The organism is Stutzerimonas sp. R40042 (genome assembly GCF_026642215.1).
GTDB classification, from domain to species: domain Bacteria; phylum Pseudomonadota; class Gammaproteobacteria; order Pseudomonadales; family Pseudomonadaceae; genus Stutzerimonas; species Stutzerimonas frequens.
Genome location: NZ_CP113258.1, coordinates 2,211,578 through 2,326,022, shown reverse-complemented (window position 1 = coordinate 2,326,022; position 114,445 = coordinate 2,211,578). Strand labels below are relative to the sequence as shown.

104 protein-coding genes, 6 tRNA genes and 1 pseudogene (1 of these 111 only partly in view) are annotated in these 114,445 nt (G+C 62.0%); 43 read left to right on the top strand and 68 right to left on the bottom strand.

What is annotated here, in order from left to right; all coding sequences use genetic code 11:
* On the bottom strand, positions 1-118 hold the 5' end (the start) of the coding sequence (gene galU / locus OUY36_RS11075) for a UTP--glucose-1-phosphate uridylyltransferase GalU (RefSeq protein WP_011913243.1). Its footprint begins 722 nt before the window's first position; 118 of the gene's 840 nt are visible here — the first part of the coding sequence; it begins with the start codon at positions 116-118; its stop codon lies beyond the left edge, outside the window.
* 605 nt (positions 119-723) lie between these two features.
* On the opposite strand from galU, the gene OUY36_RS11070 reads away from it, so the two are divergent.
* From OUY36_RS11070 to OUY36_RS21995, 8 genes are all read left to right on the top strand, one after another.
* Complete coding sequence (locus tag OUY36_RS11070; protein WP_200593754.1) at positions 724-2,343, top strand: methyl-accepting chemotaxis protein; 1,620 nt, start codon at positions 724-726, stop codon at positions 2,341-2,343.
* Positions 2,344-2,563: 220 nt separating this feature from the next.
* Positions 2,564-3,952 carry an oxygen-independent coproporphyrinogen III oxidase gene (gene hemN, locus OUY36_RS11065; protein WP_011913241.1) on the top strand — a complete coding sequence of 463 codons (1,389 nt, stop codon included), beginning with the start codon at positions 2,564-2,566 and terminating at the stop codon, positions 3,950-3,952.
* Positions 3,953-4,087: 135 nt separating this feature from the next.
* Entirely contained in the window at positions 4,088-5,725 is a 1,638-nt protein-coding gene (locus OUY36_RS11060; RefSeq protein ID WP_267938078.1) for a VRR-NUC domain-containing protein, read from the top strand.
* Entirely contained in the window at positions 5,722-8,001 is a 2,280-nt protein-coding gene (locus OUY36_RS11055; RefSeq protein ID WP_267938077.1) for an ATP-dependent DNA helicase, read from the top strand. The genes OUY36_RS11060 and OUY36_RS11055 overlap by 4 nt, the downstream gene beginning before the upstream one ends.
* A gap of 89 nt (positions 8,002-8,090) precedes the next feature.
* Positions 8,091-8,177 (top strand) — tRNA-Leu (locus OUY36_RS11050).
* A 224-nt stretch (positions 8,178-8,401) separates the two neighbouring features.
* Positions 8,402-8,806 (top strand): antitoxin Xre-like helix-turn-helix domain-containing protein, encoded by a 405-nt coding sequence (locus tag OUY36_RS11045; protein ID WP_267932835.1) that lies wholly within the window; start codon positions 8,402-8,404, stop codon positions 8,804-8,806.
* The gene (locus OUY36_RS11040) at positions 8,806-9,498 is read left to right on the top strand and encodes an RES family NAD+ phosphorylase (protein WP_267938159.1); all 693 of its coding nucleotides are present in this window, start codon (positions 8,806-8,808) and stop codon (positions 9,496-9,498) included. The genes OUY36_RS11045 and OUY36_RS11040 overlap by 1 nt, the downstream gene beginning before the upstream one ends.
* Positions 9,499-9,632: 134 nt before the next feature.
* Entirely contained in the window at positions 9,633-9,812 is a 180-nt protein-coding gene (locus OUY36_RS21995) for a hypothetical protein (RefSeq protein WP_102841108.1), read from the top strand.
* Between the two features lie 81 nt (positions 9,813-9,893).
* Here the strand turns inward: OUY36_RS21995 and arsJ are convergent, their stop codons facing one another.
* The 6 genes from arsJ to OUY36_RS11010 form a co-directional block, all read right to left on the bottom strand.
* Positions 9,894-11,108, bottom strand: a complete 1,215-nt coding sequence (arsJ, locus tag OUY36_RS11035; protein WP_156245854.1) for an organoarsenical effux MFS transporter ArsJ — start codon at positions 11,106-11,108, stop codon at positions 9,894-9,896.
* Positions 11,109-11,220: 112 nt separating this feature from the next.
* Complete coding sequence (locus OUY36_RS11030) at positions 11,221-12,231, bottom strand: ArsJ-associated glyceraldehyde-3-phosphate dehydrogenase (RefSeq protein ID WP_267938071.1); 1,011 nt, start codon at positions 12,229-12,231, stop codon at positions 11,221-11,223.
* A 26-nt stretch (positions 12,232-12,257) separates the two neighbouring features.
* Positions 12,258-12,584, bottom strand: coding sequence for a YnfA family protein (locus OUY36_RS11025; protein WP_267938070.1), 327 nt, complete (start codon positions 12,582-12,584; stop codon positions 12,258-12,260).
* Between the two features lie 10 nt (positions 12,585-12,594).
* Complete coding sequence (locus OUY36_RS11020; protein ID WP_267938069.1) at positions 12,595-13,089, bottom strand: phosphatase domain-containing putative toxin; 495 nt, start codon at positions 13,087-13,089, stop codon at positions 12,595-12,597.
* 18 nt (positions 13,090-13,107) lie between these two features.
* Positions 13,108-13,821, bottom strand: a complete 714-nt coding sequence (arsH, locus tag OUY36_RS11015) for an arsenical resistance protein ArsH (RefSeq protein ID WP_267938068.1) — start codon at positions 13,819-13,821, stop codon at positions 13,108-13,110.
* Between the two features lie 39 nt (positions 13,822-13,860).
* A complete protein-coding gene (locus tag OUY36_RS11010; RefSeq protein WP_326491928.1) occupies positions 13,861-14,217 on the bottom strand; it encodes a metalloregulator ArsR/SmtB family transcription factor in 357 nt (118 codons plus the stop codon).
* Positions 14,218-14,434: 217 nt separating this feature from the next.
* On the opposite strand from OUY36_RS11010, the gene OUY36_RS11005 reads away from it, so the two are divergent.
* The 5 genes from OUY36_RS11005 to OUY36_RS10985 all read left to right on the top strand — a co-directional run bounded on the left by OUY36_RS11005 (position 14,435) and on the right by OUY36_RS10985 (position 18,635).
* Complete coding sequence (locus OUY36_RS11005) at positions 14,435-15,508, top strand: ArsO family NAD(P)H-dependent flavin-containing monooxygenase (RefSeq protein WP_267938157.1); 1,074 nt, start codon at positions 14,435-14,437, stop codon at positions 15,506-15,508.
* Between the two features lie 48 nt (positions 15,509-15,556).
* Positions 15,557-16,639, top strand: a complete 1,083-nt coding sequence (gene arsB, locus OUY36_RS11000; RefSeq protein ID WP_267938067.1) for an ACR3 family arsenite efflux transporter — start codon at positions 15,557-15,559, stop codon at positions 16,637-16,639.
* Positions 16,640-16,717: 78 nt separating this feature from the next.
* Positions 16,718-18,094 carry a permease gene (locus OUY36_RS10995; protein ID WP_267938066.1) on the top strand — a complete coding sequence of 459 codons (1,377 nt, stop codon included), beginning with the start codon at positions 16,718-16,720 and terminating at the stop codon, positions 18,092-18,094.
* A gap of 8 nt (positions 18,095-18,102) precedes the next feature.
* Positions 18,103-18,333, top strand: a complete 231-nt coding sequence (locus OUY36_RS10990) for a thioredoxin family protein (protein ID WP_063542970.1) — start codon at positions 18,103-18,105, stop codon at positions 18,331-18,333.
* Positions 18,334-18,452: 119 nt separating this feature from the next.
* Positions 18,453-18,635 carry a PLDc N-terminal domain-containing protein gene (locus OUY36_RS10985; RefSeq protein WP_017245094.1) on the top strand — a complete coding sequence of 61 codons (183 nt, stop codon included), beginning with the start codon at positions 18,453-18,455 and terminating at the stop codon, positions 18,633-18,635.
* Here OUY36_RS10985 and OUY36_RS10980 read toward each other — a convergent pair whose 3' ends face one another.
* The 6 genes from OUY36_RS10980 to gacA form a co-directional block, all read right to left on the bottom strand.
* Positions 18,636-18,881, bottom strand: a complete 246-nt coding sequence (locus tag OUY36_RS10980) for a hypothetical protein (protein ID WP_267938065.1) — start codon at positions 18,879-18,881, stop codon at positions 18,636-18,638.
* A gap of 150 nt (positions 18,882-19,031) precedes the next feature.
* Positions 19,032-19,105, bottom strand: a tRNA-Cys gene (locus OUY36_RS10975).
* Positions 19,106-19,151: 46 nt separating this feature from the next.
* Positions 19,152-19,227, bottom strand: a tRNA-Gly gene (locus OUY36_RS10970).
* 69 nt (positions 19,228-19,296) lie between these two features.
* On the bottom strand, positions 19,297-19,854 hold the full coding sequence (pgsA, locus tag OUY36_RS10965; protein ID WP_063542974.1) for a CDP-diacylglycerol--glycerol-3-phosphate 3-phosphatidyltransferase: 558 nt from the start codon (positions 19,852-19,854) through the stop codon (positions 19,297-19,299).
* 33 nt (positions 19,855-19,887) lie between these two features.
* Positions 19,888-21,711 (bottom strand): excinuclease ABC subunit UvrC, encoded by a 1,824-nt coding sequence (uvrC, locus tag OUY36_RS10960; RefSeq protein ID WP_267938064.1) that lies wholly within the window; start codon positions 21,709-21,711, stop codon positions 19,888-19,890.
* Positions 21,711-22,355, bottom strand: coding sequence for a response regulator transcription factor GacA (gene gacA / locus OUY36_RS10955; protein WP_003300232.1), 645 nt, complete (start codon positions 22,353-22,355; stop codon positions 21,711-21,713). Before gacA ends, uvrC begins: the two co-directional genes overlap by 1 nt.
* A gap of 207 nt (positions 22,356-22,562) precedes the next feature.
* On the opposite strand from gacA, the gene OUY36_RS10950 reads away from it, so the two are divergent.
* The gene (locus tag OUY36_RS10950; protein WP_267938063.1) at positions 22,563-23,291 is read left to right on the top strand and encodes a hypothetical protein; all 729 of its coding nucleotides are present in this window, start codon (positions 22,563-22,565) and stop codon (positions 23,289-23,291) included.
* 4 nt (positions 23,292-23,295) lie between these two features.
* Here the strand turns inward: OUY36_RS10950 and OUY36_RS10945 are convergent, their stop codons facing one another.
* From OUY36_RS10945 to OUY36_RS10935, 3 genes and pseudogenes are all read right to left on the bottom strand, one after another.
* Positions 23,296-26,415, bottom strand: coding sequence for an efflux RND transporter permease subunit (locus OUY36_RS10945; RefSeq protein ID WP_267938062.1), 3,120 nt, complete (start codon positions 26,413-26,415; stop codon positions 23,296-23,298).
* Entirely contained in the window at positions 26,412-27,905 is a 1,494-nt protein-coding gene (locus tag OUY36_RS10940) for an efflux RND transporter periplasmic adaptor subunit (protein ID WP_267938061.1), read from the bottom strand. Before OUY36_RS10940 ends, OUY36_RS10945 begins: the two co-directional genes overlap by 4 nt.
* Positions 27,902-29,155, bottom strand: a pseudogene (locus OUY36_RS10935) (TolC family protein). The gene OUY36_RS10940 and the pseudogene OUY36_RS10935 overlap by 4 nt, the downstream one beginning before the upstream one ends.
* A gap of 182 nt (positions 29,156-29,337) precedes the next feature.
* Here OUY36_RS10935 and OUY36_RS10930 point away from each other — a divergent pair.
* Positions 29,338-29,568, top strand: a complete 231-nt coding sequence (locus OUY36_RS10930) for a hypothetical protein (RefSeq protein WP_219725464.1) — start codon at positions 29,338-29,340, stop codon at positions 29,566-29,568.
* A gap of 72 nt (positions 29,569-29,640) precedes the next feature.
* Here OUY36_RS10930 and OUY36_RS10925 read toward each other — a convergent pair whose 3' ends face one another.
* The 10 genes from OUY36_RS10925 to exaC form a co-directional block, all read right to left on the bottom strand.
* The gene (locus tag OUY36_RS10925) at positions 29,641-31,338 is read right to left on the bottom strand and encodes a hybrid sensor histidine kinase/response regulator (protein WP_267938060.1); all 1,698 of its coding nucleotides are present in this window, start codon (positions 31,336-31,338) and stop codon (positions 29,641-29,643) included.
* Positions 31,322-32,485: an alcohol dehydrogenase-like regulatory protein ErcA gene (gene ercA / locus OUY36_RS10920; RefSeq protein WP_063542990.1), complete on the bottom strand. Its 1,164-nt coding sequence runs from the start codon at positions 32,483-32,485 to the stop codon at positions 31,322-31,324. The genes OUY36_RS10925 and ercA overlap by 17 nt, the downstream gene beginning before the upstream one ends.
* 106 nt (positions 32,486-32,591) lie before the next feature.
* Positions 32,592-34,520, bottom strand: coding sequence for an alpha/beta hydrolase family protein (locus OUY36_RS10915; RefSeq protein WP_267938059.1), 1,929 nt, complete (start codon positions 34,518-34,520; stop codon positions 32,592-32,594).
* Positions 34,517-35,671 carry a pyrroloquinoline quinone biosynthesis protein PqqE gene (pqqE, locus tag OUY36_RS10910; RefSeq protein WP_267938058.1) on the bottom strand — a complete coding sequence of 385 codons (1,155 nt, stop codon included), beginning with the start codon at positions 35,669-35,671 and terminating at the stop codon, positions 34,517-34,519. Before pqqE (OUY36_RS10910) ends, OUY36_RS10915 begins: the two co-directional genes overlap by 4 nt.
* Positions 35,643-35,921, bottom strand: coding sequence for a pyrroloquinoline quinone biosynthesis peptide chaperone PqqD (gene pqqD, locus OUY36_RS10905; RefSeq protein ID WP_017245083.1), 279 nt, complete (start codon positions 35,919-35,921; stop codon positions 35,643-35,645). The genes pqqE (OUY36_RS10910) and pqqD (OUY36_RS10905) overlap by 29 nt, the downstream gene beginning before the upstream one ends.
* Before the next feature lie 78 nt (positions 35,922-35,999).
* Positions 36,000-36,752 carry a pyrroloquinoline-quinone synthase PqqC gene (gene pqqC / locus OUY36_RS10900; protein WP_017245082.1) on the bottom strand — a complete coding sequence of 251 codons (753 nt, stop codon included), beginning with the start codon at positions 36,750-36,752 and terminating at the stop codon, positions 36,000-36,002.
* Positions 36,753-36,830: 78 nt separating this feature from the next.
* Positions 36,831-37,742, bottom strand: coding sequence for a pyrroloquinoline quinone biosynthesis protein PqqB (gene pqqB / locus OUY36_RS10895; RefSeq protein WP_063542998.1), 912 nt, complete (start codon positions 37,740-37,742; stop codon positions 36,831-36,833).
* Positions 37,743-37,788: 46 nt separating this feature from the next.
* Positions 37,789-37,860 (bottom strand): pyrroloquinoline quinone precursor peptide PqqA, encoded by a 72-nt coding sequence (pqqA, locus tag OUY36_RS10890; RefSeq protein ID WP_003284930.1) that lies wholly within the window; start codon positions 37,858-37,860, stop codon positions 37,789-37,791.
* A gap of 177 nt (positions 37,861-38,037) precedes the next feature.
* A complete protein-coding gene (locus OUY36_RS10885; protein ID WP_267938056.1) occupies positions 38,038-39,156 on the bottom strand; it encodes an NADH:flavin oxidoreductase in 1,119 nt (372 codons plus the stop codon).
* Between the two features lie 243 nt (positions 39,157-39,399).
* Positions 39,400-40,920: an acetaldehyde dehydrogenase ExaC gene (exaC, locus tag OUY36_RS10880; protein WP_063543002.1), complete on the bottom strand. Its 1,521-nt coding sequence runs from the start codon at positions 40,918-40,920 to the stop codon at positions 39,400-39,402.
* Between the two features lie 396 nt (positions 40,921-41,316).
* On the opposite strand from exaC, the gene pqqA (OUY36_RS10875) reads away from it, so the two are divergent.
* From pqqA (OUY36_RS10875) to OUY36_RS10850, 6 genes are all read left to right on the top strand, one after another.
* Positions 41,317-41,406 (top strand): pyrroloquinoline quinone precursor peptide PqqA, encoded by a 90-nt coding sequence (gene pqqA, locus OUY36_RS10875; RefSeq protein WP_194291615.1) that lies wholly within the window; start codon positions 41,317-41,319, stop codon positions 41,404-41,406.
* Between the two features lie 56 nt (positions 41,407-41,462).
* The gene (gene pqqD, locus OUY36_RS10870; RefSeq protein ID WP_063543667.1) at positions 41,463-41,753 is read left to right on the top strand and encodes a pyrroloquinoline quinone biosynthesis peptide chaperone PqqD; all 291 of its coding nucleotides are present in this window, start codon (positions 41,463-41,465) and stop codon (positions 41,751-41,753) included.
* Positions 41,722-42,867 (top strand): pyrroloquinoline quinone biosynthesis protein PqqE, encoded by a 1,146-nt coding sequence (gene pqqE / locus OUY36_RS10865; RefSeq protein WP_267938053.1) that lies wholly within the window; start codon positions 41,722-41,724, stop codon positions 42,865-42,867. Before pqqD (OUY36_RS10870) ends, pqqE (OUY36_RS10865) begins: the two co-directional genes overlap by 32 nt.
* An 85-nt stretch (positions 42,868-42,952) precedes the next feature.
* Positions 42,953-43,456, top strand: coding sequence for a urate hydroxylase PuuD (locus OUY36_RS10860; protein ID WP_063543006.1), 504 nt, complete (start codon positions 42,953-42,955; stop codon positions 43,454-43,456).
* The gene (gene serC / locus OUY36_RS10855) at positions 43,437-44,537 is read left to right on the top strand and encodes a 3-phosphoserine/phosphohydroxythreonine transaminase (RefSeq protein WP_267938052.1); all 1,101 of its coding nucleotides are present in this window, start codon (positions 43,437-43,439) and stop codon (positions 44,535-44,537) included. Before OUY36_RS10860 ends, serC begins: the two co-directional genes overlap by 20 nt.
* Positions 44,538-44,649: 112 nt before the next feature.
* Entirely contained in the window at positions 44,650-45,375 is a 726-nt protein-coding gene (locus OUY36_RS10850; protein WP_267938051.1) for a phosphoserine aminotransferase, read from the top strand.
* 57 nt (positions 45,376-45,432) lie between these two features.
* Here the strand turns inward: OUY36_RS10850 and OUY36_RS10845 are convergent, their stop codons facing one another.
* From OUY36_RS10845 to OUY36_RS10795, 11 genes are all read right to left on the bottom strand, one after another.
* Positions 45,433-47,289, bottom strand: a complete 1,857-nt coding sequence (locus OUY36_RS10845) for a SurA N-terminal domain-containing protein (RefSeq protein ID WP_267938049.1) — start codon at positions 47,287-47,289, stop codon at positions 45,433-45,435.
* 202 nt (positions 47,290-47,491) lie between these two features.
* Positions 47,492-47,764 (bottom strand): nucleoid-associated protein HU-beta, encoded by a 273-nt coding sequence (hupB, locus tag OUY36_RS10840; RefSeq protein ID WP_003282502.1) that lies wholly within the window; start codon positions 47,762-47,764, stop codon positions 47,492-47,494.
* A gap of 130 nt (positions 47,765-47,894) precedes the next feature.
* Positions 47,895-50,291: an endopeptidase La gene (lon, locus tag OUY36_RS10835; protein ID WP_133457129.1), complete on the bottom strand. Its 2,397-nt coding sequence runs from the start codon at positions 50,289-50,291 to the stop codon at positions 47,895-47,897.
* 131 nt (positions 50,292-50,422) lie between these two features.
* Positions 50,423-51,703 (bottom strand): ATP-dependent Clp protease ATP-binding subunit ClpX, encoded by a 1,281-nt coding sequence (clpX, locus tag OUY36_RS10830; RefSeq protein ID WP_063543014.1) that lies wholly within the window; start codon positions 51,701-51,703, stop codon positions 50,423-50,425.
* Positions 51,704-51,801: 98 nt separating this feature from the next.
* On the bottom strand, positions 51,802-52,440 hold the full coding sequence (gene clpP / locus OUY36_RS10825; protein ID WP_110777079.1) for an ATP-dependent Clp endopeptidase proteolytic subunit ClpP: 639 nt from the start codon (positions 52,438-52,440) through the stop codon (positions 51,802-51,804).
* An 89-nt stretch (positions 52,441-52,529) separates the two neighbouring features.
* Complete coding sequence (gene tig / locus OUY36_RS10820) at positions 52,530-53,840, bottom strand: trigger factor (RefSeq protein ID WP_110777080.1); 1,311 nt, start codon at positions 53,838-53,840, stop codon at positions 52,530-52,532.
* A gap of 179 nt (positions 53,841-54,019) precedes the next feature.
* Positions 54,020-56,038 (bottom strand): nitric oxide reductase activation protein NorD, encoded by a 2,019-nt coding sequence (locus OUY36_RS10815; protein WP_267938045.1) that lies wholly within the window; start codon positions 56,036-56,038, stop codon positions 54,020-54,022.
* 3 nt (positions 56,039-56,041) lie between these two features.
* Positions 56,042-56,857, bottom strand: a complete 816-nt coding sequence (locus tag OUY36_RS10810) for a CbbQ/NirQ/NorQ/GpvN family protein (protein ID WP_102841139.1) — start codon at positions 56,855-56,857, stop codon at positions 56,042-56,044.
* Entirely contained in the window at positions 56,854-58,215 is a 1,362-nt protein-coding gene (locus tag OUY36_RS10805; protein ID WP_253750273.1) for a cbb3-type cytochrome c oxidase subunit I, read from the bottom strand. Before OUY36_RS10805 ends, OUY36_RS10810 begins: the two co-directional genes overlap by 4 nt.
* Positions 58,216-58,270: 55 nt before the next feature.
* The gene (locus OUY36_RS10800) at positions 58,271-59,122 is read right to left on the bottom strand and encodes a cytochrome c (RefSeq protein ID WP_267938039.1); all 852 of its coding nucleotides are present in this window, start codon (positions 59,120-59,122) and stop codon (positions 58,271-58,273) included.
* 9 nt (positions 59,123-59,131) lie between these two features.
* Complete coding sequence (locus OUY36_RS10795) at positions 59,132-59,257, bottom strand: hypothetical protein (RefSeq protein WP_267908132.1); 126 nt, start codon at positions 59,255-59,257, stop codon at positions 59,132-59,134.
* 762 nt (positions 59,258-60,019) lie between these two features.
* On the opposite strand from OUY36_RS10795, the gene OUY36_RS10790 reads away from it, so the two are divergent.
* Together OUY36_RS10790 and OUY36_RS10785 are read left to right on the top strand one after the other, a co-directional pair.
* Positions 60,020-60,469, top strand: coding sequence for a MarR family winged helix-turn-helix transcriptional regulator (locus tag OUY36_RS10790; protein WP_267938037.1), 450 nt, complete (start codon positions 60,020-60,022; stop codon positions 60,467-60,469).
* Between the two features lie 136 nt (positions 60,470-60,605).
* Positions 60,606-61,031: an organic hydroperoxide resistance protein gene (locus OUY36_RS10785; RefSeq protein WP_063543030.1), complete on the top strand. Its 426-nt coding sequence runs from the start codon at positions 60,606-60,608 to the stop codon at positions 61,029-61,031.
* A 57-nt stretch (positions 61,032-61,088) separates the two neighbouring features.
* Here OUY36_RS10785 and OUY36_RS10780 read toward each other — a convergent pair whose 3' ends face one another.
* The 3 genes from OUY36_RS10780 to OUY36_RS10770 all read right to left on the bottom strand — a co-directional run bounded on the left by OUY36_RS10780 (position 61,089) and on the right by OUY36_RS10770 (position 63,177).
* The gene (locus OUY36_RS10780) at positions 61,089-61,583 is read right to left on the bottom strand and encodes a TonB-dependent receptor (RefSeq protein WP_267938035.1); all 495 of its coding nucleotides are present in this window, start codon (positions 61,581-61,583) and stop codon (positions 61,089-61,091) included.
* 108 nt (positions 61,584-61,691) lie between these two features.
* Positions 61,692-62,453 (bottom strand): sulfite exporter TauE/SafE family protein, encoded by a 762-nt coding sequence (locus OUY36_RS10775; RefSeq protein WP_267938033.1) that lies wholly within the window; start codon positions 62,451-62,453, stop codon positions 61,692-61,694.
* 7 nt (positions 62,454-62,460) lie between these two features.
* The gene (locus OUY36_RS10770) at positions 62,461-63,177 is read right to left on the bottom strand and encodes a FadR/GntR family transcriptional regulator (protein WP_267938031.1); all 717 of its coding nucleotides are present in this window, start codon (positions 63,175-63,177) and stop codon (positions 62,461-62,463) included.
* 195 nt (positions 63,178-63,372) lie between these two features.
* Here OUY36_RS10770 and OUY36_RS10765 point away from each other — a divergent pair, with 195 nt between their 5' ends.
* Positions 63,373-65,655 (top strand): MHYT domain-containing protein, encoded by a 2,283-nt coding sequence (locus OUY36_RS10765; protein ID WP_267938028.1) that lies wholly within the window; start codon positions 63,373-63,375, stop codon positions 65,653-65,655.
* Positions 65,656-65,731: 76 nt separating this feature from the next.
* On the opposite strand, the gene OUY36_RS10760 is transcribed toward OUY36_RS10765, so the two are convergent.
* Positions 65,732-66,691, bottom strand: coding sequence for an aminotransferase class IV family protein (locus OUY36_RS10760; protein WP_267938026.1), 960 nt, complete (start codon positions 66,689-66,691; stop codon positions 65,732-65,734).
* On the opposite strand from OUY36_RS10760, the gene OUY36_RS10755 reads away from it, so the two are divergent.
* Positions 66,690-66,992 carry a MerR family transcriptional regulator gene (locus tag OUY36_RS10755; RefSeq protein WP_267938024.1) on the top strand — a complete coding sequence of 101 codons (303 nt, stop codon included), beginning with the start codon at positions 66,690-66,692 and terminating at the stop codon, positions 66,990-66,992. The two genes, OUY36_RS10760 and OUY36_RS10755, sit on opposite strands and share 2 nt — an antisense overlap.
* Positions 66,993-67,559: 567 nt before the next feature.
* On the opposite strand, the gene OUY36_RS10750 is transcribed toward OUY36_RS10755, so the two are convergent.
* The 3 genes from OUY36_RS10750 to OUY36_RS10740 form a co-directional block, all read right to left on the bottom strand.
* Positions 67,560-67,644: transfer RNA gene (locus OUY36_RS10750), tRNA-Leu, on the bottom strand.
* Between the two features lie 50 nt (positions 67,645-67,694).
* Positions 67,695-67,770: transfer RNA gene (locus tag OUY36_RS10745), tRNA-His, on the bottom strand.
* 32 nt (positions 67,771-67,802) lie between these two features.
* Positions 67,803-67,879 (bottom strand) — tRNA-Arg (locus OUY36_RS10740).
* 275 nt (positions 67,880-68,154) lie between these two features.
* On the opposite strand from OUY36_RS10740, the gene folD reads away from it, so the two are divergent.
* The gene (gene folD, locus OUY36_RS10735) at positions 68,155-69,009 is read left to right on the top strand and encodes a bifunctional methylenetetrahydrofolate dehydrogenase/methenyltetrahydrofolate cyclohydrolase FolD (RefSeq protein ID WP_267938022.1); all 855 of its coding nucleotides are present in this window, start codon (positions 68,155-68,157) and stop codon (positions 69,007-69,009) included.
* A 57-nt stretch (positions 69,010-69,066) separates the two neighbouring features.
* On the opposite strand, the gene cysS is transcribed toward folD, so the two are convergent.
* Together cysS and OUY36_RS10725 are read right to left on the bottom strand one after the other, a co-directional pair.
* Complete coding sequence (gene cysS, locus OUY36_RS10730) at positions 69,067-70,452, bottom strand: cysteine--tRNA ligase (protein ID WP_267938019.1); 1,386 nt, start codon at positions 70,450-70,452, stop codon at positions 69,067-69,069.
* On the bottom strand, positions 70,452-72,119 hold the full coding sequence (locus tag OUY36_RS10725; RefSeq protein WP_267938017.1) for a glutamine--tRNA ligase/YqeY domain fusion protein: 1,668 nt from the start codon (positions 72,117-72,119) through the stop codon (positions 70,452-70,454). Before OUY36_RS10725 ends, cysS begins: the two co-directional genes overlap by 1 nt.
* A gap of 331 nt (positions 72,120-72,450) precedes the next feature.
* Here OUY36_RS10725 and OUY36_RS10720 point away from each other — a divergent pair, with 331 nt between their 5' ends.
* Complete coding sequence (locus OUY36_RS10720; RefSeq protein ID WP_063543050.1) at positions 72,451-72,945, top strand: peptidylprolyl isomerase; 495 nt, start codon at positions 72,451-72,453, stop codon at positions 72,943-72,945.
* A 6-nt stretch (positions 72,946-72,951) separates the two neighbouring features.
* The gene (gene lpxH, locus OUY36_RS10715) at positions 72,952-73,674 is read left to right on the top strand and encodes a UDP-2,3-diacylglucosamine diphosphatase (protein WP_267938015.1); all 723 of its coding nucleotides are present in this window, start codon (positions 72,952-72,954) and stop codon (positions 73,672-73,674) included.
* Here lpxH and OUY36_RS10710 read toward each other — a convergent pair.
* Positions 73,671-74,276, bottom strand: coding sequence for a tRNA-(ms[2]io[6]A)-hydroxylase (locus OUY36_RS10710; RefSeq protein ID WP_267938013.1), 606 nt, complete (start codon positions 74,274-74,276; stop codon positions 73,671-73,673). The two genes, lpxH and OUY36_RS10710, sit on opposite strands and share 4 nt — an antisense overlap.
* 176 nt (positions 74,277-74,452) lie before the next feature.
* Between OUY36_RS10710 and OUY36_RS10705 the strand changes: the two genes are divergently transcribed.
* Positions 74,453-75,313 carry a universal stress protein gene (locus OUY36_RS10705; RefSeq protein WP_267938011.1) on the top strand — a complete coding sequence of 287 codons (861 nt, stop codon included), beginning with the start codon at positions 74,453-74,455 and terminating at the stop codon, positions 75,311-75,313.
* A gap of 36 nt (positions 75,314-75,349) precedes the next feature.
* On the opposite strand, the gene OUY36_RS10700 is transcribed toward OUY36_RS10705, so the two are convergent.
* A complete protein-coding gene (locus OUY36_RS10700) occupies positions 75,350-75,826 on the bottom strand; it encodes a DUF1289 domain-containing protein (RefSeq protein ID WP_063543056.1) in 477 nt (158 codons plus the stop codon).
* 410 nt (positions 75,827-76,236) lie between these two features.
* Here OUY36_RS10700 and acnB point away from each other — a divergent pair, with 410 nt between their 5' ends.
* Positions 76,237-78,846, top strand: a complete 2,610-nt coding sequence (gene acnB, locus OUY36_RS10695; RefSeq protein WP_063543058.1) for a bifunctional aconitate hydratase 2/2-methylisocitrate dehydratase — start codon at positions 76,237-76,239, stop codon at positions 78,844-78,846.
* Positions 78,847-79,062: 216 nt separating this feature from the next.
* Here acnB and OUY36_RS10690 read toward each other — a convergent pair whose 3' ends face one another.
* The 7 genes from OUY36_RS10690 to ppsA form a co-directional block, all read right to left on the bottom strand.
* Positions 79,063-80,052, bottom strand: coding sequence for an OmpA family protein (locus tag OUY36_RS10690; RefSeq protein WP_063543060.1), 990 nt, complete (start codon positions 80,050-80,052; stop codon positions 79,063-79,065).
* A gap of 99 nt (positions 80,053-80,151) precedes the next feature.
* On the bottom strand, positions 80,152-80,742 hold the full coding sequence (gene sigX / locus OUY36_RS10685; protein ID WP_063543062.1) for an RNA polymerase sigma factor SigX: 591 nt from the start codon (positions 80,740-80,742) through the stop codon (positions 80,152-80,154).
* Positions 80,743-80,826: 84 nt separating this feature from the next.
* Positions 80,827-81,651, bottom strand: a complete 825-nt coding sequence (locus OUY36_RS10680; RefSeq protein ID WP_063543064.1) for a mechanosensitive ion channel family protein — start codon at positions 81,649-81,651, stop codon at positions 80,827-80,829.
* A 2-nt stretch (positions 81,652-81,653) separates the two neighbouring features.
* Positions 81,654-81,896, bottom strand: coding sequence for a CrfX protein (locus OUY36_RS10675; RefSeq protein WP_102841155.1), 243 nt, complete (start codon positions 81,894-81,896; stop codon positions 81,654-81,656).
* Positions 81,897-81,952: 56 nt separating this feature from the next.
* Entirely contained in the window at positions 81,953-82,948 is a 996-nt protein-coding gene (locus OUY36_RS10670; protein WP_267938156.1) for a zinc transporter ZntB, read from the bottom strand.
* An 82-nt stretch (positions 82,949-83,030) separates the two neighbouring features.
* Positions 83,031-83,519, bottom strand: coding sequence for a ribonuclease E activity regulator RraA (gene rraA, locus OUY36_RS10665; RefSeq protein WP_063543070.1), 489 nt, complete (start codon positions 83,517-83,519; stop codon positions 83,031-83,033).
* Positions 83,520-83,663: 144 nt separating this feature from the next.
* A complete protein-coding gene (gene ppsA, locus OUY36_RS10660; protein WP_125868902.1) occupies positions 83,664-86,033 on the bottom strand; it encodes a phosphoenolpyruvate synthase in 2,370 nt (789 codons plus the stop codon).
* Between the two features lie 154 nt (positions 86,034-86,187).
* Here ppsA and ppsR point away from each other — a divergent pair, with 154 nt between their 5' ends.
* A complete protein-coding gene (ppsR, locus tag OUY36_RS10655; protein ID WP_267938007.1) occupies positions 86,188-87,006 on the top strand; it encodes a posphoenolpyruvate synthetase regulatory kinase/phosphorylase PpsR in 819 nt (272 codons plus the stop codon).
* Between the two features lie 92 nt (positions 87,007-87,098).
* On the opposite strand, the gene prpF is transcribed toward ppsR, so the two are convergent.
* The 5 genes from prpF to OUY36_RS10630 all read right to left on the bottom strand — a co-directional run bounded on the left by prpF (position 87,099) and on the right by OUY36_RS10630 (position 93,911).
* On the bottom strand, positions 87,099-88,286 hold the full coding sequence (gene prpF, locus OUY36_RS10650) for a 2-methylaconitate cis-trans isomerase PrpF (RefSeq protein ID WP_110778991.1): 1,188 nt from the start codon (positions 88,284-88,286) through the stop codon (positions 87,099-87,101).
* A gap of 114 nt (positions 88,287-88,400) precedes the next feature.
* Positions 88,401-91,004 (bottom strand): Fe/S-dependent 2-methylisocitrate dehydratase AcnD, encoded by a 2,604-nt coding sequence (gene acnD / locus OUY36_RS10645; RefSeq protein ID WP_133457111.1) that lies wholly within the window; start codon positions 91,002-91,004, stop codon positions 88,401-88,403.
* A 74-nt stretch (positions 91,005-91,078) separates the two neighbouring features.
* A complete protein-coding gene (prpC, locus tag OUY36_RS10640) occupies positions 91,079-92,206 on the bottom strand; it encodes a bifunctional 2-methylcitrate synthase/citrate synthase (RefSeq protein WP_063543076.1) in 1,128 nt (375 codons plus the stop codon).
* A 95-nt stretch (positions 92,207-92,301) separates the two neighbouring features.
* Complete coding sequence (prpB, locus tag OUY36_RS10635) at positions 92,302-93,189, bottom strand: methylisocitrate lyase (protein WP_267938004.1); 888 nt, start codon at positions 93,187-93,189, stop codon at positions 92,302-92,304.
* Complete coding sequence (locus OUY36_RS10630) at positions 93,186-93,911, bottom strand: GntR family transcriptional regulator (protein ID WP_063543080.1); 726 nt, start codon at positions 93,909-93,911, stop codon at positions 93,186-93,188. Before OUY36_RS10630 ends, prpB begins: the two co-directional genes overlap by 4 nt.
* Before the next feature lie 268 nt (positions 93,912-94,179).
* Here OUY36_RS10630 and rloA point away from each other — a divergent pair, with 268 nt between their 5' ends.
* The 4 genes from rloA to pabB are packed head-to-tail and all read left to right on the top strand — an operon-like array spanning position 94,180 to position 98,626.
* Positions 94,180-94,716: a retropepsin-like aspartic peptidase RloA gene (gene rloA / locus OUY36_RS10625; RefSeq protein ID WP_063543082.1), complete on the top strand. Its 537-nt coding sequence runs from the start codon at positions 94,180-94,182 to the stop codon at positions 94,714-94,716.
* A gap of 5 nt (positions 94,717-94,721) precedes the next feature.
* Entirely contained in the window at positions 94,722-96,248 is a 1,527-nt protein-coding gene (gene rloB, locus OUY36_RS10620; RefSeq protein WP_063543084.1) for an osmotic stress tolerance membrane protein RloB, read from the top strand.
* 3 nt (positions 96,249-96,251) lie between these two features.
* Complete coding sequence (locus OUY36_RS10615; protein WP_063543086.1) at positions 96,252-97,235, top strand: alpha-L-glutamate ligase-like protein; 984 nt, start codon at positions 96,252-96,254, stop codon at positions 97,233-97,235.
* Positions 97,236-97,285: 50 nt separating this feature from the next.
* The gene (pabB, locus tag OUY36_RS10610; RefSeq protein WP_267938000.1) at positions 97,286-98,626 is read left to right on the top strand and encodes an aminodeoxychorismate synthase component I; all 1,341 of its coding nucleotides are present in this window, start codon (positions 97,286-97,288) and stop codon (positions 98,624-98,626) included.
* 169 nt (positions 98,627-98,795) lie between these two features.
* Here the strand turns inward: pabB and thrH are convergent, their stop codons facing one another.
* Entirely contained in the window at positions 98,796-99,413 is a 618-nt protein-coding gene (thrH, locus tag OUY36_RS10605; RefSeq protein ID WP_102841163.1) for a bifunctional phosphoserine phosphatase/homoserine phosphotransferase ThrH, read from the bottom strand.
* Positions 99,414-99,604: 191 nt separating this feature from the next.
* On the opposite strand from thrH, the gene OUY36_RS10600 reads away from it, so the two are divergent.
* Complete coding sequence (locus OUY36_RS10600) at positions 99,605-100,339, top strand: phosphoadenylyl-sulfate reductase (protein WP_267937997.1); 735 nt, start codon at positions 99,605-99,607, stop codon at positions 100,337-100,339.
* A gap of 66 nt (positions 100,340-100,405) precedes the next feature.
* On the opposite strand, the gene cysB is transcribed toward OUY36_RS10600, so the two are convergent.
* Both cysB and OUY36_RS10590 read right to left on the bottom strand, forming a co-directional pair.
* On the bottom strand, positions 100,406-101,380 hold the full coding sequence (cysB, locus tag OUY36_RS10595) for an HTH-type transcriptional regulator CysB (protein ID WP_063543094.1): 975 nt from the start codon (positions 101,378-101,380) through the stop codon (positions 100,406-100,408).
* 177 nt (positions 101,381-101,557) lie between these two features.
* Positions 101,558-102,514, bottom strand: coding sequence for a putative 2-dehydropantoate 2-reductase (locus OUY36_RS10590; RefSeq protein ID WP_267937995.1), 957 nt, complete (start codon positions 102,512-102,514; stop codon positions 101,558-101,560).
* A 262-nt stretch (positions 102,515-102,776) separates the two neighbouring features.
* Between OUY36_RS10590 and OUY36_RS10585 the strand changes: the two genes are divergently transcribed.
* Entirely contained in the window at positions 102,777-103,853 is a 1,077-nt protein-coding gene (locus tag OUY36_RS10585; RefSeq protein WP_267937993.1) for a 3-deoxy-7-phosphoheptulonate synthase, read from the top strand.
* Positions 103,854-103,892: 39 nt separating this feature from the next.
* On the opposite strand, the gene OUY36_RS10580 is transcribed toward OUY36_RS10585, so the two are convergent.
* On the bottom strand, positions 103,893-104,174 hold the full coding sequence (locus OUY36_RS10580) for a GNAT family N-acetyltransferase (RefSeq protein WP_063543100.1): 282 nt from the start codon (positions 104,172-104,174) through the stop codon (positions 103,893-103,895).
* A 392-nt stretch (positions 104,175-104,566) separates the two neighbouring features.
* Here OUY36_RS10580 and OUY36_RS10575 point away from each other — a divergent pair, with 392 nt between their 5' ends.
* The gene (locus OUY36_RS10575) at positions 104,567-104,821 is read left to right on the top strand and encodes an Lpp/OprI family alanine-zipper lipoprotein (protein ID WP_003294452.1); all 255 of its coding nucleotides are present in this window, start codon (positions 104,567-104,569) and stop codon (positions 104,819-104,821) included.
* A 62-nt stretch (positions 104,822-104,883) separates the two neighbouring features.
* On the opposite strand, the gene OUY36_RS10570 is transcribed toward OUY36_RS10575, so the two are convergent.
* The 3 genes from OUY36_RS10570 to OUY36_RS10560 all read right to left on the bottom strand — a co-directional run bounded on the left by OUY36_RS10570 (position 104,884) and on the right by OUY36_RS10560 (position 106,857).
* Complete coding sequence (locus tag OUY36_RS10570; protein ID WP_102841168.1) at positions 104,884-105,855, bottom strand: L,D-transpeptidase family protein; 972 nt, start codon at positions 105,853-105,855, stop codon at positions 104,884-104,886.
* Between the two features lie 71 nt (positions 105,856-105,926).
* Positions 105,927-106,208 (bottom strand): hypothetical protein, encoded by a 282-nt coding sequence (locus OUY36_RS10565; RefSeq protein ID WP_063543104.1) that lies wholly within the window; start codon positions 106,206-106,208, stop codon positions 105,927-105,929.
* A 43-nt stretch (positions 106,209-106,251) separates the two neighbouring features.
* Positions 106,252-106,857: an arylesterase gene (locus tag OUY36_RS10560; protein ID WP_063543106.1), complete on the bottom strand. Its 606-nt coding sequence runs from the start codon at positions 106,855-106,857 to the stop codon at positions 106,252-106,254.
* Between the two features lie 11 nt (positions 106,858-106,868).
* Here OUY36_RS10560 and OUY36_RS10555 point away from each other — a divergent pair, with 11 nt between their 5' ends.
* The 5 genes from OUY36_RS10555 to OUY36_RS10535 all read left to right on the top strand — a co-directional run bounded on the left by OUY36_RS10555 (position 106,869) and on the right by OUY36_RS10535 (position 112,909).
* Entirely contained in the window at positions 106,869-107,555 is a 687-nt protein-coding gene (locus tag OUY36_RS10555) for an ABC transporter ATP-binding protein (protein ID WP_011913160.1), read from the top strand.
* Positions 107,555-110,056 carry an ABC transporter permease gene (locus OUY36_RS10550; RefSeq protein WP_267937989.1) on the top strand — a complete coding sequence of 834 codons (2,502 nt, stop codon included), beginning with the start codon at positions 107,555-107,557 and terminating at the stop codon, positions 110,054-110,056. Before OUY36_RS10555 ends, OUY36_RS10550 begins: the two co-directional genes overlap by 1 nt.
* A 40-nt stretch (positions 110,057-110,096) precedes the next feature.
* Complete coding sequence (greB, locus tag OUY36_RS10545) at positions 110,097-110,594, top strand: transcription elongation factor GreB (protein ID WP_267937987.1); 498 nt, start codon at positions 110,097-110,099, stop codon at positions 110,592-110,594.
* 313 nt (positions 110,595-110,907) lie between these two features.
* Positions 110,908-111,843 carry a triacylglycerol lipase gene (locus OUY36_RS10540; protein WP_267937985.1) on the top strand — a complete coding sequence of 312 codons (936 nt, stop codon included), beginning with the start codon at positions 110,908-110,910 and terminating at the stop codon, positions 111,841-111,843.
* A gap of 58 nt (positions 111,844-111,901) precedes the next feature.
* Positions 111,902-112,909 carry a lipase secretion chaperone gene (locus OUY36_RS10535; protein ID WP_267937983.1) on the top strand — a complete coding sequence of 336 codons (1,008 nt, stop codon included), beginning with the start codon at positions 111,902-111,904 and terminating at the stop codon, positions 112,907-112,909.
* Positions 112,910-112,915: 6 nt separating this feature from the next.
* Here OUY36_RS10535 and OUY36_RS10530 read toward each other — a convergent pair whose 3' ends face one another.
* Positions 112,916-114,331, bottom strand: coding sequence for a transglycosylase SLT domain-containing protein (locus OUY36_RS10530; RefSeq protein WP_267937980.1), 1,416 nt, complete (start codon positions 114,329-114,331; stop codon positions 112,916-112,918).
* Positions 114,332-114,445 lie beyond the last annotated feature (114 nt).

Genomic DNA, 114,445 nt, shown 5'->3' with positions numbered 1-114,445 from the left:
CCCCGTACTGGATCAGAGGCTTGTTCACCACCGGCAGCATTTCCTTGGGCATGGCTTTGGTTGCAGGAAGAAAACGTGTGCCATATCCGGCAGCAGGAAAAAGGCATTTCTTGATCATGTGAGTCCTTGAAATAAAGGTTCCAGTCGATGCACTGCCATCGAGAACAGCAGCTGCCTTGCGGTGTCATCCGGCCATGCCGGCGTAGAGCCTACGACCATCGTTTTCTATCGGGGTTCGCAGCGAACTCGGTTGCTGATGCAGATAGTGTGCCTGCGCTACGCGGGGTCACTTCGCCGTCTCGGCGGCGGCCACGCTAATGGCGGTCTGACATTCTGTAAAGTCACCGGATAGTGTTTTTTCACGCCTCCTTCGCGCCCGTCGTCGCCGTCATACAACTCCTATATGCATAGCTGTCGCTCATTACACTTTTGTAGCAGTCATCAGCGTAACCAGGCCGTTCGACTTATGACCTGAGTCAGGGAAATGTGCAATTGCACCGTTGTCGGTCGGCCGTTTCGCTCGATCGTGCCGGAAAAGCAATACCATAGTCGCGCCCTGTAATGGCGCATAGCTATTACCCACCTCGGATCTTCAAGAATCCCGGTAAGTCGCCGATACGAGCTTCAGATTGCTCAGTTCGTTGCTGCGTCGTCGTGGGAAACCAATAAAACAATAGTGCAGTGGCAGTTACCTTCCGCGTGGCAGTAGTACTAAGGAAAACCATGAACAACTCCGCCCCTCGACAAATGTCCGTGCAGACAAAGATCAACCTGGCGCTGGTGCTGGTGCTGGTGGCAATCATGTCTGCCTCGCTGTTCTTCTCTGCCAGTACCGAAAAGCGCCTGGTGCTCCAGGTTGTCGAGCAGCAGACCAAGGATGCCGCCGACTCCTATTTCGATAGCATCAACACCATGATGCTCACCGGCACCATGGCGCAGCGTGAAGTGCTGCGGAACAAGATCCTCGCGCGTCCGGGTGTTATCGATGCGCGCATCATTCGCGGCGATGAGGTCACCAAGGTATTCGGGCCGGGATATGACCACCAGGCGCCTGTCGATGCCCTGGACCGCCGCGCCTTGGGCGGCGAGGAGATCATCGAGGTCAACGAGCAGAACGGCGGCCGTGTGCTGACGGTGATCAACCCGATCCTGGCGCACGCCGACTACCGGGGCACCAACTGCCTGACTTGCCACCAGGTCGGCGAGAACACGGTAATGGGCGCAGTGCGCATCAGCTACGACCTCAAGGCACTCGACCAGGAAGTGGATCGCAACATCATGATCAGCGGCGGGATTCAGCTGCTCCTGCTGTTCATCGGCGTGGTGGTGATGTGCCTGACCGTGCGCCACGTAATCATTCGCCGCATCACTGCCATGCGCCACACCATGAATACCATGGCCGAGGATGAAGACCTCAGCCGCAGCGTCGAAGTGGGTGCGAAGGACGAGATCGGCGCGATGGGCGATGCCTTCAACCGCATGATCGGCAAGTTCCGCCATAGCCTTGAGGCTGTCGCGGGCGTTACCCACCAGCTCAGCGATGTCTCCGGGCGGGTCTCCCATGTGGCAGAGAAAACCCTGGCCGCCGTCAACGAGCAGCGCAACGAAACCGACATGGTCGCCTCGGCGATGAATGAAATGAGCGCAACGGTTCAGGAGGTCGCGCGCAACGCCAGTCAGACTGCAAGCGCGTCCACCGGAGCGGATACCGAGTCCAAGGCCGGCGTGAAGGTGGCGACCGAAGCGCTCGACGGTATCGAAGTGCTGATCGCCGAGATCGAGAAGGCGGCTCAAGTAATCCAGCGCGTCGAGAGCGACAGCGCCAGCATCGACATGGTGCTCGGCGTGATTAACGGCATTGCCGAGCAGACCAACCTGCTGGCGCTGAACGCCGCAATCGAAGCTGCCCGCGCCGGCGAGCAGGGCCGTGGCTTTGCGGTGGTGGCTGACGAGGTGCGCACCCTCGCCTCGCGCACGCAGAAGTCTACCGAGGAAATCCAGGCGATGATCGAGCAGCTGCAAGGCGGCGTGCGCAATGCCGTACAGGCAATGAAGGAAGCGCAGCTGCGCGCGCGCTCCGGCTCGGAATGCGTCGAGAAGGCTGCACAGAGCCTGGGCGTGATCGCCGACGAAGTGGGCACCATCAACGAGATGAACACCCAGATCGCCACAGCCGCCGAACAACAGAGCGCTGTCGCCGAAGAGATCAATCGCAACATCACCACCATCAGCCGCATCGCCGACACCACGTCGGCCGACGCGACGCAGACCTCGGAGATCAGCGAAGAGCTGGTGCGCCTGGCCACCGAACTGAATCGTCTGGTCGGCCAGTTCAAGCTCTGAACACGAGCGCGAGGCCGACCATGGCCTCGCTCCCTTGGCGTCTGTTATTCCGGACCCGCCCAACGGCGCGGTCCGGGACGCTATTCTTGATCTGAGACAGTCGGCGCGCAGGCGCGAATCGTCCATAATCCGCGCCCATGATCTGCCTGAGCCGGACACACCCAAGGGTGACACCGCGTTCCGCACCGACTCCGAATTCAACCCTTAGGTGAAACGAACAATGGACCAACTGCCGAGCTTCAACCGGGCCCTGGTCGAGAAATACGACCGTCCCGGTCCGCGCTACACCTCCTACCCCACTGCCCCGCAGTTCCATCAGGCCTTCGCCGAGGACGACTACCGCGCTGCCGCTGCGCGCAGCAATCAGGCGCAGCCGCCCAAGCCGCTGTCGGTGTACATCCACATCCCGTTCTGCAAGAGCCTGTGCTACTACTGCGCCTGCAACAAGATCATCACCCACAAGACCGAGCGCGCCGTCGAGTACCTCGAGTACCTCAAGCGCGAGATCGCAATGCAGGGCGCGCTGTTCGACCGCTCACGCAAGCTGACGCAGCTGCACCTGGGCGGCGGCACACCGACCTATTTCACCAGCGAGCAGCTGGCCGACCTGATGGCGAGCCTGCATCAGGCGTTCAACATGGATGACAGCGACAGCCACGAGTTCTCCCTTGAGGTGGACCCGCGGACCGTCACCCCGGAGCAGATCCATGGCTTGCGCAAGCTCGGCTTCAACCGCCTGAGCTTCGGCGTGCAGGACTTCGACGAGCAGGTGCAGATCGCCGTCAACCGCATCCAGACTGAAGAGCAGACCCGCGAACTGGTTCAGGCCGCCCGTGACGCCCGCTTCAAGTCGGTCAGCGTCGACCTGATCTACGGCCTGCCGCTGCAGACCGTGGCCAGTTTCGATGCCACGCTGAGCAAGATCATCGACATCCGCCCGGACCGCATCGCCGCCTACAGCTACGCGCACCTGCCGGATCTGGTGCGCGCGCAGAAGCTGATTCGCCCCGAAGACATGCCGCCGCCCGAGCGCAAACTGGAACTGCTGGAGCTGACCATTCAGCGCCTGACCGCTGCTGGCTACGTCTACATCGGCATGGACCACTTCTCGCTACCCGAGGACGAGCTGACCCTGGCCCGCGCCAACGGCACGCTGCAGCGCAACTTCCAGGGCTACTCCACCCATGCCGACTGCGACCTGATCGGGCTGGGCATTTCCTCCATCGGCAAGGTCGCCGACAGCTACAGCCAGAACGTCAAGGAGCTCTCGCAGTACTACGCGCGACTGAACGACGGCATGCTGCCGGTGCACCGTGGTTACAAGCTGAGCGACGACGATCGGCTGCGCCGCGACGTGATCGTCTCGTTGATGTGCCATGGGCGTATCGATTACCGGCAGATCGAACAGAAGCACGGCATCGACTTCCGCAGCTATTTTGCCGACTCGCTGGCCAAACTGGCCGAGCCGGTCGCCGATGGTCTGGTGGAGCTGCGTGACGATGCGCTGATTTTGCTGCCGCAGGGCCAGCTGATGATGCGCAACGTCGCCATGGCCTTCGATGCCTATCTCGGTGGCGAGCAACGCGGACGCTTCTCGCGCACCGTCTGATCCTTCCATCGCGTCCGGGGCGGCACCCACGCCGCCCCTTCCGCTGATCACCGGCCATTGCCAAATACCGCTCGAACTGTATAAATAGCCAGCTTTCGAGCGGGCCGCCCGCGCCCCAGTTTTACCGGATGTGCGATGCGTCAGGCCCTGGAAAACCCCTTCTACTATCTCGACAACTTTCAGCAGGTCCTGGCCTGGGTGGACCAGCATCATGGCGACCTGCTGGACGACGCCGAGCGCGCTTTCATCGGGCGTTTCGCTCTGTTGCCGCAGGCGTCCCAGGCATTGCTGGTGCGCATGGTGATGCGCAAGGGCGCGCTGTTCCGGGCCAGCAAACTGCACTATGGGGAGATCGGCTGTCCACGTCGGGCGGCAGCGCCATTGATCGAGCAGGGCTGGATCGATGCCGAGCGTGAGCTGACGCTGGAACAGCTGTTCGGCCTGCTGACCAAGGGCGAACTGGTGCAGCTGTTCGGCGCCACGAACTCGGCCGGCCTGCGCAAGGCCGAGCTGTTCGAAAGGCTGCGCGCCGACCATGACCTGGCCAAGCCCTTCGGGCAATGGTGGGCGGGCTCCGAGGACGCGGTGTACAGCCTGTGCATCGACGAACTCTGCGAGCGGCTGCGCCTGCTGTTCTTCGGCAATATCCATCAGGACTGGTCGGAGTTCGTGCTGGCTGATCTGGGCGTTTATCGCTACGAGCAGGTGTCCTTTTCCCCCGCCTCACGAGCGTTCAGTTCGTGTGCCGAGCTGGACGCCTACCTGCATCTGCATCGCTGTCGCGAGGGCTTCGATGCCGGCGAGCCACTGGCGGAGATCCTGGCGGCTGTACCAGCCGCGCCGTTCGGCAATGCCTGGCTGGAAAGCCGCCGCGGCAAACTGCTGCTGCGCATCGGCCAGCAGTTCGAGCGGCTGGGCGAGCTCGACGAGGCCCTGCGCGTGCACGCGTCCAACAGCTATCCCGGTGCGCGTGAGCGGGCAATTCGTGTATTGGAGCGCGCCGGCCAGCCAGCGGCGGCGCTGGATCTGTTGCTTCAGGCCCGGGCCGCGCCGGAAAGCGAACATGAAGTGCAGCAACTGCAGCGCATCCTGCCACGTCTGCAACGCAGCCTGGGCATCCCGACCGAACGTGTACGCAGCCGCAAACCGGAACAGCTCGACCTGATCCTGCCGAGGCCTACCTGCAGCGTCGAGCAGGCGGTGCGCGAGCATCTGACGAGGCCGGATGCGCCCGTGTATTACGTGGAGAACGCCCTGGTCGGCTCGCTGTTCGGCCTGCTCTGCTGGGACGCGATCTTCGCGCCGTTGCCGGGCGCGTTCTTTCACCCGTTCCACTGGGCGCCGGCCGACCTGAACCGCGCGGACTTCCACCAGCGCCGCGCCGATCTGTTCGCCGCCTGCCTGGCCTGCCTCGACAGCGACGACTACCGTGACTGCATCTGGCGCACCTTCCAGGCGAAACTCGGCATCCATAACGCGTTTGTCGCCTGGGGCCTGCTCGACGAACAACTGTTGGCGCAGGCGCTGGACTGCATTCCCGCCGCGCACCTGAAGCTGCTGTTCCAGCGCATCCTGGCGGACGTCACTGGCAATCGCACCGGCCTGCCGGACCTGATCCAGCTGTGGCCGGAAGCGCGCCGCTATCGCATGATCGAAGTGAAGGGCCCAGGCGATCGCCTGCAGGACAACCAGAAGCGCTGGATCGACTACGCCCATCAGCACGGTTTGCCCATTGCGGTCTGCCATGTCCAGTGGGCCGAGGCCATGGCGTGAGCTATCGGGTCGCAGTGCGCGCGCTCTGCGAATTCACCGCCAAGGTCGGCGATCTGGATCTGCGCTTCACGCCCTCGCCCACCGCGCTGGAAGGCATCGCCGGGCACGCCCAGGTCACCGCCAGGCGTGGCGACGGCTACGAGCGCGAGATCGCTCTGGAGGGGCAATACGGGCAACTGAGCGTGCGAGGCCGTGCCGATGGCTACGACCCGGCGCGCAATCGCCTGGAAGAGATCAAGACCTTTCGCGGCGACCTAGAGCGCCAGCCCGCCAATCATCGCCAGTTGCATTGGGCGCAGGCGAAGATCTATGGCTGGCTGCTGTGTCAGACACGCGGGCTCGATGAACTCGAACTGGCACTGGTCTATTTCGACGTCACCAGCCACAAGGAAACGCTGTTCGTCGAGCGTCACACCGCAGCACGGCTGCGCGTGTTCTTCGAGACCCAGTGTCAGGCGTTCATCGACTGGGCCGAACAGGAAATGGCCCACCGCGCTGCGCGCGACCAAGCACTTTCCGCCCTGCGCTTTCCCCACGAGGAATTTCGTACCGGCCAGCGGCAACTGGCCGAGGCGGTGTACAAGGCTGCCTGCACGGGCACCACGCTCATGGCGCAGGCGCCTACCGGCATCGGCAAGACGCTGGGCACCCTGTTCCCGCAGCTCAAGGCATTTCCGGGGCAGCGGCTGGACAAGCTGTTCTTTCTCGCCGCCAAGACGTCCGGCCGACGCCTGGCACTGGATGCGTTGCAGACGCTGCAACGCAACGCCAAGCATGGATTGCGGGTACTGGAGTTGGTGGCGCGCGAAAAGACCTGCGAACACCCGGACAAGGCCTGTCATGGCGAATCCTGCCCGCTGGCCCGCGGCTTCTACGACCGCCTGCCCGCGGCGCGGGCCGCCGCGCTGGGGCAGGTCCAGCTCGACCAGGCTGCCCTGCGCGAAGTGGCGCTTGCCCATCAGGTCTGTCCCTATTACCTCAGCCAAGAGCTGGCACGCTGGGCGGACGTGGTGGTCGGTGACTACAACTACTACTTCGATAGCAGCGCCCTCCTCCACGGCCTGACGCTGGCCAACGACTGGCGCATCTGCCTGCTGGTGGACGAGGCGCACAACCTGATCGATCGGGCGCGCGGCATGTACAGCGCCGAACTCGATCAGCGCGCCTTCGCCGGCCTCGGCAGGCAGGCGCCAGCGCCCTTGAAGCGGCTGCTGGGGCGCGTGCAGCGCTGCTGGAACGAGCTGCATCGCGAACAGCTGGCGGACTATCAGGTACAACCGGAGTTGCCGCTCAAGCTGCTGGGTGCGCTGCAGCAGGCGGTCAGCGCCATCACCGACTACCTGGGCGAGCAACCCGCAGGGCTGGATGCGGAGCTGCAAAGGGCCTATTTCGACGCCATGCATTTCTGCCGTGTCGCCGAGCTGTTCGGTGAACACTCGCTGTTCGACATCAGCCTGTTGCCGGCGACTGCTCGCAGCAAGGTCCGTCGCTCGATCCTTTGCCTGCGCAATGTGGTTCCCGCCCCCTTTCTGGCTCCCCGCCTGGCACAGGCGCGTTCCAGTGTGCTGTTCTCCGCCACGCTGAGCCCGCGCAGGTTCCACGCCGACATGCTGGGCCTGCCCGCCGGCAGCGCCTGGATCGATGTCGAGTCGCCGTTCCAGAGCCGGCAACTGCGCGTCTGCCTGGCCGAGCATGTTTCGACCCGTTATCAGCACCGGCAGGCCTCGCTGGGCGCCGTGGTCGAACTGATTGCCCGTCAATATCGCGAGCGTCCCGGCAACTACCTGGCCTTCTTCAGCAGCTTCGATTACCTGCAACAGGTCACCGTGCTGCTGCGCGAGCAGTGCCCGGACGTACCCTTCTGGGAGCAGACCCGCGGCATGCAGGAAGCGGCACGCAATGCCTTTCTCGATCGCTTTACCGAACACAGCGAAGGAATCGGTTTCGCCGTGCTTGGCGGCGCCTTCGCCGAAGGTATCGACCTGCCTGGCCAGCGCCTGATCGGTGCCTTCGTCGCGACCCTTGGCCTGCCGCAGGTCAACCCGGTCAACGAACAATTCAAGATACGGCTCGACGAGCTGTTCGGGCGCGGCCACGGTTATGACTACACCTATCTCTACCCCGGCTTGCAGAAGGTCGTGCAGGCCGCCGGCCGAGTGATCCGCACACAGCAGGACGAGGGCGTCGTGCATCTGATCGACGATCGTTTTGGCCGTCCACAGGTGCGTCGTCTGCTGCCCGGGTGGTGGGCATTGTCTGGCAGTTCTGGTGGCTGAACGCCGGTCGTTCTGGTTGCATGGGCCTCGGAGGCTGGTTATAGTCCTGCGCCGCCGATTCCCCATCGGCACGCTGCGACGCAGCCTCCGCCCGGATGGCGAAATTGGTATACGCAAGGGACTTAAAATCCCTCATCCGAAAGGGTATGCGGGTTCGACCCCCGCTCCGGGCACCAACTTCCGGTGGTTCCAGCAACTGGCGCTGGCACAACCCATTCGAATATCCCTCTTATATATCCCATCAGCCGCTCAAAGATCGGTTGCGCTCGATTGCGCGTGGTTCAAGCCCTTCACGTTTGTTGGCGATTAAGTTGTCGGAGAATATCGACAGCTCTACATGTCTGTAGAGTAACTTTGTGCTAATGTGTATCTACAGAAACAAACTGTCGGAACCATTGCCATGTCAGCCACCCTTCAAGTTGCCGCTTTTTCCAAGGATCAATGCACAACCGGATTGCGCGCTGCGGTGAATATTCTGGACAAATGGCAGGCCACGACTGAACAGGCCTGCCGGATTCTGCGTATTTCCCGCAGCACTCATGCGCGTGCCAAGTTGCGTAATGCCGACTGGTCGGTGAGTCTGGATCCGGATCAGATGCAGCGCATCAGTTTCATCCTCAATATCCACGCCGCGCTGCGACTGATTTTCGATAATCCGGAGAACACCTACGGTTTCCCTGGAATGCCCAATCACAACGAGCTCTTTAACGGCCGTTCACCGCTGGAGGTCATGGCGCAGGGCGACATGATTTCGCTGTACGAGACATTTCGGCGGATCGACAGTCTGCGGGGCGCGCAGTGGTAGTGCCGAAGCGGCTGCCGGTTCGGCCGCCGGCGAAGCTGCAGGCGTATCGGTTGGTGAACTCGAAGTTTCCGCCCATCGAGCTGTTCGATGACGTGGCCGACGCCGATGAGTTCGACATGCTTTATCAGCTCCAGGCCCTGACGAACCCGCGCCTGCACAACGAGACCGGCCGACTCGAGCTGATTCCCCGCGGCGAGATCCCGTTCGGCATTCCCGGCTGCTCCTATGCCACCGCTCCGTTCACCCATGTGAATCCCTCCGGCTCGCGTTTCAGCGATGGCAGCTACGGCGTGCTCTACCTGGCCGACAGCATGGAAACGGCCCTGGCCGAAGTGCGCCACCACCAGGAACTGTACTGGTCCGGCGTGGTGGGTCTGAACTTCGAGCGCTTCGTCTTTCGCGGATTGTCGTGCCAGTTCGACGAGGCAGGCCTGCTGGATGCCACGACCGTCGCGCTGACCGACCCGATCTACGATCCGAATGACTATTCCGCGGCGCGCCAGTTCGGTCGTCAGCTCCGGCAGGACGGCTTTGCAGGTCTGCGCTACCGCTCGGTGCGCAAGCCTGGCCAGCATTGCTGGGCGCTCATGACGCCGCGCAATATGCTCTCCATTGTCCAGACCGCCCATTACGAGATGATCTGGAACGCCGGCATTACCAGTGTCAGCGCCATCGGCGAGGTTTCGCCGTAGGCCCACCCCGGCACCGCTCGTCCGCACGCGCGTCACTGCCAACCAGCTGTAACAAACGCCGCGCATCCTTTGCTCAAGGACTCCCCCATGGCGCACGGACGCTCCGCCTGAACAGACGATGTGAGGACGCGACGATGAGCAAGCGATCACTCGAAGAACTGGTAACCCGTTCGGATATCAGCGCACTGCAGCCGATGGCGCACTGGCGTCGTGGTCGTCGCAGCGGGCAGGAAAAAGCGGGGCCGAACGCTGCGGCGCTGATGCAGAGAGCCTCGGCAGACATTGGCATGCTAAGGACAGCCCCGTCCCACTGATCCGTTCAGGCAACGCCAATGACGAGCGGAGCGAACCCTGCCGGTCTAGCGGGCAGGGCCGACCTCGCGAGCGCCCTGCCCTCACCCGTGGTGCCGCGGTAACCACAGTGAGATCAGTGCAGCGAGCAGCACGAACAGCGACGACACCCACAGACACGCCTGCAGGCCGTAGGCCTGGAACACCCAGCCCGACAGCAGCGTGCCGACCAATCGACCCAGCGCGTTGGACATGTAGTAGAAACCTACGTCCAGCGAGACACCGTCCCCCTTGGCGTAGCTGACGATCAGATAGCTGTGCAGCGATGAATTCACCGCGAACAGCACGCCAAACAGCATCAATCCTCCGATCAGAACCCACTGTGGCGACGCAGCCGTCGCCAGCCCGATCGCAATTGCCGCAGGCAATGCCGCCAGCGAAGCTGCCCATAGGCATGCCGCCCGACCATCCGGGACCTTGCCACTGCGTTTGCCGGTGATCGCCGGTGCGACCGACTGGACAATGCCGTAACCGATGATCCAGCACGCAAGGAAGCCGCCGACCATCCAGAAGTTCCAGCCGAAAACCGTGCTCAGGTAGACCGGCAAGGCCACCACGAACCACACGTCTCGCGCGCCGAACAGGAACAGGCGCGCCGCCGAGAGCACGTTGATCGCGCGACTCTTGGACAGGATGTCGCGGAACTTCGGTTTTGCCTTGGCCTTGCCGAGATCCTTCTTCAGCAGCACCAGGCTGGCCAGCCAGACCAGCGCCAGCACGGCAGCCATCGAGAGAACCGCCCCGGCGAACCCCAGCAGACCGAGCAGCGCGCCGCCGAGAAAGAAGCCCACGCCCTTGAGCGCGTTCTTCGAGCCAGTGAGGATGGCGACCCACTTGTAGAGCGTGCCCTGCTGGCTGTCGGGTACCAACAGTTTGATCGAGCTCTTGGCCGACATCTTGTTCAGGTCTTTGGCGATGCCGGAAAGCGCCTGCGCGCCCATTACCCAGGGCACGGGCAGCCATGTGGCCGGTACGGTGAGCATCAGCAGGGCCGCGACCTGCAGCGCCAAGCCGAGGTTCATCGTACGGTTCAGACCAAGCCGCGCACCGAGGTACCCGCCAATCAGGTTGGTGACGACGCCGAATATTTCGTAGAACAGGAACAGCGCGGCGATCTGCAAGGGCGAGTAGCCCAGCGCATGGAAGTGCAGCACCACCAGCATGCGCAGCGCGCCGTCGGTGAGGGTGAAGGCCCAGTAGTTACCGGTTACCACCAGGTACTGGCGGATTTCCGGGGAGAGGCGTTGGAGAGCATGCATGGCGGCGGCTCGAAGATGTGTACGGATCACTGATACAGGCGCGAACCCGCTCGGCTCACCCCGGACGCCGGGATGAATGGTGGGCTGAAGCCCACCCTACGGGATGTGCACCCTAGCGAATGTCGGCTAGCCCAACCTTGCGCGCCAGTTCCACGGTGCGGTTGGCGTAGCCCCACTCGTTGTCGTACCAGGCGTAGATCTTCACCTGCGTGCCGTTGACCACCATGGTCGACAGTGCATCGATGATCGACGAGCGCGGGTCAGTGCGGTAGTCGATGGAAACCAGTGGTCGCTCCTCATAGCCGAGAATGCCCTTGAGCTCGCCCTCCGCTGCAGCCTGCAGCAACCGGTTCACCTCTGCGGCATCGGTGCTTCGCCCCACCTCGAACACGCAGTCGGTGAGCGAGGCATTGGCCAGCGGCACGCGCACGGCATGGCCGTTCAGCTTGCCGCGCAGCTCGGGAAATATCTCGGCGATCGCCGTGGCCGAGCCGGTGGTGGTGGGAATCAGGCTCATGCCCGAGGCGCGGGCGCGGCGCAGATCCTTGTGCGGCTGATCAAGAATGCTCTGCGTATTGGTCAGGTCATGGATGGTGGTAATCGAACCGTGGCGGATGCCCAGCTGCTCGTGGATAACCTTGACCACCGGTGCCAGGCAGTTGGTGGTGCAGGACGCCGCGGTGACGATGCGGTGCTGCGCCGGATCGTACAGGCCGTCATTGACGCCCATGACGACGTTCAGCGCGCCCGCCTCCTTCACCGGCGCGCTGACTACCACGCGCTTGACCCCCTGCTCCAGATACTGCTGCAGCACCGCAACGGTCTTCATCTTGCCGCTCGCCTCGATGACAAGATCGCAGCCCGACCAATCGGTGTCTGCGATCGTCTTGTTGGCGCTGACCTTCACCCGCCGGCCGTTGATGACCAGGCAGTCGCCGTCGGCGCTCGCCTCGTGCTGCCAGCGGCCATGCACGGAGTCGAAATTGAGCAGGTGCGCATGGGTCGCCGCATCGCCGGCCGGATCGTTGATCTGCACGAAGTTCAGCTCCGGCCAATCCCAGGCCGCACGCAGGGCCAGGCGACCGATGCGGCCGAAACCGTTGATGCCTACTTTTATGCTCATGGATGACTCGCTCCTGAAATGATGGATCAGAGATCGCGCGGCGCGAACATGATGATCGCCATGCCCAGCAACGCCACGGCGCAGCCGAGCAGGTCCCACCCGGTGGGGCGAACACCGTCGACCAGCCACAGCCAGACCAGTGCGACAGCGACGTAAACGCCACCGTAGGCGGCGTAGACCCGCCCGGCGGCGGTGGGGTGCAGTGACAGCAGCCAGGCGAACAGCGCCAGGGAAAGCGCCGCCGGAACCAGCAACCAGATACTCTTGCCTTGTTTCAGCCAGAGGTACGGCAGATAACAGCCGACGATCTCCGCTATCGCGGTAATGACGAACAAGCCGAGCGTATTCAGCATGAGAGGCCCGTCATGCGCCGAAGCGTTCGATCCAGCCGACATGCGCCGGATGCTGGATAGCCTTGGGTCGAAGCGCCTGGACGCAGGCGATGGCGGCCGCGCGCGGCACTTCGCGGTCGATCAGGATGCGTGCTGCGATCAGTCCGGTACGACCTGAACCACCCTTGCAGTGAATGGCGATGCGCTTGCCGGCATCCAGTAACTCATGGATCCGCGCTGCCGCCCCTTCCCAGGCCCGATCGAAGTCCGCCAGCGGCACCTGTTCGTCGGCCACCGGCAGGTGAAACCACTCGAGGTCGCGTTCGGCACAGAGTTGCGGCAGCTGGCTCGCGTCGTTACGGGCCAGCTCTTCGGCGGGCATCAAGGTGATCACTGCTTCGGCACCAGCCGCCTGTAGCGTGCCCAGCGCCTCGTCGAGGCTGCTGCCCTTGCTGCCGGGACACGGCGTGAAGATCAGCTGACCGGCACAGCCGGGTACATCGAGTATGTCGTAGGGATGGGACACGCGGGCGATTCCTGGAAGTCAGATTGAGCGTTGATTGACGCGACGGGACAGCGCTTCGGCCGACTCCTTGCGCTCCGAATAACGGTCGACCAGGTAATCGGCGCGACCGCGTACCAGCAGGGTGAACTTGATCAGCTCCTCCATCACATCCACCACGCGGTCGTAATAGGCCGAGGGCTTCATCCGCCCTGCCTCGTCGAACTCGAGATAGGCCTTGGCCACTGAGGACTGGTTGGGGATGGTGAGCATGCGCAACCAGCGACCCAGCACGCGCATCTGATTGAGCGCATTGAATGACTGCGAGCCGCCGCTGACCTGCATGATCGCCAGCGTCTTGCCCTGAGTCGGGCGCAGCGCGCCCATGGCCAGCGGCACCCAGTCGATCTGGGCCTTGAATACTGCGCTCATCGAGCCATGCCGCTCCGGCGAGCACCACACCTGCCCCTCCGACCACTGCATCAGCTCGCGCAGTTCCTGGACCTTCGGATGGCTGTCAGGCGCATCGTCCGGCAGTGGCAGCCCTGCCGGATGAAAGATGCGCGTCTCGGCACCGAAACGCTCCAGCAGCAGCGCCGCTTCCTGAACCAGCAAGCGACTGTAGGAGCGCTCCCGGTTGGAGCCATAGAGCAGCAGGATGCGCGGCTTGTGCGCAGGCCCGTCTGGGAGGCCCAGCTTGGCGAGATCGGGTAGATCGAGCAGCGTTGGATCGATATTGGGTAGGTCGTCGTGCATGGGGTAATCCTGAAAGTTGAGGCGAGTGAACGATGCGATTCAGCCACACACCGTCGCCCGCTCGGGACGATTGCGCATGCGCTCCAGACGCTGCAGGTTGTCGCTCAGCCAGTTCTTGTTGGCAGCCAGAATCGGTTGCAGCATGTCCGTGACCCAGTCAGGCAGATGCGGATGGAGCCGGTAATAGACCCACTGTCCCTGACGGCGATCTTCCAGCATGCCGCAGCTGCGCAGCATCGCCAGGTGACGGGAAATTTTCGGCTGGCTTTCATCCAGCGCGCAGGTCAGCTCGCACACGCACAACTCGCCTTCGCGGGCGATGAGCAAGGCGATGCGCACGCGAGTCTCGTCGGCCAGGCATTTGAATACGGTGGTAGGTATCAAGTGCTCGATCACGAAAATACCCTTCTGACGCTTGCCGATCGGTTGATAATCGCGAAACGTATGCGTCGGCGAATATATTGCTTAGCGCATATACGAGTAAAGCGCAGGTTGCGCGCACAGGTACTGAAGGCAGCCCCTGGAGTGGCGAATTGCTCGGTGTAATGCAACCCGCGTATATTCCGCAGAGCGTATATAAGGTGAATCGAATGTCTTGGATGAAAGTCTGCTGATGCCAGCCCCCCATGTGCTCGATGTGATCATCATCGGCGCCGGGCAGTCGGCCCTGGCGACCGCGTACTTCATGCGGCGTACGGCGCTTTCCTACCTGCTGCTGGACGATCAACCCGCCCCGGGTGGCGCCTGGCTCCACGCCTGGAATTCGTTGAGGCTGTTCTCACCTGCGGCCTGGAGTTCTATCGCCGGCTGGCCGATGCCGACCCCCGTCGAACCGGGCAATCCGTCGCGCGACGATGTGATCGACTATTTGCATCGTTACGAGACCCGCTACAGCTTTCCCATTCAACGCCCGGTTCATGTCGATGCGATCAGGCGCGTAGACGATCTATGGCAGGTTCAGGCCGGTGATCGGCGCTGGCTGGCCCGGGCAGTGATCAGTGCGACCGGCACCTGGAGCAAGCCTTTCATTCCGGACTATCCGGGGCGCGAGGCGTTCCAGGGGCTGCAATTGCATTCAGCGTACTACCGGGACCCTGCACCCTTCTCCGGCAAGCGCGTGATGGTGGTCGGCGGCGGCAATTCAGCCGCGCAGATCCTGGCGGAACTCTCGAAGGTCGGCGAAACCATATGGGTCACTCAGGACCCGCCGGCGTTCCTTCCCGATGAGGTCGATGGTCGCGTGCTGTTCGAGCGTGCAACCGCGCGCTGGAAGGCCCAGCAGGAGGGCCGCAGCATCGATGACCTGCCCGGCGGCTTCGGCGATATCATCATGGTGCCCTCGGTGCTCGACGCGCGGAAACGTGGCGTGCTGATAGCGCAACCGCCGTTTGTGCGCTTGCACGAATCTGCCGTCGAATGGGCGGACGGCCGTCAGACTAGCCTCGATGCGGTGGTCTGGTGCACCGGCTTTCGCCCGGCGCTCGATCATCTTCACCCGTGCGGGCTGGTGGAGGCCGACGGCAAGGTGCAGGTAGCAGGGACCCGAGCCGTGAAACAGCCCAATCTCTGGCTGGTCGGCTACGGCGAGTGGACCGGCACGGCATCTGCCACGTTGATCGGCGTCACGCGCAGCGCCCGAAGTACGGTCGACGAAGTGGTCGAAGCGCTGTCTGCACAATCCCGCTAGCGCGGCGACACAACCCACCACCTACAGAAAGAAAAGGTACGGTTCCAGATGTCCACTCAATGCGAAGTGACCAGCAAGCAGGCCGGGGCGCCATTGGGCTTCTTCGAGCGTTACCTCACCCTCTGGGTATTCCTCTGCATCATTGCCGGCACGCTGCTCGGGCTTGGCATGCCCGCGGCGGCACAGGCCGTGGGCGCCCTGGAAGTGGCCCACGTGAACATCCCGGTCGGCCTGCTGATCTGGGTGATGATCATCCCCATGCTGATGAAGATCGACTTCTCCGCCCTGCGGGAGGTCTACGCGCAGCGGGCGAGCATGGGCATCACGCTCTTCGTCAACTGGGCCATCAAGCCGTTCACCATGGCGCTGCTGGGCTGGCTGTTCATCAAACAGGTCTTCGCGCCCTGGCTGCCGGCCGCCGAACTGGACAGTTACATGGCCGGCTTGATCCTACTGGGCGCGGCGCCCTGCACCGCAATGGTCTTCGTATGGAGCAACCTCTGTAACGGCAACGCCAACTTCACCCTGACCCAGGTCGCACTGAACGATGTGGTGATGGTGTTCGCCTTCGCCCCGATCGTCGCACTGCTGCTCGGTGTGTCTTCGATTCCAGTGCCTTGGGACACGCTGCTGCTCTCGGTAGTGATGTACATCGTCATCCCGCTGGCGATCGCCCAGGTAATTCGCGCACGCCTGCTCAAGCGCGGCGAAGAAGCATTCCACGCCGCCCTGGCAAGAGTCCAGCCATTCTCCATCGTTGCGCTGCTGGCCACCCTGGTGCTGTTGTTCTCCTTCCAGGGCGAGGCCATTGTCGACCAGCCGCTGATAATCGCCATGCTGGCTGTGCCCATCCTGCTGCAGACCCTGCTGATCGCCGGGCTGGGCTATTGGCTCAATCGCCGCTTCCAAGTGCGCCACGATGTGGCAGGGCCGTCGGCCATGATCGGTGCCTCGAATTTCTTCGAGCTGGCGGTGGCCGTCGCCATCGTGCTCTACGGCTTCAATTCCGGTGCCGCACTGGCCACGGTGGTCGGCGTGCTGATCGAGGTGCCGGTGATGCTCTGGCTGGTGCGCAGCGTCAATCGCAGCCGCGACTGGTACAACCGCGCGCTGACGGCCAACCGAACATAGCCCTGCACTTGACGCGGATCAGCCCCGCCGCACGCCAGCCAACTACCATGGTCGTGACTACCCAGCAGGACCATGGTCATGGACAGCTCCGCGCCCGAGCGATCGGCTCCTTCGGCTGACGCCTCCCCTTCGCTGTGGAAACATCTGGCGCGTTTCTGGCGCGACCGCCCTGGCGAGGCCAAGGTGCTGCTTGGCATGTCTGCCGCATTTCTGCTGATCTTCTTCCTGCCGCTGGGGCAGCCTCGCTTCGAGAATGCCGTACTCGAAGGCCTTCGCCTGACCCAGTGGTACGCCCGCGAGCACGTCATCCTTTGCCTGTTGCCGGCCTTCGTCATCGCCGGTGCGATGGCCGTCTATATCAGCCAGGGCGCGGTGATGAAGCACCTCGGCCCGGCCTCGCCCAAGCCGATCGCCTTCGGCGTGGCCTCGGTCGCCGGCACGCTGCTGGCGGTGTGCTCCTGTACCGTCCTGCCGCTGTTCGGCGGCATCTACAAGCGCGGGGCCGGGCTCGGCGCAGCCATCGCCTTTCTCTACTCGGGGCCGGCGATCAACGTCATGGCCATCGTGGTGACGGCCAAGGTGCTTGGCGCCGAGCTCGGTATCGCCCGGGCTGTCGGCGCCATCCTCTTTGCCCTGGTAATCGGCGCGATCATGCACCTGCTCTACCGTCACGAAGAAGCCGCCCGCGCCGCCAAGGGCGCCCGCGGTTTCACCGCCGACGACAGCGGTCATCCGCTCGGCGACATCGTCGCCCTGTTCAGCCTGATGATCGGCATCCTGGTGTTCGCCAACTGGGCCAGGGCGGAAACCCCGGCGTGGATGCTCGTTTACGCCTGGAAGTGGTCGATCACCGCTGCGCTCGCCGTCCTGCTGGCGGCGCTGTTGGTACGCCGTTGGCGCTGGTCGCTAAAACCGCTGCTGGTCGTCGCCGGGTTGGTCGCTGCAAGCGCCCTGCTCCGGCCCGAATGGCCGGAACTGGCGATGGTCATCGGTATCGGCGGTCTGATGTTGCAGGCCAGCCGTGAGAACGCTGCCGGACAGGAGTGGGTCGGGCAGAGCTGGGACTTCACCAAACAGATCATGCCGCTGCTGCTGGGTGGTGTGATGGTCGCCGGCTTGCTGCTCGGCCGCCCCGGCCATGAAGGGTTGATCCCCAGTCAATGGGTGGTCTGGGCAGTGGGTGACAACAGCTTCGCATCCACCCTGCTCGCTTCACTACTGGGCGCCTTCATGTACTTTTCCACGCTGACGGAAGTGCCTATCGTCGAAGGCCTTCTTGGCGCTGGCATGGGCAAGGGCCCGGCACTGGCGATATTGCTCGCCGGCCCTGCGCTGTCCCTGCCGAACATGCTGGTGATTCGCACGGTGCTGGGCACCCAGAAGACGCTGGTGTACTGCACGCTGGTCGTGGTCATGGCCACGCTTAGCGGTTATCTCTATGGCCAACTGATGTGAGGACGACGATGAAACTGACCGTCTACGGTTCCGGCTGCGCCAAGTGCCAGCAACTCACTGCCAATGCCGAAGCGGCGGCACGTCGTCTCGGTCTGGAATATCAGCTCGAGAAAGTCACCGACGTCAACGCGATCATCGATGCCGGGGTCATGCGCACGCCGGCGCTGGCGGTCGATGACGATGTTCTCGTCGAAGGGAAGGTGCCCAGCAGCGACGAACTCCAGCAGCTGCTGGGCTGAACGTAGGAACCAGCCAGGCTCGTCGCATCATTTGATGCCCTTAACGGTACGGAACCCTCCTGCGCGGTTCGTGGCCTCATAACCTGAGCCGTCAGGAGAAATGTGAAGTGTCCGATTCGATGACTTACCTGGCCATCGCAGCCGCGGTGGCGCTCATCGCGCTGAACTTGCTGGCGATCATCAGCGTATTCAAAAGCGAGCGAAGCGTGGGCGCAAAGGCGCTCTGGGCGATCGGTATCGCCCTCTTCCCAGTGCTGGGCCTGCTGTTCTGGCTGCTGGTTGGCGTTCGCCGAGTCCGCTGATCAAGGCTTCTGACCTAGCAGGTACAGGGCTCGTCCCAGCACCCGTACCGAATCGGCGTGCTTGCCGGCCTGATGCAACTGCTCACCCTCGGCACGCAGTTCGCGCACCTGCTGCAGGGTGGCTGCGTCCTTCGGTGGATTGGTCTTGAGCAGTTCGTCGATCTTGGCCATGTCCATGGGGCAATGCATCGCCAGCAGTGGCGAGCTGAACAGAATCACGAAGGCAAAGGCTGAGAGGCGTCGCATGGCTATTCTCCTGAGCGAGAGGCGCCCATGCAGTATAGATAGCAGCGGCAGAATCGCTTGCTGCCCACTCACTGGCAGTACCGGTAGCCGCAAACTCTGCGACGCAAAAGAAAAAGCCCCAAGCAACGAATTGCTTGGGGCTCTTCAATATGGAGGCCGATGTCGGAATCGAACCGGCGTACACGGATTTGCAATCCGCTGCATAACCACTCTGCCAACCGGCCTCAAAACGAAGGCGCCGCATGATTTCTGCGGCGCGATCTTACAAACTGGAGCGGGAAACGAGACTCGAACTCGCGACCCCGACCTTGGCAAGGTCGTGCTCTACCAACTGAGCTATTCCCGCGTTGTCTTGGTGACGGGCGCCATTCTATACGATCGAAGGCTGCCGTCAACCCTTTGATTAAAAAAGTTTTTATTTCTTTTCCGTAGTGCTCAGGTGCGGCCAGGCAGCCATCAGGTAATTGATCATCGACCACAGCGTCAGCCCTGCCGCGACGATGAGCAATGCGTAACCCATGCCGACCCATATTGTCGGCTGCGGCGGATTGGCCAGCAGGATCACCAGCGCCACCATCTGCGCCGCGGTCTTCCATTTGCCGAGATTCGACACCGCGACCTGCGCACGGGCACCAAGCTCGGCCATCCACTCGCGCAGTGCCGAGACGACGATCTCGCGGCCGATGATGATCGCAGCCGGCAGCGTCAGCCAGAGATTGGCGTGCTCCTCAACCAGCAGCACAAGCGCGACCGCCACCATCAGCTTGTCGGCTACGGGATCAAGAAAGGCGCCGAATGGCGTGCTCTGTTCCAACCGGCGCGCCAAATAGCCATCGAGCCAGTCGGTCAGCGCCGCGATGGTGAACACGGCACTGGCGGCCAGATAGCTCCAGTAGAACGGCAGATAGAACAGCAGAATGAAGATGGGTATCAGCAGCACGCGCAGAACGGTGAGCAGGTTCGGGATATTCATCGGTACCACTGATCGGCGAAATTCGGGGACAGTTTACTCACTGTGCAGAGCGGCATAAATCGACTCGGCAAGCTTTTTACTGATACCAGGCGCCTTGGCGATCTCGTCGAGGCTGGCCCTGCACAGTTCCTGAAGACCGCCAAAATGCGTGAGCAGTTCGCGACGACGTTTAGGCCCGATGCCCGGAACGTCCTCCAGCGTCGAAGTGCGCCGAGCCTTCCCACGCCGTGCGCGGTGGCCGGTGATGGCGAAGCGATGCGCTTCGTCACGCACCTGTTGGATCAGGTGCAGCGCAGGCGAGTCGGCCGGCAGTGTGAACTCGTGGGCGGCGTCATTCAGATAGAGGGTTTCCAGGCCCGGCTTACGGGTGACGCCCTTGGCCACGCCGAGCAGGATGAGCTCCGGCACGGCCAGCTCCTCCAATACCTCGCGCGCCATGTTGAGCTGGCCCTTGCCACCGTCGACGAGCAGGATGTCCGGCAGCTTGCCCTCGCCCTCCGCCGCCTTGCGAAAACGCCGCGACAGTGCCTGATGCATTGCCGCATAGTCGTCTCCGGCGGTGACGCCCTCGATGTTGTAGCGGCGATAGTCGGATTTCAGCGGGCCTTCCGGGCCGAACACCACACAGGAGGCGACGGTAGCCTCGCCGCTGGAGTGGCTGATGTCGAAGCATTCCAGGCGCATCGGTGGCTCGTCGAGCTCCAGCGCTTCGGCCAGTGCGTCGAAGCGTGCCGACAGATGCTGACGATTGGCCAGGCGCGCGCCCAACGCTTGTTCGGCGTTGGTCAGCGCCAATTGCTGCCAGCGTGCCCGCGTCGCGCGTACCCGATGGGTGATGGTCAGCTCGACGCCACGCAGCTCGGAGATGGCGTCGATCAGCGTGGCGAAATCCTCGTGCACTGCATTGACGATCAACTCGCTGGGCAGGTCGCGTTCCGTAGCCCCCAGGTAGTACTGCTCCAGAAAGGCCTGCAGCACCTCGCTGACGCTTTCCTCAATGGCGACCTGCGGAAAGAAGTTCTTGCTGCCCAGCACTCGCCCACCACGCACGGTGATCAAATGCACGCAAGCGCCGCCTGGGCTGACCGCCGCGGCGACGATGTCGACATTGCCCGCCCCCCCTTCCATGCTCTGCTGGTCCTGCACGCGGCGCAGGATGCCGATCTGGTCACGGATCTCGGCGGCGCGCTCGAAATCCAGATTCGTCGCCGCCTTTTCCATGTTGCGCGACAGCTCCTCCGCCAGTGCATTGCTGCGACCCTCAAGGAACATCACCGAGTGACGCACATCTTCGGCGTACTCTTCGGGGTCGACCAGATTCACGCAAGGCGCCTTGCAGCGCTTGATCTGGTATTGCAGGCAGGGTCGGGTGCGGTTGCGGAAATAGCTGTCCTCGCATTGCCGCACGAAGAAGGCCTTCTGCAGCAGGCTCAGGCTTTCGCGAATGGCCCCGGCGCTCGGATAGGGGCCGAAATAGCGTCCGGGCTCCTTCTTGGCGCCACGATGAATACTCAGTCTTGGGAATTCACCGGCCGAGAGGAACACATAGGGGTAGGACTTATCGTCCCGTAGCAGGATGTTGTACGGCGGCCGCCACTGTTTGATGAGTGTCTGCTCGAGCAGCAGCGCCTCGGTCTCGTTGGCAGTGATGGTGGTTTCGACCTGCGCGATCTTGGCCACCAGCGCTGCGGTCTTCGGCGCCTGCCCGGTCTTGCGGAAGTAGCTTGCCAGGCGCTTTTTCAGGTTCTTCGCTTTGCCCACATAGAGCAGCTTGGCCTGCGCATCGAACATGCGATAGACGCCCGGCCGGCCGCTGCAGGCGGCCAGGAACGCCGAGGAATCGAAAGCTTCTGTCATCAGTTGACGGTGTCGACCATCCCGTGGCGAACCGCCAGCAGGGCCAGCTCGACATCACTGGTGATCGACAGCTTTTCAAAGATGCGATAGCGGTAGGTGTTGACTGTCTTCGGCGACAGGCAGAGCTTGTCGGAAATGTGCTGTACCTTCTGACAGTTGGCAATCATCAGCGCGATCTGTATTTCTCGCTCGGAAAGCAGGTCGAACGGTGACTCACTGAGCTGCGGCTGGAAGGATTTGAGCGCCAGCTGCTGAGCGATCTGCGGGCTGATGTAGCGCTGGCCGCCGAACACCATGCGGATGGCCTGCACCATTTCCTCCAGCGCCGCGCCCTTGGTCAGATAGCCCGCCGCCCCGGCCTGCAGCAGGCGAGTCGGAAAGGGATCTTCTTCACAGATGGTCACGGCAATGACCTTCAGGTCCGGGTAGCTGCGCAACAGCTTGCGGGTCGCCTCCAGACCACCGATGCCCGGCATCTTGACGTCCATCAGCACCACATCGGGCTTGAGCTCCCGAGCCTTGCGGATCGCATCCTCGCCAGAATCCGCCTGACCGATCACCTGCAGCCCAGAGATGTCCGCCAGCATGCGACTGATGCCTGTGCGAACCAGATCGTGGTCATCGACCACCAGCACCCTAATCAAGCAGACACCTCATTGACCGAATTGAAAGCTGGCTGGCTGCTCGCTTTTTCAGGAGCGCACTCTATCAAAAAAATCATCGACCTGGCCGATCACGACGCAGGTAACTGATCGAGATCATAAGTCCGGGGCGCCAACCGACGAACTGCATGCTGAACGCCGATGGACGGCCAAAGTCACAAAGCTGATGGCCATTTCCGCGGATCTCTCATGCTCACCCTGATCGCCGCACTGGTGCTGACAGCCACCCATATGCTGGCCGGAAGGCTGAGCAAACTACATCAGTTGCCGCGCAGCCGCTGGCTGTCCGCAGCCGGTGGCGTCGCCGTCGCCTATGTCTTCGTGCACCTGCTCCCCGAACTGGCCGACGGGCAGAGGGTGATGGAGGATAGCGGGTTTCACCCGTTGCGCTACCTTGAGCACCACGCCTATCTGCTGGCGCTAGGCGGCCTGGTCTGCTTCTACGGACTCGAGCGACTGATCAAGCAGCACCGCGACGAGCGGCCTGACGGCGCACCCTCCCACGCGGGCGTGTTCTGGCTGCACATAGGTGCCTTCGCCGGCTACAACGCACTGATCGGGAATATCCTCGCCAACCGTGATCCTGACCAGATGCTGGAACTGGTCTGGTACACCGTGGCCATGTCGCTGCACTTCATGGTCAACGATGTGGCCCTTCAGCATGACCACCAGGATCTGTTCGCTCGACGCGGCCGCTGGATCCTGGCGGGGTCAACGCTGATCGGCTGGGCGGTCGGCTCGGTCATCGAACTCTCGGAGCTGGGTGTGTCGGCCCTAACCGCCTTCATTGCCGGCGCGATCATCCTTAACGTTCTGAAGGAGGAACTGCCGACGGAAAGGAACAGCCGATTCGGTGCTTTTCTGCTCGGGTCGCTCGGCTACTCCTTCCTTCTATTGCTGATGCAGCCGAGCCAGTAAGTCATTACCTCGCTCTGCGCATCAAACGGTAGGCGGCCGGGATGACGAACAGCGACAGCAGCGGCGCACTCAGCATGCCGCCGACCATCGGCGCCGCGATGCGGCTCATGACTTCGCTGCCGGTGCCCGCCCCCAACAGGATCGGCAACAGGCCGGCGACAATCACTGCCACGGTCATCGCCTTCGGGCGTACCCGCTGCACTGCGCCTTCGCGGATTGCATCGCACAGCGCGGCCTCGCCGCTCAGCCCGTCGCGCTGCTGTTCGGCCCAGGCGTTTTTCAGATACAGCAGCATGATCACGCCGAACTCCGCAGCGACCCCCGCCAGCGCGATGAAACCGACACCGGTGGCCACCGACAGGTTGTAGTCCATCAGATAGAGGAACCAGACGCCGCCGGTCAGCGCGAACGGCAGGGTCAGCATGATCAGCACGGCCTCGTCCAGCCGGCCGAAGGTCAGATAGAGAAGGAAGAAAATGATCAGCAACGTCGCGGGCACCACCAGCTTGAGGCGCTCGTTGGCGCGCTCGAGAAACTCAAACTGGCCCGAGTAAGCCAGGCTCATGCCGGGCAGCAGGCTGACTTCGGTACTGACCACATCGCGCAGATCGGCGACGACCGACGCGATATCCCTCCCGCGCACGTCGACGTATACCCATCCCGCGAGCCGCGCATTCTCGCTGCGCAGCATCGGGGGACCGTCGCTTATGCGCACCCGCGCCACGCTGCCCAGAGTGATCTGGCTGCCCTGCGGCGTGAGGATCGGTAGCCGCTCCAACGCCTGGGGGGTATCGCGCCACTCGCGTGGATAGCGAACGCTGATCGGGTAGCGCGCCAGGCCCTCGATGGTCTCACCTACGGTTTCGCCCCCGATGGCGCTGGAGACGATTGACTGCACGTCGGCGATGTTCAGCCCGTAGCGGGCGGCGTCCCGACGATCGATATCGATATCGACGTAGCGCCCACCGACCAGGCGCTCGGCCAGCGCCGAACTGACACCCGGCACCTTTCTGGCAACGGCCTCCACTTGCTGGCTGACACGGTCGATCTCCTCCAGGTTGGCGCCGGCGATCTTCACCCCGATCGGGCTCTTGATGCCGGTGGCGAGCATGTCGATGCGATTGCGTATCGGCGGAATCCAGATATTGGTCAGGCCTGGCACCTGCACTGCCCGGTCCAGCTCGTCGATCAGCTTCTCAGGGGTCATGCCGGCGCGCCACTGCTCTCGCGGCTTGAAACGGATGGTGGTCTCGAACATCTCCAGCGGTGCCGGATCGGTCGCTGACTCAGCGCGGCCAGCTTTGCCGAACACGGTTTCGACTTCCGGAACCGTGCGGATCATGCGATCGGTCTGTTGCAACAGCTGCGCGGCTTTCTGTGCTGACAGCCCCGGCAGCGCCGAAGGCATGTAGAGCAGATCACCCTCGTCCATCGGCGGCAGGAACTCCCCGCCCAGTCGCGACATCGGCCACAGCGTCGTAGCCAGGATCAGCACGGCTACGGCGATGGTGGTTTTCGGGTGATCCAGCACTGCATTCAGCGCCGGGCGATAGACCCGTATCAGCCCGCGGTTGAGCGGATTGCGCGCCTCGTCCGGCAGCTTGCCGCGAATCCAATAGCCCATCAGCACCGGCACCAGGGTCACCGAAAGCCCAGCCGCTGCAGCCATGGCATAGGTCTTGGTAAAGGCCAGCGGGCCGAACAGGCGGCCTTCCTGCGCTTCGAGGGTGAACACCGGAATGAACGACAGGGTGATGATCAACAGACAGAAGAACAGCGCCGGCCCGACTTCCTGCGCCGCGCTTGTCATCACCCGCCAGTGCTCTTCACCTTCCAGTGTCTTGCCGGGATTGGCGTGGCGCCAGGCCTCGGCCTTCTTGTGGGCGTTCTCGATCATCACCACCGCCGCATCGACCATCGCACCGATGGCGATGGCGATACCGCCGAGCGACATGATGTTGGCGTTGATGCCCTGGTAACGCATCACGACGAAGGCGATCAGTACGCCGATGGGCAGCGAGACGATCGCCACCAGCGAAGAGCGCAGGTGCCAGAGAAAGACTCCGCACACCAGCGCGACGACGACGAATTCCTCCAGCAGCTTGAAGCTGAGGTTCTCCACTGCGCGGTCGATCAGTTCGCTGCGATCGTAGGTGGTGACGATCTCGACGCCATCGGGCAGGCTGCTTTTAAGTTCTTCCAGCTTGGCGTGTACGGCGGCCAGGGTTTCCCGCGCGTTCTTGCCGCTGCGCAGGATGACCACCCCGCCGACCGTTTCCCCCTCCCCGTCAAGCTCAGCAATGCCCCGACGCATTTCCGGGCCGAGCTGAATATGCGCCACATCGCCCAGCGTGACCGGCACGCCCCTGGCGCTCAACTGCAGTGGAATCTGGCGAAAGTCCTCGAGCGTCTGCAGGTAGCCGGAGGCGCGGACCATGTACTCGGTTTCGGCCAGTTCGAGTACGGCGCCGCCGGTCTCCTGATTGGCCTTGCCGATGGCCTCGATGACCTGCGCCTGAGTGACGGCAAGGCTGGCCATCTTCAGTGGATCGAGCACGACCTGGTACTGCTTGACCATCCCACCGATGGTCGCCACCTCGGCCACGTTGGGCAGCGTGATGAGTTCGTACTTGAGGAACCAGTCCTGCAGACTGCGTAGTTGCGCGAGATCGTGCGTGCCGCTGCGGTCGACCAACGCGTACTGATAGATCCAGCCGACGCCGGTGGCGTCCGGCCCGAGAGATGGCTTGGCACCGGCCGGCAGCCGGCTCTGCACCTGGCTCAGGTACTCGAGCACCCGTGAGCGCGCCCAGTACAGATCGGTGCCGTCCTCGAACAGGACATAGACGAAGCTATCGCCGAAGAACGAATAGCCGCGCACCGTTTTCGCCCCGGGCACCGAGAGCATGGTGGTGGTCAGTGGATAGGTCACCTGGTTTTCGACGATCTGTGGCGCCTGCCCCGGATAGGGCGTGCGGATGATCACCTGCACGTCGGACAGGTCAGGCAGCGCGTCGATCGGCGTGGTACGCACCGCCCAGATGCCCACGGCAGTCATCAGCAACGTCGCCATCAGCACCAGGAACCGATTGAGGACAGACCAGCGAATCAGCGCGGCGATCATGGCTGCTTCTCCAGCGACTGAATCTGCTCGATCAGCAGGCCTTCATCGGTTTCCCGGACAGCGAAACGCACCCGATCCTCGACCTTGATGTTCTGCAGCAATGCCGCATCGGCGACCGCGAATGCCATGGTCATGCCGGGCATGCCAAGCGTATGAAACGGACCGTGAGCGATCTTCACGCGGGCATCAGCGAGCGCCATGACGCGGCCCTCGGATTCATGCAGCGCCGGTGCCGGCTGAGCATGGCCATGATCATGATCGTGCTGCGTATCACTGGCCGCGGGCGGCGCGACGATGCCACGCAAACTGGCTTCGGAGTCCAGCAGGAACTGGCCGGATGCGACCACCTGCTGGCCCTCTTCCAGGCCGCGGAGGATGACGGTCTGGCTGCCGTTCTCCCGCCCGGTCTCGACTTCCACCGGGCGATAGCGGCCGCCGGGCTCGGCTAGCATCACCAGGCTACGGCGCCCGGTGCGAATGACAGCCTCGCCCGGAATCAGCAGAACCGACGCATCGTCGCCACTGGCAAGGCTGGCCTGAGCCGTCAGCCCGGGCCGCAGCAGTCCGTCTGGATTGGGCAGCTGTATCCGCACACGTAGGGTGCGGCTTGCAGCATTGGCTTCCGGCAACACCGCGGTGATTTCACCCTCGATGAGCTGACCCGGCAGCGCCGGCAGCCGTGCAGTGGCGCGCTGGCCGACGCGGATGCCTTGGCTCTGCGCCTCTGGCACCGCCACTTCCAGCCAGACGCTGTCCAGACCATTGATCCGCGCGAGCGGCGCACCGGACGCAAGCGTCATGCCTTCGCGAACGTCCAGTTCCTGCAGTACGCCGGCGATCGGGGTGGAAATGGTAATGGACGCGTTGACCTTGCCACTGCGCTCGAGCTGGCTGATGGTCGATTCCGGCATGCCGGCCAGACGCAGGCGCTGCCGTGCGGCCGCCAGCAGCGCCGGTTCGCCGATTCGCCGCAAGGCCAGGTATTCCTCCTGGGCAGCCGTCCACTCGGGAATCAGCAGGTCGGCCAGCGCTGCGCCCTTGTCCAGCACATCGCCTGGCGCATGTCGATAGACACGTTCGACGAACCCGCCGGCTCGCGCCTGAACCCGCGCGACATCACGCGCGTTGTATTCGAGCACACCGACCGCGTCGACCACATTCGCCAGCTGTCCGCGGCTGACGGTCGCCAGGCGAATACCAAGGTTCTGCGTGACGCCGGCATCGATACTGATGGCCGCAACGTCGCCATCCTCATTGGCGTAGCGTGGCACCAGGTCCATATCCATGAACGGCGACTTGCCGGGCTTTTCGAAACGGTGCTGCGGCACCATCGGGTCGTACCAGTACAGCACTTCGGCATCACGCTCGACGGCGGGTGCGAGCGGTTCGGATGCCTGGTCATCAGCGCTGGCCAGCCAGTAGCCGCCAGCCGCGCCGATCAGAGCCGTCACCCCAGCCAGGGTGACGCTTGCGAGAATGTTCCGGCTCATTTGGCTTCTCCGTAAGCGAGGTGCAAGCGCGCAGCCGCGATGGCTACCAGACCTTGCAGGTCGATGTGTTCAAGGCGGGTCTCGATCAGTTCGTTGCGCGCTGTCAGCACCGCTTCCAGTTCGCTGGTCCCGGCGCGATAGCCGGCCATCGCCAGCGCCACCTTTTCCTCTCCCAGCGGCAGCAGCACCTCTGCGTTGCGTTCAAGTGCGCGCTGCAAGCGATCCAGCTCGGCCAGCTCGACGTCCAGTTGCTCCACGAACTCGCGCGTCATGGCTTCGCGTTCGGCTTCCAGTTGTTCAAGCTCGGCGTAGCGGGCGGCGATCCGCGGGTTCTGCCGCGAGCGCTGGAACACCGGCAGGTCGAAACTGAATTGCAGATTGACCATGTCGCCATACTCGCGACCGCGCTTGAGGTAGCTGACCTCCCAGCTCCAGTCGACCTGTTTCTCGGCGGTCGCCTCACGGATGCGTGCCTGCGCCACCTGGGTCAGCGGCGCATAGGCGGTCAGTTGCGGGTGCTGCTCGACCCGCTGCGCCAGTTGTTCAGGGGCAATGGCTCAGCGCGGCGGTTCGCCGAGCAGCGGTCGGTTGCCATCGCTGCCGACCCAACGCACCAGCGCCGCGCGTGCCTGGCGGCGCTGCTGCTTCAGTTCGTCCTGGCGATCAGCCAATAGCGCTGCCTGTTGCTTCGCCGCGACGCTGTCGGTCAACTGCCCTCGCCCGCCGGCGATACGCGCCCGAATCGCTTCGGCGAGCAGGCGGTTCTCCTCGAACAACTGGTCGAACAACCGGATCTTGCGTTCTACCGCGTGGGTGGCGATCCACGCCTGGGCGGTCGCCAGACGCACCCTGAGGGTTTCCACCTCGCGCGAGGCAGCGGCGCGCTCGACAGACGCCTGCGCCACATCGCTACGCGCCTTGCGCTTGTCGCGGTTCGGTACTTCCTGCATCAGGCCGACCATGCGCATGGTCATGCCGTCCTCATCGAGGCTCCAGCGCTCGGCGCCCTCAATGGGCAGATTCTGCAGCCCCAGCAGCAGCTTCGGGTCCGGCAGTTCGCCCGCGGCGACGGCTTCGCTACGCGCGGCTTGCAACCTCGACGCCTCGGCACGCAGCGATGGCGCCTGCTGTTGCGCAAGGCTCAGGGCATCGTCGAATGTCAGCCCGGCGGCTGCGCCGGGCAGGCCGAACGCGGCGACAGCCACCACGCCCGCGAACGGCCGGTACTTCCCTATCAATCGGGAGATCATGGATTGGATTCCTCGGTTTCCTGCACGCCGCAAGGCATGCCTACAGCGCCTCAACGCATGAACGCGGGGCGAGTCAGGTCAGCGTGGAATCAGTAACGCGGAGGGCGCCAGACGTCGGCGTTGGAGCGGGCGGGAAAGAACCCTGGGTAATGAACTGCGAGTTGCGGCAGCGAGGCAGTCAGATGCGGCTGCGCGACGCCGGTCTGCAACATGCTGCCGGTTTTGCACTGGTGGCCGCTTTTACACAGTGGATTGCCATCGTGCGAATGCGTGTCCTCGCCCTGAGCTTCAGCCTGGTGTGCGAGATGCCCGGCAGTGTCCATGTCGCTTTGCATCTGGCAAGGCTCTGCCTTCAGCTCGAGCGCAGCCATGCTACTCACGGGGAGCGCGAGGCTAAGCAACAGGACGAGTAGCAGACGCAGATGGGCTTTCATGGCGAGGAGTCTAGCCGAGCCGACACCCGGTAAAACTTGATCCAGATCGTGTCAGCCCGAATTCTGCCCGCCATTGCCATTGTCGGCGAGAAGATGACTGAGCACCGAACGCATCTTGCCGGGTTTGACCGGCTTGTTCAGCACAGGCACGCCGCAGCCCTGCAGTTGCTGGCGGCATTGGTCGCTGCGATCGGCGGTGATCATCACCACCGGCAGCGCCTGGTTGAAGCGTCCTCGCACCGCGAGCACGACATCCCAGCCGGTCAGCCCGTGATCCAGATGGTAATCGGCGAGGATCGCGTCCGGTGCGACTCCATCCAGCGCCGTCATTGCGCTTTGCTCGTCGGTGGCCGTCAGCACCGTGCAGCCCCATTGTTCGAGCAAGGCAGCCATGCTCAGCAGGATGCTTTCCTCATTGTCGATCACCAGCAGCCGGCGCCCTGGCAGCGGGTCGCCCAGCTGCGGCACGATCGCCGCGGCTGCAACCCGTTCGCGGGGCATCGCTTCGGCCAGCGGCACGTCGATACTGAACACCGAGCCACGCCCCGGCATCGAGCGCACCAGCACCTGATAGCCCAGCATGCTGGCGATACGGTCGACGATGGCCAATCCCAGCCCTACGCCACTGCGTTTCGCGGATCGACCAATCCCGAGCTGATTGAATTCGAGAAAAATCGCCTGCAGCTCCTCCTCCGGAATGCCCCGTCCGGTATCCCAGACCTCGATACGCAGCGCCCCGGCGCGCATGCGCGCGCCAACCAGTACCGCGCCCTGATCGGTATAGCGGCAGGCATTGCTGAGGAAATTCCGCAGGATTCGCGTCAGCAGGCGGAAATCGGTCTTGATCGCGACCCGCGGGATGTAGTGTTTCAACTGCAAGCCCGCCGCAGCAGCGACCGACTGGAATTCCGACACCAGCGGCAGCAGCACCTCGTCCAGCGAGTAGATATCGATGTCCGGTTTGATCGCGGCCTGATCGAGCTTGGAGATATCGAGCAGGTCGGTCAGCAGGTCTTCGGCGCCTTCCAGGGCCTGGTGGGCACGCTCGACCAGATGCAGCTCGTTCTGCGGCAGTTGGCGTTCACGCAGGGTCGAGATGAGCAGGCGTGCGGCGTTGAGCGGCTGCAGCAGATCGTGGCTGGCCGCGGCGAGGTACTTGTCCTTGCTCAGATTGGCGGCTTCCGCTGCATCGCGGGCCTCACGCAATTCACAGGTGCGCTCGGCCACGCGCTGCTCGAGCTCTTCGTTGAGCTGCAGCAGACGCAATTGCGCCAGCTTGCGCTCGGTCACGTCGGCGACGAAGCCTTCCACCAGACCGTCTTCGTCCGGCTTGAGCAGCAGGTTCATGATCACGTAGATGGCGCTGCCGTCCTTGCGGCGCAGGCGCGTCTCGTAGCCAAACAGGCCATGTTGCTGGCTCAGGGTATGGCGGATCTGCAGCAGCTCCTCTTCACCACCGATGAACAGGTGATGGGACAGATCGGTCAGCGCCCACAGCGCCTCTTCAGGGGTTTCGTAGTTGAGCATGCGCGCCAAGGCAGGATTGGCAGCTCGAATGCCTTCATGGAGGCTGGCCTGAAAGATGCCATGCACGGCGTGCTCGAACAGCCATTTGTAGCGATTGCGCTCGCCCTCCAGCTCTTCCAGGCGTGCCACCAGTTCCGGGTAGTGGCTCTTGCGTGCGGAATGGCTGCCGAACCCGAGCAGTTGCGCCAGGGCCTGATGCTGATCATCAGAGGGCTTCGGCATAGACGACCTCGACGTCCCGCTGCGTCGACGAGCGTGGATTAGTCAGGATGCAGGGATCCTGCATCGCATGTTGCGAGAGGAACGGGATATCAGAAAGGTTAACGCCGTGCAGGCTCAGCGTTTCGCGGAAGCCGATCTGCTGCTTGAGATCGATCAGGTGCTGCACCAGCCGCTCACGAACCTGGCGGTGGTTCAGCCCGCGCGAATCGATGCCCAGGGTTTCGGCGACCTTGCGGTAGCGGTCCGGCGAGGCGTCGTAATTGAATGCGACGACATGTTCGACCAGCACGGCATTGCAGACGCCATGGGGCAGATCGAGATAGCCACCGAGGCTGTGGGACATGGCATGCACCGCACCGAGAATCGCATTGGAGAACGCCAGCCCGGCCTGCATGCTGCCGAGCATGATCTGCTCGCGCAGCGCGATATCCGCCGGATTGGCGATCATCTGCGCAAGATTGCCGTTGATCAGTCGCATGGCTTCCAGCGCGTGCGGGTCGGTCAGCGGCCCATGGCCAGTCGACACGAACGCCTCGATGGCGTGCACCAGCGCATCGATGCCGGTACAGGCGGAGAGAAACGGGTCCATGCTCAGCGTGGTTTCCGGGTCGATCAGCGAAACATCCGGCACGGCTGCTTTGCTGACGATGGAGAACTTCATCCGCTCCTGTTGGTTGGAGATGATCACGAACTGCGACACGTCAGCCGATGTGCCGGCGGTGGTCGGGATCAGGATCAGTGGTGGACTGGGCACACGCAACGTATCCACCCCTTCGAACTCGTTGATATGGCGCCCGTGCGCCGCAACGATACCAATGCCCTTAGCACAGTCCATCGGACTGCCCCCGCCTACCGCGACGATCACGTTGCAGCCTTCGCTGCTATACAGCTCGGCGCCGAGCATCACTTCTTCGCAACGGGGATTGGGCGAAACATCAGTGAACAGGCAGTGTTCGATGTTCTGCCGGTCGAGGCTCGCCAGCACGTCGGCCACCCAGCCCGCCTTGACCACGCCGGGGTCGGAGACAACCAGCACCTTTCGCGCTCCGAAGTTGCCGGCGCAGGTCCCGACGCTGTGGCGACATCCGGCGCCGAAGATGATTTCTGGGGAAACGAACTTGCGCTGAAGGCTGATATTCGGGCTCATGACTGCGGCCTTTTTTATTTTTTGTAACAACGAGCGCAAGCCTACTGCATTGCTCAAGTAAAGCAATGCACCTAATGGCTGCCTGCCATCCGTCCGGCGGAAAACTCTACAGCAGTCCACGATAGAAGCGCAGTTCACGCTCCAGCGCATCGGCCAGATTATTGGCCTGGCGAAAGCCATGTCGCTCGTCCGGGTAGAGTCGGTACTCCACCTCGATACCTCGCCCGCGCAGCGCCGCCACCATGGTTTCGGTCTGCTCGGGCAGTACCACCGCATCCTGCGCACCCTGCAGGAAGAGTATCGGTGCAGCGATGCGCTCGGCGTTATACAGCGGCGCGCGCTCGCGAAAGCGCTCCGGCACCCGCTGCGGATCACCTATTAGCCAGTCCAGATAGTCGCCTTCGAACTTGTGCGTCACCCGACGCAGCGCCAATGGATCGCTGACGCCGTACAGGCTGGCGCCGCCGCGAAACAGATCGGTGGCTACCAGCGCGCTGAGGGCGGTGTAGCCACCCGCACTGGAGCCGCGAATGAACACCCGCTGCGGATCGACCGCACCTTGTTCTACCAGCGCTCGTACTGCCTGGCAGGCGTCCTCCACATCCACCACGCCCCATTGCTCGTGCAGGCATTGCCGGTAGGCTCGACCAAAACCACTGCTGCCGCGGTAGTTGACGTCCACCACGGCAAAGCCGTGCTGCGTCCAGAACTGGATGCGCGGATCGAAGACGGGGTAGCACGCCGACGTCGGACCGCCGTGGATGAACACCACCAGAGGTGGCGACGTTCCGGGTTCGCCCCGGCAGTTCACATTGCGCGGCGCGTAGAAAAACGCATGGGCGGTTTCGCCGTTGCCGGTTGGAAAGCGCATGGGCTGCGGATAGGAGACCTGTGCCCCGGCCAACGGCGTCGCACCACCGGCGAGGATCTGCACCATGCCGCTGGCCCGCTCGATGGCCAGCACCGCAGGCGTGCGCTGCGCTGCGCCAGCGATACAGAACATATGGGTGGCGTCGGCGGCCAACTGGCGGCAGCGGCTGAACGCACCGGCCAGCTGTCGCTGGCGGCCTTCGGCGACGTGTTCGAACAGCAACCCGTAGCCATCGACCATATGGGTCAACAGCAGGCCGCCATCGGCCAGCGGCAGATAGCTGCTGGTACCCAGCTGCCAGGGCGCAGGTGCGCAGTCGAAATCCCGTGCGGACTCCGGTTTCGTCGCGACCAGCGGATGCAAGGCCCAACCGCCCTCGCGCTCGGCCCAGGGTTGCCAGTAGCCCAGCCGATCACTGAGGCACAGCAGCCGACCGTCTTCGGCGAAGCGCGGTTGCTGCAGTGATTCGCCACCCGCCTCGCCGGCCAGGCATCGCACCGCCCCCCACCCCCCGTCCGGCTGGCGCTCGGCGTTGCACAGGCGCGTTGAGGTCCAGGGTTGCTCAGGGCGATCCCACTCGATCCAGGCGAGGCGGCGACCATCACGATCAAGCGTGGGTGAGGCGTAGAAGCCAGCCCCTTCGACGAGGAGTCGACGTGTGCCATCGGCGATGGCGATGCTCACCAGCCGATGCACCACGCCATCGCCTTCGCGCGATTCTTCCAGGGTGACGATGGCGTTCTCATGGCGGTCGTACTGCAGATCGCCATAGCGGCAGTCGGGACGCGCAGTCAGCGCTGACGGCAGAGACTGAGAATCTTCGCTCAGCGTTTGCAGGTAGATCTGCTGGTCCGCTTCGTTGACGAAAGCAAGGCCCTGCCCGGTCAGGCAGAACGCGCCGCCGCCGTATTCATAGACGCGGCTGCGGACCGAATACCCTGCCGGCGTCAGGCAGCGCGCATGGCCGGCCCGCCAGAACCACAGGCTGCAGCGCCCTTCGGCGGGGTCGTATTCGATCCAGAACAACCCGCCCTGCCCGGCCCGCAGCTCGGCGAAATCCCGGCTGGCGGCCGCGGCGGACTCGGCGCTCCAGTCGCTGGGCCAGAAACCATACGGCAGGCGCGCGGCTGCCGTACCTTGCGGGGCAGCTCCGGGTGCCGTCATACCTTGAGGATCAAGCGGGAGGCCTTTTCGTTGCGATGCTGCAGCTGGTCGAGGCCGAGGGCGCCATGCTCGGCCTGCTCCCGAGCAGCGAGAATGGTGCCGTGATGCGCCGACTTGCTGCACACCGGGTCGGCATTCGCGGCATCGCCCGTGAGCATGAAGGCCTGACAGCGGCAGCCTCCGTAGTCGCGCTCCTTCTCGTCGCAGCTGCGGCAGGGTTCGGGCATCCAGTCGTAACCGCGAAACTTGTTGAAGCCGAACGAGTGTCGCCAGATGTGCTCGATGCTGTGCTCGCGCACATTGGGGAATTCCACCGGCAACTGCCGGGCGCTGTGACAGGGCAGCGCCGTACCGTCCGGGGTGATGTCGAGGAACAGGTTGCCCCAGCCGTTCATGCAGGCCTTCGGCCGTTCTTCGTAGTAATCGGGCGTCACGAAAATCAGCTTGCACGGATGGTTTTCCGCGGCGAGCTTGTCGCGCCACTCATTGGTGATGCGCTCGGCACGTACCAGCTGTTCCTTGCTCGGCAGCAGCCCGGCACGGTTCAGCTCGGCCCAGCCATAGAACTGGCAGGTCGCAAGCTCAACGAAATCCGCTTCGAGTTCAATGCACAGACGAATGATCTGGTCGATGTTGTCGATGTTGTGCCGATGGGTGACGAAGTTGAGCACCATCGGATAGCCATGCTTCTTCACCGCACGGGCCATTTCCAGCTTGTGGGCGAAAGCCTTCTGCGAACCGGCGAGCAGGTTGTTCACCTCCTCGTCCGCGGCCTGGAAGCTGATCTGGATATGGTCGAGGCCGGCGTCGGCGAAGCTGGCGATCTTCTCTTCAGTGAGACCGATGCCGGAGGTGATCAGGTTGGTGTAATAGCCGAGCCCACGCGCAGCGGCGATCAGCTCGGCGAGGTCCTGACGGACCAGCGGCTCACCTCCGGAAAAGCCCAGCTGGGCGGCGCCCATCTCGCGCGCCTGGCGGAAAACCTCGATCCACTCGGCGGTGGTCAGCTCATCGTGGCTGCGGGCGAAGTCCAGCGGATTGGAGCAGTACGGGCACTGCAGCGGGCAACGATAGGTCAGCTCCGCCAGCAGCCAGAGCGGCGGGCCGGGCTCGTAGCCGGGTTTAGCGAAGCTCGATCCAGAACCGTTCAACGGCAACCTCCAGGAACGCGACGATATCCTCTTGAATGCCCTCTGCCTCAGGGTAGCGGGCCTGCAGATCGGCAACGATGGCGCCCACGGTCCGCGTGCCGTCCACCTCGGTCAGCACCGCCGCAGCGCTCTCGTTGAGCTTGATCATGCCTTCCGGATAGAGCAGTACGTGGCAATTCTGGGCCGGCTCCCACTGGAAGCGAAAGCCTCGGCGAAAGGTCGGAACCTGGGTCAGTTGGATATCGCTCATGTCTTCTCTCATCAATGGGCGTGCAGGCGTCGATCTGGCCCCCGGCAGTGATGGGCTGCAGCCCACCCTACCAGGCGCTTAGATGCTGATGCCCTTGTGCCAGACGCGCTCGCAGGTGACGGTATGATACGGCGGGCGATCCAGCTCATAGGCCATGCTCATGGCGTCGAGCATGCTCCACAGCACATCGAGTTTGAACTGCAGAATGTTCAGCATGCGCTCCTGGGCCTCGCGGGTGCGATAGTGATCCAGGGTGATGCGCAGGCCGTGCTCGACATCGCGGCGTGCTTCCTTCAGGCGCTTGCGAAAGTAGTCGTAGCCCGAGGCGTCGATCCAGGGATAGTGCTGCGGCCAGCTGTCCAGGCGCGACTGGTGAATGGTTGGGGCAAAGAGTTCGGTCAGCGAGCTACTGGCGGCCTCCTGCCAGCTTGCGCGGCGGGCGAAGTTGACGTAGGCGTCGACGGCGAAGCGTACACCAGGCAGCACCAGTTCCTGCGACAGCACCTGCTCGCGATCGAGCCCGACAGCTTCCGCCAGACGCAGCCAGGCTTCGATGCCACCCTCCTCGCCCGGCGCGCCATCGTGGTCGATGATGCGCTGAATCCACTCGCGGCGGGTGTCGCGGTCCGGACAGTTGGCCATGATCGCCGCATCCTTCACCGGAATGCAGACCTGATAGTAGAAACGGTTGGCGACCCAGCCCTGGATCTGCTCGCGTGTCGCCTGCCCGGCGTACATGGCCCGGTGAAACGGGTGATGGATATGGTAGTACTCGCCCTTGGCGCGCAGCGCCTGTTCGAATTCCGCGGGGCTCATGGCTGGCAGGTTCATGGCAGTATCTTTTTCCTTTTCTTATCGTTCCGCTGTTCGGGTTTTGCTGCAGCGCGCGACTGAAGCCGCGATGAGCTGCTATAGCTCGATGTTCATGCCATCGAAGGACACTTCGATTCCATGCTCGCCGAGGATTTCGCGTTCGACGGAGTCTTCATCGAGGATCGGATTGGTGTTGTTGATGTGGATGAGGATCTTGCGCACCGCGGGCATGCCATCGAGCACTTCGATCATGCCGCCGGGGCCGCTCTGCTGCAGGTGCCCCATTTCGCTGCCGAGCTTGGTGCCGACCTCGCGCACGAGCATTTCGTCATCGCGCCACAGGGTCCCATCGACCAGCAGGCAGTCGGCCTGGCGCATGGTTTCCAGCAGATCGTCGCTGACCTTGCCCAGGCCCGGCGCATAGAACAGCGTGCCACCGGTTTTGCGGTCCTCGATCAGCAGGCCGATGTTGTCGCCGGGATGCGGGTCATTGCGGTGCGGCGAATATGGCGGCGCGGAGCTGCGCAGCGGAATCGGCGTGATGTGCAGGTTGGGGCAACAGGGAATGGTAAAGCTGCCGGTCAGGGCGATGGGGTTCCATTTCAAGCCGCCGTTCCAGTGTTCGAGCATGTTGAACAGCGGGAACCCGGTGGTCAGATCCTGATGCACCATCTCGGTGCACCAGACCTCGTGCGGGCAACCTTCACGCAGGGTCAGCAGCCCGGTGGTGTGATCGATCTGGCTGTCCAGCAGAACGATGGCACCGATGGCGGTATCGCGTGGCGCACGGGCCGGCTGCAGCGTCGGGAATGACTCCAGCTGAGCGCGGATGTCCGGCGAAGCATTGCACAGAATCCAGTCGACACCGTTATCGCTGATGGCGATGGACGACTGGGTACGCGCCTTGGCGTTGAGTGTGCCGGCACGCAGGCCCGCACAGTTGGCGCAATTGCAGTTCCACTGCGGAAAACCTCCACCCGCGGCGGAACCGAGAATTCGGATGAACATGGACAGCCCCCAAAGCAAAGCCCCGGCCGGAGCCGGGGCTGATCGATCAACGATTTGCGAAGTACATGGTGACTTCGAAACCAATACGCATGTCGGTGAAGGCGGGTTTAGTCCACATAGGTCGGTCCTCTTTTTATGGTGCCGGAAGATTCCGACAGCCCAATTAAGCCCCCTGTTCTGCATTCAGCAGAATGGTACTTTGGAAGGAGACAGCGCCGTGCCTTGGTAGTGCCCGACGGACGGCACAGATCTGTTACCAGGTTTCAGTCCAGCTGACGCCTCGTTGCCAGGCATGTCAACTGGTACGCAGCGCTGGCCGATCATGGGCATTGCGCCAGGCCAGCTCGTTGGTGATGGTGGCCATCGGCACGAACATCGAACCGTCGAAATCGCTCAGCTCGATGCCTTGCTGAATACGTAGCGGCCAGTCGTTGTTGGCCAGCGCGGCCTTGCCTACCGCCACCAGATCCATCTCGCCGCAACCAAGCAAGGCCTCGGCCTGCTCGCCGGTGACGATGCCACCGTTGCCGATCACCGGGATCGCGACGCTGCCCTTGGCGATGGCAGCAAGGCTCGGGCCTTCGACAAAGGCCGGGGCGGCGGCGTCGGGTTCAGTGATATGCAGATAATCGAGTCCCGCGTCAGCAAGGGTGCTGAAGCGCTGTCGGGCCAGCTGCTCACCGCCCTCCCATTTCAGTCGGCCGTCACAGACCATGCTCTGCGACAACCGCATCCCTACCACGAACTCGTCGCCCACCGCGGCTCGCACGGCGGCGATCACCGCCAGAGGCATGCTCAGGCGTTCGAGAAAATCACCACCCCACTGATCGCTGCGCTGGTTGAACTCGGCACTCATGAATTCGTGCAGCAGATAGCCGTTGGCACCGTGCAGTTCGATGCCGTCGAAGCCCGCGTCCCGGGCATGCCGGGCAGCCAGCGCGAAACCGGCGATGGCTTGCTGGATATCGTCCTCGCTCATCTCGGCCGGCGTGGCGTAGGGACCTTCGCCGCCGTAGAACGTCAGCTGCGATCCGCTCGGCTGTATCGCCGACGGCGCCACATGGCGGGCGTGATGGATGTTGCCCTGGGTCTGGGCACCGCCATGCATGAGCTGCGCGATGAACGTCGCGCCGGCTTCGTGAACCGCCTGCACGACAGGTTTCCAGCTGTCCCGGTGCACCTCGGTGGCAAGCCCAGGCTGGTTGAAATAGCCCTGGCTATAAGCGGTATCGGTGTAGATCCCCTCGCTGACGATCATGCCGAAGCCGCCTTTGGCGAAGGACGCGTAATAGTCGCGCATCAGTTCGTTGGCAGCTCCCTCGGGCTCGGCGCTGACCCGCGTCATGGGTGCGACGACGGCTCTATTGCGTAAGCGCAAGTGCTTCAGCGAGCAGGGCTCGAGCAGTTGCGGCATGGGTGACCTCCTCTACTTCCGATATTGGCCTATGCAGATGTGAGGCGCTTCGGCTAGGGGGAGTTCGATGGTCGCGATGGCTGGTCGAATCCGGAGCATAAAAAAACGCGGCCGAAGCCGCGTTTGCGATAGGAACCTTGCGCTCGATCCGAGGGGGTAACTACAGAATCGGCGCGGATCCCTGCACATGACGTGCGTAGCAAAATAAACCGGCGCGCTGGAGCACACGCGCCGGGGCCCTCATCAGAAGAATCCGAGCGGATTGATGTCGTAGCTGACCAGCAGGTTCTTGGTCTGCTGGTAGTGGTCGAGCATCATCTTGTGGGTTTCGCGGCCGACGCCGGACTTCTTGTAGCCACCGAACGCGGCATGCGCCGGGTACAGGTGATAGCAGTTGGTCCAGACGCGACCGGCCTTGATGCCACGACCCATGCGGTAGGCGCGGTTGATGTCGCGGGTCCAGACGCCGGCACCCAGGCCGAACTCGGTGTCGTTGGCGATTGCCAGGGCTTCGGCCTCGTCCTTGAAGGTCGCCACGCCAACCACCGGCCCGAAGATCTCTTCCTGGAACACACGCATCTTGTTGTGACCCTTGATCAGGGTCGGCTGCACGTAATAACCGGAGGCCAGGCCACCTTCGAGCTTCTCGGCAGCACCGCCGGTGAGGATCTGCGCGCCTTCCTGCTGAGCGATCTCCATGTAGGAGAGGATCTTGTCGAACTGTTGCTCGGAAGCCTGGGCGCCGACCATGGTGTCGGTATCCAGCGGGTTGCCACGCTTGATCGCCTTGATCTTCTTCATCACCACTTCCATGAAGGGCTCGAAGATCGATTCTTGAATCAGTGCACGCGACGGGCAGGTGCAGACCTCACCTTGGTTGAAGAAGGCCAACACCAGGCCTTCGGCAGCCTTTTCGATGAATGCAGGCTCAGCATTCATGATGTCTTCGAAGAAGATGTTCGGGCTCTTGCCACCCAGCTCCACGGTGCTCGGAATGATGTTCTCGGCGGCGCAGCGCATGATGTGCGAACCAACCGGGGTCGAGCCGGTGAAGGCGATCTTGGCGATGCGGGTGCTGGTAGCCAGCGCCTGGCCTGCCTCCTTGCCGAAGCCCTGAACGATGTTCAGCACGCCCGGTGGCAGCAGATCGCCGACCACTTCGATGAATACCATGATCGACAGCGGGGTCTGCTCGGCCGGCTTGAGCACGATGCAGTTGCCGGCGGCCAGGGCCGGAGCCAGCTTCCAGGCTGCCATCAGCAGCGGGAAGTTCCACGGAATGATCTGACCAACCACGCCCAGCGGCTCATGGAAATGGTAGGCCGCGGTGGTGTCGTTGATCTCTGCAGCGCTGCCTTCCTGAGCGCGGATGCAGCCCGCGAAGTAACGGAAGTGATCTGCAGCCAGCGGTACGTCGGCGTTCAGGGTTTCACGAACGGCTTTGCCGTTGTCCCAGGTTTCGGCGACTGCGAGCTTTTCCAGATTCGCCTCGATGCGGTCGGCGATCTTCAGCAGGATGTTGGCGCGATCCTGGACAGAGGTGCGTCCCCATGCATCGGCAGCGGCGTGAGCAGCATCGAGAGCCCTCTCGATATCTTCGGCACCCGAACGCGGGAATTCGGCGATCACTTCACCATTGACCGGCGAGGTGTTGACGAAGTATTCGCCTTTGACCGGCGGCACGAATTCACCACCAATGTAATTGCCGTAGCGCGGCTTGAAGGAAACAACGGCGCCAGGGGTACCGGGCTGGGCATAGATCATGATGGGCCTCTCTTTGTTCTGCTTGTCAGAGCCTGTGCCGGAAGGTGCACAGGACATGGACCGATCTTAGGCAGCGGGGTCTTCGCTCCGGTATGCACCCATGGCAGCGGAGGGCTCCTCATTTGGTAGTAGATGGCAAGGCGCAGAGGCAGAGCTGATGGCGGTTTGCGATTGATTCGAGCAAGCCGGAACGTGAGAAAAAAGCCGAGCAGAGTAGGCCCAGAATCGCACCCTAAAAATGACCCTGAACAAGGGCGTCGAGCTAAAGCGCAAATTCTCCTGCAACGCAAGAAAAGCACGACCAAAAGGCCGCAAAACCAACGCCAAAGTCTTATTAGCCGGCCCGCCAAAGCGCCTTAGCTTCGAGGTGCGACATCGCTTTTCCTGACCACAACGATGAGGAGATACGCCATGCAGTGGATCAATCCGGACTTCTGCGACCTGCGCCTGGGCTTCGAAGTCACCGCGTACGTCTACGTGCGCTGAAGTCACGACCGGCGCGATGGCTCAAGCCATTGCGCCGGTCGAGCGAGGAGCTCGACATGACAACAACCATATCGTCGGCCAGCTGCTACACGATCCGCCCGCCTTTCCTCTTTCGCTGGGAGGAGTCGCAGCAGGCCCATGTGCTGCTCTATCCCGAAGGCATCGTCAAGCTCAATGCAACGGGTGGGGAGATCCTTAAACGTTGCGACGGCAAGACCAGCGTCAGCGAACTGATCGAGCAGCTGCATACGGCCTACGACGCAGCCGATATCGACACTATCCGCAACGGCGTCCTGAATTTCCTGGAGGTGTCCCATGCCAAAGGCTGGATCAGAGCTAAGGCTTGACGGCAGCGGCAACCCAGTCTGGCTACTACTGGAGCTGACCTATCAATGCCCGCTGCAGTGTGTGTTCTGCAGCAACCCGCGCAACTTCGCCGACTACCGCCAGGACGAGCTGAGCACGGCGGAATGGATCGACGTGATGGCCCAGGCGCGCGCCATGGGTGCCATGCAGATCGGCTTCTCCGGCGGCGAACCGACCTTGCGCAAGGACCTCGAGACGCTGGTCGCCGAGGCCGACCGAATGGGCTACTACACCAACCTGATCACCTCCGGGATAGGGCTGACCGAGGCGCGCCTGCACGCCCTGAAGGATGCCGGGCTGCGCCACATCCAGCTCGGTTTTCAGTCCACCGACCGTGACGTGGCGCGTCAGCTGGCCGGCGTCGATGCCTGGGAGCGCAAGCTCGGCATGGCGCGACTGATCAAGTCGATGGACTTTCCCATGGTCCTCAACGTACCGATCACCCGGCAGAACATCGGCCAGGTACCGGAAATAATCGACTTCGCCGTCGATCTGGGTATCGAATACCTGGAGTTAGCCAACGTCCAGTACTACAACTGGGCCCTGCTCAACCGCGACGCGTTGATGCCGACCCGTGAGGAGCTGCTTCGCGCCGAAGCACAGGTAAGAAGTGCAAGAGAATCCTACGGCGATCAACTGACCATATTCTTCGTCATCCCTGACTACTTCGAGGGACGTCCAAAAGCGTGCATGAATGGCTGGGGCGCGATCCATGTCACCATCGCACCCAACGGCAACGTGCTGCCGTGCTCTCAGGCCAGCAACTTCAAGGACCTGACCTTCCCCAATGTGCGCGAACAGCGGCTGGAGCAGATCTGGCACGACTCACCGGTATTCAACCTCTACCGTGGCGACGCCTGGATGCCGGAACCCTGTCGCAGCTGTGACGAGAAGGAAAAGGACTTTGGCGGCTGCCGCTGCCAGGCATTGCTGCTGACCGGCAACGGCGCCAACACCGATCCGGCCTGCAATAAATCCCCGCATCATCATCTGATTCGCCAGGCCGTAGACCTCGCGCAAGACGCCGCGCGCCCGCAAGGCACGCTGATCGCCCGACAGGCCAGCCAGGGAGTCGATTATGACGCTGCCTCATGATTCCTTTGCCGGGACCATAAGCGCCGGGCTTTCACTGACCCTCGGTTGCTACCTGCTGCTGCGTTACTGGCTGGTGGGCTGAGCCATGCAACTGCCTGTCATCGACGTGCTGGCACGCTATGCCCACCTGCTGTTCGCCCTGGTCTGGATTGGTCATAACTACGCCAACTTCATCCAGAACCCGCGCTTCGTACCGCTGCAGAACGGCATCGACACCGCCACGCTGAATCGCGATCTGGAAGTGCGAATGAAGCGAGAGCACGGCATTTTCCGCTATGCGTCTGTGGTGGTGTGGCTGTCCGGGATGGCCATGCTCTGGCAGCGCGGCTGGCTTGCCGATGCATTGCTGCTGCAAGGGCCGCTTGCCGTGATCGGTCTTGGCGCCTGGATCGGCACGTTGATGCTGCTCAACCTCTGGCTGGTGCTGTGGCCGCATCAGAAGAAGCTGCTGGGCTTCGTTCCGGCGACGCTCGAGGAGCGCGTGCGCTGCTCACGTATCACCTTTCTCTCGTCACGCAGCAATACCATCCTGTCTTTCCCGTTGCTGTTCCTGATGGCGGCTGGTGGCCATGGCCTGCATCTCTTCTGAGCGGCCCGAGCGCTACAACTTCGCCGCAGGGCCGGCGATGCTTCCGGCCGAGGTGTTGGCGCAGATCCGCGAGGAGCTGCCGAGCTGGGGCGACACCGGCTTTTCCATACTCGAGCAGCCCTTTACCGGGTCGCTCTTCAAGCGACTCATGGCAGAAGTGGAGGATGATCTGCGCGGGCTGCTGCGGATTCCCAACGGTTATCACGCACTGTTTCTGCAGGGCGGAGCCAGTGCCCAGTTCGGCCTGCTGCCGCTCAACCTGTTGCAACCTGGGCAGCGCGCCGCCTACGTGGAGAGCGGGCACTGGGCCGGCAAGGCCATCCGTGAAGCCCGTCGCCACATCGAGGTGAGCGTCATCGCCAGCGGTGCGGATCAGGCTTTTACCGCCATCCCGGCTTTTGATCAATGGCGGCTCGACCCTGGAGCCGGGTACTGCCACATCACCAGCAACGAGACCGGCAACGGACTGCAGATGCAGGAGTTCCCCCGCTTAGCCGTGCCACTGGTGGCCGATATGAGCTCCGATTTCCTGACCCGTCCGATTCCAGTCGAACGCTTCGGGCTGATCTATGCCAGCGCACAAAAGAATCTGGGCGTGTCCGGCTTATGCGTCGTCATCGTGCGCGACGATCTGCTGCATGTGCCGTCCAAGGGGCTCCCCAGCGTTTTCAGCTACGCCATGCAGGCAGAGCATCGGAGTCGTCTGAACACACCTCCGACGTTCGCCCTTTATGTGACCGGCTTGATGCTGCGCTGGATCAGGCGTAACGGCGGGCTTGAGGCGATGGCGGCAGCGGCACGAAGCCGAAGCCGGTTGCTGTATGAATACATAGATGGCAGCCGCCTCTTCAAATCCTTGCAGCGTCGCCAGGATCGCTCGGCGATCAACGTCTGTTTCCAGCTTGCTGATACGGCGCTTGTCGAAACCTTCCTGCAGGACGCAGCGCAGAACGGTCTCGCCAATCTGGCTGGACATCCCGCCGTCGGCGGTGTACGGGCCAGCCTTTATAACGCCATGCCAGTGGCAGGGGTCCGGCGGCTGGTTTCGTTCATGACAGCATTCGAGCGGCAGCATGGCTAGCGACATACGCTGGGCAATGCTCGGCCGCAGGGCACTGCAGCGTCTTGCGCTAGGCATCACCAGCGCTGCCTGCAGCGTTACCCGGGGCGACCTCACACAGCCAGTCGCGGCAATGGGACTGAGCTTCCGCTCTCCTCTTGGGATCGCTGCCGGTTTTGATCGAAACGGACGTCTGGCACGGCGCGTCGCCACCCTGGGTTTCGGCTTCACCGAGATCGGCAGCCTGACGGCAGCGCAAACCAATGACCTCGGCGACATTCCGCAAGGCCCTGCGCTACTAGGGATCAACCTGACACTGGATGCGAGAAACTCATCGGCCGAATGCCGTGGCCAGCTGCGGAATGCGTGGCGGCAGGCCGACTACCTGATGCTCAATCTGATTGGCCCAGCAAGCGCACCGCTGCTGCATCAACCCGCACGGCTGCGGGGGCTGCTCGTTGCGCTGCGCGAGGAACAGCAAGTGCTGAATCATTCAGCCGGCCGCCACGTACCACTGGTGGTGAAACTGCGTTGTCTGCCCGGACAGATTCCCTTCTCTTTGACGGGCTTGCTGTTGGAGCTGAGCTATGACGGCGTACTGGCGGCTCATGATCCGGGGCCGCCAGCCACACGACAGCGCTACGACGCCTGGCGCAACGAGCATCAACAGGCGCTTGCCTGCGAACAGATCGAACAGTTGCATCGATTCTGCGGCAACGACATAGCGCTGATGTCGGTTGGTGGAATCCAGACCGCAGAGCACCTGGCGGCGCGCCTGCAGGCGGGTGCCCGTCTTGTTCAGATTCACGCTGCGCTTTTGCGTCAGGGCCCCTGGGTAGCGCGACGCCTTCTGCGTTGAGGTCAGAAAAGAAAACGCCCCGAATGGTTCGGGGCGTTGTCGTATCGGCTCAGGCTGTCAGAAACGTTCGATTTCCGCTTGGGCCTGTAGCTTCTGGCGGAACGCAGCGAAATCCTGCTGTCCCATCCGGGAGGCGAGGAAACGCCGGAAATTCAGCTTCTCCTCGTCGGACAACGAGGCTTCAGGCTCGTTGACGCCATTGAGCCGCACCACGGCATAGTCGCCATTGCTCAAGGCGACACCTGCGTAACTCGGTTTGCCCTGCTCTGCCGGGCGAGGCATGCGGAACACCTGCTGCAGCAGTGCCGGTGCAACGCCCTCCTGGCTCCGGCCAGCCGCCTCGATCGTCTGCCATTGGCCATCAGTCTGCTTGCCATCGCGCAGATCGGCCAGCAGCCGCTCGCCCTTCTCGCGGGCGCGCTCGGCAGCCAGACTCTGCTGCAGCTGCTCGACGATATCGCCACGTACATCGGCAAGCGGAATGGCTGCCGGCTGCAGATGCTTTTTCACACGCAGAGCGATGGATGTGTCAGGGTCAAGTTCGATGACGCTACTGTTGGCCCCATCGACCAGCACTTCGTCGCTGAATGCAGCCTGGACAACCTGGCGATTGGCAGCGATGCCTTGTCCACCGTCACGCCCGAACGGCTCGGTGGTCTGCACCATCAAACCGAGTTCCTGCGCAGGCTGAGCAAGATCGGATGCTTCGAACGCAGAGTCTTCCAGTTGCTTGCTGACTTCGACGAAACGTTGTTCGACCTGCTGCGCCTTGAGCTCGCGAACCAGCTCGGGCCGCATGCTCTCGAGGGAAGGCACTTCCGGCGACTGAACACCGAGCAGCTTGATAATGTGCCAGCCGAATTCGGACCGGACCGGCGCCGACACTTCCCCTTCTTTCAGCGCGTAAAGCGCTTCTTCGAACGCTGGGTCGTATACGCCAGGCCCGGCGAAGCCCAGATCGCCACCTTCGTTGGCGGAGCCTGGATCCTGAGAAACCTCCTTGGCGACGGCGGCGAAATCTTCCCCACCCTTCACACGCGCAGCAATCTCGTCGATCTTGGCCTTGGCCTCGTCATCGCCCGACTCTGCACCGGTTTCGATGAGGATATGCGCGGCGCGGCGCTGCTCCGCCAGGTTGGCGATCTGCTTCTGGTAGAGCGCCTGCAGCTCCTCATCAGACACCTCGACCTGATCGAAGAACGACTCCTTCTTCAGCTCGACGTATTCGACGATGACCTGCTCGGGGGTGCGGAACCGATCGGCGTTGGCCTCGTAGTACTCGCTGATCTGCTCGCCGCTGACCTCTATCGTGTCACTGCGAGCCGGGATGGTGAGCGTGTCGAAATCCCGCGTCTGCATCTCCAACCGCGCGAAGTTCTCGACCTGTTGATCGGTTACGAAACCGGTGCCGGAGATGCCGGCACGCAGCTGACCGATGAGCATTTCCTGCTCGAGAAGCTGACGGAACTGAACACGGGAATAACCCATTTGCTGCAGGACTTGGTCGAAACGCGCAGCGTTGAAGACCCCGTCCACCTGAAACTCGGGCGTCTGCAGGATCAATTGGTCGAGCGCCTCACGGGAAAAAGCGAAGTCGGCGCTCTTCGCGCTCTGCAAGAGCAGCATCCGGTCAATCAACGAGCCGAGCGCTGCGTTGCGCAGCAGGCGCTCGTCGAGCATGGAGGGGTCGAAGTCGCTGCCCAGCTGCTGAGCCAGCTGCCGCCGCTGCATATTCATCGCCTGGTCGAGGTCGTAGCGGGAGATTTCTTCGCCATTGACCTCGGCCGCAGTCTGGCTGTTGCTCGCGGCATTGAAGATGGCGTCGAAACCAGTGAGCGCCAGCAGCACCACGATGATGCCGATGATGGTCTTGGCTATCCAGCCTTGAGAATTGTCCCTGATGTTCTGAAGCATGCGACCCCCAGGAGTCTGCGGCGCGATGGGTGCGCAACGCGGGTGGAAACCGGATAAAAGAAAGGCGCATCCAGGGATGCGCCTTCTCGGAGCTTATGGAGCGGTTGGGCTTATTCCCCCAAGCCGGATCGGGCAGGCCTTACCTGCCCTTCAACCGCCCCAAGCCAGAGCAGCGCACGCTGACTGGCTGGGTGAAAAACGCTTAGTTGACGGCGTCTTTCAGAGCTTTGCCAGCCTTGAAGCCAGGGATCTTGGCAGCGGCGATGTTGATCGGCTTGCCGGTCTGCGGATTGCGACCAGTGCGAGCAGCGCGCTCCTTGACAGCGAAAGTACCGAAACCAACCAGTACCACGGAGTCACCTGCCTTCAGGGCGCCGGTGACGGATTCGATCACTGCATCCAGCGCGCGGCCAGCAACAGCTTTTGGGATATCAGCAGATGCAGCGATGGCATCGATCAGTTCCGACTTGTTCACTCTAAGTCCCCTTATTTCTGTTGAGTCGTATCTTTAATTTTCGGGTGTAAGCAAAGCGGTGCTAGACGGCAATGACACAAGAGGCCGATTAAACAAGGGCACCTGAAATGTGTCAACGTGGCCATCCAGACTAATGCGTGCTGATTCGCTCCTTGGAATCAGGCTCGCGCTTGTCATCCTTTGCAACAATCTCGGGAGCCGCATCGGACAAGGGCTCCGGCGCGTATTGCAGCGCAATTTGCAGGACCTCGTCAATCCACTTAACCGGTTTAATCTGCAGGTCCTGCTTAATATTTTCAGGAATCTCTTTCAGATCACGCTGATTCTCTTCCGGGATGATGACTGTCTTGATCCCGCCGCGATGTGCCGCGAGAAGTTTCTCCTTGAGCCCACCAATGGCGAGTACCTGTCCACGCAATGTAATCTCACCGGTCATTGCGACATCTGCGCGCACCGGGATTTGCGTAAGAGCCGATACGAGCGCTGTGCACATACCAATACCGGCACTGGGGCCATCCTTGGGAGTTGCACCTTCCGGGACGTGAATGTGGATATCCTGCTTCTCGTGGAAATCTGCTGCGATACCCAGACTGGCCGAGCGACTGCGAACGACCGTCAACGCAGCTGTGATCGACTCGCCCATCACTTCGCCGAGCGAGCCTGTCTTGGTCAACCGCCCCTTGCCCGGAACCACGGCGGCCTCGATCGTCAGGAGCTCGCCGCCAACTTGCGTCCAGGCCAGGCCTGTTACCTGGCCGATCTGATCCTGCTGCTCAGCCAGACCGTAGCGGAACTTGCGCACACCCAGGAAATGCTCGAGAGAATCGGCGTCCACAACCACATGGAAGCGTTTCTCGGCCGCATGCTCCTTAACCACCTTGCGGCACACCTTGGCCAGCTGGCGCTCAAGACTGCGGACACCGGCCTCGCGGGTGTAGTAGCGGATGATGTCCCTGATAGCGCCTTCCTGGAACTCCAGCTCACCCTTCTTCAGACCATTGGCCTCGATCTGTTTGGGTGCCAGATAACGTGTGGCGATGTTGACCTTCTCGTCCTCGGTATAGCCCGGCAGGCGGATGACTTCCATGCGATCGAGCAACGGTGCTGGTATGTTCATCGAGTTAGCGGTGCAGAGGAACATCACGTCCGAAAGGTCATAGTCGACCTCCAGATAGTGATCGTTGAAATTGTGGTTCTGCTCGGGATCGAGCACTTCCAGCAGTGCCGACGCTGGATCACCTCGCATGTCGCTGCCCATCTTGTCGATTTCGTCGAGCAGGAACAGCGGGTTACGTACGCCAACCTTGGTCATCTTCTGGATCAGGCGCCCAGGCATGGAACCGATGTAAGTACGACGGTGACCACGGATTTCCGCTTCGTCCCGCACGCCGCCCAATGCCATGCGCACGAACTTGCGATTGGTCGAACGCGCGATCGACTCAGCCAGGGAGGTCTTACCAACCCCGGGAGGACCAACCAGGCAGAGCACAGGCCCCTTTAATTTCTTGACGCGCTTCTGCACGGCGAGATATTCGAGGATGCGGTCCTTGACCTCTTCCAAGCCATAATGATCGGCGTCGAGCACTTCCTCAGCCTTGGCAAGATCCAGCCGCACCTTGCTCGCGGCCTTCCACGGCACATTCACCAGCCAGTCGATATAGGTACGAACCACCGTCGCCTCTGCAGACATCGGCGACATCTGCTTGAGCTTGTTGAGTTCGGCCAGGGCCTTGGTATAGGCGTCCTTGCTAAGGCCAGCGTTCTCGATGCGCTTCTTCAGATCATCGACTTCGTTATGGCCCTCATCGATGTCACCGAGTTCTTTCTGAATGGCCTTCATTTGCTCGTTCAGGTAGTACTCACGCTGGCTGCGCTCCATCTGCTTCTTGACGCGACCTCGAATGCGCTTCTCCACCTGCAGCAGATCAATTTCCGCATCCAGCAGCGCCAGCACATGCTCGACCCGCGCCGGCAGGTCGGTAATCTCGAGAATTTGCTGCTTCTGTTCGATCTTCAGCGCCATGTGCGCCGCCATGGTATCCACCAGGCGGGCAGGCTCGTCGATGCTGCTCAGTGAGGACAGAACTTCTGCCGGAACCTTCTTGCCAAGCTGGACGTATTGCTCGAACTGACTGAGCAGGCTACGGGTGAAGACCTCGGATTCGCGGGCCTCGACTTCGGCCTCTTCGATCAGCGAGACCTCCGCGCGGCAATGATTGTCCACGTCGGCGAAGCGCTCGATGGCGCCGCGCTGCTCCCCCTCGACCAGCACCTTGACGGTCCCGTCCGGCAGCTTCAGCAGTTGCAATACGGTGGCGACCGTACCAACGCGATACAACGCGTCCTCGGCCGGATCGTCGTCCGCCGGATTCTTCTGCGCAACCAGCAGGATCTGCTTGTCGCCGGACATGGCGGACTCGAGGGCTTCGATGGATTTCTCACGGCCAACGAATAGCGGGATCACCATGTGCGGATAGACCACCACGTCTCGCAGCGGCAAAAGGGGCAATTCGATGGTTGTCTTCATAAATTCAGCTCTACGACGGCCATACGGCGGTAAACGGACGGGCAATGCCCTTCAACCAAAGATGAGGGCGCGCCCCGCAAAAAACAAGGCAGCGAGCAAACACAAAGGGGCCCGCAGGCCCCTTTGTTCGATCACGCCTCAGGCGCAGCCTTGGCTGGTGGCTCCGTATTCTCGTAAATCAACAGCGGCTGGGAGGTACCTTCGATCACGCTTTCGTCGATCACTACCTTGCTGACATCCTTCTGCGAAGGAATCTCGTACATGGTATCCAGCAACACGCCTTCCAGAATCGAACGCAAACCGCGCGCGCCAGTCTTGCGCTCCAGCGCGCGATGGGCCACGGCCTTCAGTGCGTCGGCACGAAACTCCAGATCAACGCCTTCAAGCTCGAACAGTTTGGCGTACTGCTTGGTCAGCGCATTCTTGGGCTCGGTAAGAATCTGGATCAGCGCCGCCTCGTCGAGCTCGTCGAGTGTAGCGATTACCGGCAGACGACCCACGAATTCCGGGATCAGGCCGAACTTGACCAGATCATCCGGCTCTACCGCCCGCAGCGATTCGCCAATCTTCTTACCCGGATCCTTGCTGCGAACCTCGGCATTGAAGCCAATACCGCCCTGAGTCGAGCGCCCTTGAATCACCTTTTCCAGGCCGGCGAAAGCCCCGCCACAAATGAACAGGATGTTGCGGGTGTCGACCTGCAGAAACTCCTGCTGCGGGTGCTTGCGACCACCCTGCGGCGGCACGGACGCAACCGTACCCTCGATCAGTTTCAGCAGCGCTTGCTGGACACCTTCACCGGAAACGTCGCGGGTGATCGAAGGGTTGTCGGACTTGCGCGAGATCTTGTCGATCTCGTCAATGTAGACGATACCCATCTGGGCCTTTTCTACGTCGTAGTCGCATTTTTGCAGCAGCTTCTGAATGATGTTCTCGACATCCTCGCCCACGTAACCGGCTTCGGTGAGGGTCGTCGCATCAGCGATAGTGAACGGAACATTCAGCAGGCGCGCCAATGTCTCAGCAAGCAGTGTCTTGCCCGAACCGGTCGGACCGATCAACAGGATGTTGCTCTTGCCCAGCTCGACTTCTTCTTTCTTGTCGCGCTGGTTCAGCCGCTTGTAATGGTTGTAAACGGCCACCGCCAGGATCTTCTTCGCACGCTCCTGACCAATGACGTACTGGTCGAGAATGGCGCTGATCTCCTTGGGCGCGGGCAGTTTATGCGCGTTGCTCTCAGCCTGCGCTTCCTGCACCTCCTCACGGATGATGTCATTGCACAGGTCGACGCACTCGTCGCAGATGAAAACGGAGGGCCCGGCGATCAACTTGCGTACTTCATGCTGGCTTTTGCCGCAGAAAGAGCAATAGAGCAGTTTGCCGGAGTCCTCGCCGTTGCGGGTGTCAGTCATTCGGTCGATCCAATCGGGAAGGCTTGAAACACAAGATGAAGGCAATCGTGGGCTTTTTCAAGCCCACGGGGTGGCCGCATATCGCAGGCTGCGAGCGATCAAAGTGCCAACTGGCGCTGAGTCAGTACCTGATCGATCAAGCCGTACTTGACGGCTTCTTCGCCGCTCATGAAGTTGTCGCGGTCGGTATCTCGGGCAATCACATCCATCGGCTGACCGGTGTGGTGTGCCAGGACCTTGTTAAGGCGCTCGCGGATCGTGAGGATTTCACGGGCATGAATCTCGATATCCGACGCCTGCCCCTGGAAACCGCCCAGCGGCTGGTGAATCATCATGCGCGAGTGCGGCAGACAGTAACGCTTGCCAGCCGTACCGCCGGCCAACAGCAAGGCTCCCATGGAACAGGCCTGGCCGATGCAGATCGTCGACACGTTCGGCTTGATGAACTGCATGGTGTCGTAGATCGACATACCGGCAGTGACCGAACCGCCCGGGGAGTTGATGTAAAGATGGATGTCCTTCTCAGGGTTTTCCGCCTCGAGAAAGAGCATTTGCGCAACGATCAGATTGGCCATGTAGTCTTCGACCTGGCCGACCATGAAGATCACCCGCTCCTTCAGGAGGCGGGAATAGATGTCGTAAGCGCGCTCACCGCGTGCGGACTGCTCGATCACCATCGGGACCAGGCCACCGGCGGCCTGAATGTCCGGAGCTTGCATAAAAGGATTGCGGGACATGTTCCAACGATACTCCCTATGTCATGCCTCAAAAGACATAAGCCAGCACGAGGCTGGCTTATGTTGGTGCACTCGGAAAGATGAAGAAATCAGGCGGCTTGCGGAGCTTCCGCAGGCTTGACAGCTTCTTCGTAGGAGACCGATTTGTCGGTCACCTTGGCTTGCTGCAGAACAGTATCTACAACTTGCTCTTCGAGCACAACCGAGCGAACTTCGTTCAACTGATCGGCATTCTTGTAGTACCAGGCCACCACCTGCTCCGGCTCCTGGTAAGCAGACGCCATCTCCTCGATCAGCTCGCGAACGCGTGCTTCGTCGGGCTTGAGCTCTTTCTGCTTGACCACCTCAGCGACGATCAGACCCAGCACGACGCGGCGCTTGGCCTGCTCCTGGAACAGCTCGGCCGGCAGCTGGTCAGGCTTGATGTTGCCGCCGAACTGCTGAACAGCCTGGGTACGCAGACGGTTCACCTCGTTGTCGATCAGCGCCTTCGGCACCTCGATCGGGTTGCCAGCGACCAGACCTTCCATGACCTGATTCTTCACCTTGGTCTTGATGGCCTGACGCAGTTCGCGCTCCATGTTCTTCTTCACCTCGGCGCGGAAACCTTCCACACCGCCTTCCTGAACGCCGAACTGGGCGAAGAACTCATCATTGAGTTCCGGCAGCTGCGGAGCAGCAACGTTGTTCACCGTGACGGTGAACTCAGCAGTCTTGCCGGCCAGGTCGAGGTTCTGATAATCCTCAGGGAAGGTCGGGTTGATCACGCGCTCTTCACCGGCCTTGGCACCCACCAGGGCGTCTTCGAAGCCCGGGATCATGCGACCTGAGCCCAGCACCAGCTGAGTGCCCTTGGCCGAGCCGCCGGCGAAGGCTTCGCCGTCGATCTTGCCGACGAAGTCGATGGTCAGCTGGTCACCGTTCTCGGCGGCACGCTCGACATTCTCGAAGCGAGTGTTCTGCTTGCGCAGGATTTCCAGCATGTTATCGACGTCGGCGTCGGTCACTTCAGCCTGCAGGCGCTCGATCTCGATGGCCTCGAAACCAGCCACCTCGAATTCGGGGAATACTTCGAAGGTGGCGACGTACTCGAGGTCCTTGCCCTTCTCGAACACTTTCGGTTCGACGGACGGAGCGCCGGCCGGATTCAGTTTCTCGGCAACGATGGCTTCGTAGAAAGTCGACTGGATCAGGTCGCCCAGTGCTTCCTGACGAGCGGCCTCTTCATAGCGCTGGCGAATCACGCTCATCGGCACCTTGCCGGGACGGAAACCAGGAATCTTGGCACGGCTGGCGGTCTGTTGCAGACGCTTGTTGACTTCGGTCTCGATGCGCTCGACCGGCACGCCGATGGTCATGCGGCGCTCAAGAGCGGAGGTGCTTTCAACAGAAACTTGCATGGATTTTCCTCGTTGCACAGACATAAGCCGGGCGTTCCGGCCCCAGAATGGGCAAGCATTCTAGTGGCTCGGTTGGCATAAGTCACCCTGCCCTTCATGGCCGCCGAATGACCGGTACGGTTGCCAGGTCGCCGCCGTTCGCTTCGCCATATGGCTGAACCTTACGACTGCCGCAGCGGCTAGCTCTGCACCAGGCGTTTCATCCAGTCGAGCAGCACCGTTGGCAAGAGACCAGGCCGGGGAAGCAGCGCATAGCGGCTCGTGCCGAACATCCGCGGCAGGTAGGCTCCGGCCTGCCGATCGACAGTGAGACAAAACGGCGATATCCCCTGCAGCACCGCCTCAAGCACGGCCTGGCGGGAATCCTCGACACCGTGACGACCTTCGTAGTCGTCGCTGTCGCTTGGCTTGCCGTCGGACAGCACCAGCAACAATCGACGTGTAGCGGGCTGACGCATAAGTGAGGCACTGGCATGACGTATGGCCGCACCACAACGCGTGTAGTGTTCCGGCTCCAGGGCGGCGATGCGTAATGCGATGTCCTGCCCGAAAGCCTCGTCGAACGATTTGATGTTGCGCACTACGACCGCGGTCCGCCCCTGCCCGGAAAATGCCTGTATCGCATACGGCGCCCCCAGGCTTTGCAACGCGATGCCTACCAGCAACAGTGCCTCCCGCTCGACATCGATAACGCGCCGCCCCTGCGATATCCAGCTATCGGTCGAGCCACTCACATCGATCAGCAACATGATCGCCAGATCACGCTGTATCGACCGCTGACTTCGGTACAGGCGGTCGTCCAGACCCGCTCCGGCTCGCAGGTTCGCCACGGCAGCGACATAGGCGTCCAGATCCAGCTCTTCACCGTCGACGCGCCCGCGCACCCAGGCGCGATGCGAGCGCAGCATCTCGAAACGGCGACGAATCCCGTCGAGCATGCCGCGATGGGATTCGAGCGTGTCTCGTACCCAGGCAGAACTGCCTGGCAGCGCGGCATGCACCTGCACGAACGCGCCCTGGTCCCGATAACGACCTATCCGGTAATCCCACTCCGGATAAAGGATGCCAGCCTGCGAAGCGTTGCCGGCAATTGCGGACGCTGGCGAGCCGTCCGGTGGCTCGTCACTGAGCAGTACCTCCTTCGGCTGTCCGGAAGAAGCGACCAAGCGCGCCTGGGGCAAGTCGCCAACCATTTCGCCGAACAGCTCGGTATCGCCTGCGTCGTCCCGATCGATCGGGCGCTGCAAGCCCAGCGGATCTTCCGCATGGGGATGCGGCTCATCGAGCTGGATCATCAGTGGTCCGCTCTGCGGCGACTCGTCCTCGTCCGGCTGCGCCTGACGGACATCGGGTCGCCGCCACATCCGTACGCTGCGCGGCGGAGACAGCGCTGGCTCCTGGTCGGCCTCCGCACAACCAGCGGCGCGATGATCCGTCGTCGGCGCAAGCAAGGCGCCCGACCAGTAGTCGGCGAACAGCGGGTCGAGGCCGATCCGGCCGCCTGCGGCTGGCTGCAGTTGCCAGCGATCCAGCAGGCGTGTGGCCCAGCCGCAAGAATCTTCGGCTGATGAAGGAAGCGGCAACTCATCGAGCTCGCCGCCGAGCCATTCTCGCACGCGAATCTCCAGTGGCCGACGCGCCGCCCCAAATGCACTCAACGGCGGGCGGAATGCCAACGCGTGGGCTCGTAGCGTTCGCACCGCCTCCGCCAGCCCCGGCATTTCCCGCAATAGCTCCTGCTCGGCCGCATGAGCTTCGAGCAATCGATAAAGCGCACCGGTCATGGGTGTGAGGCTGCGCCAGTCGATCAGGGCGCTACCCCGACGGATCCGCATCGCTTGCTGCAGGGCCATGACCTTGTATAGCGACGTTGCCAGCGTACGGTCTGGAACATGCACCGCCCGTGGCAACCAGATGCTCGCACCGTCGGTCGCCGGCACCGCCGCCAGGCGGTGCGGTCGAGGGCTTTGGCCGAACATCTCCGCCAGCAATGTGGGGCGTGGCGGCGGTTGGGCGATGCGTAGCCGATAGCTATGTCCGGTTACTGCCGCCAGCAGCAGCTCCAACCGCTCGGCCACCTCGCTGAGCGGAACACTTTTCGGCTCCGGCGAGTCTGGACCGAAGCGCCGCCACAAACGTTGGACGAACACGGTGGCGTGACGTGCCGCATCGGTCAGGACTTCCTCTGCTTCGGCCATGTCCTAGACGAACATTCCAGAGACCAGGTCCTGCATCGCCTCGGCCAGCGCTTCGTCGTCCGACAGAGGTGCCACGATCGCCGCCAGACAGGCCTCACGTACCGGTATGCCATCGGCACACAGCGCACCCGCGGCGATCAGCAGACGAGTGCTGGGCACCTCGGTAAGGCCTCGGTCGCGCAAGGCTCGCAGCCGATGCGCCAGCGCGACCAGCGCCCTTGAGGTGGGTGCGTCCGCCCCGCTCTCCCGCTGTACGATCCTCGCTTCCTGTTCTTCGCCCGGAAAATCGAGATTCATTGCCACGAAGCGCTGGCGCGTGCTGGGCTTAAGGTCCTTGAGCATCCGCTGATAGCCCGGGTTGTAGGAAATCACCAGCTGAAAACCCGGTGAGGCGACCAGTAACTCACCGGTCTTGTCGATGGGCAGCAGTCGCCGGTGATCGGTCAGCGCGTGCAGAACCACTACGGTGTCCTGCCGCGCCTCGACGACCTCGTCCAGATAGCAAATGGCTCCCTCGCGTACCGCTCGGGTGAGCGGGCCGTCCTGCCACACGGTGCCGTCATGGCGGATCAGGAAGCGGCCGATCAGGTCGCTGGCGGACAAGTCATCGTGGCACGCTACGGTGATCAATGGCCGCTCCAACTTCCAGGCCATGTGTTCGACGAAACGCGTTTTGCCGCAACCGGTCGGACCTTTGAGCATGACGGCCAGACCACGCGCGTGGCAGCGCTCGAACACCGCGACTTCGTTGCCACCGGGTAAATAGAACGGTTCGCCCGCACAGGCCTGGGACAGTGGAGCGCGCTCTGGCAACGTCATGTCGCGCGCGCCTCTGCCAAGGCCGAATCGGCCCCGTCCGTGCTGAAGCGCGGCGCATGGCGGAAAAAGTCATAGATGAACAAGGCAACGCCCACGGTAAACAGCGAGGCGGTAGCGATCAGCATGACGAAGTGAATCTGGATCTTCAGCTGCGCATCCAGGTAGCCCATGCCCATGATCCGTTCGAGGTAGACCTGAGCGATACCTGCCGTGGCAAATGACAACGTCATGCCGAACATGCCGGTGATCTGCAGCCAGAACGCCCAGTAGCCCAGCGTGCTGCCCTGCTCCCTTCGGCCGGCGGTCATCGATGGCAAAGCGTAAGTGATCATCGCCAGCACAATCATGGCGTAGGCCCCATAGAAGGCGGCGTGACCATGCATCGCGGTGATCAGCGTGCCGTGGGTCCATTTGTTAACGCTGGGCCAGGTATGAGCCAAGCCGAGCAGCCCGGCGCCGAACAGCGCAAACACCGCGCTGCCGATCGTCCAGTGCAGCGCCAGCGTATTCGGATGCGCCAGGCCTGAGCGGCGCATCGCACCATAGGCGTAGGCGGCCATGCCAACCAGCGCGAGCGGCTCGAGCGCGCTGAAGAATCCGCCAATGGGCAGCCAGTAAGTGGGCACACCGACCCAATAGTAGTGATGCGCCGTACCGAGGATGCCGGCAAGAAACACCAGGCCGACGATCACGTACAGCCATTTCTCCATGACCTCTCGGTCCGCGCCGGACAAGCGGATAAGCAGGTACGCCAGAAAGCCACCCATGATCATCATCCAGACACCCTCGACCCATAGGTGGATGGTCCACCAGCGATAGAAGATCGAAACGGTGTAGTTCTCGTAGTGCAGCAATGCAGGCAGATACAACAGCGCGGCACTGACGAAGCCGATCATCAGCACCGCTTCGGTGGTCGTGAAGCGCCCGGATTTACGGATCGTCATGCCGACGTTGTAGAGAAAGATCAGCATACAGATGACGATCACGATCTTGTGCGGCAGCGGTTGCTCCAGCAGCTTGTTGCCCGTCCCGTAGCGGAACAGGTAGCCGATGATCGCGGTGACACCCATCAGCGTCCACAGCACTAGCTGCACATAGGCTAGCCTGGTGCTATGCAACTCGGTACGCGACTCCTCAGGAATCATCCAATAGGTCGCGCCCATGAATCCGGTCAGCACCCAGACGATCAGCAGGTTGGTATGGATAACCTTGGTCACGTCGAATGGCAGGATGTACAGCAATGGGTCCGGTCCGATGTACTTGGTCGCAGACAACAGGCCGAAAACCAGCTGAAGGCCGAACAGGACCATCGCCACGGCGAAATACCAGTAAGCGACCGATTGGGACTGATAGCGCATCTTAGTTTCCCCTTGCAGCGAGCATGGAACAGGCCGGGCCTGTGCCGTGCGCGTGTCACTTGAGCGTTTCGAGATAGGCTGTCAGCTGATCGATCTGTTCGTCCGTAAGGCTCTCGCTGTAGCCGGTCGGCATGAACGAGGTGCCGTCAGCCGAGTACATCGCGCCTGCAACGATGTGCGCGCTGGGGGCGACGATCGATTCGCGGATGTAGCCGCGTGCGTCCTGAGCCTGCCCCTGGTAGTCGGGCGAAGCGATCACTTGCGCGGCGCGAGTCGCGATGCCGGATAAGGTCGGCCCTGCCATGTCGGCACCCGGCGCGGTGGAGTGGCAGGCGTTGCAAGCCGGTACCGCTGCGCGGAACACCTGCTCTCCCAGTGCGCGCTCGTCGTCCTCTGCGTCCACTGGCCGCGCCCCAGGAGGCAAGTCGCTACGTTGCGTGCCACCAGTCTTCAGCGTATCGGCGCCCGGAACGAAACTGCCGGTGATCAGGATCGGTCGCGGCGGCCAACCTTGGTTGTCGACCTTGCTGACCCAATCGAGGAATACGATCAGGTCATCGATTTCGCTCTCCGCCAGGTCCTGCTTAGGCATCAGGCGGCGGTGGACCTGCTCGTCGTAGAACTTGGACGGATCGCGCATGTACGCTTTCAGATATGGCTCGCCGCGATGCTGGGTGATCTTGGTCAGGTCCGGTGCGTAGTACGCCCCTTCGCCGAACAAGGTGTGGCAGTTGATGCAGTTGTACTTGTGCCATACATCCATGCCGTGACTGACCTGCGCCGTGATGTTCTCAGCGTTGGTCAGCTCGGGAAACTGCCGATGACTGTCGACAGTCAGTCCGAGGAATACGAGCGCGGCCACTCCGGTTGCGGCTACCGCGAAAAGCCTGGCTTGGCGGTTGTTCATTTCACCCCCTCAGACATTGATGCCGGTCCAGTGAATGAGGGTCATCGAGAGCGCGTAAAGCATTGCGCCGAGCATCAGAAGCAGCACGACGAAGCTCAACAATTTCACCGGACCGTAGAGCTTTTTGGCTTGCATGCGGTTCTCCTTTGACGGCAATCGCTACCCACCGTCGGGCTGTCAGAGTTCGGTACAACAGCGCTCAAGCCTCTCCGGGCCAATGAGTTCAGCACCGCGCGGCGCCTATGCCTCTGCGCCGCTCCGAGAAGGGGATGAACTTTTATCGCTCCGCTACCCGCGATTGCCCGGTTAAAGACTGATTTGACGAAGCACTGCTGTCTGATGATTACTTCATCGTTATTGCAGGCCGCTTGCCGGCGAAACTCGAAGTTACTTCTATTCGGCCGTTTACACATGAGTCGCGGGCTTAATAACCCATATTCCAAGAGGCTCGCCTTCATTCGACTCATGCTCGAATACCGAACAGCTGCAAGGTCCATTCTAGACGGCCAAGACCTGTCCGCCAGCAGTCCGATGCACGCCCAGGCTGCACATATCAGATTTAATGATCCGAATATCAAAAATCATTGATGCAGTATTAATCCGCTCTGCTTGATGAAATTGACGCTGATCAAATCGAGCAACTCCGGCGCAAACCGCGGGATTAATTACGCCCTTCGAACTTATATATTCAACTGGCCGACAGATGGTTATGGCAGTGCGCAAAACGGGGGCTCGTCCATGAGTCGCATGTAATGGCCGGTGAGGAATATCCGGTACGGGAAAGAATGAACAGTGCACAATAAGGATCGTTGCAAGGCGCCCAGCCAGCGGCGGATGCGTTGCTCCACGCGCTCAGGAACGCTAACGTAGCGGCCACCGCATCCGATCACACTTCCCATGACCAAGCCCCCTTCATGCCCGGCCTTGCAACTGGACAACCAGCTCTGCTTCGCCCTGCATTCGACCTCGCTGCTGATGACCAAGGTCTACAAGCCGATGCTCCAGCGCATCGGCCTGACCTACCCGCAATACCTGGCGATGCTCGTGCTGTGGGAAGCCGATGGCATCACCGTCGGCGATGCCAGCTCCCGCCTGATGACGGACCCGGGATCACTGACACCCTTGCTCAAGCGGCTGGAAACGGAAGGATTGATCACCCGCACTCGCCGTAGCGACGACGAGCGTGTTGTCGAGCTGCGTCTCACCGATAAAGGACGCGCGCTGCAGGAACAAGCCGAGTGCATTCCCGCGAGCATCCTCGGTGCCAGCGGTCAGTCTACCGAAGCCGTTGCAACGCTGAAGGACCAGGTAGTTGCCTTGCGTAGCGCTCTGCTGAAGCTGCTCTGAGCCATTGCGGCTCGTCTCGCAACGATAGCCCGGGTTCGAAACGAAATATTATCTTGCGCACAAAGAAATTGCCGGCTAGCTTTCCCCGACATTATTTAGCGCGCAATTATTTTGCGTATAACGTGAGGAGAGTACCATGCAGACCATCCAAGCCCTGTATACCGCCACCGTTACCGCCACCGGCGGACGCGACGGTCGCGCCATATCGACGGACGGCAACCTTGACGTCAGGCTGGCCACACCAAGGGAGCTTGGCGGTCAGGGCGGTAACGCGACCAACCCGGAGCAGCTCTTTGCGGCAGGCTACTCGGCCTGCTTCATCGGTGCCTTGAAATTCGTCGCTGGCCAACAGCAGCAGGCGCTTCCGGCAGAAACGTCCATCACCGCCAACGTCGGGATCGGCCAGATTCCGGGTGGTTTCGGCCTGGAAGTCGCGCTGCAGGTCAGCCTGCCGGGACTGGACCGAGAACTGGCCCAGCGGCTGGTCGAAGCCGCCCATCAGGTATGCCCCTACTCCAACGCAACCCGCGGAAATATCCAGGTTAGCTTGTCGCTGGTCTGACGCCACGGTCCCAGGCAAGCCCGGAGGCATGGTACCTCCGGGCTCAGCAGGCGGCCTTCAGATCCGCAGTGCTACACCGAGGCGCAGCTCGCGGCCCGGCTCGTAGCTACCACGCACGCCTTCGTACCCGGGGATGTGTTCGAAATCCTCGTTACTAGCGTGATCCAGGTACTGCTTGTCGAAGATATTCTTCAGCGTCAGGCTCACCACCAGCCGATCATTGCTCAGCGCTGACCATTGGGCGTAGAGGTCGTGCACACCATAGCCAGGCTTGTCCAGCGTGCCCACACCGGTACGCAGCGAATCGACGCCGCTGACGAAGCGTCCTTGCCAACCGAAGGACAAAGCATCACTGGCGCGATAGTCGGCAAAACCGGTCCAGGTATCGCCGACCGTCGTACCGAGACCGTTGTGCTCATAGACATTGAGCTCGTCGCCGTCGAGCTCGACGTCGTTGTGGTGATAGCTCCGCCCCGCCGCAGCGGAACTCGAAACCCAGTTCGTTGGTACGGGCCTTTTCTGCGTCGAGGCAGGGATCGTTACCGGCGGCACAGGAGGAGCGATCGCTTGCTACAAGCCAACGGCCGCATCGCAGACGCCCTGGCTCGCTCACGATGCATCACCTAGCGACGAAAGCGAAATATCGTCGTCTCGAGGTGCTCAACTGCGGAAGAACAGCACCGTCATGACCGAACCCGTGACGATCACGACAGCCCGCACGAATGCCGGCGGCAACTTTCGGCCGACGCGCGCCATGAAGTAACCCCCGACACTGGCAGCCAGCATCATGACCAGCGCCTCTTTCCACAGGATGGCCCCGCCAAACGCGTAGACCGACACCGCGATGGCCGTCAGTACCGACGAAACCAGATTCTTTAGCCCTTGCATGGAGTTGATGCTGCTATGGCCGAGCAGGCTGAACGCGGCCAGCAGGACGATACCCAATCCGCCGTTGAAGTAGCCTCCGTAGATACTCACCACTGCCAGTGTGCAACCTTGCAGCCAGGCGCCGGCTTCGCCTTCACGGGCATTGCCGCTGAACATGCGCAACAGCCATGGGCCGAATGCGAACAGCAACGTGGCGAACAGCAGGAGCCAGGGCACGATGGCGCGGAACATTTCGTCAGGAGTCGTCAACAGCAAAGCCGCGCCAATGGCGCCGCCGCCCAGGCTGATGGCAATGACTGCGCTCATCGTCAGCGTGGCCGGCGGTTTGAGGTCCTCGCGATATCCCCAGGTGCTGGCGAAGTAGCCGGGCAAGAGCGCAAGGGTTCCGGATGCATTGGCCGCGACGGCGGGCACCCCTGCATAAACCAGAGCCGGGAAGGTGAAAAAGCTCCCGCCACCGGCGATAGCGTTCAAGCCGCCGCCGAGAAATGCCGCCACAAGTAGAATTAGCCAGGTGGCGAGTGAATGGTCCATGCGCTACTTACTCCTGTTCCTTCAATGGGTGGGTGGCGTGTTCGAGCGTTCTGGCGAGGGCTTCCAGCGCGGGGGTCAGCAGCTCGCTGGCCGCTATGGCGGCTTGCTCGGGACAGCCGCTGCGGATGGCCTCGTAGAGTGCGGCATGTGCCTGATAGGTCGGCTCGGGGAGTTGATGCTCCGCTTCCGTTCTGACGATGGTGTTCTGCAGGCCAGCCCAGAAGAACTGGTACATCTCCAGCAACGTAGCGTTATGGCTGGCCCGGACGATATTCAGATGAAACTGCGCGTCTCGCTGAACGAAGTCCGCCAACGAGGCTTCATCGTTCCAGCTTCCTCTCGCCCCAAGCGCGTCGTGGATGGCTTGCAGATCCTCTTCGCTACGGCGAGACGCAGCGAGGCGTGCCGCCTCCACCTCCAGAGCACGACGAACCTCCAACTGGTCGTGCAGGGCCGCGCGCTCCAAATGCTGAAGCAGGCCAGCAGGGTCGCGGACAGAGCGCACGAATGTTCCGGCGCCCTGGCGAACCTCCAGGACGCCGGTATGCACCAGCGCCCTTACCGCTTCGCGAATCGTGTTGCGTCCTACGCCCAACGACTCGCTGAGCTGACTTTCCGTGGGAATCCGCGCACCGCATGGCCACTGCCCCGCTGTGATCTGCGAACGCAGTTGCCCAATCACCTGCTCAACCAATGACGAACGCGCCGTTTGCTGCAGAGCCATATCGACCACTCCGTAAGAATTTAGCCGATCATAGGATGAATTATCAGCAGCGACAACGAGAGAACCGATTTCGACGCCTGGACTTCTGTAGAACGTGGCTCCAGAAGACTAACCACCGCTGGTCGGCAACCGACAAAGGCACGGCCAGGTCTGCAAAACTGAAGAGGCATCGATAGCCTTGCCAGCGAGATGCCTATGCACACCACCTACAACATTGCTCTGGTAAGCCTGTCCATTCTGATCGCCATCGCCGGCTCGTTCACGGCTCTGGACCTTGCCAGTCGAAGCAAGGTCGCCATAGGCTGGGCCCGCCACGCCTGGCTGGCCACCGCAGCCGCCTGCATGGGCGGCAGCATCTGGTCGATGCATTTCATCGGCATGCTCGCGTTCGGCATGCCGGGCATGGAGATCCGCTACGATTTGCGTCTGACGCTCTGGTCCTTCATCGTGCCGATGGTGGTGACGGCCATCAGTTTCTTTGCGGTAGGTATCCGGGGCTCGAAGCGCTCCACGCTTGGCATCGGCGGGCTGTTCATGGGGCTTGGCATAGGTGCAATGCACTATATGGGGATGGCAGCCATGACCATGAACGCCGAGCTCAGCTACGACGGCTTGTGGGTGGCAATTTCCTTCGCCATCGCCATTGGCGCCTCGACCGTGGCCCTGTGGCTGGCGGCCAAGGGGCCCAGGCCCCTTCTACAGGCTGTGTCAGCGGTAGCGATGGGTTTCGCAATCGCCGGCATGCACTACTCCGCCATGGTCGGCGCGCACTTCACCACCCTGGACGCCACTCAACCTGCCCTGCCGGGTGGCGGCTTGGATCTTGTGTCCCTCGCATCGGCCGTCTCGGGCTCAACCTTCGTGGTTCTGTTCTTCGGCCTTGCCGCCTCTCTGCATGATCGACGCCGCGCGATGGTCAGCGAGCAGGAGGCAGCCGCGCTGCGGCGTAGCGAGGAACGCTTCAAGGAGCTCTACAGCAAGACGCCGCTGCCGCTGCACTCGTTGGATACGGATGGACACCTGCGGTCGGTGAGTGACGCCTGGCTCGCGCTGGTCGGTTACCGTCGTCAGGACGTCATCGGGCGCAAGCTGATCAGTTTCATGACCCCAGAATCGGCTCGCCAGCTGGTCGAGCACGACTGGCCCCGGCTAGTCGCCACGGGTGAATGCCTGAACGCCGAATATCGCCTCGTTGCCCGGGCCGGCCTGTTCGTCGACGTGCTGGCATCCACCCGGATCGAAGCCGCCGCTGAGGGCGCGTTGATCCTTGGTGGCCTGGTGGACGTCACCGAGCGCAGGCAGGCCGAAGCGGCATTGCGCCAGGCTCAGAAAATGGAGGCCATCGGCAAGCTGACCGGCGGAATTGCCCACGACTTCAATAACCTGCTGGCGGTTGTCGGCGGTAACCTCGAGCTGCTACGCAAGCGCCTTCCGGATGGCGAGCCGCGTATCGACAGCCTAATCGAGAACGCCTTGCAAGCCGCCCAGCGGGGAGCGGGTCTGGTGCAACGATTGCTCACGTTTGCCCGCAAGCAGGAGCTACGCCCAAGCTCGGTGCTGCTTCCCGATCTGGTGATGGGCATGCGTGAGCTGCTACAGCGTTCTGTCGAGGCCAACATTACTGTCGACATGCGCTTTCCGTTGAATCTGCCGCCGGCCTTCGTGGACGCCAACCAGCTGGAGATGGTGCTGATCAATCTGGTCGTCAACGCACGCGACGCGATGCCGGGCGGCGGCACGATCTGCATCGAGGGCCAATACCACCCCGCCGCCAACGACAACGCACCGCCTGGAAACGAGCACGTCGTGCTACTGGTACGGGACGATGGCTGCGGAATGCCCCAGGAGATTCTGTCCCGTGCCACAGAACCCTTCTTCACCACGAAGGGCCCCGGCAAGGGCACCGGTCTCGGGCTGTCGATGGCTCACGGTCTGGCTGAGCAATCGGGCGGGCGTCTTGAGATCCGCAGCACTCCGGGCGAAGGCACGGCGATCGAGCTATGGCTTCCAGTGGCCAAGCCGCAAGAACGCGCCGAAGACAAGAGCACCTCGGCGGCTGCAAGCCCATGGACCCGCACGGTAGCCAAGGCTTCTCTTACCGTGCTCGTCGTCGACGACGATCCACTGGTTCTGGAAAACACGTCGGCGCTGCTCGAGGATCTCGGCTATAGGGTGACTGCCGTTGACAACGGTGAGGCCGCCCTCTGCCTGCTCCGACGGCAGGACGACTTCGACATCCTGGTCACCGATCACATGATGCCCGGCATGACCGGCGCTCAGTTGGCCGAGACCATACGCACCGAGCGACCGGGCCTTCCCGTTCTGCTGGTCAGTGGCTACGCCGACCTGGCCGAAGGCAACCGCCGCCTGCATACACTGGCCAAGCCCTTCAACCAAGCATCGTTGGTGCATGCAATGAATCAGGCGATGGATCGGCCGGAATCTGGCGTAGTCGTGGAGCTCTACCCATCACACTGAGTCTCGCCTCGATGCGCTCAAGATGAATCCATCCCGAGCTCGCTGCCGAGGCGTTCGTGACAGGGCAACAGAAACATCAGCGCACGCGGCGGTCTTCGGCGGCGTCCAGCCATACGGGCTCCACCTCGAAAGCGGCTCGCAGCACCTCCATGAAGGCCGGCGCTTCCGGAACGGCGATAGGACCGAACGCCGTGACCGCTACCCCCGGCGACCAGGAGTTCAGCACGGCCGCGCCCGCAAATCTCTTCACGCCATCGAGGAAGACATCCTCATGCCGCTGCGCGATACCAAGGCCGCCCAGCTGGCGCTGGATCATGCCCATCATCGTTCCGGCCAGTACCTGCGCACGTGGCCAGACAACCGAACGGCCGTCCCAGAAAGCAAGATTCCAGATGGTCGCCTCGCCAAGGCGCCCATGCCGGTCGACGAAGGCCGCATCGTCGAAACCCTGCGCTACGGCCTTGCACAGGTAATGGGTTTTCGCGCCCTCACCGACATGCTTTATGCCAGGGTGGTATCGCTGATGCTCGACGACGCTCAGCCGAAGCGGCCCCCGAGGACCATCCGACGGAGGTCCGGTACGGACCAGCAGACTCGGCTCGGTACTGCCGCTTGCGGCGGTGAATTCGCCCTCAGGTGAGAACGCCGTTACGGTGAGCGACTGATCCTGAGGGCCGATTTCGATCGCACGACGGACACTGCGCATCACGGTATCGTCGGATGGCGCCCGACCGAACAGTTCGATCGAGGCGCTCTTCAGGCGCGCCAGGTGCAGGTCGAGACCCTTGACCCTGCGGCCCCTCACCTGCAAAGCGGTGAAGTGCGCGAATCCGGCGAATGCTAAAGGCGCCAGATCACACGCAGTGGCCGGCACTTCGTTGAGCAGTATCGGGTAAGTTTCGCAATGTGACGCCATGGGAATGCTCCTCACCTTTCGATTGGGAGCATCGAGTGTAAAATCTGACAGCACTGTTAGAGTCAAGCCCAATATGAAGATCGGCGAACTGTCCAGACGATGCGAAGTGAACGTCCGCATGCTGCGCTACTACGAGGAGCAAGGGCTCCTCAAGCCGCAACGCAGCCAAAGCGGCTTCAGGGAATATGGGCCTCGGGAACAGCAAACGGTCGAGCGAATCAAGCTGCTGGGCTCCGCAGGCATGACGCTCACCACGATCAAGCAGTTTCTGCCGTGCATTCGGGGCGAAGGTCATCTCTTGGAACCGTGCGAAGAACTCCGCTCCACGCTGATCGGGCAGATCGCCCTGATCGACCAGAAAACCGAAAAGCTCATGAACAGCCGCAAGGTGCTCGAGAGGTTTTTGCTGGAAGTCCAGTGAAGCCCCCTCAACGGTTGCAGTGGCACGGCAAGGAGCTCCCCCCCTTACGATCAGCTGGTCCGCATCCTTTAGCGAGACGGAACCTGCGCGGCCGTTCCCTTAGAAGAACTCATCGAGCAGTCGGTAAACGCGCACGCAACAGATCGGACGCTTCGATCCCATAGCATTCCAGGCGCACCTGAACCCATTCCTCTCACGGTTCTTCGCCGATATCGCGACAGGCTGCTCAGCCCCGGAAACAGTACGTTGGGCAAACATGCATCGAGCATCCCAGGCCGCGCGCTGAAGAGACACGTACGGCACCCGGCACCAGCGATTACGTACGCGAAAGGCCATTTCCTGAAGGATCTGCGGCTATGCGCGCCCATCTTCTACAGATGTCGAATTCGATGGCAAAGGCTATTTCGAAAGGCTCCACATGCTGGGCTGGCTACTTAACTTTGAAGGCTAAGTACCGCTCTCGTTGCGTACCTTTTTTCCGTGGGAGCACGCTGGGAACGCTACACCCAGACTCGCGCTGCCCAGAAACGCGAAAGCCCCGGAATCCGGGGCTTTCAGCTTTTCACATGGTGCGGACGGAGAGACTCGAACTCTCACACCTTGCGGCGCCAGAACCTAAATCTGGTGTGTCTACCAATTTCACCACGTCCGCCAAGCGGGCTAAACGAAAACGCCAGGCAGCGCCTGGCGTTCTCGAGAATATGGGGTGGACGAAGGGGATCGAACCCTCGACACCAGGAGCCACAATCCTGTGCTCTACCAACTGAGCTACGCCCACCATATTGCATTTGCTTGTGCCAGAGCCCGAAATGGCGCACCCGGCAGGACTCGAACCTGCGACCATCCGCTTAGAAGGCGGATGCTCTATCCAGCTGAGCTACGGGCGCTTTTATCTGCATTCTGTTCGGAGCGCAGACTTGAAGCTCCGGCTATTGAAAGAAGTCGCCTTCTTCGTAAGCCATCTTACCCAGCAGCAGGCTGTGCTCGACAAGCGGGGCGAATGTTATAGAGGCTCCAAACAGTCGTCAACAGCAAATTGAAAAAAATTTCAGCTAGATAAAGGGGTTACAGATGACGAACGCTGCTTCGCCTTTGCCGTATCGCTACGACATGCGAGAATACGCGCCCTTTCCAAGTCCTCTCCAATGGTTAACCAAGCGTCATGACCGCAAAACTGATCGACGGTAAAACGATTGCTGCCAACATTCGCCAACAGATCTCCGGTCGTGTTGCCGAACGTCGCGCCCAAGGGCTCCGCGCACCCGGCCTCGCCGTGATTCTGGTCGGCAGCGATCCAGCCTCCCAGGTGTACGTGGCGCACAAGCGCAAAGATTGCGAGGAGGTGGGCTTCCACTCTGTCGCCCATGATCTGCCAAGCGATACCCGCCAGGAAGACCTGTTGGCCCTGATCGATCAGCTCAATGACGACTCTTCGATCGACGGCATTCTCGTCCAGCTGCCTCTGCCCAAGCATCTCGATGCATCCCAGCTGCTGGAGCGCATCCGCCCGGACAAGGACGTAGACGGTTTCCACCCCTATAACGTCGGCCGCCTCGCGCAGCGTATGCCATTGCTGCGCCCATGCACGCCGAAAGGCATCATGACGCTGCTTGAAAGCACCGGAGTCGACCTGCATGGGCTGGACGCGGTCGTGGTCGGCGCTTCGAACATCGTCGGGCGGCCTATGGCGCTGGAGCTGCTGTTGGCCGGCTGCACCACTACCGTAACCCACCGCTTTACCCGCAATCTCGAAGAGCACGTACGGCGGGCCGACCTGGTCGTGGTCGCAACCGGCATCACTGGCCTGGTCAAGGGTGAATGGATCAAGCCCGGCGCAATCGTCGTCGACGTCGGCATCAACCGCCAGGCTGATGGCCGTCTGCTCGGCGACGTGGAATTCGAACCAGCCAGCGAGCGCGCCGCATGGATCACCCCGGTGCCGGGCGGCGTCGGCCCGATGACCCGCGCCTGCCTGCTGGAAAATACCCTGCACGCCGCAGAACATCTGCACGACTGATCGTGAACGACGCAAACAAGAACGGCGCCCTTCGGCGCCGTTCTTGTTTGCATTGGACTATTCAGCCAGACGCCAGGTCGTCCCGCCCTTGCCGTCCTCCAGGACCACACCCATGGCGCTGAGCTGATCGCGGATACGGTCGGACTCGGCCCAGTTCTTTTCCGCTCTCGCCGCCAAACGCGCGGCGATCAGCGCCTCGACCTCGGCAGCGTCAACCTTGCCATCAGCTCCCGCCTGCAGGAAGGCATCGGGCTCCAACTGCAGTACGCCGAGCACACCGGCAAGCACCTTAAGCTGAGCAGCCAGCGCGGCAGCAGCAGCAAGATCGGTCTCACGCAGGCGGTTGACCTCACGCACCATATCGAACAGCACCGCGCACGCTTCTGGCGAGTTGAAATCGTCGTCCATCGCCGCGCCGAAGCGCGCCACGAACGCCTCGCCACCGGCAGGCGTCGCGTCAGGCAGGCCTTTCAAGCCGTTGTAGAAGCGCTCCAGCGCACCTTTGGCTTCGCGCAGGCTGTCCTCGGAGTAGTTGATTGGACTGCGGTAGTGGCTGGACACCAGTAGGTAGCGCACCACCTCCGGGTGGTACTTCTCCAGCACCTCGCGGATGGTGAAGAAATTGCCCAGGCTTTTGGACATCTTCTCGCCGTCGACCCGCACCGCGCCAGCGTGCATCCAGACATTGGCGTACTGCTTGCCGGTCGCGGCCTCGCTCTGCGCGATCTCGTTCTCATGGTGCGGAAACACCAAATCCGGGCCGCCACCATGGATGTCGAACGTCTCACCCAGGCAGCAGGTGGACATTACCGAACACTCGATATGCCAACCGGGACGCCCAGGGCCCCACGGCGAATCCCAGCTCGGCTCGCCAGGCTTGGCGCCCTTCCACAGTACGAAGTCCAGCGGATCTTCCTTGGCTTCGTCCACCTCGATGCGCGCGCCGATCTTCAGGTCCTCGATCTTGCGCCGCGAGAGTTTGCCGTAACCGACGAATTTGCCGACCCGGTAGTAGACGTCACCGTTGCCCGGCGCATAGGCGAAGCCCTTGTCGATCAGGGTCTGGATCATCGTATGCATGCCGGCAATATGGTCGGTGGCGCGAGGCTCGACGTCCGGACGCAACACGTTGAGGCGCGTCTCGTCTTCATGCATCGCCGCAATCATGCGCTCGACCAGCGCCTGGAACGGCTCGCCGTTATCAGTGGCACGGTGGATGATCTTGTCATCGATGTCGGTGATGTTACGCACGTAGGTCACGTCGTAGCCGCGCTGGCGCAGCCAGCGGGTGACCACGTCGAACGCCACCATTACCCGTGCATGACCGATGTGGCAGAAGTCGTAGACCGTCATGCCACAGACGTACATGCGCACCTTGTTGCCTTCCAGCGGGCAGAACGCTTCCTTGGTCTTGCTCAGCGTGTTATAGATCGCCAGCGCCATCATTGACCCCAGGAGTCACGCAGCGTGACGGTGCGATTGAACACAGGAGCGCCGGGCTTGCTGTCCTTCATATCGGCGCAGAAATAGCCTTCACGCTCGAACTGAAAGCGCTCTTCAGGAGCCACATCCGCCAGCGAAGGCTCGGCTCGACACCCCTTGAGCACGACGAGCGAATCGGGGTTGATATTGTCCAGGAAGCTGCCGCCCTCCTCGTCCTTCTCAGGATTGGCGGAACGGAACAGACGATCGTACAGACGCACCTCGCACTCGACGCTTTCGGCAGCCGGCACCCAGTGGATCACACCCTTGACCTTGCGGCCTTCGGGGTTCTTGCCCAAGGTATTTTCGTCGTAGCTGCAGCGCAGCTCGACGACGTTTCCAGCCTCGTCCTTGATCGCTTCATCGGCACGGATCACGTAGCTGCCGCGCAGTCGCACTTCACCGCCAGGAACCAGTCGCTTGAAGCCCGCCGGCGGGACTTCTTCGAAGTCGCCCGCATCGATGTAGATCTCGCGGCTGAACGGCAGCACCCGCACCCCCATGTCCTGCTTCGGATGACGCGGCAGCTCGAGGTCTTCGCTCTTCCCTTCCGGATAGTTGGTAATCACCACCTTGAGTGGCTTGAGCACGCACATGGCACGCGCAGCGTTGGCGTCCAGGTCTTCGCGAATCGCAAATTCCAGCATGCCGATGTCGACAACGCCGCCTGCGCGATTCACACCGATCATGTCGCAAAAGTTGCGGATCGAGGCCGGGGTGTAGCCGCGGCGCCGGAAGCCGGAGAGCGTCGACATGCGCGGGTCGTCCCAACCGCTCACGTGCTTCTCATCCACCAGCTGCTTGAGCTTGCGCTTGCTGGTGATGGTGTAGTTCAGGTTGAGACGGGCGAACTCGTACTGGCGCGGTTGGGCCGGTACTGGCAGGTTGGCCAGGAACCACTCGTACAACGGGCGATGATCCTCGAATTCGAGGGTGCAGATGGAATGCGTGATGCCCTCGATGGCGTCCGACTGCCCGTGAGTGAAGTCGTAGCTCGGATAGATGCACCACTTGTCACCGGTCTGGTGATGGTGCGCATGGCGAATGCGATAGAGGATCGGGTCGCGCAGATTCATGTTCGGCGAGGCCATGTCGATCTTCGCCCGCAGCGCACGGGCGCCATCCGGGAACTCACCAGCCTTCATGCGGGCGAACAGGTCGAGGTTCTCGTCCACCGAACGCTCGCGGAACGGGCTGTTCTTGCCAGGCTCGGTCAGGCTGCCACGGTATTCACGGGCCTGCTCGGGTGTCAGGTCGCAGACATAGGCCTTGCCCGCCTTGATCAGCTCTATCGCCCAGTCATGCAGCTGATCGAAATAGTTGGAGGCGTAGCGTTCCTCGCCGGCCCACTGGAAGCCCAGCCACTGCACGTCGCTCTTGATCGCGTCGATGTACTCCTGGTCTTCCTTGGCCGGGTTGGTGTCATCGAAGCGCAGGTTGCACTCGCCACCGAACTCCTTCGCTAGGCCGAAGTTCAGGCAAATCGACTTGGCATGCCCGATGTGCAGATAGCCATTGGGCTCCGGCGGGAAGCGAGTGACGATCTTGGCGTGCTTGCCGGAGTCCAGATCAGCCTGGACGATCGGACGGAGAAAATTGCTAGCGGCGGGAGTCTCGGGCTTGCTCATGATGTCCTTAACGTCAGCGAGTGTGCGGCTTAAGAGAGGCTTACAAATATAACGAGCGATGGCCAGGCAGTGAGATCAGCGCAAAAAGCGGAATGTACAAAGTCGTACTTAAGCATTTTGAGACCATTTCAACGTCGCAGGGCCGAGTGCAGTAGCTTGTAAATGCCCTCTCAGGGTAGGCCGACCAAATCAAAGCGCCTATCATAGCGGACCCGTCAACCCCCTGACAGAGCAATGCGCTCAGGGGATACCGCCATCAGTGACTGGCGGCACTCGGTAACGACGACCCTTGCAGCGGCGCGCCCGCACCAACGAAACGGAACCCTTCCCGATGATCAAACTGCACACCAACTACGGCGTCATCACCGTCAATCTGTTCGAAGACAAGGCTCCGGAAACCACAGCCAACTTCAAGGAATATGTGAAGAGCGGCCACTACGACGGCACCATCTTCCATCGCGTGATCAGCAATTTCATGATCCAGGGCGGCGGTTTCGAGCCAGGCATGAAGCAGAAGTCCACTCGCGCGCCGATCAAGAACGAGGCCAACAATGGTCTGTCGAACAAAACCGGCACTCTGGCCATGGCGCGCACCATGGAACCGCATTCGGCGTCCGCGCAGTTCTTCATCAACGTGAAGGACAACGACTTCCTCGATCACAGTGCGCCTACCGTACAGGGTTGGGGCTATGCCGTGTTCGGCGAGGTGACCGAGGGCATGGATGTGGTCGAGAAGATCAAGGGTGTGGCGACGACCATGAAGTCCGGCCACCAGGACGTCCCGGTCGAGGACGTGGTGATCGAGAAGGCCGAGATCGTCGAGTAATCGCGAGTGATCCTGCTGATCTCAGATCTGCATCTGGAAGAGGAACGCCCGGATATCACCCGGGCGTTTCTGCATTTTCTCGCGACGCGCGCTACCCAGGCCGAAGCCCTATACATTCTCGGTGACTTCTTCGAGGTCTGGATCGGCGACGACGCCATGACGCCGTTCCAGGAATCGATTGCCCGCGCCCTGCGTGCGTTGAGTGAGCGCGGCGTCAGAATCTATCTGATGCACGGCAACCGCGACTTCATGCTCGGCCAGACCTTCTGCCGCAAGGCCGGCTGCAAGCTGCTGGCTGACCCGAGTGTGGTCCAGCTCTGCGGCGAGCCGGTACTGCTGATGCACGGCGACAGTCTGTGTACCCGCGATGAAGGCTACATGCGGCTACGCCGGCTGCTGCGCAACCCCCTCAGCCTGCTCGTTCTGCGCAATCTGCCGCTCGCGACTCGCCGGAAACTCGCCCGCAAGCTGCGCAACGAAAGCCGCAGCCAGACCCGAATGAAAGCCAGCGACATCATCGACGTCACCCCGGAACTGATACCCGGCGTGCTGGCCGAACATGGCGTTCGCACGCTGATCCACGGTCATACTCATCGACCGGCGACACATGACTTCGAGGTAGATAGCCAACCCGCCAAGCGGATCGTGCTGGGCGACTGGGATCGACAGGGGTGGGCATTGCAGGTGGATGAAAACGGCTACCACCAGGCGCCATTCGCCCTGAGCTAGGCTGCCAGCGGCACGCCGCTGTGAAACCGGAACTCGCTGTCCGGGCTTTCGATCAATTCCCGTTCCCGCTCGCGCACCCGAACGATGGTGGCATCCACATCGGCGGCGTCGCCGTACTGATAGGCCAGCTTCAGGTAATCCTGGAAGTGCCGCGCTTCCGACTTGAGCAGCCCGTGATAGAACTTGCCCAGCTCTTCATCCAGGTGCGGTACCAACATGGCGAAGCGCTCGCAAGAGCGCGCCTCGATAAAGGCACCGATCACCAGCGTGTCGGTCAGTCGATAGGGCTCATGATTGCGTACGAGCTCGCGCAAACCGGCGGCATAACGAGACGAGCCAACATTGCGCAACTCGATCTCGCGGCGACGGATGATCGCCAGCACCTGCTCGAAATGGCGCAGCTCCTCCCGCGCCAGACGCGACATCTTGTTCTGCAGATCCGGCTTGTCGACATAGCGGAACATCAACTGGAACGCCGACCCCGCTGCCTTTTTTTCGCAGTTGCCGTGGTCGATCAGCATCACGTCCTGATTCTGCAAGGCAGCGTCTACCCAAGCAGCGGGGGTGACGCAGGCGAGGAAGTCGTTCAGATCAGGAAGCATGTCGAACCTTGCATATTCAGGAACAAAATAGTGGGTCATCGCGTGGTGCCGGCCGACACCGCGCGGGCATTATACGAATGCCGCGCGGAGCAGCCAGTCTTGCTTGATATACATCACAACTGGCGTCGCAGGCTTGTCTATAGTTGACCAACCCGCATCAGGAAATGGAGCCGATCATGCAAGCCATTCGCTGCATCCTCGTGGTAATTGACCCGAACCAGCCACAAGAGCTGGCCCTCAAGCGCGCGCGCCTGATCTCGACCGTCAGCCAATCTCACCTGCATTTGCTGATCTGCGACACCAGACACGACCACAGCGCACACCTGAGCGCATTGCGAAAGCAGCTCGAGTCCGAAGGCCATCAGACGACCACACAACAGGCGTGGCACGAGAGCGTCCACCAGACCATTATCAGCGTGCAACAAGCAGAAGGCTGCGGCCTGGTGGTCAAGCAGCACGTGCCGGACAATCCGCTGAAGCGCGCCCTGCTGACGCCGGAAGACTGGAAGCTGCTGCGCTACTGCCCCTGCCCGGTGTTGATGGTTAAAACCGACAAGCCATGGACCGGCGGCAACATCCTCGCTGCCGTGGATGTTGGCAACGCCGACCTCGAACACCGCACGCTGCATACGACCATCGTCAATCACGGATTCGAGATCGCGAACCTCGCCGATGGCAATCTCCACGTCATCAGCGCCCATCCGTCGGCGATGTTGTCTGCCGCAGATCCGGCCTTTCAGCTGAAAGAGACCATCGAGGCGAGATATCGCGACGCCTGCAAGCAATTTCAGGAAGATTTCGCTATCCCGAACGAACGTCTGCATGTTGTCGAAGGGCCGGCCGATGCATTGATTCCCCGCGTCTGCCATCAGCTCAATGCGGTCGTAACCATCATCGGAACCGTGGCACGAACCGGATTCTCGGGCGCCCTCATGGGCAATACTGCGGAAGTGGTGCTCGATACGCTGGAAAGCGACGTCCTGGTACTCAAGCCAGATGACATCATCGATCACCTGGAAGACCTTGTGCGCCATTGATCCAACGCGCGGAAGCCTCGCTAGAGGCTTCCGCCTTCACACCCTCAGATCCATACCCTGGCGTATGAATTGCGGAGCGATATAGCGATCGTAGTGGGCCTCGGAAAGTAGAAAAAACTCCCGATCAATGGCATCTCGCAGCTCAGGCAGCGCCCAGTCGCGAAACTCGGGCAACAGACTGACTCCGTACGCGTCCAGCTGCTGGATAAGCCGGGCGCCGCGCGCGATCAGCTGATAAGCCCAGCAGTAGGGAGATTGCTCGGCCACGAAGCGAATCTGCCTCGCTTCCAGCTGCTGGCGCAGCAGCACGGCATCGAAGATCTCGAGTTTCGCCATCATCACCTGAGCGAGAAGAATCTCGAGGCGCCGCCAGACCGCCAACTTTTCCTGTTCAGCGTATGCGTTCCAGTTGACCACCTCGTGGTGAAAGCGCTTGCAGCCGCGACAGACGACATCGCCGTACACGGTCGAACAGAGGCCTACGCAAGGAGTTTTGATGCGCTGAGTGGACATGAGCAGAAAAGCGGCATGGAGTACGGGCTGAGCATCTTAGACTTTTGTCCTACCAGGGTCACTCGCGCTGACATCCGGATGGCGGCAAATCACGCTGAAGCCCAGGCCAGACGGTGCTCAGCGCATTCGAGGCGAGCCGACAGGCGTTGGCGCAACACCCACAGCAAGCGGTCCTCGACTTAACTTCACGAGCCATTTCCAGTAGACTCAGCCCGCCGTTTTTGGCGCCACATTCCATACGAAGCTGTTTTCAAAGCGTCACGAGCACAGTTGAACCGGCTGCGTGCCGGATGCGCAGAATTGCCTTTCTCCTGCCCATCCGGCCTCGCCCGCCCGGCGTAAAACTTTGAAAACAGCTTCCGGATGCGCGTCCCGAAACACCCAAGGGACCAATGATGAGGGTAAAAACTGTGCTTGAAGCCTATCGCAAACACGTAGAAGAGCGTGCCGCCCAGGGCGTCGTGCCCCAGCCGCTGAACGCCGAGCAAACCGCAGGCCTGGTCGAGCTGCTGAAGAACCCGCCGGCCGGCGAAGAAGAATTCCTCGTTGACCTGATCACCAACCGCGTCCCTGCTGGCGTCGACGAAGCCGCCTACGTCAAGGCCGGTTTCCTGTCCGCCCTGGCCAAAGGTGAAACCTCCTCGCCGCTGCTGAGCAAGCAGCGCGCCGTCGAGCTGCTGGGCACCATGCAGGGCGGCTACAACATCGCCACCCTGGTCGAGCTGCTGGATAACGCCGAGCTGGGCGCTGTCGCCGCCGAGCAGCTGAAGCACACCCTGCTGATGTTCGACGCCTTCCACGATGTGGCCGAGAAAGCCAAGGCCGGCAACGAGCACGCCAAGGCCGTCATGCAGTCCTGGGCCGAAGGCGAGTGGTTCACCAACCGCCCGGCAGTTGCCGAAAAAGTCACCCTGTCCGTGTTCAAGGTCACTGGCGAAACCAACACCGACGACCTGTCACCTGCTCCAGACGCCTGGTCGCGCCCTGACATCCCACTGCACGCCCTGGCCATGCTGAAAATGGCCCGCGACGGCATCAACCCGGACGTGCCGGGCTCGGTTGGCCCGATCAAGCAGATGGAAGAACTGAAGGCCAAGGGCTTCCCGGTTGCATACGTCGGCGATGTGGTCGGTACCGGTTCTTCGCGCAAGTCGGCCACCAACTCCGTGCTGTGGTTCTTCGGTGATGACATTCCGAACGTACCGAACAAGCGCGCCGGAGGCTTCTGCTTCGGCACCAAGATCGCTCCGATCTTCTACAACACCATGGAAGATGCCGGCGCCCTGCCGATCGAGTTCGATTGCAGCAACCTCGCCATGGGCGACGTGATCGACGTCTATCCGTACGCTGGCAAGGTTTGCAAGCACGGCACCGATGAAGTCATCACCACTTTCGAGCTGAAAACCGACGTGCTGCTGGACGAAGTCCGTGCTGGCGGTCGTATCCCGCTGATCATCGGTCGCGGCCTGACCGAGAAGGCCCGCGCCGAGCTGGGTCTGGCTCCGTCCACCCTGTTCAAGAAGCCGGAAGCGCCGGCTGACAGCGGCAAAGGCTTCACCCTCGCACAGAAGATGGTCGGTCGCGCATGCGGTCTGCCGGAAGGCCAAGGCGTCCGCCCGGGCACCTACTGCGAGCCGAAGATGACCACCGTCGGCTCCCAGGACACCACCGGCCCGATGACCCGCGACGAGCTGAAGGACCTGGCCTGCCTCGGCTTCTCCGCCGACCTGGTCATGCAGTCGTTCTGCCACACCGCGGCCTATCCGAAGCCGATCGACGTCAATACCCATCACACCCTGCCGGACTTCATCATGAACCGCAGCGGCGTGTCGCTGCGTCCGGGCGACGGCATCATTCACAGCTGGCTGAACCGCATGCTGCTGCCGGATACCGTTGGTACCGGTGGTGACTCGCACACCCGTTTCCCGATCGGTATCTCCTTCCCGGCCGGTTCCGGCCTGGTCGCCTTCGCTGCCGCCACTGGCGTCATGCCGCTGGACATGCCGGAATCCGTACTGGTGCGCTTCAAGGGCCAAATGCAGCCGGGCATCACACTGCGCGACCTGGTCCATGCCATCCCGTACTACGCCATCCAGCAGGGCCTGCTGACTGTCGAGAAGAAGGGCAAGAAGAACATCTTCTCCGGCCGCATCCTCGAGATCGAAGGCCTGAACCAGCTGACCGTCGAGCAAGCGTTCGAACTGTCCGACGCCTCCGCAGAGCGCTCGGCTGCTGGTTGCACCATCAAGCTGCCGGAAGAGTCGATCGCCGAGTACCTGAAGTCGAACATCACCATGCTGCGCTGGATGATCAGCGAGGGCTATGGCGATGCTCGCACCCTCGAGCGTCGTGCCCAGGCGATGGAAGCCTGGCTGGCCGATCCGAAGCTGCTGGAAGCCGACAAGGACGCTGAATACGCCGCTGTGATCGAAATCGACCTGTCCGAAGTGAAAGAGCCCGTGCTCTGCGCACCGAACGACCCGGACGATGCCCGCCTGCTGTCCACCGTTGCTGGCGAGAAGATCGATGAAGTCTTCATCGGCTCCTGCATGACCAACATCGGCCACTTCCGCGCTGCCGGCAAGCTGCTCGACAAGGTCAAGGGTGGTATTCCGACCCGTCTGTGGCTGGCCCCGCCGACCAAGATGGACGCTCACCAGCTGACCGAAGAAGGCTACTACGGCATCTACGGCAAGGCTGGCGCGCGCATGGAAATGCCGGGCTGCTCCCTGTGCATGGGCAACCAGGCTCGCGTTCAGACCGGTTCGACCGTCGTCTCCACGTCGACCCGTAACTTCCCGAACCGCCTCGGCGACGCCACCAATGTATACCTGGCCTCGGCCGAACTGGCAGCGGTAGCCTCCATCATCGGCAAGCTGCCGACTGTTGCGGAGTACATGGAGTACGCGAAGAACATCGACAGCATGGCTGCCGACATCTATCGCTACCTGTCCTTCGACCAGATCGCCGAGTTCCGTGACGCTGCGGAAAAGGCCAAGATCAAGGTCGTCGAAGTCTGATGACGCTGTAATGCAATAAAAAAACCCCGCTTCGGCGGGGTTTTTTTATGCCTACGGATTTCTTCGCCGGCTGATGTTTATCCGGTCAACCATTTGTATACGGCAGCATCGCAACCGCCAGCCGCGGCCCGAAGCACAGCGGCGGCACTTTTGCTGCAGACAAAGAAAAGCCCGGACTATGCCGGGCTTTTCGAGCTTGAAGACTTCAGCTCAGCATTACTGAACCTGAGCTTCTACCTCGGCCTCAACACGACGGTTGATCTGACGACCTTCCTCGGTGGAGTTATCAGCAACTGGACGAGATTCGCCATAACCGACGGAGTTCACACGACCGCCTTCAACGCCATACTCGTTGACCAGAACGTTGCGTACTGCTTCAGCACGACGCTCGGACAAGCGCTGGTTGTACTGGTCGGTGCCAACGGAGTCGGTGTGACCTTCGACCACGGTGGTGGTTTGCGGGTACTGCTGCATGAAATCAGCGAGGTTCTTGATGTCGCTGTAGCTTTCTTCGCGGACGCGCGACTTGTCGAAGTCGAACTTGACGTCCAGCTCGACGCGTACGACTTCCGGAGCCGGTTCCGGCTCGGTGTCAACGATCGGAGCCGGGGCCGGTTCCGGAGTCGGCTCAACGGCAGCAACCTGACGGGCACCGCCACCGAAGTTCAGACCGACACCAACGCCAGCCATCCACTCGGCTTCATCAGCATCGATGTTGTACATGCCATCAACGCTGGCCTTGGCAAAGAAGTTCTCGGTGAAGTAGTACTTCAGGCCGGTGCCCACGTTGGCAAAGGTGCTGTGGTCACGACCACTGCGGGCGGCCTGGCCAATGCTCTGATGAGCAACGCCAGCGGAGACGTACGGACGCAGGCCAACACCCGGAGCGCCAAAATGATAGGCAGCATCGAGGGAAGTCAGGCTGCCCTTGATGTTCTTGTGACTACCATCGGCGCCCGGCTCCTTAGAGGTCAGGTCATGGTATTCGCCGTAGGAGAGACCCAACGAAACATCGTCGGTAAGAAAATAGCTGACGCCAGCGCCATACAATTCGCCATCACGCTGAACGTCGCGCGAGCTGTCAGTGAAATAGTGCTTACCGAACGCCTCCACCTCTACGGCACCCTGTCCTTGAGCCAGCGCGCTGAGAGAAGTCGCGGCGACTATCGAACCGATTACGACGCCTAAGGTGTTTTTAAGTTTCATCCGTAAATCCCCATCTGGTGGTTAGTATCAGAACAATCTAAGGAACCCGGTTGCATGTTTGCCCAAGCTGTTCGCTACGGGTAAGACAAGTTTGACGGGCTAAGTTTCACTTTGATCGGAAAATTTTTCCCGCAGCTTGTCCAGTGCGCGCTTGTAACGCATCTTCGTCGCGCTAAGCCCCATGTGCATGATATCGGCGATTTCCTGAAACTCGAGTTCAGCAACAAAACGCAACACCAATATCTCCCGATCGATCGGGTTTACATGCACCAACCAACGATCCAGACCCGCCTTCTCTTCGAGTTTAGGCGCCTTCTCATCGGATGCTTCTTCCAGCGGATCGAGGCTAAGCGCATCGAGCAGGCGCCGTTTGCGGCGCTCTTTACGATATTGCGTAATGCATTCGTTGTAAGTGATGCTATAGAGCCATGTTTTGAACTTCGACTTACCTTCGAAGTTCTTCAACCCATATAACACCTTGAGCATAACTTCCTGGCATACGTCATCCGCATCCCGCTCGTTCCCCAAGTAACGCGCACAAACATTGAACAACGTGCGCTGATAGCGACGCATCAGCTCTTCATACGCTCGGGTTATATGAAACAGTTCGACGTGAGCATGCCGCACCAGCTCTTCATCGCTGAGCTGGCGTGGATCGTAGCGCGAAATGGACGTTGGGGTTTTAGTCAAGACGCTTCGAGCCGGCAGTCAAAATCTCGGCCGCCAATCATGGAAACCGGAAAAAAGGCGACGTACTTTACCAGATACTCAGGGCTAGCGGCTGCCGACTCGCTGTTCGAGTAGCACTTTGTTCGCTACGGACATCAGCTCGCCGTCATCGGTAAGCAATAAGGTTTTCACCGTACCGATTTCCTCGATCTGGCCTTCCATGTCAGGCAGCCGTACCTTCTGACCCACTTCGTAGAGCTCACGCACATAGATTCCAGCCAGGATCTGACTTACCAGCTCACGACTACCGAGACCAAGGGCCAGCGCAACCGCGAGGCCGACCGTGATCAGAACGATGGCAATCACATAATTGAGCAGCTCGGTCTTGACCTCGAGCTGCCCAATCGCCACGGAAATGCTGATGATTATCACCAGGCCCTGCGCCATTCGCGCCAAACCGTTCGCGTAATCAAGGCCGACACCCTCGGCGGCGCCTCGAACCAGACCGCTCAACAGCTGCGCCAGCAGGACACCAGCGAGCAGAACCAACGCAGCGCCGAAGACCTTCGGCACATAGAGCGCAAGCATGTCGAGGGTTGCCGAAACGCGCTCCAGCCCCAGCGATTCGGCGGCCGAGACCAGGAAGATCAGCAGCACGAACCAATACACCACCTTACCGATCAACGCCGAGACCGGAATGCGTATGCCCGCTCGGCCCAACAGTTTGGTAAGCCCGGTTCCGGCCATCAGCCGATCCAATCCGACCTTGGCCAGCACTTTGGATAACAAGGTATCGAGCAGCTTGGCTACCACGAACCCGAGCAATACGACGACCACGGCGCCGAACAGACGGGGAATAAAGGCCGCTACAGATGCCCAAAGCGAGCTCATCGCCGACAGCAGACTTTGGGTCCAGGGATCGAATTCCATGATCAATCAGCCTTATCGAAAGAACGGTTGGAAGCAGCCCGGCGGGAAACCGGTGCGAGATGTCGCGACCCGCTATTGACGGCCATCAGCAATGCTTCGAGCCAGTGCCCTACCAGAGCAAACAGGTCGCCAGCACCCACCTGCCGGTTGGCCGTCTTCAGCACTCGCCCCAGGCAGGCGTCGTCATCGTGCACGGAGGGCTTGTTGAGCAGATCTCGCAGGGATTCTTCAAAGGGATCGCGCATGCAAACCTCGCTAAAGTATGTGGCCTAGACGGTCTATGGCCGGTCGGGAGTCACATTCAGAGCCAGCGGAGGCGCCGTAGCATCCACCATTGCAGCAAGGCGATACTGCCTATCAGCGCGCAGGCTACGGCAAACCCGTATGGGAAGTCGGCACCAGGTATGCCCCCGACGTTGATTCCGAGCAGTCCGGTGAGAAAGCTGAGCGGCAGAAAAAAGCCCGTAATGATAGCAAGCAGATACATGGTCCGGTTCATCCGCTCGCTCAGCCTGCGGTGTTCAGACTCCAGCACGAGATTGATCCGCTCCCGGACCATTTCCAGCTCTTCGAGATAACGGGTCAAGCGGTTGCTGAGCTCGTTCCAATACTCGGTGTCGTCCTCGACGAACCAGCTCAGTCTGTTGCGCGTCAGCTGACCGTAGAGCTCCCGCTGGGGCAGCAGGAACCGGCGCAGGCCAGCCGCCTGCCGACGCAAGGAGAGCATCGAATCGTGCTCGGGGGTGTAGCGCTCGTTCGCCTCAAGCGCTTCTTCTTCCTTATCGATCCGCTCGGAGAGCTGCATGACGAGATCATCGACGCGATCGGTCATCGCCTCAGCGAGATAGATCAGCAGTTCAGACGCGGTTTTCGGCCCCCTTCCCTCCGACAGCAGCTGTATGACCACCTCCGTAGAGCGCAATGGTCGCAGCCGAAGAGAAATGACCCGTTGCCGGTCGGCGAACACGCGCACCGACACCATGTCTTCCGGTTCTGCATCGGGGTTCAGATTGACGCCGCGCAGGAAAAGCAGCAGCTCCTCCTGAGGCAAGGCCAGCATGCGAGGCCGCGTGTTCTCTTCCAGCAGCACATCGCAGGCAAAGGCACCGAGTCCGCTCTGCCTGCGTAACCATTGCTGCGCCTGGGGCTGGCTGCGATCCCAGTGCAACCAGAGGCTTTCATGCCCCTTCAGTTGCAAAATAGGCAGGTCCTGATAGCCGATCTGTCGGGCACCGCCGCTGCCATCCAGAACAAACGCGTGGATCAGGCCGTTTTGCTCGCTGTGAAATTCCCGCATCGATGTATCGTCGTCACTCATGAAAAGCCCGGCGTCGCCGGGCTCGGAACAAATGGCGGGTATGCCCCGCCAGTGCAGCGGATTACTCCGGCATGGACAGCGGCTCCGGCGACACGATGATGCCGTTATTGTCGGCATAAACGTATTCGCCCGGGCGGAATGTCACGCCGCAGAAAGTCACTGGAACGTTGAGATCGCCGATACCACGCTTATCAGTCTTCATCGGGTGGCTGGCCAGCGCCTGCACGCCCAGCTCAGTCTGCGCGAGAACATCGACGTCGCGCACACAGCCGTAGATGATCAGGCCTTCCCAGCCGTTGCGTGCCGCTTTCTCGGCGAGCATGTCGCCCAGCAGGGCGCGACGCAGCGAGCCGCCGCCGTCAACAACCATCACCTTGCCAGTGCCATCGACATCAACCTGATCCTTGACCAGTGAATTGTCCTCGAAGCACTTGACGGTCACGATCTCTCCGCCGAAGGAGTCGCGGCCACCGAAATTGCTGAACAGCGGTTCGACGACCTGCACCAGGTCAGGATAGGCGTCGCACAGATCAGGCGTGACGTATTGCATGGAAAGCTCCTTCTGCTAGGGATAACGACCTTTGAACCATCTGGCGCGACATATTAGCCGCAAGCGGCCAGTGGCGGAACGGACATGGATTTCCGGCACAAATGAAAACGGGGCTGACGCCCCGTTTTCGATCTACCGTAACGGTCAGATCTGACGATCAGCCAGGAAGAACCAGGTATCCAGCACGGAATCCGGATTCAACGACACGCTTTCGATGCCCTGCTCCATCAGCCACTTGGCCAGATCCGGATGATCCGACGGGCCCTGACCGCAGATACCGATGTACTTGCCGGCCTTGTTGCACGCCTGGATGGCGTTGGCGAGCAGCTTCTTCACCGCCGGATTACGCTCGTCGAACAAGTGGGCGATGATGCCGGAGTCGCGATCCAGGCCCAGCGTCAGCTGGGTCATGTCGTTGGAGCCGATTGAGAAGCCATCGAAGAACTCGAGGAACTCGTCGGCCAGCAGAGCGTTGGACGGCAGCTCGCACATCATGATGACCCGCAGACCATTCTCGCCACGCTTGAGGCCGTACTTCGCCAGCAGATCGACAACCTGGGATGCTTCGCCCAAGGTGCGCACGAACGGCACCATCAGCTCGACGTTGGTCAGACCCATGACGTCGCGGACCTTCTTCATCGCACGGCATTCGAGTTCGAAGCAGTCACGGAACGAATCGCTGATGTAGCGAGAAGCACCGCGGAAGCCGAGCATAGGGTTCTCTTCTTCCGGCTCGTAAAGCTTGCCGCCGATCAGGTTGGCGTACTCGTTCGACTTGAAGTCCGACAGGCGCACGATGACCTTCTTCGGCCAGAATGCCGCGGCCAGAGTGCTGACGCCCTCGACCAGCTTCTCGACATAGAAGTTGACCGGATCGTCGTAGCCGGCGATGCGCTTCTCCACGCTGCTCTTCACATCTGCAGGCAGACCGTCGAAGTTCAGCAGCGCCTTGGGGTGCACGCCGATCATGCGGTTGATGATGAACTCGAGACGGGCCAGGCCAACGCCTTCATTCGGCAGGTGGGCGAAGTCGAAGGCGCGGTCCGGGTTGCCGACGTTCATCATGATCTTGAACGGCAGCTCCGGCATGGCATCGATGGAGTTCTGGCGGATGTCGAAACCCAGCTCGCCATCGAAGATCAGGCCGGTATCGCCTTCGGCGCAGGAAACAGTAACGCGCTGGCCATCCTTGAGGACTTCGGTGGCATTGCCGCAGCCGACGACGGCGGGAATACCCAGCTCACGGGCGATGATCGCTGCGTGGCAGGTGCGCCCGCCGCGGTTGGTGACGATCGCGCTGGCGCGCTTCATCACTGGCTCCCAATCCGGATCGGTCATGTCGGAGACCAGCACGTCGCCCGGCTGGACCTTGTCCATCTCGCTCACGTCGTGGATGACCTTGACCGGGCCTGCGCCGATGCGCTGGCCGATGGCACGACCCTCGACCAGTACGGTGCCCTTCTCCTTCAGCAGATAACGCTCCATCACGTTGGCGCTGCTGCGGCTCTTCACGGTTTCCGGACGGGCCTGGACGATGTACAGCTTGCCGTCGTCACCGTCCTTGGCCCATTCGATGTCCATCGGGCGGCCGTAGTGCTTCTCGATGATCATCGCCTGCTTGGCTAGGTTGGTGACCTCTTCATCGGTCAGGCAGAAGCGCGCACGGTCGGCCGCATCGACGTCGACAGTCTTGACCGACTTACCGGCCTTGGCTTCGTCGCCATAGACCATCTTGATCGCCTTGCTGCCCAGATTGCGGCGCAGGATGGCCGGGCGTCCGGCTTCCAGGGTCTGCTTGTGGACGTAGAACTCGTCCGGATTGACCGCACCCTGTACCACCGTCTCGCCGAGGCCGTAGGCGCCGGTGATGAACACCACGTCACGGAAGCCCGATTCGGTGTCGAGGGTGAACATCACACCGGCGGTGCCGGTTTCCGAGCGGACCATGCGCTGCACGCCGGCAGACAGGGCGACCAGTTTGTGATCGAAGCCCTGATGCACGCGGTAGGCGATGGCACGGTCGTTGAACAGAGAGGCGAACACTTCCTTGGCCGCGCGGATCACGTTGTCCACGCCACGGATGTTGAGGAAGGTTTCCTGCTGGCCGGCGAAGGAGGCATCCGGCAGGTCTTCAGCAGTGGCCGAGGAGCGGACCGCGACGGCCATGTTGTCGTTGCCGCCGGACATTTCGGCGAAGGCCTTGCGAATGTCGGCGTCGAGCTGCGGCGGGAATTCAGCATCCATGACCCACTGACGGATCTGCGCGCCGGCCTTGGCCAGGGCGTTGACGTCATCCACATCGAGGGCATCAAGCAGCGCGTGGATCTGATCGTTCAGACCGCTGAGCTCGAGGAAGTCGCGATAGGCCTGGGCCGTCGTGGCGAAACCGCCCGGTACGGAAACGCCGGCACCGGCGAGGTTGCTGATCATCTCGCCCAGGGAGGCGTTCTTGCCCCCTACACGCTCAACGTCATGATTGCCGAGCTTATCGAGGGAAACTACGTACTCTACCAAGGTGATCTCTCCACATTAGTGTTGGAAACTCAACCGGAGCCGGGCCGCACGACTGTGGCCCGACCCTGCAAAATAAGTAACAATGCCCGCCAACCGGGCTCGGCGAAGGGCCTACTATAGCTGGGAACCGTTCTCGACTTAAGGCCCAAGGCACATGAAACGAACTGCTTTCTTCATTTCGGACGGCACAGGCATCACCGCGGAAACCCTGGGCCAGAGTCTTCTGGCGCAGTTCGAGAACATCACCTTCACTAAACTGACGCGCCCGTATATCGACACCGCGGAAAAAGCGCGGGCCATGGTACAGCAAATCAATAATGCCGCGGAAAGGGACGGTGGCCGGCCGATCATTTTCGACACGCTGGTTAACCAGGAAATCCGTGACATTCTCGCCGAATCCAATGGCTTCATGATCGATATCTTCTCTTCGTTCCTTGCTCCGCTGGAACATGAGCTGATGTCACGTTCCTCCTATTCCGTGGGCAAATCCCACTCGATCAGCCACAACACCAACTACATGGAGCGTATCGAGGCGGTCAACTTCGCCCTCGACAACGACGATGGTGCGCGCACCCGCTACTACGACAAGGCGGACCTGATCCTGGTTGGCGTGTCGCGCTGCGGCAAGACGCCAACCTGTCTGTACATGGCGATGCAGTACGGCATCCGCGCCGCCAACTATCCGCTCACCGAGGACGACATGGAGCGCCTGCAGCTGCCCAGTGCACTCAAGGAGTACAAGGACAAGCTGTTCGGGCTCACCATCGACCCGGACCGCCTGGCTGCCATCCGCAACGAACGCAAGCCCAACAGCCGCTACGCCAGTTTCGCCCAATGCGAATTCGAAGTCCGCGAGGTGGAAAATCTGTTCCGCCGCGAGAACATAAACTTCATCAACTCCACGCATTTTTCGGTCGAGGAAATCTCGGCCAAGATCCTGGTGGAGAAAGGCGTCGAGCGTCGACTCAAATAAGTGCCGCTTCGCTAGACAACAAAAAGTCCGCTTGGTGCGGACTTTTTGCGTTTTTCAACCGGAAGAATTTGCTTCCCGGCGGCTGAAGCGCATCAGAACGCGTCGCCTGGCACACGTACCCAGCCTTCCATCAGCACCCGCGCGCTGCGACTCATGATTGCCTTGGTAACCGTCCACTGGCCGTCGATCTGCTTCGCTTCGGCCCCGACCCGCAGGGTGCCGGACGGATGCCCGAAGCGCACGGCCTGACGCTCACCACCGCCCGCGGCGAGATTGACCAGCGTACCGGGCACCGCCGCCGCGGTGCCGATGGCCACTGCACAGGTGCCCATCATGGCGTGGTGCAGCTTGCCCATGGACAGTGCACGGACGAGTAGATCGACCTCACCCGCTTCGATGTTCTTGCCGGAGGACGCCCGATAGCTTTTCGGTTGGGAAACGAACGCAACCTTCGGCGTATGCTGACGGGTCAGCGCCTCCTCTGCGGTCTTGATCAAGCCCATGCGCAGTGCACCGGCCACACGGATCGCCTCCAGACGTGCCAGCGCCTCCGGATTGCCGTTGATGTCCTCACGCAGCTCGGTGCCCTGGTAGCCGATGTCCTCTGCATTGACGAATACAGTGGGAATGCCGGCGCTGATCATGGTCGCCTTGAGCGTGCCGATACCGGGCACCTCCAACTCGTCGACCAGGTTGCCGGTGGGGAACATCGAGCCGCCCTCCTCGCCGTCATCGGACGGATCGAGGAATTCCAGCACGATCTCGGCTGCCGGAAAGGTCACGCCGTCCAGCTCGAAATCGCCGGTTTCCTGCACCTGGCCGTCGGTGACCGGTACGTGGGCGATGATGGTCTTGCCGATATTGGCCTGCCAGATCCGCACCACACAGGTTCCGTTCTGCGGAATGCGCTCGGCATCCACCAGGCCGGCATGCAAGGCAAAGGCGCCCGCGCCAGTGGAAAGGTTGCCGCAGTTGCCGCTCCAGTCGACGAAGGACTTGTCGATCGACACCTGACCATAGAGGTATTCGACGTCGTGATCCGGCCGACTGCTCTTCGAAAGGATGACGCATTTGCTGGTACTGGACGTCGCGCCACCCATGCCGTCGATATGCGCCGAATACGGGTCAGGGCTGCCGATCACGCGCATGAACAGCTTGTCGCGCGCAGCGCCCGGCACCTGGCAGCTCTCCGGCAGGTCCTGTAGGCGGAAGAACACGCCCTTGCTGGTGCCGCCACGCATGTAGGTGGCAGGAATCCTGATCTGGGGAAGATGAGCCATGGGAATCTGGTCCTCATGAAGCTGCGCCACCGGACGGTCGCGCAGAAATGAAATATCGCCGCTGCGCACGTGCTCTGCGGACGAACCACAGAGCACGCGCGGAACTGGCGTGCCTCAGGCCTGACCGAGGAAGTCCTTGGCAAAGCGCTGCAGTACACCGCCAGCCTGGTAGACGCTGACCTCGGCCGCGGTATCGAGACGGCAGGTCACCGGCACACGGGTTTCCTCACCGTTCTTACGATGCACGACCAGGGTCAGATCGCAACGCGGCGACAGCTCGCCTTCGATATCGAAGGTTTCGGTGCCGTCGAGGCCGAGGGTCAGGCGGGTGGTGCCCGGCTTGAACTCGACCGGCAGCACGCCCATGCCCACTAGGTTGGTGCGGTGGATGCGCTCGAAGCCTTCGGCGACGATCACTTCCACGCCGGCCAAGCGCACGCCCTTGGCCGCCCAGTCACGCGAGCTGCCCTGGCCATAGTCGGCACCGGCCACGATGATCAGGTTCTGCTTGCGGTTCATGTAGGTTTCGATGGCTTCCCACATGCGCATCACCTTGCCTTCCGGCTCGACGCGCGCCAGCGAACCCTTCTGCACCTTGCCGTCCACGACCGCCATCTCGTTGACCAGCTGCGGGTTGGCGAACGTCGCCCGTTGCGCAGTCAGGTGGTCGCCGCGGTGGGTGGCGTAGGAGTTGAAGTCCTCCTCCGGCAGGCCCATCTTCGCCAAGTACTCACCGGCGGCCGAATCCAGCAGGATCGCGTTGGATGGCGACAGGTGATCGGTGGTGATGTTGTCCGGCAGGATCGCCAGTGGGCGCATGCCCTTGAGCGTGCGCTCGCCAGCCAGGGCGCCTTCCCAGTACGGCGGACGACGGATGTAAGTGGACATCGGACGCCAATCGTACAGCGGACTCTTGGCTTCCTCGATGCTGCCCAGGTCGAACATCGGGATGTAGACCTGCTTGAACTGCTCCGGCTTGACCGAGGCGGCGACGATGGCGTCGATCTCCTCGTCGGATGGCCACAGGTCCTTCAGGGTAACCGGATTGCCGTTCTTGTCGGTGCCCAGCACATCCTGTTCGATATCGAAGCGCACGGTACCGGCGATGGCGTAGGCGACCACCAGTGGCGGCGAGGCGAGGAATGCCTGCTTGGCATACGGGTGGATACGGCCATCGAAGTTGCGGTTACCGGAGAGGACCGCGGTGGCGTACAGGTCACGCTCGATGATCTCTTGCTGGATCTTCGGATCCAGTGCGCCGGACATGCCGTTACAGGTCGTGCAGGCATAGGCGACGATGCCGAAGCCGAGCTTCTCCAGTTCCGGCAGCAGGCCCGCCTCTTCCAGGTACAGCTTGGCCACCTTCGAGCCCGGCGCGAAGGATGTCTTCACCCAGGGCTTGCGCACCAGGCCAAGCTCGTTGGCCTTCTTCGCTAGCAGGCCGGCGGCGACCACGTTGCGCGGATTGGAGGTGTTGGTGCAGCTGGTGATGGCGGCGATGATCACCGCGCCATCCGGCAACCGGCCTTCGGCTTCCTCGGCGCGGGCTGCGGCCAGCTTGGCCTCGTCGGCGATACCGCGCTCGTGCAGGGCGGAGGTCGGCAGGCGCTTGTGCGGGTTGCTCGGACCGGCCATGTTGCGCACCACGCTGGACAGGTCGAACTCGAGCACGCGCTCGTACTCGGCGCCTTCCAGGGCAGTCGCCCACAGACCGGTTTCCTTGGCGTATTGCTCGACCAGAGCAACCTGCTCCGGCTCGCGACCGGTCAGCTTGAGGTAATCGATGGTCTGTTGGTCGATGTAGAACATCGAAGCGGTGGCGCCATACTCCGGGCACATGTTGGAGATGGTCGCGCGATCGCCAATGGTCAGACTGTCGGCGCCTTCGCCGAAGAACTCGACCCAGGCTCCGACGACACGTTCCTTGCGCAGGAACTCGGTCAGCGCGAGGACGATATCGGTGGCGGTGATGCCCGGCTGACGCTTGCCGGTCAGACGCACACCGACGATGTCGGGCAGACGCATCATCGAGGGCAGGCCGAGCATCACGGTTTCGGCTTCCAGACCGCCAACACCGATGGCGATCACACCCAGCGCATCGACGTGCGGCGTATGCGAGTCGGTGCCGACGCAGGTGTCCGGGAAGGCCACGCCGCCGCGGGCCTGGATCACCGGGGACATTTTCTCCAGGTTGATCTGGTGCATGATGCCGTTGCCGGCCGGGATCACGTCGACGTTCTTGAACGCGGTCTTGGTCCACTCGATAAAGTGGAAGCGGTCCTCGTTGCGACGTTCCTCGACGGCGCGGTTCTTCTCGAAGGCATCCGGATCGAAACCGGCATATTCCACCGCCAGCGAATGGTCGACGATCAGCTGCGTCGGCACCACCGGGTTGACCTTGGCCGGATCCCCGCCCTGCTCCGCGATCGCATCGCGCAGGCCGGCGAGATCGACCAGCGCGGTCTGGCCGAGGATGTCGTGGCAGACGACGCGAGCCGGATACCAGGGAAAGTCGAGGTCGCGCTTGCGCTCGATGATCTGCTTCAGCGAATCGGTCAGCGCTTCGGGCTCACAGCGGCGCACCAGCTGTTCGGCCAGCACGCGGGAGGTATAGGGCAGTTTGTCGTAGGCGCCCGGCTGAATCGCTTCGATCGCCTCGCGGGTGTCGAAGTAGTCAAGCCCGGTGCCTGGCAAAGGTTTGCGGTGTTCTGTATTCATGCCGGAAGAACTCAATTCAATAATGTTCCGAGGGGCCAGGCCTGAGGAGCCCGCACAGCGGGCTCCCGCTCCGATCAGCGCTGAGCGATCGGTACGACCTTGCGCTGTTCCGGACCGATGTACTCGGCGCTCGGCCGAATGATCCGGTTGTTGCTGCGTTGTTCGAACACATGGGACGCCCAGCCGGTTACGCGCGAGCAGACGAAGATCGGCGTGAACAGCTTGGTGGGAATGCCCATGAAGTGATAGGCGGAGGCATGGTAGAAGTCGGCGTTGGGAAACAGCTTCTTCTGCTCCCACATGGTTTCGTCGACCGCGACCGATACTGGGTAGAGCACGGTGTCGCCCACTTCGTCGGCGAGCTTCTTGGCCCAGACCTTGATGACCTCGTTGCGCGGGTCGGAGACGCTGTAGATCGCGTGGCCGAAGCCCATGATCTTGTCCTTGCGCTCGAGCATGCCGAGGATCGCTTCACGCGCCTCTTCCGGGCTCTTCCACTGCTCGATCATGTCCATCGCCGCTTCGTTGGCGCCGCCATGCAGCGGGCCACGCAGCGAACCGATGGCACCGGTCACGCAGGAATAGAGGTCGGAAAGAGTCGACGCGCAAACCCGCGCGGTGAACGTCGAGGCGTTGAATTCGTGCTCGGCATAGAGGATCAGCGAGACGTTCATCACCTTGACGTGCAGGTCGCTCGGCTTCTTGTCGTGCAGCAGCGCGAGGAAGTGGCCACCCAGGGTGTCTTCGTCGCTGGTGCAGTTGATGCGCACGCCGTCGTGGGTGAAGCGGTACCAGTAGCACATGATGGCCGGGAAGGCCGCCATCAGGCGCTCGGCCACGTCGCGCTGCTGGTCGAAGCTGAGTTCCGGCTCAAGAGTGCCGAGCACCGACGAGCCGGTGCGCATCACATCCATCGGATGCGCGCTGGCCGGAATGCGCTCGAGCACTTCCTTCAGTGCCTGCGGCAGGTCACGCATGGTCTTCAGGCGATTCTTGTAATCAGCCAGCTGCTGAGCGTTCGGCAGCTCACCGTAGAACAGCAGGTAGGCGACTTCCTCGAAATCGCATTCGGCGGCCAGGTCGCGGACGTCGTAGCCACGATAGGTCAGCCCGGCGCCGGTCTTGCCAACGGTGCACAGGGCAGTCTGTCCGGCGATCTGTCCGCGCAGACCCGCACCGCTCAATACTTTTGCTTCAGCCATTGCTATCTCCTTATTGGATTTGTTCTGGATACCGCAAATCACGTTGAAAAATGGATCGCAAAGCGCCCGCTGGCAAATCGGTCGGGCGCTACTCGTCAGCTCTTCTTCTGGGCGAACAGCGCGTCTAGGTGCTGTTCGAACGAGTGGTAGTTGATGCGATCGTAGAGCTCCATGCGGGTCTGCATGGTGTCGATCACGTTCGCCTGGGTGCCATCACGGCGCAGTGCGGTGTAAACGTTCTCGGCAGCCTTGTTCATGGCGCGGAACGCCGACAACGGATAGAGCACCAGCGACACGTCGACGCTGGCCAGCTGCTCGGTGGTGTACAGCGGCGTGGCGCCGAACTCGGTGATGTTGGCCAGGATCGGCGCCTTCACCCGGTCGGCGAAGACCTTGTACATGTCCAGCTCGGTGATCGCCTCGGGGAAGATCATGTCGGCGCCGGCCTCGATGCAGGCGGCAGCACGATCCAGCGCCGAGTTCAGCCCTTCCACCGCCAGCGCATCGGTACGCGCCATGATCACGAAGCTGTCGTCGGTACGCGCATCGACGGCCGCCTTGATGCGGTCGACCATCTCCTGCTGCGAGACGATCTCCTTGTTCGGACGATGACCGCAGCGCTTGGCGCCGACCTGATCCTCGATGTGGATCGCCGCCGCGCCGAACTTGATCATCGACTTGACGGTGCGGGCCACGTTGAAGGCCGAGGAGCCGAAGCCGGTGTCGACATCCACCAGCAGCGGCAGGTCGCAGACGTCGGTGATCCGGCGTACGTCGGTCAGCACATCGTCGAGTCCGGTGATGCCGAGGTCAGGCAGACCCAGCGAGCCGGCCGCAACGCCGCCGCCGGACAGATAGATCGCCTTGAAGCCGGCACGCTTGGCCAGCAACGCATGGTTGGCGTTGATCGCACCGACCACCTGCAGGGGATGTTCGCTGGCGACCGCATCGCGGAATCGCTGACCGGGGGTTGGGAGTGTCATGCCTCACCTCTTGGTTGTGGTGTTTGCTCAAGAGCGCCCTTGAAGTGGCGCTCGACATTGCGCTTGGAAGCGGCGATATGGCGGCGCATCAGCAGTTCCGCCAACTCGCCATCGCGCTCGGCGATGGCGTCGAGAATCCGGTGGTGTTCGGCGAAGGCCTGATGCGGCCGGTTCGGCGTCGTTGAGAACTGGATGCGGTACATGCGCACGAGCTGGTAGAGCTCGTCGCACAGCAGTTTGGCCAGCGTGCGGTTGCCGCTGCCCTGGATGATCCGGTAGTGGAAATCGAAGTCGCCTTCCTGCTGGTAGTAACCGACGCCAGCCTGAAATGCCTCGTCGCGCTCGTGGGTGCGCAGTACCCGGCGCAGATCGTCGATCTCCGCCTCGCTCATGCGCTCGGCGGCGAGGCGGCAGGCCATGCCCTCGAGTGATTCGCGAATTTCATAGAGTTCGATCAGCTCGGCGTGGCTCAGCGAAACCACTCGCGCGCCCACATGCGGCACACGAATCAGCAGCTTCTGCCCTTCAAGCCGATGAATCGCTTCGCGCAGCGGTCCGCGGCTGATGCCGTAGGTGCGCGCCAGTTCCGGCTCGGAAATCTTGCTTCCCGGAGCGATCTCACCCTTGACGATGGCAGCCTGGATCAGGCGGAACACGTGCTCGGCAAGCGTGCCACTATCTATCTGTTGCGTTGCCGGGGCGACTTCAACGGTATCCAACATGATTGTCGACAATCTCCAGATCGTTCCGGCGAAACTACGCCTGAAGAAACCCGCAGTCAACAAGCAAGCCGGATGGATTGTCGACACCTTTACTAAAGTCGTAACCATGAAGGCGTCGCTTCGAGTCCTCGCTCGCCGTTGTCCTGTGTTGAAAGCGCCATGCTAGAATGCCAGCCTTTCGCGCCCAGCCCGCTCGCTCGCCACCGCTACCAGACGCGCCAGGCCGTACGTCATTTCCGTTTCGTCCCTTCCCTTAGATATCAGGTCCATGAGAGTAAAAGTTCTATTTCTGCTGCTCTGCATCTCGATCCTGCCCACAGCCACCCAGGCTGCCGACAACACCATCTATGGCCTCAACGAATACGTCGGCCTGCCCGATTTCGGCCTCGAGGTGGAAGCCAAACTCGATACCGGCGCCCAGACTGCCTCGCTCAGCGCCCGGGATATCGAGCGATTCAAGCGCAACGGCAAATCCTGGGTACGGTTCTACCTGGCTCTGGACGACGCCCACGCGCACCCGATCGAGCGGCCGCTGGCACGAATCAGCAAGATCAAGCGTCGGGCTGGCGACTACGATCCTGAAGAGGAGAAAACCTATACGGCGCGCCCCGTTATCGAACTCGATCTGTGCATGGGCAAGGCCAAACGCACGATCGAAGTGAACCTCACGGACCGTACCGCTTTCCAATACCCACTTTTGATCGGTTCCGACGCGCTCACCCGCTTCGGCGCCCTGGTCGACCCGAGTCGCACCTTTATTGCCGGCAAACCCGGTTGCCTCAACGAATCTGACGCTGACGAGTAATACCCATGCGCGCTCTCACTCTGCATCTGAAAGTCCTGATCTTCCTGCTCGTCGCACTGGGAGTTTCGATCACCGCCTACCAGATCTTCGTACTGGGCATCCCGGTTACCGAAGATGAAACCGACGACCTGTGGAACATCGACGCGAAGATCGAATTCCAGGCCAGCCCCCGCGAGCCGGTGAAGCTGCAGATGTTCGTGCCGCCGCTGAATCAGGAGTTCGTCAGCCTCAACGAAAGCTTCATCTCCAACAACTACGGCGTCAGCATCAACCGGGCCGACGGCAACCGCCGCGTCACCTGGTCCGCGCGCCGTGCCAGCGGCAACCAGACGCTCTACTACCGCCTTGTGCTCACCAAGCGCTACAGCGGCGAGCAGACCAAGGCGACCGGCCCGATCTTCCGCGACAGCATCCCGGTAGAGGGTCCGGAAAAAATTGCTGCCGAAGCTCTGCTCTCACCGATCCGCCAGCACTCGGCGGACGTCGAGACGTTCATCAGCGAAGCCATCAAACGTGTCAACAATCCCAACGATGACAACGTCAAGCTGCTGCTCGGCGGCGATGCCTCGATCGCCAACAAGGCCAGCGTCATCGAGTTGCTGCTGTCGATCGCTCATGTCCCGATGGAGCGCGTCCATACCGTCCGGCTGAACGCCGATCAGCCGCAGACGCCCGAGCTCTGGCTGCGCAGCTTCAACGGTGACAAGTGGCTGTACTTCAATCCGGGGACCGGCGAGCAGGGCCTGCCGGCAGACCGCCTGGTCTGGTGGACCGGCAACGAGCCGCTGATCAACCTCGAAGGCGGACGCAACCCGCAGGTGACCTTCACTCTCAACAACAGTGAGATGAATGCCATCCGCCTGGCCAAACTGACCGACGAAAACACTGACGCCGACTTCCTCGAGTACTCGCTGTACGGCCTGCCGCTGCAAACCCAGCAGACCTACCAGATCATGATCATGATCCCGATCGGCGTACTGGTGATCCTGATCTTGCGCAATCTCGGCGGCCTGCAGACCCTCGGCACCTTCACTCCGGTGCTGATCGCCCTGGCCTTCCGCGAAACTCAGATCGGCTTCGGCATCATCCTCTTCACCCTGATCACCGCACTGGGCCTGTCGCTGCGTTCGTATCTGGAGCACCTCAAGCTGCAGATGCTGCCGCGCCTGTCGGTGGTGCTGACCTTCGTCGTGGTGCTGATCGCGGTAATCAGTCTCCTGAGCCACAAGCTCGGGCTCGAGCGCGGGCTATCGGTATCGCTGTTCCCGATGGTGATCCTGACCATGACCATCGAACGCCTGTCCATCACCTGGGAAGAGCGCGGCGGCGGCCACGCCTTCAAGGTCGCGGTTGGCACGCTGATCGCCGCGAGCCTGGCATTCATGTTGATGAACATCCAGGCGCTGACCTACTTCATCTTCACCTTCCCGGCGGTGCTGTTGATCATGGTGGGCTTCATGCTGGCGATGGGTCGCTACCGCGGCTACCGCCTGACCGAGCTGTTCCGCTTCAAAGCCTTTCTGAAGGATTGAGCCATGTTCGGTCTGATCAAGACGTGGAAGGCCCTGGAAGCCAAGGGCATCATGGGCATCAACCGCCGCAATGCGGATTACGTGCTCAAGTACAACAAGCGCAGCCTGTACCCGATCGTCGATGACAAGATCATCACCAAGCAGCGCGCCATCGAGGCCGGCATCCATGTGCCGGAGATGTACGGCATCATCGAGACCGAAAAGGACATCGACAAGCTCAAGGACATCGTCAAGGACCACACGGACTTCGTCGTCAAGCCGGCCCAGGGTGCTGGCGGCGACGGCATCCTGGTGATCGCCGACCGCTTCGAGGGCCGCTACAAGACCGTCTCGGGCAAGATCATGACCCATGAGGAGATCGAGCATCAGATCTCCAACATTCTCACCGGACTCTATTCGTTGGGCGGTCATCGTGACCGCGCACTGATCGAATACCGCGTCACACCGGACCCGATCTTCAAGAGCATCAGCTACGAGGGCGTGCCGGACATCCGCATCATCGTGCTGATGGGCTACCCGGTCATGGCCATGCTGCGCCTGCCGACTCGTCAATCCGGTGGCAAGGCCAACCTCCACCAGGGCGCGATCGGCGTCGGCGTCGACCTCGCTACCGGCATCACCCTGCGTGGCACCTGGCTGAACAACAAGATCACCAAGCACCCGGACACCACCAATGCCGTGGATGGCGTGCAGCTGCCCAACTGGGATGGCTTCATGAAGCTGGCCGCCGGCTGCTACGAGCTCTGCGGCCTGGGCTACATCGGTGTCGACATGGTGCTCGACCAGGACAAGGGTCCGCTGATCCTCGAGCTGAACGCGCGTCCGGGGCTGAACATCCAGATCGCCAACGACTGCGGCCTGACCCACCGCGCCCACGCGGTAGAAAATCGCCTGGAAGAGCTCAAGGCGAAAGGCATTCAGGAAACCGCCGAGGAGCGGGTGAAGTTCTCCCAGGAGCTCTTCGGCCACGTTCCGCCGCACGACTGACCCATCGGCCGGCCCGTGCATCTCGCGGGCCGGCCCATATCGATTCGACCATGCCGACCTGCACGCTGCACGCCCTGCCCTATCGGGCCGACCCCGCCCCATGGTTCGAACGCATCCGCCATGCTTACGGTGCCGTCCTGCTGGATTCTGGCCGACCGACAGCCGTGCGCGGGCGCTTCGACATCCTCAGCGCCTGGCCGTCGGCACTCTTCGAGCCAGCCCGAAACGAATCGGGACGCGATTTCTTCCAGCGTTTGCGCCAGGCATTGCACGACCTGGGGCCTGCAGAGCTGCCCGACAACTGCGAACTGCCATTCACGGGCGGGCTGATAGGCCTGCTGAGCTATGACTTCGGCGCGCGCCTGGAAACGCTTCCACAGCACGCTCGCGACGACAACAGCCTGCCGCTGGCGCGTCTGGGGCTCTATGAATGGGCGCTGATCACTGATCACCAGCGTCAGACCAGTCAGCTGCTGTTTCATCCTGCCTGCGCCCCGGTCGACCGCGAGCGCCTGATCCGTCTGTTCGAAGCGACCACGTCCGCCGCCGCCGCGCCGTTCAGGCTGCACGGCCGATTCACTGCAGACATCTCCCGGGACGTCTATCGCCGCGGCATCGAGCGCATCCAGGCGTATATCCAGGCAGGTGACTGCTACCAGGTGAACTACACCCAGCGTTTTCGCGCCACCTGTTCGGGTGATGCCTGGAGTGCCTACAAGGCGCTGCGCAAGGTGTGCCCGACGCCGTTCGCCGGTTTCGTTGCCCTCGACGACGGCGCCATCGTCAGCCTGTCGCCGGAGCGTTTTTTGCGCCTAGAGCGTGGCCTTGTGGAGACGCGACCGATCAAGGGCACGCGGCCCCGCGGCCACGACGAGCAGAGCGATGCCTCACAGGCGCAGGCGCTACTGGCCAGCGACAAGGACCGCGCCGAGAACCTGATGATCGTCGACCTGCTGCGTAACGATCTCGGCCGCAGCTGTCGCATCGGCAGCGTGCGCGTGCCGCAGCTGTTTGCGCTGGAAAGCTACCCCAATGTTCATCATCTGGTGAGCTGCGTCACCGGCGAACTGGCCGCTGACCACGATGCCTTCGACCTCCTCGCCGGCAGCTTCCCCGGCGGCTCCATCACCGGGGCGCCGAAGATCCGCGCCATGCAGATCATCGACGAACTGGAACCTACCCGCCGCTCGATCTATTGCGGGTCGTTGCTCTACATCGATGTCAGAGGAGAGATGGACAGCTCCATCGCCATCCGCACCCTGCTCGTCCGTGATGAACAGGTCAGTTGCTGGGGCGGTGGTGGCATCGTCGCCGACTCGGACTGGCAGTCGGAGTACCAGGAGTCGATCGACAAGGTGAGCGTTCTGATGAGAACGCTGGAAGGGCTATAAGCTGCGAGCGGATCAGTTTCAGGGACGGGTAACCATCAACTCTCTGAACCTGCCCCTCCATGATACTGCCAAAGTGCGGCAGGGCCTGTAGCTGGTGGGCTAAAGCCCACCCTACACAGCGCATCCAGACCCTTTTCTTGCCGCTTATGCCCTGCAGCTCGTGGCTGCGTCAGAGGGCGAGCTTGCGGTTCGACGCTTTGAGAAATTCCTGCTTGAGCGCATCGAAGGTGTGCACCGCCGGGAACTGCGGGAATTCGGCGATGACGTTATCCGGCGCGTGGAACAGGATGCCGGCGTGCGCCTCACTGAGCATGGTCGTGTCGTTGTACGAGTCGCCTGCGGCGATGACTCGGTAGTACAGGCTCTTCAGTGCGATGACCGACTGACGCTTGGGATCCTTCTGGCGCAGCTGATAATCCACCACGCGATCGGTCTCGTCGGTGATCAGGCGATGGCAGAGCAGCGTCGGGAAGCCCAGCTGGCGCATCAGCGGTTGGGAGAACTCGTAGAAGGTGTCGGAAAGGATCACCACCTGGAAGCGCTCGCGCAGCCAGTCGACGAATTCCCGAGCCCCGTCCAGCGGCTTGAGGGTGGCAATGACCTCCTGGATATCGGCGAGCTTCAGGCCATGCTCGTCGAGAATACGCAGGCGCTGCTTCATCAGCACGTCATAGTCGGGGATGTCCCGTGTGGTCGCCCGGAGCGATTCGATTCCGGTGGCCTCGGCAAAGGCGATCCAGATTTCCGGAACCAGCACACCTTCCAGGTCGAGACAGGCTATTTCCACGGGCCACTCCTCAATGCAGAAAATTGAAGGCGGCACTCTAACGGCAGCTCGCAGCCGAAGCAACGCAGGGCTTATACCTGAAAAGGTTGAAAGGCGTACCTAAACGTTATTTAGCGGCATAAACGGCGTTTGCTACCATCCCCGGCCTCAGAGCGCCAAAGCGCCATTGTCATCTATAAGGAAGCCGCCTGATGAGCCCATCCATCGACGTCGCAGCGTTGGCCGCCGCCTACGCCGATAAATCGCCACAAGACGTTCTTAAGCTCGCCTTCGATCTGTTCGGCGATGACCTGTGGATCTCCTTCAGTGGTGCCGAAGACGTGGTGCTGCTGGACATGGCCTGGAAGCTGAACAAGAGCGTCAAGGTATTCACCCTCGATACCGGGCGCCTGCACAGCGAGACCTACCGCTTCATCGAGCAGGTCCGTGATCACTACGGCATCGCCATCGAGATCATGACACCGGACCCGGCGTTGCTGCAGCCGCTGGTCAACGAAAAGGGCCTGTTCAGTTTCTACCGCGATGGTCATGGCGAATGCTGCGGTATCCGCAAGATCGAGCCGCTGCGCCGCAAGCTGTCGACCGTCCGCGCCTGGGCCACCGGCCAGCGGCGCGACCAGAGCCCGGGCACGCGCAGCCAGGTTGCGGTGCTGGAGCTGGATAGCGCGTTCTCGACGCCGGACCACACTCTGTACAAGTTCAATCCGCTGGCGCAGATGACCAGCGAGGAAGTCTGGGGTTACATCCGCATGCTGGAAATCCCCTACAACAACCTGCACGAGCGGGGTTTCATCAGCATTGGCTGCGAGCCCTGCACCCGTCCGGTTCTGCCGAACCAGCACGAGCGCGAAGGACGCTGGTGGTGGGAGGAAGCGACGCATAAGGAATGCGGGCTGCACGCCGGCAATCTGATCGCCAAAAGCTGACCGCACACCGCGGCGGTAAAAACCTCTGATGGGTTGGACGACAAACTCTCAACCCGTTTCAGCCGATTAGTATGTCGGCAGCTGCATTCCGTCGAACAACTCGTCCAGTTCCGCCTTGTTGCGGCACTGGATGGCCTTCTCCAGCATGTCCCGATTCAGATGTGGGGCGAACTGCTGGATGAAGTCGCACATGAAGCCACGCAGGAAAGTGCCGCGGCGGAACCCGATCTTGGTCACACTGGACTCGAACAGCTCACTGGCATCGAGCACCACCAGATCCGAATCCAGGTTCGGGTCCACCGCCATGCGCGCCACGATCCCCACTCCCAGCCCGAGCCGGACGTAGGTCTTGATCACGTCCGCGTCGGCCGCAGTGAAGACCACCTTCGGCACGAGACCGCGATGGCCGAAGGCTTCGTCGAGCTTGGAGCGCCCGGTGAAACCGAACACGTAGGTCACGATCGGGTGCTCGGCCAGCGCTTCCAGAGTGAGCTTGTCCAGCTTCGCCAGCGGATGACCGCGAGGCACGATCACGCAGCGGTTCCAGCGATAGCAGGGCATCATCACCAAGTCGCCGAACAGCTCCAGCCCCTCGGTGGCGATGGCGAAATCAACCGTGCCATCGGCGGCCATTTCGGCGATCTGCATCGGCGTGCCCTGATGCATGTGCAGCGAAACGTCCGGGTACTGCTTGATGAAGCTGCTGATCACCTGGGGCAGCGCATAACGTGCCTGGGTGTGGGTAGTGGCGATGCTCAGGGTGCCCTTCTTTTCGTTGGAGAACTCCTGGGCGATCTGCTTGATGCTTTCGCACTTGCGCAAGATTTCGCCGGCCGTGGTGATGATCCGCTCCCCCGCCGGTGTCACCCGCGTCAGATGCTTGCCGCTGCGGGCGAAGACCTCGACGCCGAGTTCGTCCTCCAGCAGGCGAATCTGTTTGCTGATACCCGGTTGCGAGGTGAACAGGCTCTGGGCGGTTGCCGAAACGTTGAGGTCATGGTGCGCCACTTCCCAGATGTAACGCAGTTGTTGAAGCTTCATAGAAATCCCTCAAGGCAAAGGCACCACTGCGCCTGCCGCAACACTTATAACCTTATGAACGGTGCGCCAACGGATGATAGATGTTCCGTCCGGCTTTTGCTGTGCGACCTTTGGTCTGACTCGCCGCGACTGCCGTTGAGCTTAGCAGCGCGGTGAAAACCGGACCCGGCGTTTGCGTCAGGCGCCGTTACGCAGCTCCAGAAAACGCAACAGGCGATAGAGCATTTCGGTGCAGGGCATGGAGACACCCTGCTGCGCCGCCGCGGCAAGTGGCGCTGCATAGATCGCCTCGAGCTCCATCGGCCGATTCTGGAAACGGTCGTGGTACATGCTGGGCAGATAGTCGGGCATCCGCGCGGTCCCCATCAGCAGCTTCTCGGGGAAATCTTCCGGCAACGAACAACCCAGCGCCTGCGCCGCAGTGCAGACCTCCTGCATGATGGTCTTGATCTGCGCCCGCGTATCGTCACTGGCCAACAGCGACTCGGTACCAGCGTCAAGCAGAGCCGAGAGGCCGTTGAACGGGACGTTCCACACCAGCTTCATCCAGCGCGCTTGCGCCAGGCTGGGCATCGGCGAGGAATCTACTCCGGCCTGCCGCAGCATCTCGGCCATTTCGCCCAATAGTGCCTGTTGCGCCTGCGGATCCAGGGTGGCAGGCCCCGAATGGTAGCCAAGGTTCACCCCACCCAGCGCCTGGTGTTCGACGACGCCCGGTGCAGAGCGATGTGCACAGATCGCGCAAAGCCCACCCAGCAGGTGCACGTTCTCTGGCAGGAACGGCCTGAGCACATCCTCCACGCCCAGCCCGTTCTGCAGCACCACGACTTTGCAGCCAGGCGCAGCGACCTGGGCGATGACTGGCGCCAGTTCCTGATTACTGGTGCTCTTCGCCCCGACCAGCAGCCAGTCGCATTGCGGCATCAGGGCGGCATCGCGGTAGATCTGCGGCTGCTCCAGCAGCAGCGGCCCGTGCACCGCACTATTGACCTGCAGACCCCGGGCAAGCACGGCATCGTATTCGCTGCGCAGCAGGAAATGCACATCGAAGCCCGCGCGCGCCAGCATCAGGCCGTAGAAACCTCCGATGGCGCCGGTGCCGATGATGCCTATACGTGGATTGGCTGCAGACATAAGCACTCCAGATCAGGCGGCTGGCCGCGTCCATCGCGCCAACCGGTTGAAAAACCGAACGATAGCAGCCCGGCGATGCGCATCACAGCGTCCCGCTCGGCGTTGCGAAGTTCGACAGGCGGATCGCCTCAATACGCTATCAATCTCGTTGTCGATTCAGCCCTTTAGCGCTAAGGTTCCGTTTCCCCGCTGCGCCCTCAAGCTCTGTTCCGCCGCACCGGGATCGCTGGCGGACGGCTCCGTGATTCCTGACGAGTGACAAATGGCTGATTTACCAATCGACGACCTCAACGTTGCGTCCAACGTGACCCTGATCACGCCGGAGCAATTGAAGCGTGAAATCCCGCTGACCGCCTCGGCATTGCAGACCGTCTCCCACGGGCGTCAGGTCGTACGCGACATTCTCGACGGCAAGGATCACCGCCTGTTCCTGGTGATCGGCCCCTGCTCCATCCATGACCTGAAAGCCGCCCATGAGTACGCCGAGCGCCTAAAGGTACTGGCGGAAAAGGTCTCCGACAGCCTTTTCCTCGTCATGCGCGTGTATTTCGAGAAGCCTCGCACCACGGTCGGCTGGAAAGGCCTGATCAACGATCCCTACATGGATGATTCATTCAAGATCCAGGATGGCCTGCACATCGGTCGCAAGCTGCTGCTCGATCTGGCGGAAATGGGCCTGCCCACCGCCACCGAGGCGCTCGACCCGATCTCTCCACAGTACCTGCAGGACCTGATCAGCTGGTCGGCCATCGGCGCACGCACCACCGAATCACAGACGCACCGCGAGATGGCGTCCGGGCTGTCCTCTGCGGTCGGCTTCAAGAACGGCACCGACGGCAGCCTGACTGTCGCCATCAACGCGCTGCAGTCGGTTTCCAGCCCCCATCGTTTCCTTGGCATCAACCAGTCCGGCGGTGTCTCCATCGTCACCACCAAGGGCAACAACTACGGCCACGTGGTGCTGCGCGGCGGCAATGGCAAGCCCAACTACGACTCGGTCAGTGTTGCGCTGTGCGAACAGGAGCTGAACAAGGCCGGCATTCGGCCGAACATCATGATCGACTGCAGCCATGCGAACTCCAACAAGGATCCCGCGCTGCAGCCGCTGGTCATGGAGAACGTCGCCAACCAGATTCTGGAAGGCAACAGCTCGATTGTTGGCCTGATGGTCGAAAGCCACTTGAACTGGGGCAATCAGGCGATCCCGAAGGATTTGTGCGACCTCAAGTACGGCGTCTCCATTACCGACGCCTGCATCGACTGGGATACAACCGAGAAGGCAGTCATGAGCATGCACAACAAGCTCAAGGACGTGCTACCCAAACGGCAGCGCAACTGAAACGAAAAAACGCCGGTCTCCGGCGTTTTTTCATTCAACTCAGCGACCACCCACGTTCGGGCGATGGCGCTCGATATAACGTTCGACATAAGAGCACGACGGGATCACCTGATAGCCCTCGCGCTCGGCATACTCGAGCGCATGCTGCACCAGAATCGCCGCGATGCCCTTGCCGCGCAGGGCGTCGGGCACGTAGGTGCGATACATGTCTAATGTCTGCTTGCCTAGATCGACATATGCCAGGTAAGCACAGTCACCATCGATCTCAGCCTCGAAGCGATGGCCAGCCTGGTCGTGGCGAACGCGCACCGTATCGCTCATCTCGTCTCCTCAGCAGGTTGCCCTGTCTTCTTGTTCTCCGATTAGCTGGGGCGCACGTCACTGCATCCGCCTACAACTTGCATAGGCTGTCTTTTCTACCTGTTTCCGTTCAATTCGGCCAGCCTCCGATTGATCATTATTTGTTCGGTGTAATAGCGGAACTTTCTTTCAACGAGCGGATCATGCAACTAGAAGCTCCAAGTGAACGAGCCAGGCGCTGGCTGTTTTTTATCCAACTTGCCTCGCCAAGCATCAAAGCAGCGGCCGATTGAAAAAAAACCCTCGGCGCCGCTGTCGGCTCAGTTTACTTAAGCTAAGTTATAGGTAGTATGTGCGCGCAAACTTTCCATAACGGAAGTTGCTTTATGGATTTCCACCTTAAGGGGAACAAGATGAACAACGTTCTGAAATTCTCTGCTCTGGCTCTGGCCGCAGTTCTGGCTACCGGTTGCAGCAACAGCATGACCAAAGAAAGCGAAGCTCGCCTGACCGCGACCGAAGACGCCGCTGCCCGCGCCCAGGCTCGCGCTGACGAAGCGTACAGCAAGGCCGACGAAGCTCTGGCCGCCGCTCAGAAGGCTCAGCAGACTGCTGACGAAGCCAACGAGCGTGCTCTGCGTATGCTGGAACGCGCCAGCCGCAAGTAAGCTTCACGAAATGAAAAAGCCGACCTTTGCAGGTCGGCTTTTTTTTGCCTCCAGATAGAGCCTCAGAACAGCTGATCGTTCTGAGCGGCCACCTCGACCTCGTTGCGCTGCTCGGCGATCTGGATAGGCAGACCGTCTTCGCCTGCGATGATTTCACGCACCATCTCCCAGTCCAGGTGCAGATTGCCGGCCGCTTCGTCACGCTTGAGCAAGGTATTGATGACGATGGCGTGCTTATCCATCAGGGTCAGCGACTTTTCCTCGTTCTCTTCCAGCGGGGCATGCGCTTCAAGATAGACCTTGCCATCGCTGACACCGAACTTGTAAGGCTCGTCGATAATCCGTACCGGCGTGCCGACCTTGACCATCTTTGCCAGCTCAAGCACGTTGTGATTGAGCATGCGGAAGCACCCATGGCTGACGCGCATGCCAATGCCGAACTTCTTGTTCGAGCCGTGGATGAGGTAGCCCGGCAGGGCCAGGCTCATCTTGTAAGGGCCGAGGGGGTTGTCCGGACCTGGCGGCACGACGGTAGGCAGCGGATCGCCATCGGCGGCGTGCTCCTCACGAATCGACTGCGGCGGATACCAGGCCGGATTGCTGGTCATTGCCGAAATGCGCGTATTGCCAACAGGCGACCCCCATCCTTCACGGCCGATACCCAGCGGGAACGTGTGCACCACGTTCTGGCCTTCCGGGTAGTAGTACAGGCGGTACTCGGCGATGTTTATCACGATACCCTGGCGAGGTCCCGGTGGCAGGATGAAGCGGGTCGGGAGAATGATGTCCGTCCCCTCTCCCGGCAACCACGGATCGACCCCCGGGTTGGCCGCGACCAACTCCAGATAGCCAAGATCGTGGGCTTCACCGATGGCAGCGAAGGTATCTTCGTACTTCGCCTTGATGACCTGGATCTGACCGACGACATCGTCACCCTCGGGCGGCAATGGCAGCTCAAGAGCGGCGCACGTGCCTGCCGATAACAGCACAGCGAATGACAGACAGGAGGCGACAGCGGACGCGCGCGAGAGCATTCGGAGAATCCTTGGAAAATGTGGCTTAGGAAAATGACGACGATTGTACTTGAAGCCGCGGAAACAGTGACCTACCAGGCAGCCGTGGCGGACGGAAGGCCTTTGCGTCGCGCCTCCAGCAACTGGCGACAGTTGGGACACAGCTGCCGATCCTTCAGCGTAGCCCGCTCGAGCTCCCTCCAGCGCGGCTGAGCCGGCAGCAAACCGCCACACAGGGTGCGGTCGGCATTGCCGTTCAGTTCCAGCTGCCGCAACGCCAGGTGCAGTCGATTCTCGCGGCAGGCGAACATGTCGTACTGCTCGTCCGGCACGATGAGTCGATAAGCGTAAAGGGTCCTGGCTGAGCGCGACATCTGAGGCTCCAATCGAGGGCGCGACAGTAGCTGCGCCCACGCATCAAAGCAAGGGTTCGAGTGCCGGCCAGACCGTCTCCAGCAGCTGACTCTGCGCCTCGGCCGTCGGGTGAATGCCATCGGCCTGCATCATGCCGCTGACGCCGCCGACGCCATCCAGCAAGAACGGCACGTAAGCAACGCTTTTCTCCGCTGCAAGCGAGTCGAATGCATCGGCAAATGCGCGGGTGTAGCGCTGCCCCAGATTCGGCGGCATGCGCATCCCGAGCAACAGAACCTCGGCACCCGCTTCGCGGCTGCGATCGATCATCTCGGCAAGATTCTGTTTCAATTGCACAGGCGACTGCCCACGCAATCCGTCATTGCCGCCCAGCTCCAGAATGACCACCGCAGGGGTGTGCGCCTCGAGCAGCGGATCGAGCCTGGCGAGCCCGCCAGCAGTGGTGTCGCCGCTGATAGAGGCGTTCACCACACGCCAGGATTCATCGCCCTCGACGAGGCGTTCCTGCAGCAGATGCACCCAGCCCTGGCTGGTTTCCAGCCCGAAAGCGGCGCTGATACTATCGCCGACCACCAGTACGGTTCCGGCCAGGGCTCCCTGAGCCCAGCACAGCAGCGCCAGGGCCCCGCATTTCAGCCATCTTCGCATCGGATTCCCTCATGAGCGGCAACATTCTCGACGCCCGGAACCTTAACAAAGTGGTACCCAGCGCGGAAGGCGAGCTGAGCATCCTGGCCGACCTCTCATTGCAGCTGGCCAAGGGCGACAGCCTGGCCATCGTCGGCACCTCAGGGTCGGGCAAGTCGACACTGCTCGGCCTGCTGGCCGGGCTCGATCTGCCGAGTTCGGGCGAAGTTCATCTGGCCGGCCATGCGCTGGCGGCGCTCGACGAAGACCAGCGGGCGCGGGTGCGTGCCGAACACGTCGGTTTCGTCTTTCAATCGTTCCAGCTGCTCGACAGCCTCAACGCCCTGGAGAACGTGATGCTGCCGCTGGAGCTGGACGGGCGCCGCGACGCTCGCGAGCGCGCCACCGAGCTGCTCTCTCGCGTCGGCCTGGGCGAGCGCCTGCAGCATTATCCCCGCCAGCTATCCGGTGGCGAGCAGCAACGCGTCGCACTGGCCCGCGCCTTCGCCGCCGAGCCCGAGGTGCTGTTTGCCGACGAACCCACCGGCAACCTCGACACCCATACTGGCGCGCATATCACCGAACTGTTGTTCGAGCTTAACCGCGAACGCGGCACGACCTTGGTGCTGGTCACCCACGACGAGCGCCTGGCCAGGCGCTGCCATCGCGTGCTTCGCCTCGAGGGCGGGCGCCAGATCGCCAGCGAGACGAGCGAATGATGGGCCTACCCAAGGCGCGCCTGTTCGCTCTGGCTTACCGGCAGTTGCTGCGCGACGCTCGCGCCGGCGAGTTGCGCGTGCTGTTTTTCGCCCTGTTGATCGCCGTCGCCGCCAGTACCGCCATCGGCTATTTCGGCGCACGCCTGAACGACGCCATGCTGCTGCGGGCCAGCGAGTTCCTTGGCGCCGACCTGGTGCTGGGCGGCAGCGCACCTGCCTCGGCGCAACAGATCGACGCCGGCAAGGCACAGGGGCTGGAACATGCCCAGGTGGTCGAATTCTCCAGCGTCATCGCCACCGACCAGGACTTGCAGCTCGCCAGTGTCAAAGCGGCCAGCAGCAGCTATCCCCTGCGCGGCGCCTTGCGCAGTGCGGCGCAGCCCTACGGCGCCGAAGAAGCCGGCGCCGGTCCGGCCCCGGGTGAAGCCTGGGCCGAGGCCAGACTGTTCGCCGCCCTGGATCTGGCAATCGGTGACGACATCGAAGTCGGCAACAAGCTGCTGCGCCTGACCCGCGTGTTGACCTACGAGCCCGATCGGGTCGGTGATTTCTACAGCCTGACGCCACGCGTGCTGATGCACCTGGACGATCTTGCCGCGACCGGTGTCGTCCAGCCTGGCAGCCGAGTGCGCTACCGGGAGCTCTGGCGCGGCGAAAGCGCCGCACTGGCGGCTTACCAGCAGGCACTGCAGCCCGGTCTGCAAGCCCATCAACGCATCGAAACCGCCGGCGACAGCAACCGGCAGATAGGGGGCGCACTGGGCCGTGCGGAACGCTATCTGAACCTTGCGAGCCTGGCTGCGATTCTGTTGGCGGGCGTTGCCGTCGCGCTGTCGGCTGCCCGCTTCGCCACCCGCCGCTTCGATGCCAGTGCGCTGCTCCGCTGCCTGGGCCTCTCCCGCCATGACGCGCTGCTGCTCTATACCTTGCAACTGGGCATGCTCGGTCTGCTGGCCAGCGTCGTCGGCGCCCTGCTCGGCTGGACCGCACAGCACGGGCTGTTCTACCTCCTGCGAGATCTGCTGGCGCAGGAGATTCCCCCCGGCGGCATCTGGCCCGCTGCAGCCGGTGTGGCCACGGGTCTGGTGGCGCTGGCGGGCTTTGCCCTTCCGCCATTGGCAGGACTGGGTCGCGTACCACCATTGCGGGTACTGCGCCGCGACCTGCTACCGGTGCCACCCAGCGCCTGGCTGGTGTACGGCACGGCGATCCTGGCCCTCGGCCTGATCATGTGGCGGCTGAGCCTGGACCTGAAGATCACCCTGGCTCTGCTGGGCGGCGGCCTGCTTGCCACGCTGGTGCTGGGAGGCCTGTTGCTGCTCGGCCTGAAGGGTATGCGTCGCCTGCTTGCCGGCGCTTCGCTGAGCTGGCGGCTGGGTCTGGGTCAGCTGCTGCGGCATCCGCTTGCAGCGGCGGGACAGGCGCTTGCCTTCGGCCTGATCCTGTTGGCCATGGCACTGATCGCCCTGTTGCGCGGCGAGCTGCTCGACACCTGGCAGGACCAGTTGCCGGACGACGCACCCAACCATTTCGTACTCAACGTGTTGCCTGCAGAAAAGGATGCCTTCGCCGAGCGAATCGACGCACTCTCCAGCCATGCCGCGCCACTGTATCCGGTGGTGCCGGGCCGACTCGTGGCGATCAATGGCGAGCCGGTCCGCCAGCTGGTCAGCAAGGAGTCCCAGGGCGAACGGGCGATTCGTCGCGATCTCAGCCTGACCTGGTCGGCCGACCTGCCCAAGGACAATCATCTGGTGGCTGGCCAGTGGTGGCATGAGCGGGCCGAGGCGGAGCTGCCAGGCGTGTCCGTCGAGGCCGAACTGGCCGAAAGCCTGCAGCTGAAGCTGGGCGACCAGCTGAGCTTCACCATAGGCGGGCTGACGCGTGACGCTCGCGTCACCAGCCTGCGCGAGGTCAACTGGGACAGCTTCCAGCCCAACTTCTACATGATCTTCGAGCCCGACACCCTGCAGGGCATGCCGGCCACCTACATGACCAGCTTCCACCTGCCACCAGGCAACGAGCGCGAACTGGTGGAGCTGGCGCGGGCTTTCCCGGCGGTGACCCTGCTCCAGGTGGAGGCGCTGCTGGCCCAGCTGCGCAGCATCCTCGCGCAGGTCTCGCTGGCGGTGGAGTACGTACTGCTGTTCGTGCTGGCGGCGGGGCTGGCCGTGCTCTTCGCCGGTCTGCAAGCGACACTGGACGAACGCATCCGCCAGGGTGCGCTACTGCGCGCGCTAGGGGCCGAACGGCGTCTGCTGCTGAGGGCGCGCCGGGCCGAGTTCGGATTGCTCGGCACTGCCAGCGGCCTGCTCGCCGCGCTTGGCTGCGAACTGGTGAGCGCCCTGCTCTATCACTATGCGTTCGACCTGCGCTGGCAGCCGCATCCATGGCTGTTGTTAATGCCGCTGATCGGCGCGCTGCTGGTCGGCAGCGCCGGGCTGATCGGCACGCGTCGCGCCCTCAACGCGAGCCCGCTGAGCGTACTGCGCGAGAACTGAAGCGCTACAATCGGCGCTTTTGCAGCGAGGTCGGAATTCAATGAGCCGTTATCGCCCACCCCGCCCGGCCGGCACGCCGCTGATCACACCAGAAGGCGAGGCCCGGCTGCGCGCCGAATTGCACGAACTGTGGCATGTCAGGCGACCACAGGTTACCCAGTCGGTCAGCGAAGCCGCCGCCCAGGGCGACCGTTCGGAGAACGCCGAGTACACCTACGGCAAGAAAATGCTGCGCGAGATCGACAGCCGTGTTCGCTTTCTAACCAAGCGTCTGGAAAAGCTGAAAGTCGTCAGCGAACGACCCGGCGACCCCAACAAGGTGTACTTCGGGGCCTGGGTGACGCTCGAGGATGAAGACGGTGAGCAGGCGCGCTACCGCATCGTCGGTCCCGATGAACTGGACCTGCGCCAGGGCATGATCAGCATCGATTCGCCGCTGGCTCGTGCGCTGGTTGGCAAGGCGCTGGACGCCGAGGTGCAAGTACAGACGCCAACGGGGACGAAATTCTGGTACGTGGTCGCCATCGACTACCCATGACCAGACAGTCAGATACAGAATATTTAGTCACGATAATCGTCGATCATGCAGGCTTTAAACGCTCATGTTCTGCGAAAAAGCCAGATCATCACCTAATCACCCACTCTGGCGTTTCGCTTCGTAACAGGCACGCCCAACCCGCCTGATAGCGCAATGCTAGCCGCATCGCTGCGATCCGCCAGTTAGAGCGGACGCTGCCGAGTGGGTCGGCTCTGGCACGAATGCTGCGCTGGCAAGGGCGCAGTACGCGCCACGCGCGGTGAACGGCAAGGGACTGCCCCGAAAGCCCGATTCACAATCGAAGAGTGCGTCCATGAACAAGAACAAAACCTTGCTCGCCCTCTGTCTCGGAAGCGCCCTGGCGCTTTCCGGTCAGGCATTCGCTGCCACCGGCAGCGGCTATACCGCCACGAAGTACCCAATCGTGCTCACCCACGGCATGCTTGGCTTCGATAGCCTATTGGGCATCGACTATTGGTATGGCATCCCCAGTGCGCTGCGCCGAGACGGCGCGCAGGTCTACGTCACCGAAGTCAGCCAGCTCAACACATCGGAACTGCGTGGCGAGGAACTGCTGGCCCAGGTCGAGGAAATCGTCGCTATCAGCGGCAAGCCGAAGGTCAACCTGATCGGCCACAGCCACGGTGGGCCGACCGTGCGTTACGTGGCTGGCGTGCGACCCGACCTGATCGCCTCGGTCACCAGCGTCGGCGCGCCTCACAAGGGCTCGGACGTCGCCGACCTGATCCGCAAGGTTCCGGAAGGTTCGGCCGGCGAAGCGGTGATCGCCGGGCTGGTGAACGCCATGGGCGCGTTCATCAACTTCGTTTCCGGCAGTTCCAGCAGCGCTCCGCAGAATTCCCTGGGCTCGCTGGAATCCCTCAACAGCGAGGGAGCGGCCCGCTTCAATGCCAAGTTCCCTCAAGGCATACCGACCACCGCGTGCGGCGAAGGCGCCTACAAGGTCAACGGCGTGCGCTACTACTCCTGGAGCGGCACCAGTCCGCTGACCAATCCACTGGACGTGAGCGACGCCATGATGGGCGCTGGCTCGCTGGCCTTCAGCGGTCCTAACGACGGGCTGGTGGGGCGCTGCAGTTCGCACCTGGGGATGGTGATCCGCGACAACTACCGCATGAACCATCTGGACGAGGTCAACCAGTTCATGGGGCTGACCAGCCTGTTCGAGACCGATCCGGTCAGCGTCTACCGCCAGCACGCCAACCGATTGAAGAACGCGGGTCTTTGAACCGTCTCATGAACCAGGCCGGGATCACCGATCCCGGCCGCCATTGCAAGGCAACTCCATGACCAGAACCATCCTTCTGTTGCCGCTGGCCATCGCGCTGGGTCTGGGTATCTTCCTCACCCGACCCGCATCCACAGAGGCGCCGATGAGCGAAGCGCCCGCATCTTCCCCTGCAGCCATCCAGGCTCCCCCACGCGCTACCCAGCGCGCAGCGACCGGCACGGCGCCACAGGCCATGGCGAAGCTGCCCGACTCGTTCAAGGGCACCCAGGTCGACGGCCAGTTCCAACTGGACACTGCCGGCAACCTGATCATCAACCGCGAGCTTCGCCAGCTGTTCGACTACTTTCTCAGCGCCATCGGCGAGGAGCCGCTGAAGCAGAGCATTGAGCGCCTGCGTCGCCAAATCACCACGCAACTGTCGGAGCCCGCAAAGGCGCAAGCGCTCTCCACGCTCAACCAGTACCTCAACTACAAGCGCCAACTCCTTGATTTTGAAGTCGATAATCCCCGAATAGCGGATCTCGCTGCGATGCGGGAGCGATTGAGCGCGGTACGGGCACTACGCGCGCGCGTGCTCGATCCGACGGTTCACCAGGCGTTCTTCGGCCTGGAGGAAGCCTATGACCGGTTCAGTCTGGAGCGGCTGGCCATCCGCTTCGATCCAGCGCTGGACAGCGATGCCAAGGGCCGTGCCATCGATCAGCTGCGTGCTGGGCTGCCCGCTGAATTGCATGACCTGCTGATCCCTCAGTTACAGACCGAGCTGCGTGAGCAGACCAAAGCTCTGCTGGCGAGCGGGGCAGGCCCGCAGCAGCTGCATCAGCTGCGCCAGCAACTGGTCGGCAGCGCCGCGGCGGATCGGCTGGAAGCGCTGGACCGGCAACGACAGCAATGGCAGCAACGCGTCGCCAGCTATCAGCAGGAACTCGCCCGTATCGAAGCCGTCCGCGGGCTGGATAAGGTCGAACGCCGTGCCGCCGTCGAGCGACTGGAAGCACAGCGTTTCAACGACAGCGAGCGTCTGCGGCTGCTCGCTGCTCTGCAGCAGAATCAGACTCGCTGAGCGAGATCAGTTGGCGGCGGTCTTGCGGTCCGCCTCCAGCAGATAGCGTTCGCGCTGGTAGGCCAGGTAGTACTTGTTGACGCTGTTGACGTAGGCCACCACGCCCATGCCGACCGTTTCCATGGCGATGCGCTCGACCTGGAAGAACCACTGGTCCGGATTCAGACCGCGCCGCCTGGCTTCGGCGCGCATGCTCTGCACCCGCTGCGGCCCGAGGTTGTAGGCCGCAAGGATGAACGCCATGCGCTCGCGCTCGTTCAAGCGAGGGCTGGCGAAGTAGTTGCGGCGGATATTGGCCAGGTACCTGGCGCTGGCCTGCACGTTGTTATCCAGCTGCTGGATGTTGCTCACGCCCATCGCCCGGGCGGTCGCCGGCGTGACCTGCATCAGCCCTGTCGCGCCGCCGGCGCCCTTCGCAGTCGGATTTAGCGTGGACTCCTTGAACGCCAGCGCTGCAAGGTTCAGCCAGTCCAGCTCGATCTGCTCGGCGTAGCGCTGCAGCGTCGGCCGGACCTTTTCCAGACGCTGACGGCCGACTCGATCCAGTGGGTATTGCACCTTGTACAGCCGCCGATAGACGCGCTCGAAGGCGGCATCCTGATTGTCGGGAAGGTCATAGTCCTTCAGAAACCGATCGGCACTGGCGCGCAGCATGCTGGCGTCCTTGCGCACGAACCAGTGCATGCTGGTCTTCTCGCCGAGGCTCAGGTGCTGCTCGATGCGCAGCTTCGGCATCACCTTGGCCCAGCGTTGCGCGATGGTCTGTTCGACGACCGTGGCCGGATAGACGCCGGCATGCACCATCTCCAGCACATCCTCCACCGCCAGGGTCGGGTCGACCCACTCGGCGACGATGGGCGCCAGCTTGCGCTCCATCAGCTGCTTGTTCAGCCGCGCCAACGCCGGCCCGGCCGCACTGCCTGGGGAAAGCGCCAGGCTGCGACCGGAGAGCTGCTCGAGGCGCTGGTAGCGCGGCCCGCCCTGACGTCCGACCACTACCAGCGCCACATCGCGGACCACCGGCCGGCTGCGACTGATGCCCTTCATGCCGGCCAGCGGCAGTAGTTCCCCGGGCGCCACCAGATCCCCTTCGCCGCGCTGCAGCGCGCCGAGCAGCTGGTCCTTGGCCTTGGGAACGATCTTGAGGGTAATGGCCCGCCCGGGCGCGGCGTTGCGGTTCAGATACTGCTCGAAGGCACGCAAGCGGGCATATTCCACGCCGATCGCTTCGCCCTTGACCTCACCGGAGCTGTTGCGGCTCTGGTTCACCAGCACGCGTAACACACCGCTGCGGCGAATTTCGGCCAGATCACGTACCTTGTCGCTCGACTGCCAGGCCTCCGGTCCGGCCACGCGGGCGCTTGCCGTGAGCGGCAGCGAACTCAGCAACAGGCAGAGCAGAAGTGGCAGCAATCGTGACATCGAAGATGCACCGGTTTGGGACACGAAGGACGCTGTTGCGGTACTCCCTGCCCGCAAAAAGGTGGCAAAGATTCGCACAGCGCGAGCCATTGCGCCAGTTTCGCCTAAAAAAGT

Bases quoted from the DNA above. Each gene is read 5' to 3' on its own strand.
- OUY36_RS11070 (WP_200593754.1), top strand. From the start codon at position 724: ATGAACAACTCCGCCCCTCGACAAATGTCCGTGCAGACAAAGATCAAC.
- hemN (WP_011913241.1), top strand. From the start codon at position 2,564: ATGGACCAACTGCCGAGCTTCAACCGGGCCCTGGTCGAGAAATACGAC.
- OUY36_RS11060 (WP_267938078.1), top strand. From the start codon at position 4,088: ATGCGTCAGGCCCTGGAAAACCCCTTCTACTATCTCGACAACTTTCAG.
- OUY36_RS11045 (WP_267932835.1), top strand. From the start codon at position 8,402: ATGTCAGCCACCCTTCAAGTTGCCGCTTTTTCCAAGGATCAATGCACA.
- OUY36_RS21995 (WP_102841108.1), top strand. From the start codon at position 9,633: ATGAGCAAGCGATCACTCGAAGAACTGGTAACCCGTTCGGATATCAGC.
- arsJ (WP_156245854.1), bottom strand. From the start codon at position 11,108: ATGCATGCTCTCCAACGCCTCTCCCCGGAAATCCGCCAGTACCTGGTG.
- OUY36_RS11030 (WP_267938071.1), bottom strand. From the start codon at position 12,231: ATGAGCATAAAAGTAGGCATCAACGGTTTCGGCCGCATCGGTCGCCTG.
- OUY36_RS11025 (WP_267938070.1), bottom strand. From the start codon at position 12,584: ATGCTGAATACGCTCGGCTTGTTCGTCATTACCGCGATAGCGGAGATC.
- arsH (WP_267938068.1), bottom strand. From the start codon at position 13,821: ATGCACGACGACCTACCCAATATCGATCCAACGCTGCTCGATCTACCC.
- OUY36_RS11005 (WP_267938157.1), top strand. From the start codon at position 14,435: ATGCCAGCCCCCCATGTGCTCGATGTGATCATCATCGGCGCCGGGCAG.
- arsB (WP_267938067.1), top strand. From the start codon at position 15,557: ATGTCCACTCAATGCGAAGTGACCAGCAAGCAGGCCGGGGCGCCATTG.
- OUY36_RS10995 (WP_267938066.1), top strand. From the start codon at position 16,718: ATGGACAGCTCCGCGCCCGAGCGATCGGCTCCTTCGGCTGACGCCTCC.
- OUY36_RS10990 (WP_063542970.1), top strand. From the start codon at position 18,103: ATGAAACTGACCGTCTACGGTTCCGGCTGCGCCAAGTGCCAGCAACTC.
- OUY36_RS10985 (WP_017245094.1), top strand. From the start codon at position 18,453: ATGACTTACCTGGCCATCGCAGCCGCGGTGGCGCTCATCGCGCTGAAC.
- OUY36_RS10980 (WP_267938065.1), bottom strand. From the start codon at position 18,881: ATGCGACGCCTCTCAGCCTTTGCCTTCGTGATTCTGTTCAGCTCGCCA.
- pgsA (WP_063542974.1), bottom strand. From the start codon at position 19,854: ATGAATATCCCGAACCTGCTCACCGTTCTGCGCGTGCTGCTGATACCC.
- uvrC (WP_267938064.1), bottom strand. From the start codon at position 21,711: ATGACAGAAGCTTTCGATTCCTCGGCGTTCCTGGCCGCCTGCAGCGGC.
- OUY36_RS10950 (WP_267938063.1), top strand. From the start codon at position 22,563: ATGCTCACCCTGATCGCCGCACTGGTGCTGACAGCCACCCATATGCTG.
- OUY36_RS10945 (WP_267938062.1), bottom strand. From the start codon at position 26,415: ATGATCGCCGCGCTGATTCGCTGGTCTGTCCTCAATCGGTTCCTGGTG.
- OUY36_RS10940 (WP_267938061.1), bottom strand. From the start codon at position 27,905: ATGAGCCGGAACATTCTCGCAAGCGTCACCCTGGCTGGGGTGACGGCT.
- OUY36_RS10930 (WP_219725464.1), top strand. From the start codon at position 29,338: ATGCGGCTGCGCGACGCCGGTCTGCAACATGCTGCCGGTTTTGCACTG.
- OUY36_RS10925 (WP_267938060.1), bottom strand. From the start codon at position 31,338: ATGCCGAAGCCCTCTGATGATCAGCATCAGGCCCTGGCGCAACTGCTC.
- ercA (WP_063542990.1), bottom strand. From the start codon at position 32,485: ATGAGCCCGAATATCAGCCTTCAGCGCAAGTTCGTTTCCCCAGAAATC.
- OUY36_RS10915 (WP_267938059.1), bottom strand. From the start codon at position 34,520: ATGACGGCACCCGGAGCTGCCCCGCAAGGTACGGCAGCCGCGCGCCTG.
- pqqD (WP_017245083.1), bottom strand. From the start codon at position 35,921: ATGAGCGATATCCAACTGACCCAGGTTCCGACCTTTCGCCGAGGCTTT.
- pqqC (WP_017245082.1), bottom strand. From the start codon at position 36,752: ATGAACCTGCCAGCCATGAGCCCCGCGGAATTCGAACAGGCGCTGCGC.
- pqqB (WP_063542998.1), bottom strand. From the start codon at position 37,742: ATGTTCATCCGAATTCTCGGTTCCGCCGCGGGTGGAGGTTTTCCGCAG.
- OUY36_RS10885 (WP_267938056.1), bottom strand. From the start codon at position 39,156: ATGCCGCAACTGCTCGAGCCCTGCTCGCTGAAGCACTTGCGCTTACGC.
- exaC (WP_063543002.1), bottom strand. From the start codon at position 40,920: ATGATCTATGCCCAGCCCGGTACCCCTGGCGCCGTTGTTTCCTTCAAG.
- pqqA (WP_194291615.1), top strand. From the start codon at position 41,317: ATGAGGAGATACGCCATGCAGTGGATCAATCCGGACTTCTGCGACCTG.
- pqqD (WP_063543667.1), top strand. From the start codon at position 41,463: ATGACAACAACCATATCGTCGGCCAGCTGCTACACGATCCGCCCGCCT.
- pqqE (WP_267938053.1), top strand. From the start codon at position 41,722: ATGCCAAAGGCTGGATCAGAGCTAAGGCTTGACGGCAGCGGCAACCCA.
- OUY36_RS10860 (WP_063543006.1), top strand. From the start codon at position 42,953: ATGCAACTGCCTGTCATCGACGTGCTGGCACGCTATGCCCACCTGCTG.
- serC (WP_267938052.1), top strand. From the start codon at position 43,437: ATGGCCTGCATCTCTTCTGAGCGGCCCGAGCGCTACAACTTCGCCGCA.
- OUY36_RS10850 (WP_267938051.1), top strand. From the start codon at position 44,650: ATGGGACTGAGCTTCCGCTCTCCTCTTGGGATCGCTGCCGGTTTTGAT.
- OUY36_RS10845 (WP_267938049.1), bottom strand. From the start codon at position 47,289: ATGCTTCAGAACATCAGGGACAATTCTCAAGGCTGGATAGCCAAGACC.
- lon (WP_133457129.1), bottom strand. From the start codon at position 50,291: ATGAAGACAACCATCGAATTGCCCCTTTTGCCGCTGCGAGACGTGGTG.
- clpX (WP_063543014.1), bottom strand. From the start codon at position 51,703: ATGACTGACACCCGCAACGGCGAGGACTCCGGCAAACTGCTCTATTGC.
- clpP (WP_110777079.1), bottom strand. From the start codon at position 52,440: ATGTCCCGCAATCCTTTTATGCAAGCTCCGGACATTCAGGCCGCCGGT.
- tig (WP_110777080.1), bottom strand. From the start codon at position 53,840: ATGCAAGTTTCTGTTGAAAGCACCTCCGCTCTTGAGCGCCGCATGACC.
- OUY36_RS10815 (WP_267938045.1), bottom strand. From the start codon at position 56,038: ATGGCCGAAGCAGAGGAAGTCCTGACCGATGCGGCACGTCACGCCACC.
- OUY36_RS10810 (WP_102841139.1), bottom strand. From the start codon at position 56,857: ATGACGTTGCCAGAGCGCGCTCCACTGTCCCAGGCCTGTGCGGGCGAA.
- OUY36_RS10805 (WP_253750273.1), bottom strand. From the start codon at position 58,215: ATGCGCTATCAGTCCCAATCGGTCGCTTACTGGTATTTCGCCGTGGCG.
- OUY36_RS10800 (WP_267938039.1), bottom strand. From the start codon at position 59,122: ATGAACAACCGCCAAGCCAGGCTTTTCGCGGTAGCCGCAACCGGAGTG.
- OUY36_RS10795 (WP_267908132.1), bottom strand. From the start codon at position 59,257: ATGCAAGCCAAAAAGCTCTACGGTCCGGTGAAATTGTTGAGCTTCGTC.
- OUY36_RS10790 (WP_267938037.1), top strand. From the start codon at position 60,020: ATGACCAAGCCCCCTTCATGCCCGGCCTTGCAACTGGACAACCAGCTC.
- OUY36_RS10785 (WP_063543030.1), top strand. From the start codon at position 60,606: ATGCAGACCATCCAAGCCCTGTATACCGCCACCGTTACCGCCACCGGC.
- OUY36_RS10775 (WP_267938033.1), bottom strand. From the start codon at position 62,453: ATGGACCATTCACTCGCCACCTGGCTAATTCTACTTGTGGCGGCATTT.
- OUY36_RS10770 (WP_267938031.1), bottom strand. From the start codon at position 63,177: ATGGCTCTGCAGCAAACGGCGCGTTCGTCATTGGTTGAGCAGGTGATT.
- OUY36_RS10765 (WP_267938028.1), top strand. From the start codon at position 63,373: ATGCACACCACCTACAACATTGCTCTGGTAAGCCTGTCCATTCTGATC.
- OUY36_RS10755 (WP_267938024.1), top strand. From the start codon at position 66,690: ATGCTGCGCTACTACGAGGAGCAAGGGCTCCTCAAGCCGCAACGCAGC.
- OUY36_RS10760 (WP_267938026.1), bottom strand. From the start codon at position 66,691: ATGCGGACGTTCACTTCGCATCGTCTGGACAGTTCGCCGATCTTCATA.
- folD (WP_267938022.1), top strand. From the start codon at position 68,155: ATGACCGCAAAACTGATCGACGGTAAAACGATTGCTGCCAACATTCGC.
- cysS (WP_267938019.1), bottom strand. From the start codon at position 70,452: ATGGCGCTGGCGATCTATAACACGCTGAGCAAGACCAAGGAAGCGTTC.
- OUY36_RS10725 (WP_267938017.1), bottom strand. From the start codon at position 72,119: ATGAGCAAGCCCGAGACTCCCGCCGCTAGCAATTTTCTCCGTCCGATC.
- OUY36_RS10720 (WP_063543050.1), top strand. From the start codon at position 72,451: ATGATCAAACTGCACACCAACTACGGCGTCATCACCGTCAATCTGTTC.
- OUY36_RS10710 (WP_267938013.1), bottom strand. From the start codon at position 74,276: ATGCTTCCTGATCTGAACGACTTCCTCGCCTGCGTCACCCCCGCTGCT.
- OUY36_RS10705 (WP_267938011.1), top strand. From the start codon at position 74,453: ATGCAAGCCATTCGCTGCATCCTCGTGGTAATTGACCCGAACCAGCCA.
- OUY36_RS10700 (WP_063543056.1), bottom strand. From the start codon at position 75,826: ATGTCCACTCAGCGCATCAAAACTCCTTGCGTAGGCCTCTGTTCGACC.
- OUY36_RS10690 (WP_063543060.1), bottom strand. From the start codon at position 80,052: ATGAAACTTAAAAACACCTTAGGCGTCGTAATCGGTTCGATAGTCGCC.
- OUY36_RS10680 (WP_063543064.1), bottom strand. From the start codon at position 81,651: ATGGAATTCGATCCCTGGACCCAAAGTCTGCTGTCGGCGATGAGCTCG.
- OUY36_RS10675 (WP_102841155.1), bottom strand. From the start codon at position 81,896: ATGCGCGATCCCTTTGAAGAATCCCTGCGAGATCTGCTCAACAAGCCC.
- OUY36_RS10670 (WP_267938156.1), bottom strand. From the start codon at position 82,948: ATGCGGGAATTTCACAGCGAGCAAAACGGCCTGATCCACGCGTTTGTT.
- rraA (WP_063543070.1), bottom strand. From the start codon at position 83,519: ATGCAATACGTCACGCCTGATCTGTGCGACGCCTATCCTGACCTGGTG.
- ppsR (WP_267938007.1), top strand. From the start codon at position 86,188: ATGAAACGAACTGCTTTCTTCATTTCGGACGGCACAGGCATCACCGCG.
- prpF (WP_110778991.1), bottom strand. From the start codon at position 88,286: ATGGCTCATCTTCCCCAGATCAGGATTCCTGCCACCTACATGCGTGGC.
- acnD (WP_133457111.1), bottom strand. From the start codon at position 91,004: ATGAATACAGAACACCGCAAACCTTTGCCAGGCACCGGGCTTGACTAC.
- prpC (WP_063543076.1), bottom strand. From the start codon at position 92,206: ATGGCTGAAGCAAAAGTATTGAGCGGTGCGGGTCTGCGCGGACAGATC.
- prpB (WP_267938004.1), bottom strand. From the start codon at position 93,189: ATGACACTCCCAACCCCCGGTCAGCGATTCCGCGATGCGGTCGCCAGC.
- OUY36_RS10630 (WP_063543080.1), bottom strand. From the start codon at position 93,911: ATGTTGGATACCGTTGAAGTCGCCCCGGCAACGCAACAGATAGATAGT.
- rloA (WP_063543082.1), top strand. From the start codon at position 94,180: ATGAGAGTAAAAGTTCTATTTCTGCTGCTCTGCATCTCGATCCTGCCC.
- rloB (WP_063543084.1), top strand. From the start codon at position 94,722: ATGCGCGCTCTCACTCTGCATCTGAAAGTCCTGATCTTCCTGCTCGTC.
- OUY36_RS10615 (WP_063543086.1), top strand. From the start codon at position 96,252: ATGTTCGGTCTGATCAAGACGTGGAAGGCCCTGGAAGCCAAGGGCATC.
- pabB (WP_267938000.1), top strand. From the start codon at position 97,286: ATGCCGACCTGCACGCTGCACGCCCTGCCCTATCGGGCCGACCCCGCC.
- OUY36_RS10600 (WP_267937997.1), top strand. From the start codon at position 99,605: ATGAGCCCATCCATCGACGTCGCAGCGTTGGCCGCCGCCTACGCCGAT.
- cysB (WP_063543094.1), bottom strand. From the start codon at position 101,380: ATGAAGCTTCAACAACTGCGTTACATCTGGGAAGTGGCGCACCATGAC.
- OUY36_RS10590 (WP_267937995.1), bottom strand. From the start codon at position 102,514: ATGTCTGCAGCCAATCCACGTATAGGCATCATCGGCACCGGCGCCATC.
- OUY36_RS10585 (WP_267937993.1), top strand. From the start codon at position 102,777: ATGGCTGATTTACCAATCGACGACCTCAACGTTGCGTCCAACGTGACC.
- OUY36_RS10580 (WP_063543100.1), bottom strand. From the start codon at position 104,174: ATGAGCGATACGGTGCGCGTTCGCCACGACCAGGCTGGCCATCGCTTC.
- OUY36_RS10575 (WP_003294452.1), top strand. From the start codon at position 104,567: ATGAACAACGTTCTGAAATTCTCTGCTCTGGCTCTGGCCGCAGTTCTG.
- OUY36_RS10570 (WP_102841168.1), bottom strand. From the start codon at position 105,855: ATGCTCTCGCGCGCGTCCGCTGTCGCCTCCTGTCTGTCATTCGCTGTG.
- OUY36_RS10565 (WP_063543104.1), bottom strand. From the start codon at position 106,208: ATGTCGCGCTCAGCCAGGACCCTTTACGCTTATCGACTCATCGTGCCG.
- OUY36_RS10560 (WP_063543106.1), bottom strand. From the start codon at position 106,857: ATGCGAAGATGGCTGAAATGCGGGGCCCTGGCGCTGCTGTGCTGGGCT.
- OUY36_RS10555 (WP_011913160.1), top strand. From the start codon at position 106,869: ATGAGCGGCAACATTCTCGACGCCCGGAACCTTAACAAAGTGGTACCC.
- OUY36_RS10550 (WP_267937989.1), top strand. From the start codon at position 107,555: ATGGGCCTACCCAAGGCGCGCCTGTTCGCTCTGGCTTACCGGCAGTTG.
- greB (WP_267937987.1), top strand. From the start codon at position 110,097: ATGAGCCGTTATCGCCCACCCCGCCCGGCCGGCACGCCGCTGATCACA.
- OUY36_RS10540 (WP_267937985.1), top strand. From the start codon at position 110,908: ATGAACAAGAACAAAACCTTGCTCGCCCTCTGTCTCGGAAGCGCCCTG.
- OUY36_RS10535 (WP_267937983.1), top strand. From the start codon at position 111,902: ATGACCAGAACCATCCTTCTGTTGCCGCTGGCCATCGCGCTGGGTCTG.
- OUY36_RS10530 (WP_267937980.1), bottom strand. From the start codon at position 114,331: ATGTCACGATTGCTGCCACTTCTGCTCTGCCTGTTGCTGAGTTCGCTG.